111 protein-coding genes, 2 tRNA genes and 1 pseudogene (1 of these 114 running past the window's edge) are annotated in these 115,343 nt (G+C 36.2%); 66 read left to right on the forward strand and 48 right to left on the reverse strand.

Annotation, left to right across the window (positions count from 1 at the left end; genetic code table 11):
- Positions 1-876 precede the first annotated feature (876 nt).
- The 4 genes from thrS (at position 877) to rplT (ending at position 4,096) form a co-directional block, all read left to right on the forward strand.
- Positions 877-2,823 carry a threonine--tRNA ligase gene (gene thrS / locus BM201_RS11745; RefSeq protein WP_092542887.1) on the forward strand — a complete coding sequence of 649 codons (1,947 nt, stop codon included), beginning with the start codon at positions 877-879 and terminating at the stop codon, positions 2,821-2,823.
- Between the two features lie 22 nt (positions 2,824-2,845).
- A complete protein-coding gene (gene infC / locus BM201_RS11750) occupies positions 2,846-3,403 on the forward strand; it encodes a translation initiation factor IF-3 (RefSeq protein WP_092542889.1) in 558 nt (185 codons plus the stop codon).
- Between the two features lie 37 nt (positions 3,404-3,440).
- On the forward strand, positions 3,441-3,638 hold the full coding sequence (gene rpmI / locus BM201_RS11755; RefSeq protein ID WP_041579045.1) for a 50S ribosomal protein L35: 198 nt from the start codon (positions 3,441-3,443) through the stop codon (positions 3,636-3,638).
- 113 nt (positions 3,639-3,751) lie between these two features.
- On the forward strand, positions 3,752-4,096 hold the full coding sequence (gene rplT / locus BM201_RS11760; protein WP_013073011.1) for a 50S ribosomal protein L20: 345 nt from the start codon (positions 3,752-3,754) through the stop codon (positions 4,094-4,096).
- Positions 4,097-4,562: 466 nt separating this feature from the next.
- Here the strand turns inward: rplT and BM201_RS11765 are convergent, their stop codons facing one another.
- From BM201_RS11765 to BM201_RS11780, 4 genes are all read right to left on the reverse strand, one after another.
- Positions 4,563-5,255 (reverse strand): outer membrane beta-barrel protein, encoded by a 693-nt coding sequence (locus BM201_RS11765; RefSeq protein ID WP_092542892.1) that lies wholly within the window; start codon positions 5,253-5,255, stop codon positions 4,563-4,565.
- Between the two features lie 326 nt (positions 5,256-5,581).
- Positions 5,582-6,829: a S8 family peptidase gene (locus BM201_RS11770; RefSeq protein ID WP_217643062.1), complete on the reverse strand. Its 1,248-nt coding sequence runs from the start codon at positions 6,827-6,829 to the stop codon at positions 5,582-5,584.
- Between the two features lie 290 nt (positions 6,830-7,119).
- Complete coding sequence (locus tag BM201_RS11775) at positions 7,120-7,512, reverse strand: rhodanese-like domain-containing protein (RefSeq protein ID WP_092542896.1); 393 nt, start codon at positions 7,510-7,512, stop codon at positions 7,120-7,122.
- Positions 7,512-7,826, reverse strand: coding sequence for a rhodanese-like domain-containing protein (locus BM201_RS11780; protein ID WP_175487031.1), 315 nt, complete (start codon positions 7,824-7,826; stop codon positions 7,512-7,514). The genes BM201_RS11775 and BM201_RS11780 overlap by 1 nt, the downstream gene beginning before the upstream one ends.
- Positions 7,827-7,979: 153 nt before the next feature.
- Between BM201_RS11780 and BM201_RS11785 the strand changes: the two genes are divergently transcribed.
- The 12 genes from BM201_RS11785 (at position 7,980) to BM201_RS11835 (ending at position 17,737) form a co-directional block, all read left to right on the forward strand.
- A complete protein-coding gene (locus tag BM201_RS11785; RefSeq protein WP_092542900.1) occupies positions 7,980-8,429 on the forward strand; it encodes a MarR family winged helix-turn-helix transcriptional regulator in 450 nt (149 codons plus the stop codon).
- Between the two features lie 15 nt (positions 8,430-8,444).
- Positions 8,445-9,077 (forward strand): NAD(P)H-dependent oxidoreductase, encoded by a 633-nt coding sequence (locus tag BM201_RS11790; protein ID WP_092542902.1) that lies wholly within the window; start codon positions 8,445-8,447, stop codon positions 9,075-9,077.
- Between the two features lie 21 nt (positions 9,078-9,098).
- Positions 9,099-9,668 carry a YceI family protein gene (locus BM201_RS11795; protein WP_092542904.1) on the forward strand — a complete coding sequence of 190 codons (570 nt, stop codon included), beginning with the start codon at positions 9,099-9,101 and terminating at the stop codon, positions 9,666-9,668.
- Between the two features lie 250 nt (positions 9,669-9,918).
- Positions 9,919-11,316 (forward strand): anthranilate synthase component I family protein, encoded by a 1,398-nt coding sequence (locus BM201_RS11800; protein ID WP_084841458.1) that lies wholly within the window; start codon positions 9,919-9,921, stop codon positions 11,314-11,316.
- Between the two features lie 191 nt (positions 11,317-11,507).
- Entirely contained in the window at positions 11,508-12,119 is a 612-nt protein-coding gene (locus BM201_RS11805) for an anthranilate synthase component II (RefSeq protein WP_092542906.1), read from the forward strand.
- Positions 12,120-12,173: 54 nt separating this feature from the next.
- A complete protein-coding gene (gene trpD / locus BM201_RS11810; protein ID WP_092542908.1) occupies positions 12,174-13,166 on the forward strand; it encodes an anthranilate phosphoribosyltransferase in 993 nt (330 codons plus the stop codon).
- 5 nt (positions 13,167-13,171) lie between these two features.
- A complete protein-coding gene (trpC, locus tag BM201_RS11815; RefSeq protein WP_092542910.1) occupies positions 13,172-13,954 on the forward strand; it encodes an indole-3-glycerol phosphate synthase TrpC in 783 nt (260 codons plus the stop codon).
- A 395-nt stretch (positions 13,955-14,349) separates the two neighbouring features.
- Positions 14,350-14,997: a phosphoribosylanthranilate isomerase gene (locus BM201_RS11820; protein WP_245758629.1), complete on the forward strand. Its 648-nt coding sequence runs from the start codon at positions 14,350-14,352 to the stop codon at positions 14,995-14,997.
- Positions 14,998-15,183: 186 nt separating this feature from the next.
- Positions 15,184-16,365, forward strand: coding sequence for a tryptophan synthase subunit beta (gene trpB, locus BM201_RS11825; RefSeq protein WP_084841453.1), 1,182 nt, complete (start codon positions 15,184-15,186; stop codon positions 16,363-16,365).
- A 240-nt stretch (positions 16,366-16,605) separates the two neighbouring features.
- Positions 16,606-17,373 carry a tryptophan synthase subunit alpha gene (gene trpA, locus BM201_RS11830; RefSeq protein WP_092542912.1) on the forward strand — a complete coding sequence of 256 codons (768 nt, stop codon included), beginning with the start codon at positions 16,606-16,608 and terminating at the stop codon, positions 17,371-17,373.
- A gap of 78 nt (positions 17,374-17,451) precedes the next feature.
- On the forward strand, positions 17,452-17,595 hold the full coding sequence (locus BM201_RS18125) for a hypothetical protein (protein WP_175487032.1): 144 nt from the start codon (positions 17,452-17,454) through the stop codon (positions 17,593-17,595).
- Between the two features lie 7 nt (positions 17,596-17,602).
- On the forward strand, positions 17,603-17,737 hold the full coding sequence (locus BM201_RS11835; protein ID WP_084841451.1) for a 30S ribosomal protein THX: 135 nt from the start codon (positions 17,603-17,605) through the stop codon (positions 17,735-17,737).
- Between the two features lie 69 nt (positions 17,738-17,806).
- Here the strand turns inward: BM201_RS11835 and BM201_RS11840 are convergent, their stop codons facing one another.
- The 5 genes from BM201_RS11840 to BM201_RS11860 all read right to left on the reverse strand — a co-directional run bounded on the left by BM201_RS11840 (position 17,807) and on the right by BM201_RS11860 (position 22,044).
- Entirely contained in the window at positions 17,807-18,466 is a 660-nt protein-coding gene (locus BM201_RS11840; RefSeq protein ID WP_092542914.1) for a uracil-DNA glycosylase family protein, read from the reverse strand.
- Positions 18,467-18,477: 11 nt separating this feature from the next.
- A complete protein-coding gene (locus BM201_RS11845) occupies positions 18,478-19,143 on the reverse strand; it encodes an HAD family hydrolase (RefSeq protein ID WP_092542916.1) in 666 nt (221 codons plus the stop codon).
- Between the two features lie 258 nt (positions 19,144-19,401).
- On the reverse strand, positions 19,402-20,163 hold the full coding sequence (gene yaaA, locus BM201_RS11850; protein WP_092542918.1) for a peroxide stress protein YaaA: 762 nt from the start codon (positions 20,161-20,163) through the stop codon (positions 19,402-19,404).
- A 190-nt stretch (positions 20,164-20,353) separates the two neighbouring features.
- A complete protein-coding gene (locus BM201_RS11855) occupies positions 20,354-21,424 on the reverse strand; it encodes an RluA family pseudouridine synthase (RefSeq protein ID WP_092542920.1) in 1,071 nt (356 codons plus the stop codon).
- Positions 21,424-22,044 (reverse strand): PASTA domain-containing protein, encoded by a 621-nt coding sequence (locus BM201_RS11860; protein WP_092542922.1) that lies wholly within the window; start codon positions 22,042-22,044, stop codon positions 21,424-21,426. The genes BM201_RS11855 and BM201_RS11860 overlap by 1 nt, the downstream gene beginning before the upstream one ends.
- A gap of 106 nt (positions 22,045-22,150) precedes the next feature.
- Between BM201_RS11860 and BM201_RS11865 the strand changes: the two genes are divergently transcribed.
- A complete protein-coding gene (locus tag BM201_RS11865; RefSeq protein WP_092542924.1) occupies positions 22,151-23,125 on the forward strand; it encodes a D-alanine--D-alanine ligase in 975 nt (324 codons plus the stop codon).
- A 5-nt stretch (positions 23,126-23,130) separates the two neighbouring features.
- On the opposite strand, the gene BM201_RS11870 is transcribed toward BM201_RS11865, so the two are convergent.
- Positions 23,131-23,691 carry a hypothetical protein gene (locus BM201_RS11870; protein WP_092542926.1) on the reverse strand — a complete coding sequence of 187 codons (561 nt, stop codon included), beginning with the start codon at positions 23,689-23,691 and terminating at the stop codon, positions 23,131-23,133.
- Between the two features lie 122 nt (positions 23,692-23,813).
- Between BM201_RS11870 and coaD the strand changes: the two genes are divergently transcribed.
- Positions 23,814-24,269, forward strand: coding sequence for a pantetheine-phosphate adenylyltransferase (coaD, locus tag BM201_RS11875; protein WP_092542928.1), 456 nt, complete (start codon positions 23,814-23,816; stop codon positions 24,267-24,269).
- A gap of 135 nt (positions 24,270-24,404) precedes the next feature.
- On the opposite strand, the gene BM201_RS11880 is transcribed toward coaD, so the two are convergent.
- Genes BM201_RS11880 through BM201_RS11890 form a run of 3 tightly spaced genes read right to left on the reverse strand, consistent with a single transcriptional unit; the run spans position 24,405 to position 28,589 of the window.
- Positions 24,405-24,956, reverse strand: a complete 552-nt coding sequence (locus tag BM201_RS11880) for an HNH endonuclease (RefSeq protein WP_092542930.1) — start codon at positions 24,954-24,956, stop codon at positions 24,405-24,407.
- Between the two features lie 21 nt (positions 24,957-24,977).
- Positions 24,978-27,266, reverse strand: coding sequence for a TonB-dependent receptor (locus BM201_RS11885; protein WP_245758630.1), 2,289 nt, complete (start codon positions 27,264-27,266; stop codon positions 24,978-24,980).
- Positions 27,267-27,296: 30 nt separating this feature from the next.
- Positions 27,297-28,589 (reverse strand): PQQ-dependent sugar dehydrogenase, encoded by a 1,293-nt coding sequence (locus BM201_RS11890; RefSeq protein ID WP_092542932.1) that lies wholly within the window; start codon positions 28,587-28,589, stop codon positions 27,297-27,299.
- Between the two features lie 241 nt (positions 28,590-28,830).
- Here BM201_RS11890 and BM201_RS11895 point away from each other — a divergent pair, with 241 nt between their 5' ends.
- A complete protein-coding gene (locus BM201_RS11895) occupies positions 28,831-30,582 on the forward strand; it encodes a M14 family metallopeptidase (RefSeq protein WP_092542934.1) in 1,752 nt (583 codons plus the stop codon).
- On the opposite strand, the gene BM201_RS11900 is transcribed toward BM201_RS11895, so the two are convergent.
- Positions 30,566-31,192, reverse strand: a complete 627-nt coding sequence (locus tag BM201_RS11900) for an NUDIX hydrolase (protein ID WP_092542936.1) — start codon at positions 31,190-31,192, stop codon at positions 30,566-30,568. The two genes, BM201_RS11895 and BM201_RS11900, sit on opposite strands and share 17 nt — an antisense overlap.
- Before the next feature lie 7 nt (positions 31,193-31,199).
- Here BM201_RS11900 and pyrE point away from each other — a divergent pair, with 7 nt between their 5' ends.
- Both pyrE and BM201_RS11910 read left to right on the forward strand, forming a co-directional pair.
- Positions 31,200-31,844 (forward strand): orotate phosphoribosyltransferase, encoded by a 645-nt coding sequence (pyrE, locus tag BM201_RS11905; RefSeq protein WP_092542938.1) that lies wholly within the window; start codon positions 31,200-31,202, stop codon positions 31,842-31,844.
- Between the two features lies 1 nt (position 31,845).
- Entirely contained in the window at positions 31,846-32,235 is a 390-nt protein-coding gene (locus BM201_RS11910) for an orotate phosphoribosyltransferase (RefSeq protein WP_092542940.1), read from the forward strand.
- Between the two features lie 243 nt (positions 32,236-32,478).
- Here BM201_RS11910 and BM201_RS11915 read toward each other — a convergent pair whose 3' ends face one another.
- Entirely contained in the window at positions 32,479-33,210 is a 732-nt protein-coding gene (locus BM201_RS11915; protein ID WP_092542942.1) for a biotin--[acetyl-CoA-carboxylase] ligase, read from the reverse strand.
- A gap of 93 nt (positions 33,211-33,303) precedes the next feature.
- On the opposite strand from BM201_RS11915, the gene rsfS reads away from it, so the two are divergent.
- From rsfS to BM201_RS11945, 6 genes are all read left to right on the forward strand, one after another.
- A complete protein-coding gene (gene rsfS, locus BM201_RS11920; RefSeq protein WP_084841435.1) occupies positions 33,304-33,675 on the forward strand; it encodes a ribosome silencing factor in 372 nt (123 codons plus the stop codon).
- 26 nt (positions 33,676-33,701) lie between these two features.
- Positions 33,702-35,741: an ATP-dependent zinc metalloprotease FtsH gene (gene ftsH, locus BM201_RS11925; RefSeq protein ID WP_092542944.1), complete on the forward strand. Its 2,040-nt coding sequence runs from the start codon at positions 33,702-33,704 to the stop codon at positions 35,739-35,741.
- Positions 35,742-35,840: 99 nt separating this feature from the next.
- Entirely contained in the window at positions 35,841-36,455 is a 615-nt protein-coding gene (locus BM201_RS11930) for an LUD domain-containing protein (protein ID WP_092542946.1), read from the forward strand.
- 6 nt (positions 36,456-36,461) lie between these two features.
- The gene (locus BM201_RS11935) at positions 36,462-37,265 is read left to right on the forward strand and encodes a phosphatidate cytidylyltransferase (protein WP_092542948.1); all 804 of its coding nucleotides are present in this window, start codon (positions 36,462-36,464) and stop codon (positions 37,263-37,265) included.
- Positions 37,255-37,905: a phosphatidylserine decarboxylase family protein gene (locus BM201_RS11940; protein WP_092542950.1), complete on the forward strand. Its 651-nt coding sequence runs from the start codon at positions 37,255-37,257 to the stop codon at positions 37,903-37,905. Before BM201_RS11935 ends, BM201_RS11940 begins: the two co-directional genes overlap by 11 nt.
- A 15-nt stretch (positions 37,906-37,920) precedes the next feature.
- Positions 37,921-38,196, forward strand: a complete 276-nt coding sequence (locus BM201_RS11945) for an acyl-CoA-binding protein (RefSeq protein WP_092542952.1) — start codon at positions 37,921-37,923, stop codon at positions 38,194-38,196.
- Positions 38,197-38,547: 351 nt separating this feature from the next.
- Here the strand turns inward: BM201_RS11945 and BM201_RS11950 are convergent, their stop codons facing one another.
- On the reverse strand, positions 38,548-41,178 hold the full coding sequence (locus tag BM201_RS11950) for a valine--tRNA ligase (protein WP_092542954.1): 2,631 nt from the start codon (positions 41,176-41,178) through the stop codon (positions 38,548-38,550).
- Positions 41,179-41,310: 132 nt separating this feature from the next.
- Between BM201_RS11950 and BM201_RS11955 the strand changes: the two genes are divergently transcribed.
- The 3 genes from BM201_RS11955 (at position 41,311) to murB (ending at position 44,186) form a co-directional block, all read left to right on the forward strand.
- A complete protein-coding gene (locus BM201_RS11955) occupies positions 41,311-41,727 on the forward strand; it encodes a DUF1573 domain-containing protein (protein WP_092542956.1) in 417 nt (138 codons plus the stop codon).
- 253 nt (positions 41,728-41,980) lie between these two features.
- A complete protein-coding gene (locus BM201_RS11960) occupies positions 41,981-43,174 on the forward strand; it encodes a pyridoxal phosphate-dependent aminotransferase (protein WP_092542958.1) in 1,194 nt (397 codons plus the stop codon).
- A 4-nt stretch (positions 43,175-43,178) separates the two neighbouring features.
- Complete coding sequence (murB, locus tag BM201_RS11965) at positions 43,179-44,186, forward strand: UDP-N-acetylmuramate dehydrogenase (protein WP_092542960.1); 1,008 nt, start codon at positions 43,179-43,181, stop codon at positions 44,184-44,186.
- Here the strand turns inward: murB and BM201_RS11970 are convergent.
- Entirely contained in the window at positions 44,183-44,407 is a 225-nt protein-coding gene (locus BM201_RS11970; protein WP_139219217.1) for a hypothetical protein, read from the reverse strand. The genes murB and BM201_RS11970 overlap by 4 nt on opposite strands.
- Positions 44,382-44,717: a fasciclin domain-containing protein gene (locus BM201_RS11975; RefSeq protein ID WP_092542964.1), complete on the reverse strand. Its 336-nt coding sequence runs from the start codon at positions 44,715-44,717 to the stop codon at positions 44,382-44,384. The genes BM201_RS11970 and BM201_RS11975 overlap by 26 nt, the downstream gene beginning before the upstream one ends.
- A gap of 132 nt (positions 44,718-44,849) precedes the next feature.
- Between BM201_RS11975 and BM201_RS11980 the strand changes: the two genes are divergently transcribed.
- The 6 genes from BM201_RS11980 to BM201_RS12005 all read left to right on the forward strand — a co-directional run bounded on the left by BM201_RS11980 (position 44,850) and on the right by BM201_RS12005 (position 50,959).
- Complete coding sequence (locus BM201_RS11980) at positions 44,850-45,053, forward strand: membrane or secreted protein (protein WP_092542966.1); 204 nt, start codon at positions 44,850-44,852, stop codon at positions 45,051-45,053.
- Between the two features lie 6 nt (positions 45,054-45,059).
- Positions 45,060-46,163 carry a glycosyltransferase gene (locus BM201_RS11985; protein WP_092542968.1) on the forward strand — a complete coding sequence of 368 codons (1,104 nt, stop codon included), beginning with the start codon at positions 45,060-45,062 and terminating at the stop codon, positions 46,161-46,163.
- Positions 46,154-46,723, forward strand: coding sequence for an RNA polymerase sigma factor (locus BM201_RS11990; protein WP_092542970.1), 570 nt, complete (start codon positions 46,154-46,156; stop codon positions 46,721-46,723). The genes BM201_RS11985 and BM201_RS11990 overlap by 10 nt, the downstream gene beginning before the upstream one ends.
- Before the next feature lie 76 nt (positions 46,724-46,799).
- Positions 46,800-47,678: a lipoyl synthase gene (gene lipA, locus BM201_RS11995; RefSeq protein ID WP_092542972.1), complete on the forward strand. Its 879-nt coding sequence runs from the start codon at positions 46,800-46,802 to the stop codon at positions 47,676-47,678.
- A 4-nt stretch (positions 47,679-47,682) separates the two neighbouring features.
- On the forward strand, positions 47,683-48,684 hold the full coding sequence (gene gap, locus BM201_RS12000) for a type I glyceraldehyde-3-phosphate dehydrogenase (protein WP_092542974.1): 1,002 nt from the start codon (positions 47,683-47,685) through the stop codon (positions 48,682-48,684).
- Between the two features lie 43 nt (positions 48,685-48,727).
- On the forward strand, positions 48,728-50,959 hold the full coding sequence (locus BM201_RS12005) for a tetratricopeptide repeat-containing hybrid sensor histidine kinase/response regulator (protein ID WP_092542976.1): 2,232 nt from the start codon (positions 48,728-48,730) through the stop codon (positions 50,957-50,959).
- A 64-nt stretch (positions 50,960-51,023) separates the two neighbouring features.
- Here BM201_RS12005 and lpxK read toward each other — a convergent pair whose 3' ends face one another.
- Positions 51,024-52,025 carry a tetraacyldisaccharide 4'-kinase gene (gene lpxK / locus BM201_RS12010; protein WP_092542978.1) on the reverse strand — a complete coding sequence of 334 codons (1,002 nt, stop codon included), beginning with the start codon at positions 52,023-52,025 and terminating at the stop codon, positions 51,024-51,026.
- Positions 52,026-52,235: 210 nt separating this feature from the next.
- Between lpxK and BM201_RS12015 the strand changes: the two genes are divergently transcribed.
- The 5 genes from BM201_RS12015 (at position 52,236) to BM201_RS12035 (ending at position 57,157) form a co-directional block, all read left to right on the forward strand.
- The gene (locus BM201_RS12015) at positions 52,236-53,330 is read left to right on the forward strand and encodes a Nif3-like dinuclear metal center hexameric protein (protein WP_092542980.1); all 1,095 of its coding nucleotides are present in this window, start codon (positions 52,236-52,238) and stop codon (positions 53,328-53,330) included.
- Positions 53,331-53,332: 2 nt separating this feature from the next.
- Positions 53,333-54,112, forward strand: a complete 780-nt coding sequence (locus BM201_RS12020) for a zinc ribbon domain-containing protein (RefSeq protein ID WP_092542982.1) — start codon at positions 53,333-53,335, stop codon at positions 54,110-54,112.
- A 178-nt stretch (positions 54,113-54,290) separates the two neighbouring features.
- The gene (locus tag BM201_RS12025; protein ID WP_092542984.1) at positions 54,291-54,866 is read left to right on the forward strand and encodes a hypothetical protein; all 576 of its coding nucleotides are present in this window, start codon (positions 54,291-54,293) and stop codon (positions 54,864-54,866) included.
- Between the two features lie 7 nt (positions 54,867-54,873).
- Positions 54,874-55,536: a peptide-methionine (S)-S-oxide reductase MsrA gene (msrA, locus tag BM201_RS12030; protein WP_092542986.1), complete on the forward strand. Its 663-nt coding sequence runs from the start codon at positions 54,874-54,876 to the stop codon at positions 55,534-55,536.
- A gap of 136 nt (positions 55,537-55,672) precedes the next feature.
- Entirely contained in the window at positions 55,673-57,157 is a 1,485-nt protein-coding gene (locus BM201_RS12035) for a potassium/proton antiporter (RefSeq protein WP_092542988.1), read from the forward strand.
- Positions 57,158-57,258: 101 nt separating this feature from the next.
- Here the strand turns inward: BM201_RS12035 and BM201_RS12040 are convergent, their stop codons facing one another.
- Positions 57,259-58,614 (reverse strand): FAD-dependent oxidoreductase, encoded by a 1,356-nt coding sequence (locus tag BM201_RS12040; RefSeq protein ID WP_092542990.1) that lies wholly within the window; start codon positions 58,612-58,614, stop codon positions 57,259-57,261.
- A gap of 268 nt (positions 58,615-58,882) precedes the next feature.
- Between BM201_RS12040 and BM201_RS12045 the strand changes: the two genes are divergently transcribed.
- The 9 genes and pseudogenes from BM201_RS12045 to BM201_RS12085 all read left to right on the forward strand — a co-directional run bounded on the left by BM201_RS12045 (position 58,883) and on the right by BM201_RS12085 (position 65,611).
- A complete protein-coding gene (locus BM201_RS12045) occupies positions 58,883-59,128 on the forward strand; it encodes a hypothetical protein (RefSeq protein WP_092543287.1) in 246 nt (81 codons plus the stop codon).
- Between the two features lie 112 nt (positions 59,129-59,240).
- Positions 59,241-59,897: a flavin reductase family protein gene (locus BM201_RS12050; RefSeq protein WP_092542992.1), complete on the forward strand. Its 657-nt coding sequence runs from the start codon at positions 59,241-59,243 to the stop codon at positions 59,895-59,897.
- Positions 59,894-59,971: pseudogene (locus tag BM201_RS12055) on the forward strand (DUF2256 domain-containing protein); the annotation flags it as partial. The gene BM201_RS12050 and the pseudogene BM201_RS12055, both read left to right, overlap by 4 nt.
- An 82-nt stretch (positions 59,972-60,053) precedes the next feature.
- Entirely contained in the window at positions 60,054-61,343 is a 1,290-nt protein-coding gene (locus BM201_RS12065) for a DASH family cryptochrome (protein ID WP_092542996.1), read from the forward strand.
- Positions 61,328-62,875, forward strand: a complete 1,548-nt coding sequence (locus tag BM201_RS12070) for a cryptochrome/photolyase family protein (protein WP_092543289.1) — start codon at positions 61,328-61,330, stop codon at positions 62,873-62,875. The genes BM201_RS12065 and BM201_RS12070 overlap by 16 nt, the downstream gene beginning before the upstream one ends.
- Positions 62,876-63,040: 165 nt before the next feature.
- Positions 63,041-63,196 (forward strand): lmo0937 family membrane protein, encoded by a 156-nt coding sequence (locus BM201_RS18010; RefSeq protein ID WP_139219220.1) that lies wholly within the window; start codon positions 63,041-63,043, stop codon positions 63,194-63,196.
- 137 nt (positions 63,197-63,333) lie between these two features.
- Positions 63,334-64,092, forward strand: coding sequence for an SDR family oxidoreductase (locus tag BM201_RS12075; RefSeq protein WP_092542998.1), 759 nt, complete (start codon positions 63,334-63,336; stop codon positions 64,090-64,092).
- A 40-nt stretch (positions 64,093-64,132) separates the two neighbouring features.
- Complete coding sequence (locus BM201_RS12080) at positions 64,133-64,834, forward strand: hypothetical protein (protein ID WP_092543293.1); 702 nt, start codon at positions 64,133-64,135, stop codon at positions 64,832-64,834.
- A gap of 135 nt (positions 64,835-64,969) precedes the next feature.
- Positions 64,970-65,611, forward strand: a complete 642-nt coding sequence (locus BM201_RS12085) for a hypothetical protein (RefSeq protein ID WP_092543000.1) — start codon at positions 64,970-64,972, stop codon at positions 65,609-65,611.
- Positions 65,612-65,624: 13 nt separating this feature from the next.
- On the opposite strand, the gene kynU is transcribed toward BM201_RS12085, so the two are convergent.
- Positions 65,625-66,902 carry a kynureninase gene (gene kynU, locus BM201_RS12090; RefSeq protein ID WP_092543002.1) on the reverse strand — a complete coding sequence of 426 codons (1,278 nt, stop codon included), beginning with the start codon at positions 66,900-66,902 and terminating at the stop codon, positions 65,625-65,627.
- 141 nt (positions 66,903-67,043) lie between these two features.
- Here kynU and BM201_RS12095 point away from each other — a divergent pair, with 141 nt between their 5' ends.
- On the forward strand, positions 67,044-67,691 hold the full coding sequence (locus BM201_RS12095) for an O-methyltransferase (protein ID WP_092543004.1): 648 nt from the start codon (positions 67,044-67,046) through the stop codon (positions 67,689-67,691).
- Here the strand turns inward: BM201_RS12095 and BM201_RS12100 are convergent.
- The 8 genes from BM201_RS12100 to BM201_RS12135 all read right to left on the reverse strand — a co-directional run bounded on the left by BM201_RS12100 (position 67,685) and on the right by BM201_RS12135 (position 74,935).
- On the reverse strand, positions 67,685-68,242 hold the full coding sequence (locus BM201_RS12100) for a phosphatase PAP2 family protein (protein ID WP_092543006.1): 558 nt from the start codon (positions 68,240-68,242) through the stop codon (positions 67,685-67,687). The genes BM201_RS12095 and BM201_RS12100 overlap by 7 nt on opposite strands.
- A 15-nt stretch (positions 68,243-68,257) precedes the next feature.
- Complete coding sequence (locus BM201_RS12105; RefSeq protein WP_245758631.1) at positions 68,258-68,578, reverse strand: Sec-independent protein translocase subunit TatA/TatB; 321 nt, start codon at positions 68,576-68,578, stop codon at positions 68,258-68,260.
- Positions 68,579-68,630: 52 nt separating this feature from the next.
- Entirely contained in the window at positions 68,631-70,931 is a 2,301-nt protein-coding gene (locus BM201_RS12110; RefSeq protein ID WP_175487033.1) for a M1 family metallopeptidase, read from the reverse strand.
- Between the two features lie 58 nt (positions 70,932-70,989).
- On the reverse strand, positions 70,990-71,496 hold the full coding sequence (locus BM201_RS12115; protein ID WP_175487034.1) for a DUF6702 family protein: 507 nt from the start codon (positions 71,494-71,496) through the stop codon (positions 70,990-70,992).
- An 88-nt stretch (positions 71,497-71,584) separates the two neighbouring features.
- A complete protein-coding gene (locus BM201_RS12120) occupies positions 71,585-72,367 on the reverse strand; it encodes a hypothetical protein (RefSeq protein WP_092543008.1) in 783 nt (260 codons plus the stop codon).
- Entirely contained in the window at positions 72,367-73,113 is a 747-nt protein-coding gene (locus BM201_RS12125) for a hypothetical protein (RefSeq protein WP_092543010.1), read from the reverse strand. Before BM201_RS12125 ends, BM201_RS12120 begins: the two co-directional genes overlap by 1 nt.
- A complete protein-coding gene (locus tag BM201_RS12130; RefSeq protein WP_139219222.1) occupies positions 73,113-73,943 on the reverse strand; it encodes a peptidase associated/transthyretin-like domain-containing protein in 831 nt (276 codons plus the stop codon). Before BM201_RS12130 ends, BM201_RS12125 begins: the two co-directional genes overlap by 1 nt.
- Before the next feature lie 182 nt (positions 73,944-74,125).
- Positions 74,126-74,935, reverse strand: coding sequence for a carboxypeptidase-like regulatory domain-containing protein (locus BM201_RS12135; protein ID WP_139219224.1), 810 nt, complete (start codon positions 74,933-74,935; stop codon positions 74,126-74,128).
- Between the two features lie 114 nt (positions 74,936-75,049).
- Between BM201_RS12135 and pepE the strand changes: the two genes are divergently transcribed.
- Entirely contained in the window at positions 75,050-75,757 is a 708-nt protein-coding gene (pepE, locus tag BM201_RS12140; RefSeq protein ID WP_092543016.1) for a dipeptidase PepE, read from the forward strand.
- A gap of 2 nt (positions 75,758-75,759) precedes the next feature.
- Positions 75,760-76,674 carry a glutaminase gene (locus BM201_RS12145; protein WP_092543299.1) on the forward strand — a complete coding sequence of 305 codons (915 nt, stop codon included), beginning with the start codon at positions 75,760-75,762 and terminating at the stop codon, positions 76,672-76,674.
- Between the two features lie 142 nt (positions 76,675-76,816).
- Here the strand turns inward: BM201_RS12145 and rpsT are convergent, their stop codons facing one another.
- From rpsT to proS, 4 genes are all read right to left on the reverse strand, one after another.
- On the reverse strand, positions 76,817-77,068 hold the full coding sequence (rpsT, locus tag BM201_RS12150; RefSeq protein ID WP_041580101.1) for a 30S ribosomal protein S20: 252 nt from the start codon (positions 77,066-77,068) through the stop codon (positions 76,817-76,819).
- A gap of 29 nt (positions 77,069-77,097) precedes the next feature.
- Positions 77,098-77,169 (reverse strand) — tRNA-Glu (locus BM201_RS12155).
- A gap of 65 nt (positions 77,170-77,234) precedes the next feature.
- Positions 77,235-77,306: transfer RNA gene (locus tag BM201_RS12160), tRNA-Glu, on the reverse strand.
- Positions 77,307-77,390: 84 nt separating this feature from the next.
- Entirely contained in the window at positions 77,391-78,869 is a 1,479-nt protein-coding gene (gene proS, locus BM201_RS12165; RefSeq protein ID WP_092543018.1) for a proline--tRNA ligase, read from the reverse strand.
- Between the two features lie 109 nt (positions 78,870-78,978).
- On the opposite strand from proS, the gene BM201_RS12170 reads away from it, so the two are divergent.
- Together BM201_RS12170 and BM201_RS12175 are read left to right on the forward strand one after the other, a co-directional pair.
- On the forward strand, positions 78,979-80,175 hold the full coding sequence (locus BM201_RS12170; RefSeq protein ID WP_139219227.1) for a hypothetical protein: 1,197 nt from the start codon (positions 78,979-78,981) through the stop codon (positions 80,173-80,175).
- Between the two features lie 82 nt (positions 80,176-80,257).
- On the forward strand, positions 80,258-81,769 hold the full coding sequence (locus BM201_RS12175) for an OmpP1/FadL family transporter (protein ID WP_092543022.1): 1,512 nt from the start codon (positions 80,258-80,260) through the stop codon (positions 81,767-81,769).
- An 82-nt stretch (positions 81,770-81,851) separates the two neighbouring features.
- Here BM201_RS12175 and BM201_RS12180 read toward each other — a convergent pair whose 3' ends face one another.
- On the reverse strand, positions 81,852-83,696 hold the full coding sequence (locus BM201_RS12180; RefSeq protein WP_092543024.1) for a T9SS type B sorting domain-containing protein: 1,845 nt from the start codon (positions 83,694-83,696) through the stop codon (positions 81,852-81,854).
- A 135-nt stretch (positions 83,697-83,831) separates the two neighbouring features.
- Between BM201_RS12180 and folE the strand changes: the two genes are divergently transcribed.
- The 5 genes from folE to BM201_RS12205 all read left to right on the forward strand — a co-directional run bounded on the left by folE (position 83,832) and on the right by BM201_RS12205 (position 87,691).
- Complete coding sequence (gene folE, locus BM201_RS12185) at positions 83,832-84,509, forward strand: GTP cyclohydrolase I FolE (RefSeq protein ID WP_092543026.1); 678 nt, start codon at positions 83,832-83,834, stop codon at positions 84,507-84,509.
- 30 nt (positions 84,510-84,539) lie between these two features.
- Entirely contained in the window at positions 84,540-86,024 is a 1,485-nt protein-coding gene (gene cysS, locus BM201_RS12190; RefSeq protein WP_092543028.1) for a cysteine--tRNA ligase, read from the forward strand.
- 27 nt (positions 86,025-86,051) lie between these two features.
- A complete protein-coding gene (gene yidD / locus BM201_RS12195) occupies positions 86,052-86,276 on the forward strand; it encodes a membrane protein insertion efficiency factor YidD (RefSeq protein WP_092543030.1) in 225 nt (74 codons plus the stop codon).
- 102 nt (positions 86,277-86,378) lie between these two features.
- Positions 86,379-87,209 carry a prolipoprotein diacylglyceryl transferase gene (lgt, locus tag BM201_RS12200; RefSeq protein WP_092543032.1) on the forward strand — a complete coding sequence of 277 codons (831 nt, stop codon included), beginning with the start codon at positions 86,379-86,381 and terminating at the stop codon, positions 87,207-87,209.
- Complete coding sequence (locus BM201_RS12205) at positions 87,209-87,691, forward strand: DUF192 domain-containing protein (protein ID WP_394333745.1); 483 nt, start codon at positions 87,209-87,211, stop codon at positions 87,689-87,691. Before lgt ends, BM201_RS12205 begins: the two co-directional genes overlap by 1 nt.
- Positions 87,692-88,116: 425 nt before the next feature.
- On the opposite strand, the gene secDF is transcribed toward BM201_RS12205, so the two are convergent.
- The 3 genes from secDF to gyrB all read right to left on the reverse strand — a co-directional run bounded on the left by secDF (position 88,117) and on the right by gyrB (position 94,329).
- The gene (gene secDF / locus BM201_RS12210; protein ID WP_092543034.1) at positions 88,117-91,107 is read right to left on the reverse strand and encodes a protein translocase subunit SecDF; all 2,991 of its coding nucleotides are present in this window, start codon (positions 91,105-91,107) and stop codon (positions 88,117-88,119) included.
- A 162-nt stretch (positions 91,108-91,269) separates the two neighbouring features.
- The gene (mdh, locus tag BM201_RS12215; RefSeq protein WP_092543036.1) at positions 91,270-92,196 is read right to left on the reverse strand and encodes a malate dehydrogenase; all 927 of its coding nucleotides are present in this window, start codon (positions 92,194-92,196) and stop codon (positions 91,270-91,272) included.
- Positions 92,197-92,388: 192 nt separating this feature from the next.
- Entirely contained in the window at positions 92,389-94,329 is a 1,941-nt protein-coding gene (gene gyrB / locus BM201_RS12220) for a DNA topoisomerase (ATP-hydrolyzing) subunit B (protein ID WP_092543038.1), read from the reverse strand.
- Between the two features lie 472 nt (positions 94,330-94,801).
- Between gyrB and BM201_RS12225 the strand changes: the two genes are divergently transcribed.
- Positions 94,802-95,359, forward strand: coding sequence for a DUF2911 domain-containing protein (locus tag BM201_RS12225; RefSeq protein WP_092543040.1), 558 nt, complete (start codon positions 94,802-94,804; stop codon positions 95,357-95,359).
- Between the two features lie 50 nt (positions 95,360-95,409).
- Here BM201_RS12225 and BM201_RS12230 read toward each other — a convergent pair whose 3' ends face one another.
- From BM201_RS12230 to BM201_RS12240, 3 genes are all read right to left on the reverse strand, one after another.
- Entirely contained in the window at positions 95,410-96,042 is a 633-nt protein-coding gene (locus BM201_RS12230) for a 7-carboxy-7-deazaguanine synthase QueE (RefSeq protein WP_092543042.1), read from the reverse strand.
- A gap of 206 nt (positions 96,043-96,248) precedes the next feature.
- Positions 96,249-97,640, reverse strand: coding sequence for a SusD/RagB family nutrient-binding outer membrane lipoprotein (locus BM201_RS12235; RefSeq protein ID WP_092543044.1), 1,392 nt, complete (start codon positions 97,638-97,640; stop codon positions 96,249-96,251).
- 12 nt (positions 97,641-97,652) lie between these two features.
- On the reverse strand, positions 97,653-100,835 hold the full coding sequence (locus tag BM201_RS12240; RefSeq protein WP_092543046.1) for a SusC/RagA family TonB-linked outer membrane protein: 3,183 nt from the start codon (positions 100,833-100,835) through the stop codon (positions 97,653-97,655).
- 159 nt (positions 100,836-100,994) lie between these two features.
- On the opposite strand from BM201_RS12240, the gene BM201_RS12245 reads away from it, so the two are divergent.
- The 5 genes from BM201_RS12245 (at position 100,995) to BM201_RS12265 (ending at position 105,049) form a co-directional block, all read left to right on the forward strand.
- A complete protein-coding gene (locus BM201_RS12245) occupies positions 100,995-102,308 on the forward strand; it encodes a D-alanyl-D-alanine carboxypeptidase/D-alanyl-D-alanine-endopeptidase (protein ID WP_092543048.1) in 1,314 nt (437 codons plus the stop codon).
- 16 nt (positions 102,309-102,324) lie between these two features.
- Entirely contained in the window at positions 102,325-103,380 is a 1,056-nt protein-coding gene (locus BM201_RS12250) for a S66 peptidase family protein (RefSeq protein WP_092543050.1), read from the forward strand.
- 191 nt (positions 103,381-103,571) lie between these two features.
- On the forward strand, positions 103,572-104,132 hold the full coding sequence (locus BM201_RS12255; RefSeq protein ID WP_092543052.1) for a hypothetical protein: 561 nt from the start codon (positions 103,572-103,574) through the stop codon (positions 104,130-104,132).
- A 6-nt stretch (positions 104,133-104,138) separates the two neighbouring features.
- On the forward strand, positions 104,139-104,747 hold the full coding sequence (locus BM201_RS12260) for an inorganic diphosphatase (protein ID WP_245758632.1): 609 nt from the start codon (positions 104,139-104,141) through the stop codon (positions 104,745-104,747).
- Between the two features lie 92 nt (positions 104,748-104,839).
- Positions 104,840-105,049: a hypothetical protein gene (locus BM201_RS12265; RefSeq protein WP_084841378.1), complete on the forward strand. Its 210-nt coding sequence runs from the start codon at positions 104,840-104,842 to the stop codon at positions 105,047-105,049.
- Between the two features lie 300 nt (positions 105,050-105,349).
- On the opposite strand, the gene ftsZ is transcribed toward BM201_RS12265, so the two are convergent.
- The 8 genes in view from ftsZ to mraY are tightly spaced (at most 36 nt apart) and all read right to left on the reverse strand, a layout consistent with a single transcriptional unit that may run on beyond the window.
- Positions 105,350-107,446 (reverse strand): cell division protein FtsZ, encoded by a 2,097-nt coding sequence (ftsZ, locus tag BM201_RS12270; RefSeq protein WP_092543054.1) that lies wholly within the window; start codon positions 107,444-107,446, stop codon positions 105,350-105,352.
- 36 nt (positions 107,447-107,482) lie between these two features.
- Positions 107,483-108,820: a cell division protein FtsA gene (ftsA, locus tag BM201_RS12275; RefSeq protein WP_092543056.1), complete on the reverse strand. Its 1,338-nt coding sequence runs from the start codon at positions 108,818-108,820 to the stop codon at positions 107,483-107,485.
- A 3-nt stretch (positions 108,821-108,823) separates the two neighbouring features.
- Positions 108,824-109,540 (reverse strand): cell division protein FtsQ/DivIB, encoded by a 717-nt coding sequence (locus BM201_RS12280; protein ID WP_092543058.1) that lies wholly within the window; start codon positions 109,538-109,540, stop codon positions 108,824-108,826.
- Positions 109,530-110,885, reverse strand: a complete 1,356-nt coding sequence (gene murC / locus BM201_RS12285) for a UDP-N-acetylmuramate--L-alanine ligase (protein WP_092543060.1) — start codon at positions 110,883-110,885, stop codon at positions 109,530-109,532. Before murC ends, BM201_RS12280 begins: the two co-directional genes overlap by 11 nt.
- Before the next feature lies 1 nt (position 110,886).
- A complete protein-coding gene (gene murG / locus BM201_RS12290) occupies positions 110,887-111,987 on the reverse strand; it encodes an undecaprenyldiphospho-muramoylpentapeptide beta-N-acetylglucosaminyltransferase (RefSeq protein WP_092543062.1) in 1,101 nt (366 codons plus the stop codon).
- The gene (locus BM201_RS12295; protein WP_092543064.1) at positions 111,984-113,192 is read right to left on the reverse strand and encodes an FtsW/RodA/SpoVE family cell cycle protein; all 1,209 of its coding nucleotides are present in this window, start codon (positions 113,190-113,192) and stop codon (positions 111,984-111,986) included. The genes murG and BM201_RS12295 overlap by 4 nt, the downstream gene beginning before the upstream one ends.
- A 31-nt stretch (positions 113,193-113,223) precedes the next feature.
- Complete coding sequence (murD, locus tag BM201_RS12300) at positions 113,224-114,561, reverse strand: UDP-N-acetylmuramoyl-L-alanine--D-glutamate ligase (protein WP_092543066.1); 1,338 nt, start codon at positions 114,559-114,561, stop codon at positions 113,224-113,226.
- Between the two features lie 3 nt (positions 114,562-114,564).
- A protein-coding gene (gene mraY, locus BM201_RS12305) for a phospho-N-acetylmuramoyl-pentapeptide-transferase (protein ID WP_092543068.1) crosses the window boundary here: on the reverse strand, positions 114,565-115,343 show its 3' portion. It continues 460 nt past the right edge of the window; the window shows 779 of its 1,239 coding nt (coding positions 461-1,239); the start codon falls outside the window, past its right edge; the stop codon is at positions 114,565-114,567.

Below are 115,343 nucleotides of genomic sequence, written 5' to 3' on the forward strand. Positions count from 1 at the left end.
AAATTAGTATCGTCTAGTCAATTCAATATGTCAATGAACTTATTCAAAAGTCCGGATCTAATTAAAGATCCTTTCGTTGAAATCTAAGGAATCGAACCTTATTATAAACCCCAGTCGGTATTTCTGTTCTTCCAAAATTTTAAGAGCATTTTAGCTTTCTCTCAAAGCGGCTGCAAATATACAACTACTTTTAAAACTCACAAGAAAAATTTAAAAATATTTTTTTTACTTTTTCCTTACTCAAAACCTCCAAAGAACCTCGCCGTTAAAGCGGCTGCAAATATACAACTCTTTTTCTTTAACCAGCAAAACTTTTTTAAAGTTTTTTTTAAAGCTAATTTTCAGTAAAAACTCAATGAACTCCTACCCTAACTTCACAATATTACTCCGTTAGCGGGACGCAAAGATACCGGCTTTTTTAATTACAAACCAAATCTTTTTTTAAGTTTTTTTTCGCTCCTAAATATCCTAGAACCTCAATGAACTTCCGCTTTTTTAACACCACCACAGCGGCTAAGCGGGTGCAAATATATATCCTAATTTCGATTTGGCAACACAAAAATCAACAAATTTTAAAATTAATTTAATATTAAAACCTAAACAACTAAAAAACAATCAATTGAAAATAAAATTAAAAGGCGTTAGGGATAGAAACGGCATCCTTGGCGCTTGTCTTCGTCTTAAACCATGAATTTCTTAGCGAAATTACACTCACTTATAAAACTCTTCTAAGAAAAACCGCCAAGATATAGTGGATAGCCCGGTCACTATATAATTATATAGTGAAACGCCCATAAAATACTAAAAGCTTGTATTGCGCAAACAAGTACAACCTATTATCTTTGCCCACTATAATAACGACTATAATATATAGACATGATAAAGGTAACATTGCCTGATGGCAGTATTAAGGAATTTGAACAGGGCTCTACTCCTATGGATGTGGCACAAAGTATTAGTGCCGGGCTTGCAAGAAATGTAATTTCAGCAAAATATAATGACACCATTGTAGAAACATCCACTCCTTTAACAACAGATGGTAATCTTACCTTATATACATGGAATGATGATGAAGGTAAACAAGCTTTTTGGCATTCTACTTCTCATGTTATGGCACAAGCCATTCAGGATTTATATCCAGGCGCCAAATTAACTATTGGCCCTTCTATAGAAAATGGATTTTATTACGATGTAGATTTTGGTGAACAGAAAATTTCTGAAAGTGATTTCCAAAAGATCGAAAATCGCATGCTAGAAATTGCCAGAGGAAAGCATGACTTTAAAATGCGTTCAGTAACTAAAGAGGAAGCTCTTGATTACTATAAAAAAATCGATAACCCATTTAAGGTTGAATTAATCGAAAATCTTGAAGATGGAACAATCACTTTTTGTGATCATGACACATTTACCGATCTATGTCGTGGCGGGCATATTCCAAACACCGGAATAATTAAGGCTGTAAAATTAATGAATGTTGCCGGAGCATATTGGCGAGGCAATGAAAATAATCCACAGCTTACCCGTGTTTATGGTACAAGTTTCCCCAAACAAAAAGAACTTAAGGAATACCTAGAACTTCTTGAAGAAGCTAAAAAGAGAGATCACAGAAAGCTTGGTAAAGAATTAGAACTTTTTACTTTTTCTCAAAAAGTTGGACAAGGTTTACCATTATGGCTTCCAAAAGGAGCTGCTTTAAGAGAACGCCTGGAAAACTTCCTTAAAAAAGCACAGAAAAAAGCAGGATATGAGATGGTTGTAAGCCCTCATATAGGAAATAAGGAATTATATGTAACCTCTGGTCACTATGCTAAATATGGAGAAGACAGTTTTCAACCCATTAAAACTCCGCACGAAGGTGAAGAGTTTCTTTTAAAACCCATGAACTGCCCTCACCATTGTGAAATGTATAATTCACAATCATGGAGTTACCGTGATCTACCAAAACGTTTTGCTGAATTTGGTACGGTTTATCGCTATGAACAAAGTGGAGAATTACATGGGTTAACCCGTGTTAGAGGTTTTACACAAGATGACGCTCATATATTTTGCACCCCTGAACAGTTAGATGAAGAATTTAAAAAAGTAATCGACCTTACCTTATATGTATTCGACAGTTTAGGTTTTGAAAATTTTACCGCACAGGTTTCATTACGCGACCCAGAGAATAAGGAAAAATATATTGGTAGTGACGATGTTTGGGAAAAAGCGGAAAATGCTATTATTAATGCCGCTAAAGAAAAAGGCCTTAATTATATCATAGAAACCGGTGAAGCGGCGTTTTATGGGCCAAAGTTAGATTTTATGGTAAAGGACGCGCTTGGCAGAAGCTGGCAACTTGGCACCATTCAGGTAGATTATAATTTACCTGAACGATTTGACCTGACATATAAGGGAAGTGATAATGAATCACATCGCCCGGTTATGATTCACAGGGCTCCATTTGGAAGTATGGAAAGATTTATTGCCATCCTTCTAGAGCACACCGGAGGAAACTTCCCGCTATGGTTAATGCCTGAACAAGCTATCATACTCTCTCTCAGCGAGAAATATGAAAAATATAGTCAAAAAGTTTTAAGTTTATTAGAAAATCACGAAATTCGCGGCGTACTAGACAACAGAAACGAAACCATCGGAAAAAAGATAAGAGAAGCTGAAGTTAAAAAGTTTCCTTATATGTTGATTGTTGGAGAACAAGAAGCAAAAGATGGTACGATTTCTGTACGAAAACATGGCGAGGGAGATATTGGTACAATGCCAGTAGAAGAATTCGCTCAAATTATTAATAACGAAATTGGAAAAACGCTAAAAGCGTTTGAAGTTTAACTAAAATACTGAAGCCATAGCAATACGAAGAAAAAAATCGAGACAACAAAGAGTAACTCGTAAAGAAGATCAACACAGAATTAACCAGAAAATTAGGGCTAAGGAAGTGCGCCTTGTAGGTGACAATGTCGAAATGGATGTTTACCCTATCGAGAAAGCTTTAGCAATTGCTGAAGATCTAGGACTTGACTTAGTAGAAATTTCTCCAAATGCCAAACCACCTGTGGTAAAGGCAATGGATTATAAGAAATTCCTTTACGAACAGAAAAAACGTGAAAAGGCCATGAAGGCCAAAGCTAGTAAAGTTGTCGTTAAGGAAATTCGTTTTGGGCCTAATACAGATGACCATGATTACGAGTTCAAGAAAAGAAATGCTGAAAAATTCCTAAAAGATGGAGCAAAGTTAAAAGCATTCGTATTCTTTAAAGGTCGTTCTATAGTGTTTAAGGATAAGGGAGAGATTCTTTTGTTACGTCTAGCAACAGATTTAGAAGAGTTTGGAAAAGTAGAACAAATGCCAAAGCTTGAAGGTAAGCGAATGACAATGTTCATGGCACCTACGACCTCCAAGAAAAAATAAAAGACTAAGAGAGTTTTAATTATAAAAGAAGGATAGCATGCCTAAAATGAAAACAAAATCTAGTGCGAAAAAGCGTTTTAAGCTTACAGGTACTGGAAAAATTAAAAGAAAGCACGCGTTTAAAAGTCACATCTTAACAAAGAAGTCTAAAAAACGTAAGCTTGCGTTGACGCACAGTACATTAGTATCTGATGCTGACACCAATAATGTTAAACTTCAATTACGTTTAAAGTAATCTGAAGATTAACGGTTTTAACCATTTATAAACCCTGGAGTTGGGCAAATTAAAATGTAATTTTTAGTTTAAAAGTATCGATTTTCGATCGCCTGCTACAAAATTTTAAAATTATGCCAAGATCAGTAAATTCTGTTGCGAAGAGAGCTAGAAGAAAAAAAGTTCTTAAGCAAGCAAAAGGCTACTTTGGAAGACGTAAAAACGTTTGGACAGTAGCAAAAAATGCAGTTGAAAAAGCTATGCTTTACTCTTATAGAGATCGCAAAGCTAAAAAACGTAATTTCCGTTCATTATGGATTATGCGTATTAACGCTGCTGCTCGTCAACAAGGAATGTCTTATTCGCAATTTATGGGAAAAGTAAAAGCTAACGAAATTGGATTAAACCGTAAGGTTTTAGCTGATTTAGCGATGAACCACCCAGAAGCGTTTAAAGCAATTGTTGATAAAGTAAAATAAATAAAAACAATTATTACTCTCTTATATAGAAACCGGTTTCAAATGAAACCGGTTTTTTTATGCTTCCATATGTTATACAAAGAATCGTGAATTCTATTATTAGTAGATAGATCTCTCTAAAATTGATCTATAGATCATCGAATATAAGCTTTCAATAACTACTTTTTTTGAAACACTATTCAAAATTACCATTTACCCACACATCTCTTCAGTTCGACTTCAGTAAAACGATACTTCATCTAAATTGCTGCAAAAAGCGAAGTTTCATCTCTATTTTTGTACTATAGAATATTACAGATTAGTGGTTAGGTGATAAAAAAGCAGTAGCGGAATTGTTTTTATTGGTGGTTTTTTTAGATATATTTTCATTTATATGCTACTGCTTTTTACTTATATCCTTAAAATATAAAAGCTCCTTTTGTAGGAGCTTTTTTTACTTTAAATTCAACAAAAATGCGTATCGATTTTATCTAAAATAACAACCTCTTTTTCTTTTTGATTTTTTTGGCCTGTATTTAGAATCAAAAAGTCCAACAGAAGCACTAATCATTAGTTGATTGATTCTACGATTTGTAAATGTTGCTGGGCCAATCCCATTAGAAGTATAATCCATAGTAATTGAAAACTCTTCATTTGACTCCAAATTATACTCATACCTTACATCAAGTTCAAATCTTCCTAAATGTGCTTTTATCCCAGCATTTAATGCAACATAAAAATCATCTATGGGTATTTCTCCGTTATTTGCCAATTCATCCTCTAATGTCGCATTACCATTATTAATACTAAGTCCGGGCCCCAAATAAATGTCGAAAGGTCCATAAATATGATATCCACCTAGTACAGGTACACTAATTTTATCAATGCTATAAGCGGACGGCCGGCGATCAAATTGAAATTCTGTTTGAATTCTATTATATAAGCCTTCAGCTCTTAAAAAAAATTGTTTCATTTCTAATTGCATAAAAATCCCGCCATGAAAGCCTTCTTTGTATATTGAAGTGTGTACTCGACCAGGATAAGCCTGATGAGGATCACCTACAATTTCTCCTCCATGACCTATGCTAACACCAGCCTTTAGACCGACCGTATAATCTTGGGAAAATGCACTGAAACTGAAAAGTAAACTAAATATGAAAAGAGTAATATTTTTTTTCATTAACTAATAAGTTTAGGGAAAAGTTAATGGGGTAAATATATTAATTCTGAGATAAACTCATTATATTTTTTCAAGATTGAAAAAAAACTTAAAAAACTAAGTAGAACACTGATAAACAAATAGATAGAACTAAAATCAATACTGCACATAAAATTCGTAAACTTTAATTACTTATCGCAAAAAGGTATAAATCATCTTATTTACAGAGTTTTAGTTTAATTACTTAAAATTATGCTGAATTGTTAGCTAGATATGAAAAATAAGACAAACTAAAAACGGCACCGAAAAATAGTGCCGTTTTTTGCTAATCCTATTAACTAATTAAATTAATGCACGATTATCGCATCACTTGTTCCATCTGGATCTCCAGAAACAGTCCCGTCTGTAGAAGGGTTTCCTAGTAAAAGAACTCCGGCAGCATGTGGAGAAGCCATAGAGGTACCACTAATCGTGTTATATCCTCCGCTTTTCCACGTACTTTTTATTCCTACTCCAGGTGCTACGTAATCTACTGGTGGATTTCCGTAGTTAGAGAAGTAAGCCCATGAATCATTACTATCCATAGCCGAGATTGTATAAATATTACTTCCGTTTACTCTGGCTGGAGAATGACTATTCGCATCGTCACTTTCGTTCCCTGCAGCTAGTACAAATTTAATCCCCTGCTGAGAAGCTGCTAACACTGCATCATCTAAAGCCTGAGAAATTGGTCCCCCAAGACTCATATTAGCAACATCACCATTGGATCCATTTGCTGCAACAAAGTCTACACCAGCTATAACACCAGAGTAAGAACCGCTACCTCTACTATCTAATACCTTAACTGGTATCACTGTCGCACCAGGAGCAACACCAATTACTCCTACATTATTATTTAGTGCGCCAATTGTTCCGGCTACGTGAGTACCGTGACCATTACCATCGTCTAAAGACTTTCCGTCTTTACCACTCGTAAATGCATTGAATCCTCTGGAACTATCAACATAAAGATCTTCATGATCTAAATCGATACCAGTATCTATCACCCATGCCACAGCAGAACCAGAATAAGATGAAACTCCATTCACCCTAGCGATACCATAAGGCGTCTCCTGTGAGGAACTACCTCCGCCATCACCATCTCCCGGATCTTCGCTACAAGGAACTCCATTTGGTGTCCCACATGGTGGCGCAAAGATCACAATCTTATCTTCTTCAATATAGTCTACATCTCCTCTACCCTGAAGTCTGGACACCTGATCTGCACTTAACTTGATCGCAGCACCTTTAATAGTTTTACTAAAAGTTGAAATGACTTCAGCATCTTTTACGCCAGATTCCTGAAACATTCTTTTAGTCATCGCTTTCATTGCTTCCTGCGCTTTTCCATAATCAGAAGTCTCACCTATAGCCTGCTTAGCCACATCTTCTTTATAGACAACAATGTATTGCCCCTTAATTGCAGAAGCTTCTGCTGGAGCGGCTAATTGCTCTTCGGTAATAATCTCATTAGTTTCTTTGTCATTTGCACAAGAGGCTAACAAAGCTGCAAAGCTTAATCCTGCAGCTAAAGCACGTGTAGTTTTTAACATCATTATGTTTAGTTTATAAAATGGTTAATTTTCTTCCAAATTATAATTTTATCGATACAATGCAACATCGCGAAGATCCAAAAATAGAACTTACATAGGTATTTTCTTACAATAAAAGCAACGAAAACGATCACAAACTAAGTATTTATAAGCGTTTGTATAAAAAACTTATAGCGTTGATTTTATTTTAACATAAAATGTTAATTTTAGATGCGTTCAATTGCTAAAACGTATTATTTTAAACAAAAAAACGCAGATTTCTCTGCGGTTTTTTCAAATATCTTACTAATATATTACTTATAGACTTCTCCTCCTACTAGTATCCAGTTTTCTATTCCGCCTTCAAGTTCGTAAACTTCCTCAAAGCCATCTTCCTTTAAAATCTCGATAGCTTTTTTCGTATTCTCCTTATTTTTACCATAAATAACTACAGGTTTATCTTTCGCAAGAGTATCAAAAAACAAAGAGTTATCATTGTTCTCACTCAAAATGATATTTTTAGCCTTAAAGAGATGTGCATCATCAAACTCTCTTGCAGATCGTACATCCAAAACCTGGATATCATCTTTCTCCATACGATCTAGCATCTCTTCAGGAGAAATCATTTCAATCTCGCTAGCTTCTACTTTCTTACAGCTTTGTAAGGATAGCAGTAATAGTGGAACTATTAGAAAGATCTTTTTCATTAGTCTTCTGTGATATCGCCTTCCCAGTTCATAAATCCACCTTCAAGGTTATACGTATTCGAAAAACCAAGTTGATCTAGTATCGAACATGCCTGGGCGCTTCGCTTTCCAGATCTACAGTAGATATAATAATTTTTATCCTTATCAAGCTTTTCTACTTCATCGATAAATCCCTGCCCTTTATATATGTCTATATTTTTAGAATTAGGTATATATCCCTCTTCTACTTCCTCTTCAGTTCTAACATCAAGAATAGCAGCATTCTCATCTTTACTAAGCTGCTCTCTCCATTCTTCCTGTTCAAGTTCTTTCATTATTTTGTAGATTTTATATTAAGCAATGTAAAGATACACTTCTAAACCAACTGCCATCCTTTAGCTAGTAAACAAGTGTATTTTTTTAACATTTATTTAGTAATTAACTAACAAAGCTAACTTATATTTGTACATACAAATGTTGTAGAAACAATGAAAACTGAGGAGTTATTAAAAACAGATCATCTTAAAGATACCAAAAAATTGGTTATCAACATTATGCTGTGTGCTGGAAAAGCTACAACTATGATGAATGATGCACTTAAACCCTACGACATTTCGATGCAACAATTTAATGTATTACGCATACTAAGAGGGCAAAAGGGGAAACCTGCAAACCTCAGCACCATTCAAGATAGGATGGTGAATAAAATGAGTAATACCACCCGATTAGTTGACAAACTGATCAAAAAAAATCTAGTTGATAGATGTATTTGCGAAGAAAACCGTAGAAAAGTAGAGATCATTATTACCGAAGATGGTTTAAAACTTTTAGATATTCTTGATCCTATAGTTGACGATTTGGAGAACGATTTTTCTAAACATATTACTACTGAAGAATTAACTAAATTAAACGAGATACTTGAAAAAGTAAGAAACTAATAAAAACCAAGAATTATGAGTTCTATTATTGAAAGTCTTAAATGGAGGTATGCGACTAAAAAATTTGATGCCACCAAAAAAATATCTAAAGAGAATTTAGAAACACTTCTAGAAGGCGTTCAGCTTTCTGCTTCATCTTATGGCTTACAACCTTATCAGATCTTTGTAATTGAAGATTCAGAAATAAGAGAAAAACTAAAATCGGCCGCATGGAATCAAACACAGCTTACAGATGCCTCTCAGGTTGTTGTGTTTGCTAATCATAAAAGCCTGGACGAAGCTTATGTAGACAACTACATTAAAAATATTGCTGAAACCAGAGATATGAAGATAGAAGATTTACAAGGTATGGCAGATATGATTAAAAACTCTACACTGCAAATGCCAGCTGAAATGCAAAATGAATGGGCTCAGAAACAGTGCTATTTAGCTCTTGGCTTCCTACTCAATACAGCAGCCGAGTTAAAAATTGATGTTTGCCCAATGGAAGGTTTCTCTGCAGAAGAATTCGACACCATTTTAGGATTGCAAGAAAAAGGTCTTCACACTGCAGTAATTGCCTGTGTAGGGTATAGAAGCGAAGAAGACAAATACCAGCATGCTGCCAAGGTGCGCAAATCAACAGAGGATTTATTCAACTTTATATAAAATCAAATATTAAAAATTGCTATGAAAAAGAATGTTTTTAAAGGAGCCCTGGCTTCAGTTGTTGTAATTGCAACATTATCATTTACAAGTATTGCTAAAAAAGTAGATGTAAAAGAAAGTAAAGTTACCTGGGTAGGGAAAAAGGTTACAGGCCACCACGAAGGCACTATAGATTTAGAATCTGGTTTCCTTAATGTAGAAGGCGACAAAGTAGTAGGTGGAGAATTTGTTATAGACATGACATCTATTAATGTAACAGATTTAGAAGGCGAAAGTAAAGGAAAATTAGAAGGTCACTTAAAATCTGATGATTTCTTTGGTACTGCTAATCACAAAACTGCTAAACTGGTAATTAATACTGCTTCTAAAAAATCTAGTAACACTTACGGTGTTGTTGCAGATCTTACAATAAAAGGAATTACTAATCCTATAGCATTCGATTTAACTTACGATGGTAAAAGTGCAACTGCAGATTTAACTATCGATCGTACTAAATACGAAGTTCGTTATGGTTCTGGAAGTTTCTTCGATAATTTAGGGGACAATACAATCTATGACGATTTTGAAATCTCTGTAGATTTAAAATTCTAAAAAATCCAACCATTGTAAATTTAATCCCGTAAGCTACCCTACAGATTACGGGATTTATTTTTTAATAAAATGTTTGCTGTTTAAAATTTCATAACTATATTTGAAACAATGAAAAACAGAATTGCAAATACTTGGTGGTGGTCTAACTTACGTTCAAACTTCGTGAGCTAAATTGCCATTGTATAAAAATATATAACTAAAAGGCTTGTCTCACGACAAGCCTTTTTTTGTTTCAAGATGCTTTAAAATTATGTACACATTAAAAACCAACTACAAAAAACTCTTAGCAGATACTATTACTCCGGTTAGTGTTTATTTAAAAGTAAGGGATAAATATCCAAATAGCCTTTTATTAGAAAGTAGTGATTATCACGCCAATAAAAATAGTTTTTCGTATATCTGCTGTAATCCCATTGCTTCAATAAAAGTTCAAAACGAAGAAATTACTGAAGAATTTCCAGATGGTACTTCAAAAACAACCAAAATCACTCCTGAAGTTAATCTTCCGGAGAAAATTCAGGATTTTGGAAAGTTGTTCGATACCCAGGAATCTGACTTCAAATTTATCAACAACGGCCTTTTTGGTTACATTTCTTACGATGGTGTACGCTATTTTGAAGACATCGAGATCACCAAGAAAAAAGGCGATCTAGAATTACCAGACATGTACTACGCGGTGTATCAAAACATCATCGCGATAAATCATTTCAATAATCAGGCGTTTATTTTTAACCACTCCTATAGTGATGATAATAAGATCGAAGAGATTGAACAGCTTATTAGCGTTAAGAATTTTGCCACATACGATTTCCACCGCCAGGGCGAAACCGAAAGTAATCTAACCGACGAAGAATTTATCGAACAGGTGAAATTCGGAAAAAAACATTGCTATCGTGGCGACGTTTTCCAAATCGTGCTTTCCAGACGCTTTTCTCAAAAATTTAAAGGCGACGAATTTAATGTGTACCGCGCTTTACGAAGTATCAATCCTTCTCCATATCTTTTCTATTTCGACTACGGAAACTTTAAAATATTTGGTAGCTCGCCTGAAGCACAATTAGTAGTAGACGAAGGTCAGGCCGAAATTCATCCAATTGCCGGAACTTTTAAACGTACCGGAAACGACGAAAAAGACGCCGAAATTGCCAAACAACTTAGCGCCGATGAGAAAGAAAATGCCGAGCACGTGATGTTGGTAGACCTTGCCCGTAACGATCTAAGCCGTAACGGAAGCAATGTAAAAGTAGAAACCTATCGCGAAATTCAGTTTTTCTCGCATGTAATTCACCTGGTAAGTAAAGTTACCGGGACCAAAAATCCAGACACGCCAACCATGCAGGTGGTGGCAGATACTTTCCCGGCAGGGACGTTGAGTGGTGCGCCGAAACACAGCGCTATGAAACTTATCGAAGAATGTGAAAATGTAAACCGCGACGCTTACGGTGGTGCGATTGGTTTTATGGATTTTCACGGCAACTTCAACCACGCGATCATCATTCGATCTTTTGTGAGTAAAAATCATCAATTGCATTACCAGGCCGGTGCCGGTGTGGTTTCAGAATCTAAAGACGAGAACGAGCTTCAGGAAGTTTACAACAAACTTGGAGCCTTAACCAAAGCATTAGAGATTGCTGAAGATATAAAATAATGGCGTTACCACCCTAAGGGGCGGTCGGGCTTTCGGTAGTCGCTTTTTTAAATGTTACTCATTTAAAAAGAGCTCCAACAATACCTCAATCCCTAACGCAAATAGAACTATAAACTCCGGAAAAACCGAAGAGTTCGAAAAACGAAAATAGAATTAAAACATCGGGAGAAATCTTCCGAATAATAAAGAAGATGAAAAAAGTATTAGTTATAGATAATTACGATTCGTTTGTGTATAACCTGGTACATTACCTGGAAGATCTGGATTGCCAGGTAACGGTAAGAAGAAACGATCAACTGGATATCGATTTTGTACAAAATTTCGATAAAATTTTATTGTCTCCAGGCCCGGGAATTCCATCTGAAGCCGGATTATTAAAACCTATCATAGAAAAATATGGCGCTACCAAAAGTATTTTTGGTGTTTGTCTTGGCCAGCAAGCCATTGGGGAAGTCTACGGTGGCACACTTGGTAACTTAGAATCTGTTTATCACGGCGTTGCTACAGATATCGATATTGTAGTAAATGACGAACTTTTATTTGCAGGTTTAGACAACAAAATAAAAGTAGGTCGCTATCATTCCTGGGTGGTTTTAAAAGAATTACCCGATGCTTTAGAAGCTACTTCTTTTGATGATAAAGGACAAATTATGTCTCTTAGACATCGAGAATTTGATGTTCGCGGTGTACAATTTCACCCAGAATCGGTTTTAACTCCAGAGGGGAAAAAAATGATCGAAAACTGGGTAAACTCAGATTTCAATAAAGAAACTTCAGAAAAACCGGCAGCAAACCAGGCATAGAATTTTCAAAACCTATAAATTTAGATTCGGTTTAACCGATTCATTCTTAATAAAATGAAAGAATTACTAAACAGGCTTATTAACCACGAAACGATAAGTAAAGCGGAAGCAAAACAAGCCTTATTCAATATTTCTAACGGAGAATATAACGAAAGTCAGATTGCTGCATTTCTTACGGTCTATATGATGCGAAGTGTTACTATTGCCGAGCTTGAAGGTTTTAGAGATGCGCTTTTAGAACTTTGTGTGGCAGTAGATCTTAGCGCTTACGATCCTATCGATCTTTGTGGTACCGGTGGTGATGGTAAAAATACCTTCAATATTTCTACAACCTCGTCTTTTGTCACTGCTGGTGCTGGCGTAAATGTAGCAAAACATGGAAATTACGGAGTATCTTCTGTAAGTGGTAGCTCGAACGCGATGGAACATTTAGGAGTTCGCTTTAGCAACGATCCTGCATTTTTAGAAAAATGTATCGATAAAGCCGGAATTTGTGTTTTGCACGCTCCCCTATTTCACCCGGCCATGAAAAATGTGGCGCCAATTCGAAAAAGCTTAGCGGTAAAAACATTCTTTAATATGTTGGGGCCAATGGTAAATCCGGCTTTTCCAAAAAATCAGTTGGTTGGGGTTTTCAATTTAGAACTGGCAAGAATGTATGGTTATTTATATCAAAATACCGATAAGAACTTTAGTATTCTTCATGCTTTAGATGGTTATGACGAAATTTCCTTAACCAGCGATACTAAAGTAATTTCCAATGAAACTGAAAGTATGCTGAAACCGGCCGACTTCGGAGTTCGAAAATTAGAGCAGAAAGAAATCTACGGCGGTGGAACAATAGAGAATTCAGCAATGATTCTGGTAAATATTCTTCGAGGTGAAGGAACCGAAGCTCAGGAAAATGTGGTTTGTGCAAACGCCGGTATGGCAATTGCGACCGCTAAAAACTTAAGCGTAAAAGAAGGATTTTCAGCAGCAAAAGAATCTATAAAGTCTGGAAAAGCATTAGAGGCATTAAAAAAATTACAGGATTTAAGCGAATAAGATCTATGAACATTCTTGATAAAATAATTGCAGATAAACATAAAGAACTGGTTTTAAAAAAACTGGTCGTTCCCGTTTCACAATTGGAAAGTTCAGCCTTATTTGAAAAAACAACCGTTTCTTTAGCCGATGCGCTTAGAAAAAGTAAAAGCGGAATTATCGCAGAACATAAACGTCGCTCTCCTTCAAAATCGGTGATCAATCAAAGTTTAAATGTAGAAGATGTAGCCAAAGGTTACGAAAATGCAGGAGTAAGCGGAATGTCGGTTTTAACCGATGGAAAATATTTCGGGGGATCTTTAGACGATCTATTGTACGCTCGTGCTGCGGTGAAGATGCCCATTCTAAGAAAAGAGTTTATAATCGACGAATATCAGCTACTGGAAGCGAAAGCTCATGGGGCCGATGTAATTTTATTGATCGCTGCAGTTTTAGAACGCGAGCAGATCAAACAATTATCTGAATTTGCCAAGAATCTTGGTTTAGATGTACTTTTAGAAGTGCACAATCAGGAAGAACTGGAAAAATCGATCATGCCGAGTTTAGATATGTTGGGCGTAAATAATAGAAATTTAAAGACTTTTGAAGTCAGCACCCAAACCAGCAAAGACCTTTCGACTAAAATTCCAGATGATTTTGTAAAAGTCAGCGAAAGCGGCATCAGCTCGGTTGAAGCGATAAAAGACCTAAAACAATACGGCTACGAAGGTTTTTTAATTGGAGAAAACTTTATGAAAACCGATAATCCCGGTAAAAGCGCGAAGGAGTTTATTGATGAACTTCTATAGAAAATAGACCGTTTCACTGTTAGAATATAGAGAATAGATGATGTGGTAATTTGAAAATTACTTAAATTTTGAAAGAAAAGTGGCCTATCGAAAATTACTCGTAAAATTGGGAGTGAGAGAAGCGTTATAATTTTGGACTGTTTGAGCCGTAGGCGAGTTTCCAAAATTTAGCTTCCGAACATACAATTTAGAGTCAGTTTCGTAAGCCTAGATTTTCCTGCCCGGCCGGCAGGCGGGTTTGTTTCTTTTTTCATCAATAGAAAAAAGAAAAGTATAAATAGAAAATATCTAATTTGAAATAAAAGTCAAATTTCTTAAAAGAAGCTATCTAAAGATCGAGATAACAAAGTAAAAAAGCTGACAGCTTAAGGCTGATAGCTAAAAGCTAAAAAAACATGAACCTAAAACTCAAAATATGCGGAATGAAGCATCCTGAAAATATTCAGGAGGTCGCTGCATTGCAACCAGATTATATGGGTTTTATTTTCTATGAAAAAACACCACGTTTTTTTGATGCTGAAATCCCTAAGATCTCAGATTCGATAAAAAAGACCGGAGTTTTTGTAAAAGCAGCGATCGCTGAAATTCTTGCTAAAATTAACGAATATAAGCTTGATGCGATTCAGCTTCATGGAGGTGAGTCGGCTGAGTTTTGTGCAAAATTAAAAACTGTTTTAAAAGAAACGAATATCGAGATCATCAAAGTATTTTCAGTAAAATCTGAATTCGATTTTAATCAATTAGCTCCTTTTGAAGATTATGTAGATTATTTTTTATTCGATACCAAAGGCAAACACAAAGGAGGAAATGGAGAAACCTTTGATTGGACTTTATTAAAAGAATATCCTTCAGAAAAACCATTTTTTCTAAGCGGCGGGATCGGGTTAGAACAGCTGGAAGATCTAAAAAAATTCTATGTGTATTTAACCAAAATTGGCAAAGAACATTTGCTTTATGCTGTAGATGTAAACAGTGCTTTCGAAACCGAACCAGGACTTAAGAATACAAAAAAATTAAAACAATTTGTTGACGAGATGATTTGATAATGTGGCAATGTGGTGATTTGAAAATCAAAAAGAGACAAGACTACTTATTTTAAATCTTAAATGAGATTAAACTGACCAATTACCAAAAGCTATAAACCAAAAAAATTGTAAACCGTCAACAGTTAACTATAACTAAAATAAATAGCTGAGAGCTAAATGTTCTATGCTAAAAAGCTAAATAAAATGACATACCAGGCAGACGAAAAAGGATATTATGGCGAATTTGGTGGCGCCTTTATTCCCGAAATGCTATACCCTAATGTTGAAGAATTGCGCAAGCAGTATTTAGACATTATGAAAGAAGATTCTTTTCAGAAAGAATTCAAGGCGCTTTTAAAAGATTATGTAGGTCGCCCTACTCCACTTTATTATGCCGAGCGTTTCAGTAAAAAATATAACACCAAAGTATATTTAAAACGTGAGGATCTTTGCCATACCGGTGCACACAAAGTGAACAACACAATTGGCCAGATCTTAATGGCAAAACGCTTGGGTAAAAACCGAATTATCGCTGAAACCGGTGCCGGCCAACACGGAGTTGCAACAGCTACAGTTTGTGCACTAATGGGAATCGAGTGTATTGTTTACATGGGCGAGATCGATATTGAACGCCAGGCACCAAATGTTGCAAGAATGAAAATGTTGGGTGCTAAAGTAGTTCCGGCGAAATCGGGTAGTAAAACCTTAAAAGATGCAACGAACGAAGCTATTCGTGATTGGATCAATAATCCGGTAGACACGCATTACATTATTGGATCTGTAGTTGGGCCACATCCTTATCCTGATATGGTGGCGAGATTTCAGGCGGTGATTTCCGAAGAAATTAAAACGCAACTAAAGGAAAAAGAAAATCGTGAAAACCCAGATTATGTAGTGGCTTGTGTTGGTGGTGGAAGTAATGCTGCTGGAGCTTTTTTTCATTATTTAGATACTCCGGAAGTTGGAATTATTGCTGTTGAAGCTGCCGGAAAAGGAATTTATACCGGCGAAAGTGCCGCAACCTCAGCTTTGGGAAAAGAAGGAATTATTCACGGAAGTAAAACTTTATTGATGCAGACTGACGACGGACAAATAACCGAGCCGTATTCGATTTCGGCTGGTTTAGATTATCCGGGAGTTGGGCCAATGCATGCGCATTTGTTTAGAAGTGGTCGTGGAGAATTTATTTCGATTACCGATGATGCCGCAATGAAAGCCGGCTTACAATTAGCAAAACTGGAAGGAATTATCCCGGCAATCGAATCCTCTCACGCTCTTGCGATTTTTGAAGATCGAAAATTTAAAGAAGATGATGTAGTTGTTGTAAATCTTTCTGGCCGTGGCGATAAAGATTTAAATACGTATATCGATTATTTTGAATTATAGTATTTGTTGACATTCTATAAAATTTAAAGTGTAATTATCGTCATTCCGTGCTCGACACGGAATCTCATAATTCGAGATAGATAAATGATTTTAATTATAGGATAAGACCCTGAATCAAGTCCGCCTGCCGGACGGGCAGGTTCAGGATGACGTATTTAAAATTTCATCTTTCAAATTGCGAATATTGATAAAAAAAGCTGAAAGCTAAAAGCTCTTTACTGAAGGCTAAAAATTAAAAAAATGAACAGAATTAAAGAAAAACTGCAGGAAGATAAAAAACTGCTTTCTATATATTTTACTTCAGGATATCCTGAAATTAACGACACGGTACAGATTATTAAAAGCCTTGAAAAAAATGGTGTCGATTTTATCGAAATTGGGCTTCCGTTTAGTGATCCTTTAGCCGATGGGCCAACGATTCAGGAGAGTTCTACCATCGCGCTAAAAAGTGGAATGACCACCAATAAACTTTTTGAGCAATTAAAAGATATTCGTTCAGAAGTTTCAATTCCTCTAATAATAATGGGATATTTTAATCCTATTCTTCAATTTGGTGTAGAAAAATTCTGCGCAAAATGTGAAGAAGTTGGTATCGACGGACTCATAATCCCAGATCTTCCGGTAGACGTTTATAACGATAATTATAAGGCGATATTCGATAAACACGGACTAAAAAATATTTTCCTTATTACGCCACAAACTTCAGAAGAACGTATTCGTTTTATTGACGAAGTTTCCGACGGATTCATTTATATGGTAAGTACCGCCAGCGTTACGGGAAGCACTAAAGGTTTTGGTGAAGAAACTAAAGCTTATTTTAAACGAATTGCAGACATGAAACTGAAAAATCCACAGGTTGTTGGTTTCGGAATTAGTGACGAAGATACGTTTAACGATGCCACTAAATATGCAAAAGGTGCCATTATTGGGAGCGCTTTTATTAAGCATTTAAACAAGCATGGTAAAAACAATATCGAAGATTTTGTAAAATCGGTTCGGCCGGTTTAACCAAAGTCTAACAAGCTCTTAGCAGGTTTTAAGAGTATCGATTCTTATCTTTAAGTTGAATCATAAAAACACAGAATTATGGGAGGTCCTATTAAAGATAATCACAAATCGAGAAAAACAGAACAATCTAATCCCACGCAACCAAGTGGAAATAGAAACGAAACTACCAATAAAGTAGATATCGACGAAAAAACGATCAAAGATCAACAAAATAAAAAGTAATAGATTTATGGGAAGAGGCGATAAAAAAACTAAACGAGGGAAAATAGCAATCGGAACCACCGGTAAACTACGACCTAAGCGTAAAAAGTTTAAAGTAAAGCCAACCACTCTTGCAGAGCAGGATAAAAAAGATTTACAATGATATTTATTTAGAATAAAATCAAACCTCACAGGTTTCTAAACCTGTGAGGTTTTTTTGTTTACTGAGAACTCAAAAAAACTCCTTATACTGAACTACCCTAAAATCTAGCGTATTAAAATTGGGGTTTTTAGCCTTCAATTCTTTATAAAGCTGCATACTTCCAACCGCCATATTCGCTGCTCCAGACGGCGCAATTAAAGAAACGGTTTTTATTAATCGTCCATCCATAACAAATTGATGAATTCTTGGCGGCTCGTTATTTACGATTTTAAGTTTTATATTTTCTCCGGAATCTTTTAAATGTCTTCTGAAAAAATATTCCGGTCCGTTTTTACTATTGCCGCCGGTAAATAATAAAGTATCGATCTTTGGATGCTTTCGTAGAATCTGAAGCATATTTCTTAGTTCCACCTTTTGCATTCCTAGATCTGAGGCATCGATCTTTTCCCTAAAACTACTTTCAACCACGTCACAAATACCTATTCCTCGTTTCTGAAGAAAACCCTTTCGCTGTAAAACGGCTGCTTCTGAATTATCGTAGATCAGTTCTAATTCAAAAATTCGGTCTAAAATTGGCCAAAGTAAACCATCCTGACTTCCGTAGCAAAAATCTACATCTCGCTCTTTTAGTCTACGCTGCGTAAAACGCGGTGGCGGCAAGGTTCCAACAATAAGCTTGGTAGCACCTTCAGGTATAAATGGCGAAAATGGATGTTTATGATGAAAAATATCGATATTGTTTAAATTCTGCCTTCTTTTTCTAAGTACTGTGTTGCCTGTTGAAGATCATCAAGAATCTTATCTGCAGCCTCTACATTTTCTTTTAAATTAGGATTCCCCTGAATTGCCATACATTCTAATCCTGCTCCCTTTGCTGAAGCTACTCCGGTTCTGGTATCTTCAAAAACGATCATATTTTCTTTTGGGAGGTTGATCTTTTCGATCGCGGTAAGATAACTTTCTGGATCTGGTTTGCTGTTTTTTACGTCGGTTCTGGTAATCTCAAATTCAAAATATTTTGCGATACCCGTTTTCTCCAAAAGAAACTCAACATTATTCCGTGGACTACCGGTAACCAAATAAATCGGGATTCCCTTTTCTTTGAAGAAATCTAAAGTTTCTATCGCAAAAGGCATAAATTCAACTTCAGATTCCTTTACCAGTTTTTCGGCCATTCGCTCGCGCTTGTAGATTAGTTCTTCTTCAGAAATTGGCAGATCGAATTGAGCTATGATCGCCTTTGCATTAATTGGCGAAGGCGTACCTGCATAAGTTTTTATATAATAATCGTAGTCTAGCTGAGCGTCGTAATCTTTTAAAACCTCAACCCAGGAATTGTAATGATAATGTTCTGAATCTACTAATGTACCGTCGAAATCGAAAATTGCTGCTTTAATTTCAGCCATGCTTATTGGTTTTTTGGATTTTTCTACGAAATTACTTCCGAAGAAATAAAGCTAGTTTTAGCTAATATTAAGTTTTGGTTAGGTGTTTAAATTGAAATATTACACTAGAATTTCAGTTAAAATACTATTTAAAAAATCAATTTTTGTCAAGCTAATCCTGTTCGCCCTGCAGGCGGGCTCGTTTCAGGTTCTCATAAAAGAGAAATAATCCGCATCATGAGACTCTAAAATAAAATCAGAATGACTTTTTATATAGTTTTATCGAATAAAAACTGGTTCGTTTTCTTTCTCGGTATACTCTGCACTAAATTTATAATCATCGTAATCGAAGCCTTTAATATCTTCTAAAGATTTAGCCGAAGAATCGATAATATATCGCACCATAGAACCACGAGCTTTCTTTGCATAAAAACTGATAATCTTCAATTTTCCGTTCTTGTAATCTTTAAAAACAGGAGAAATCACCGGAACTTTTAAAGCTTTAGTGTCTACTGCTTTAAAATATTCGTTACTGGCAAGATTCACAAACAACTCATCTTCTTCTAATTCTGAATTCAAATAATCGGTCACTTTTTCTTTCCAAACTGCGTAAAGGCTGTCCTTACTTTCGATCCCGATTTTAGTTCCCATCTCCAAACGATAAGGCTGAATTAGATCGAGTGGTTTTAAGATTCCGTAGAGACCAGAAAGAATTCTGAGCGTATTTTGAATATCATCCAAGTTTTCTTCTGGCAGTGTATACGCATCTAAACCATTATAAACATCGCCATTAAACGCATACATTGCGGGGCGAGAATTCTTTTTGGTATGATCTTCTTGAAATTCCTGGTAACGGGTATAATTTAGATCGGCCAGCTTATCGCTAATACTCATTAATTCTGAAATCTCTTTTTTGGTCATTCTGGCCAATTTACGATTCAGTTTTCCCGTGGTTTCCAAAAAAGCAGGTTGCGTTCCTCGAGTAGTGGGTAATTTAGATTCGTAATCCAGACTTTTTGCCGGTGAAACAACTATTTTCATTTTTCTTTCTGTTTTTGAAAAAAGTTCATCAAAATGAACTGTGTTAATTTGAACTCAAAAAAAGGTTTGAATTTCTATTTTTCGTTTCATAAGTAAAGATAAGACTTCGCTTCCCGAAAATAAAAAAGACCTTCAATTACTTATTTATACAGCAATAAAAAGGTCTTATATTTTATCGAATTGCGCTAAACTACTCTAGCATTTCTTTCTGGTTCTTGGCATAGTTACGCCACTTCTCTATCGCGCCCACCATATCTTCTGGCAAATCTGAATTAAAACTCATCCACTCTCCTGTTTTTGGATGTGTAAAGCCTAAAGTTTTTGCATGAAGCGCCTGCCTTGGTAATACTTTAAAACAATTCTCTACAAATTGCTTGTATTTGGTAAAGGTAGTTCCTTTTAGAATTTTCTCGCCACCATAGCGCTCATCATTAAAAAGGGTATGCCCAATATATTTCATATGCACACGAATCTGATGCGTTCTACCGGTTTCTAATTTACAAGCTACCAAGGTGACATAACCAAAACGCTCCAAAACTTTAAAATGAGTTACGGCGGGTTTCCCTTTTTCAGCATCATCACCTTCATAAACGGTATTCTGGAGTCTGTTTTTTGGATGTCTTCCAATATTTCCTTCAACCGTTCCTTCATCTTCTTCAACATTTCCCCAAACCATGGCAACATACTCGCGCTCACTGGTTTTATCGAAAAACTGCTTCGATAAATGCGCCATAGCATGTTCGGTTTTCGCGATCACTAAAAGTCCGCTGGTATCTTTATCGATTCGGTGTACCAAACCAGGACGATCACTGCTGTTATTTGGCAAGTTTTCGAAATGATACACCAGTGCATTGATCAAGGTTCCGCTATAATTTCCATGCCCGGGATGCACCACCATTCCTGCCGGTTTATTCACCACAAGAACAGTATCATCTTCATAAACGATATCTAACGGAATATTCTCTGGAGTAAGTAAAAACTCATACGGCGGATGCTCGAACATTACCTGCACCACATCACCAGCCTTTACTTTATAATTTTGTTTTACAGGAACATCATTCACATAAATATTCCCATCTTTTGCTGCCTTCTGAATTTTGTTACGAGTTGCTTTCTCGATATAATTCATCAAATATTTATCAACTCGTAGGGGATTTTGGCCCTTTTCAGCAATAAATTTATGATGTTCGTAAAGCGTTTCGTCATTCTGGTCTTCCAGCTGCTCTTCTAGCTCGTTATTTTCTTCGGGATGCTCCTTCATTAAAAATCAAATTGGTCTTCGTTCGTTTCCTGTGTCTCTACACTATCCTCTTCTACAGGTTGTCCATAACTTCCAGAGCCATCACCTAAGACCATATCGATTTTAGAGGTTTTCATTAATTCGTCTCCTGCTTCTATTAGTTCACCATTATGGCGTAGCTCTAAAACGGCATCTTCAGCAATATCTGGCTTATAAGTGATCTCACCAATCTCGAAACCTAAAGACTTTAAAGTCGGCTCGGCCTGTCTGCGCGTACGACGAATAAGATCAGGGATCATTATTTTACGATAACCAGACGGATTTAAAGTCAGATATATTTTCCTATTTTCTTTTACAAATTTCCCAGCTTTTGGGACTTGCTCTATAACAGAGAATCTTGGATAATCCGGATTAAAATTAGCCGAATCCAAAATCTCATATCTCAGATCCTTTTCCTTCAACATTGTTTCCACATCGCTTAAAGAAAGCTCGGCCAGGTTAGGAACTTCTATACGATCTCCCTGGTTCGTAGTATAGTCTAGCCACTGCATAGTTGCATAGCCCAATACCACTACTAAAATAATTGCCAGCACCAGCTGAATTAAAAATGTTTTACTGAAAATGAATCTGAACAATCCCATATATTTACAAAATAAAAAGCAAAGATATAAAAACACCTTGGTTTTGGTGACACCCTTTTTTCGTGATATTTTTGTTTTAAACGCTACATAACCCGATATATTGAATATGAAGAAGAAAATTGCCATCGCAATGGGCGGTTTTTCAAGTGAATACCGCATTTCTATAAATAGTGGAAACATGGTTTACGAAAATCTGGATCTTGATAAATACGAGCCTTACCGCGTGCATATTTTACAGAACGAATGGTTTGTTGTAGCTGCAGATGATACGCCGTATCCAATAAACAGAAGTGATTTCACGGTAAAAATTAATGGTAAAATCATCAAATTTGACTGTGTTTTTAATACCATTCACGGCACACCCGGCGAAAACGGATTATTGCAGGCCTATTTAGAATTGCTGAATATTCCACAAACGGCAGCAGATCATTATCAATCGGCGTTGACTTTTAACAAACGTGACCTTATTAGCGTTTTACAGCCCTACGGAATTAAAACCGCTAAAAACTATTTTCTAAATAAAGGTGATATTGTAGATACTGAAGCCATTATTGAAAAAGTAGGACTTCCCTGTTTTGTAAAGGCGAATCGCGCGGGAAGTAGCTTTGGTATCACAAAGGTGAAACATAAAGACGAATTATATCGAGCGGCTCAAAATGCATTTCAGGAAGATGATGAAGCAATTATCGAATCTTTCCTTGATGGCACTGAAGTTTCTGTGGGTGTAATCACTTATAATGGTGAATTACTCGCGCTTCCGGTAACCGAAATTGTTTCAGAAAATGAATTCTTCGATTATGAAGCGAAATATCTGGGCAAATCTCAGGAGATCACTCCTGCAAGAATTTCAGAAGAAGACACAAAAAAGGTTCAGGAAATCGCTAAACTGATCTATCAGAAATTAAAAATGAAAGGTTTTACACGCTCTGAATTTATATTCCATAACGGTGAACCACATTTTATTGAAATGAACACCACTCCGGGATTAAGCCAAGCCAGTATTTTACCTCAGCAAGCAGCGAAAGCAGGAATTAGTTTAAAAGAATTATATGCGAGTGCAATAGAAGCGGCTTTAAGCTAAGTTTATTAAAAATTATAGCCGATTTTTAAATGCAGATCTACTGTAAAACCATCATCTAAAGTACTTTTTCTTTCTAATAAAGTTCCATAGCCTGCACCTAAACCGGCTTCAAATCCAAAGTGCTTTCCTATATTTCTTTTAATCCCCCATTTTGGGATAAAATAAATCTGGTTAGCAACTCCTACATTTTTCGCATTAGATATCACAAAAAGATCTGGATAAAAACTAGTTTCTAAACTAAGAAAATTAGCTCCGTTATTCCAGGTTCTTCGTTTTTTATTTGCACGCTTTTTTATGTTATAATACCAGCGTGGCTCGAAGGTAATTACCGGAATTAAAGCAAAATTTACGCTATTATCATATAGAGTTCCTCCCCATAATCCAGCATCGAAACCAATTTCTGTTCTTAGCGCAAACTGATCTGCTAATCTCGATTCATTGTACCCCCAAATCCCTAAAACACCGGTTTGAATACCGAATAAGGATTTTTCTACGGAAGTGTTTTGTGCTTTTAAACCTGAACTTGAAAAAATAAAAATTACTAATACTGTGATGATTTTGTTCATTTTTTGATCGATGCGTTTTCGAAAAGGCGAATATATAAAAATAACGCTTACATCTATAATATCAATCGAAATTTTGTTTCCTTCTTTTTTTATAAGACATTAGTATTGATAATCGATTTTCTATGAAAAGAGCAGTATTTCCAGGATCATTTGATCCTATTACTTTAGGGCATGTAGATATTATTGAAAGAGGACTTCCTCTTTTTGATGAAATCGTTCTGGCAATTGGAACCAACAGCAGTAAAAAGTATATGTTTTCTTTAGAAAAACGACTTGAATTCCTTGAAAAAACCTTCCAAAACGAGTCTAAAATTAAGGTAACCACCTACAGCGGACTAACAGTTGATTTTTGCAAAGAAATTGACGCTAAATTCTTACTTCGCGGACTTAGAAACGGGATCGATCTAGAATTTGAAAAAGCTATTGGCCAAACCAACTACAAAATGGAAAATATCGAAACGGTTTTTCTAATCGCTTCTTCTGGCTTCGAACATATTTCTTCTACCGTTGTAAGAGATGTGATGCAACACGGCGGGAAATATGAGTTTATGGTACCGGATTCAGTGAGTAGTGAGTAAATTTTATAACTAAGTTTTCAGATTACAGACCTGTCAAGCAAACTTTTAAAAAATTTATATTGAAAACCTCCAATATCGTATCCCTAAATTCTATCATCTAAAATCTACTATCTCACAGTACCAGCGATCTAATCTCTAATACTCCGTTACATGTCCCCAGTTTTCTCCAGTTTTGATTCGGTGCAACTGCATTTCTGAAATCCCAAATTGTTTAGCGATCATTTTTAAACGTGTTCTTCTGTTAGGATCAAAGATCTTACGCTTAATAAACTTCACTTTAGTTTCAGTTAGTTTTGCGTGGCTAGGAAGCTTTCTTTTAATATTCTTATTTTCAGGATTACTAAATTGATGGATCTCTTTTTCTCGCTTTGTCGCCCATTGCAAATTCTCTAAGCGATTATCGGTCTTATCGTAATTTAAATGAATTACATAGCGCTGCCCTTCTTTTGGTTCCAAGAAATTTTCAGCTAAAATTTTATGAGTATATCGGCTGGACCAAACACCATTTTTAAGTTTTATACGAATCATTTCATATCCATTTCCCAGTCGCTTCTCCTGAAGTTCTTCACCTTCTTCAGTAATTTTAATTACTCGGCCCAAATTGGAAATTTTATAGCGAATTTCATCTGAAACATTATCGCCAAACTCGACTTCTTTCCACTGCTCGTTAAAATAACTTCGTATCATAGGGATTGTATTTACTTCAATTTAGAAAAAATAATTAACTGCTACGCCTGTAAAATAATTACGTGGATAGCCAGGATAATAATATCGTGGTGCGGCGCCACCAAAACCAACCGCATTTGGTAAAACACTGGCGGCATAATGTTCATCAAAAACATTATTTATTCCGCCGTAAATATTTAGCTGAAGATCCTTTATAATATCAAAAGCATACGCTGCTTTTAGATTTACCAGATCATAAGAATTTGTATACAGCGCATTTGCATCGTTTAGCGGAATTTCACCTACATTTCTATAAAGTGCATTGAAACTGAAACCAAATTCTGTACTAAGATCAAATCCTGCATTTATAGTATGTTTTGGAACTCCGGGTAGCTCATTCCCCGAATAATCTACTTCTTCATTCACAAAACGATCGAATTCAAAAAAGTTGAACGCTGCATTTACAAACGGACTCACCTGCCAGTTTTCAGCAAGATCTAAGCTATATTTTCCAAGCAATTCAATTCCGTTATGGTCGGTTTTACCCGCGTTAATTCCTACATATTGATCTTCAGCAACTCTTTGCGCCACCAATAAATTTCGCACCTGGATGCTGTATAAAGAAACTTCAGTATATAATCGATTATTTAACCAGTTTCCTTTAAAACCTATTTCGTAATTAAAACCTGTCTCGGCTTGTAGATCGGTGTTTATTTGCCCTTCCGGAGTTAAGGTTTCAGCAACCGTTGGCGTAGAAAACCCATGGCTTACAGATGCGTAAATATTCTTCAGTTCAGCAACTTCATACGACAACCCCAATCTTGGAGAAAAAACGGCATCAAAAGTATAACTCCCGGTTTGATCGATATTATCTTCAGCATAAAAATCATCTAAACTATAAGCGGTTGTGTTAAAATTTAAGCCGGCTTCTAACAACAAACGCTCGCTTAAATCTATATTTACTTGCGCAAAGAAATTCGCATAATGGCGATCCTGCTCATTATTACTTAAGCGTTCTCCACGCACACTACCAAGATTATCGAAATCTTCGTAAAAATTTTCAAAAGTGCCGGTTTCGTACCATTCATTATAATATTGCGCGCCAAAACTAAATTCTGAAGGCAATTCAAAAAGTTTTGTAGAAAGGCTAAAATTGGTTCTTGCACCGGCAGATAATCGCTCTTCTTTTAAAATATCGAATGGTCTTGGTTCGTAGCCATTTCTAAAACTTAAGAAAACGCTGGTTTGATTGGTGAAATTCTCGGAAAAATGATGTTTATAACTCACGCCCAACAAACCACGATCATAACTTTCGTAACCTCTGGAAGCTCCCCAGGTGTATGCGGCACTTTCTGGATCATTTAAAAAACCGTCCTCATTTATCGAACTTGGGATATAAGCTTTTAGTTTGACGAAATAGGCCAAAAATGACAGACTATTTTTTCCTGAAGTCAGCAATTTTGCATTTACCAATCCAGATTTTCTATCGTAAGAACCATTCTCGCGCCAGCCATCACTTTGAACATGATTATAGGTCGCAAAAACTGAAGAATTTGCTCCATTTATAGAAATTACATCAGATTTTTTCCAGGTATTGTAACTTCCGCCCTGTACTTTTACACCAACCCGACTTTCATTTGCTCCGGGATCTGCCGAGTATAAATTTATCGAACCACCAAGTCCTGCTCCATAAATACTACTTGTTGGGCCTTTTATCACCTCAACACGTTCTAAAGATTCCTGGTCGATATCATCTAAAGTGAGCGAACCTTCTGCCGTTGCCAGCGGAATTCCGTCGAAATACGCCTGAATTCTATTTGTAGCATATTGCGCTCTACCTCCAATTCCGCGAATATTGATCTTATTGGTATTTAAAGCACCCTGATTCACATAAACTCCGGGCACATAATTAAGATTATCCACAAAATTTGTAGCATCGGTTCTTTCCAGATCGTTTTTGGAGAGTAAACTTACCGCTGCGGGTGTTTTTTGTAATTCGGTTGGGATTAGTGTGCTTCTTAATTTTACTTCGGAAAGTGATTCGTTTGAAGGTGCCAGGTAAACTTTAAAATTAGTGTCATTTTTATCGAATCTAAGCTTTTTTGTTTCAAATCCTATTGCACTGAATTGTAAAACTAACGGAAAGTCTATATTCTGAATATCAAAAAAACCATCTTTACCTGAAACAGCAACAACTTCTGAAGCCGCAATGATATTTACATTTGCGATCGCTTCAGAAGTTGTTCCATTTAAAATTTGCCCTTTCAGATTCTGACAAAAAGATTGTTGTGCGCAAATCACCAATATTAGCGCTATAATTATTTTCTTCAATTGCTCTTCTTTAAGAAACTAAATTACTTATTATTCCGCAGAAACTCTCCACACTACTCCGCCGTTATCATCGTTCACCAATAGATCTCCGTTTGGTAAAGTAGTAACTCCAACCGGGCGACCATAAACTTTGCTGCCATCTTCATTGGCAATAAAACCTGTTAAGAAATCTTCTGGTTGCTGTGGCTTTCCGTTGGCATCAAATGGAATAAAAAGTACTTTATATCCTGCAAAATTTGAACGATTCCATGAACCGTGTTGTCCTACAAATGCTCCGTTTTTATATTTTTCAGGAAATTGATTTTTATCGTAAAAAGTGATTCCCAAAGATGCTGTATGTGATCCTACAGGAACATCTGGAATTATCGCTTTTTCTACCATATCATTATGCGGTTCTTTATGCCATCTTGGATCTTTAATATCTCCATAATATGAATAAGGCCAACCATACCAGCCACCTTGTTTAACGCTAGTTACATAATCTGGCACTAAATTATCACCAATTTTATCACGTTCGTTAACGGCAGCCCAAAGTTCTCCCGTTATTGGATTATAATCTACGCCAACTGGATTTCTTAAACCAGCCGCATAAACGATCTCATTACTACCATCTGGATCCATCATAAGCACATTTGCTCTGCGCTTTTCTTTTTCCATACCGTGTTCACCGGCGTTACTGGAAGATCCAACGGTAACCACCAATTTGTTTCCGTCTTTGCTTGCGATTAAATTACGCGTCCAGTGGTGGTTATAACCTCCGGCAGGTAATTCTTTAACCAATTCGCCTTCTCCTTCTAACGACATCATTCCTTCTTTATAAGACCATCTTTTTATGGCGTCAACATTAGCCACATAAAAATAACCATCTAGAATTAGCATTCCGTATGGCTGATTTAGATCTTCAGCAAAAATAAAACGTTCTTCTGGTTTCCCATCCTTATTGGCATCTCTAAAAAGTGTAATTCTATTGGCACTTTTCTTAGCATCATCACTTTCTACTACAAAAATATCTTTTCCGTTAGGTGCTACATACGATCTTCTAGGATGATCTAAATCTTCAGCAAATTTAGAAACTTTAAAACCTGCAGGTGCTGTTGGCATTTGTCCTTCTGGCCATGGCACGATCTCGCTTCGCTTCTCTACAGATTCTGTTGAAAATGGCGAAGGCAACTCTAGAGGTCCAACTGTAGTTTGAACAGTTACTGGTGGCTGCTTCGCTAATTCCTTTTTCATCTTTTTAGGTAATTCCTCCTGCATTTGCGCGATTCCTGAAAAACCTATGAGTGTTGACAAACAAACACTTAATATTGTCTTCTTTTTCATTTCTTAGCTTTTTCCCGAAAATAAACTGAAATAAGACTTCAGAAAAATCATTACTAAGGATTAAGTATAGTTTAACAGCAAAAAGCGCTAAGACAAAATGTTTTGTGAAAAAACATAGTCTAAAACCTACAATTTTAAATCACGTATTCTCTTACAAGAATCTATTATTAGCACTCTAAATTAGCGGCTTTAGCATATTTTAAGTATGTTTACAACCTATATTTGTTGTTAGTTAGTATTTATGAAAAGAATTCTTTTCTTAGGTTTTATAATTATTGCTTTTGGTTCCTGCGATTTCTCTAAATATCAGCTTCAGGACGATTATGATTTTACGACTCGTTTTGAAATTTCTAATGGAACTGAAACCGATACCTATCCCAACGTAATCAGTTTTTACGAAGATCTGGCTAAAGCTTACCCTTCTGTACAACTAAAAGCATTTGATACTACCGATAGCGGAGAACCTTTGCATCTAGCCATCTTTAATCCAGATGCGCAGTTCGACATCGCAAAAATCAAAGAAAATAAGAGTATTTTATTGGTCTTAAACGGAATTCATCCCGGCGAAAGTGACGGTATCGACGCCACCATGATGATGTTTAGGGATATGGCGCAAGATTCTATCAAAGTTCCAGAAAATGTGGTAATCGCAACTATTCCTGTTTACAATATTGGCGGTGCTTTAAATAGAAACTCATTTTCCAGAACCAATCAAAATGGACCAAAAGCTTACGGATTTAGAGGAAACGCTCGTAATTACGATCTAAATCGTGATTTTGCGAAAGCAGACTCTAAAAATGCCCGTGCTTTTTATAAAATTTACCATTATTTGGATCCAGAAGTTTTTATCGATAATCACGTAAGCAATGGCGCAGATTATCAATATGTTTTAACCCATCTTTTTACTCAGCATAACAGGTTGGGGGGCGATATTGGTAAATATCTGGATGAGAAAATGATGCCGGCTTTAGAAGATTCCTTAAAAATAAAGAATCTTGATATTACGCCTTATGTGAATGTTTTTAATGAAGTTCCTGAAAATGGATTTTCTCAATTTGTAGATTATCCTCGTTATTCTACCGGCTATACAACGATGTGGAATACTTTAGGAATGATGGTCGAAACACATATGCTGAAGCCTTACGACAAGCGTGTTTGGGGAACTTACGAGCTTATGCAATCTATGGTTGCAATTACCGACAATCAATCTGAAAAAATAAAAGAATTAAGAGCTGCTGAAAATAAAAAATATCTTACCAAACGCTGGTATCCTGTACACTATAAACCAGATATGGAAGATCCAAGTATCCGCGAGTTTAAAGGATATGAGGGCGAAATGATACCGAGTGAGGTTACCGACGGCGAGCGTTTAAAATACGACCGCAGCAAACCTTTTACACAAGATATCGAATATTTCAACAATTTTATTGCTGAAGACCGTATCGATATTCCTAGAGCTTACGTTATTCCGCAAGGATGGTGGAATGTTATTGATCTGTTAGAGCTGAATAACATTAAAATGAAAGCTTTTGAAAAAGATACTACGCTTTACGTACAGCAATATAAGATCGAAAATTACGAGACCGGCAATAGCGCCTACGAAGGACATTATATGCATCGAAATACCGAAGTCTCGGCAAGTATGGATTCTATAAGATTTAGAAAAGGAGATTATTATATCAGCACTTTTCAGGATGGTGTTCGCTATTTACTGGAAATGCTAGAACCAACTGCAGAGGATTCTTTCTTCAACTGGAATTATTTTGACACCGTACTTCAGCAAAAAGAACATTTTTCTCCTTATGTTTTCGAAGATATTGCAAAAGACCTGCTTGCCAAAAATGCAGATCTAAAAGCTTCTTTTGAAGAAAAGAAAACAAACGATCCCGATTTTGCAGAAAACTGGTATGCGCAACTAGAATGGATTCACAAACATTCTAAATATTATGAGAATGCGCATTTACGCTATCCAATTTTCAGGATACCACGTTAGAGGTTTTAGGAACGGTAATTTCGTCTTCTTCAAACAATAATTTTATGTTCGCGTAAGAGTTTTTAAGTGCTTTTTCTGCCTTTTCAGGGTTTTTCCATTTTACTTTCTCAATACCCTCTTTTTCCTGCGGAATCAATTCACCATCAAAATCACTAGTCATATTATACCAGTGGGTTTCTTTTAAACGATATTTTCCTTTGCGCTTAAAAATATGGAAAGTAGTTCTTAAAAAGCCGGTGATTTCTAATCCGGTAATTGCAGTTTCCTCAGCAACTTCCCGAATCGCACATTCTTCTATGGTTTCGCCTTTTTCAATTTTCCCTTTAGGTAAATCCCATTTTTTATTTCTGTAGATAAAAAGGATCTCGCCTTTATCATTGTATACTTTACCGCCACCGGCAACAACAACCTTTATTTTTCTCCGAAGAAATTTTAAAAGCTTTTCTTCTTTTCTATGATAAAGATTTACATGTGTAATTTTACCCTTATTAATTTTTCTAATTAAACGTTTTAATCGTACGGTTTTGATGGAATAGGTTTTATATTCGCCTCCCAGATCTTTTTTTGTGGAAAGAATTATCGGGGTATCATTCACAAAAACTTTATACATTTGTAGTATGATTTTAAATAAAGAAACAGCAATAAAAACTGCTGAAGTATTATTGCAAATTAAAGCAATAAAATTAGAACCACAAGAGCCTTTTACTTGGGCCAGCGGATGGCAGTCTCCTATTTACTGCGATAATCGTATCGTTTTGTCCTATCCTTTGATTAGAAACTTTATACGTGAAAATTTCGCTAAGCAGGTTGAAGAAATTTATGGAAAACCAGATGTAATTGCTGGCGTCGCCACCGGTGCCATTGGTATTGGGATGCTGGTTGCAGAATATCTTAGCCTGCCTTTTGTTTATGTAAGACCAGAAGCGAAATCTCACGGTAGAAAAAACCAAATCGAAGGCAATCTTGAAGCCGGCCAAACCGTAGTCGTTATCGAAGATCTAATAAGCACTGGCGGTAGCAGTTTAAATGCGGTAAAAGCATTAAGAGAAAGTGGTGCTAACGTTAAAGGTATGCTCGCGATATTTTCTTATGGTTTTGATATTGCTGAAGAAAATATTAAAAATGCAGATCTAGATGTGCATACGTTAAGTAATTACGATTATTTAATCGATACCGCGCAGCGCACAAGCTATATAAAAGAATCTGAAGTTGAAGTTTTAAAAAGCTGGAGAAAAGATCCCGCAAATTGGAGTCCGCAATAATATGAATTTAAAAAGCCCAAAAGTAACTGCCAGTAAAAGCCAGCAGGAAATGTACAATTTCCTGACGAACGTAGAGAATTACGACCAAATAATGCCTAGCAGCAAAGAGAAATTTGAAGTTCTATCTTCAGAAAAATTTCTTTTTCAGTTAAAAGGAATGCCAGAGATCGTTCTTAAAATCGTAAACACAGATGAACCAAATCTTGTGGTTTTAGGATCTGGATCAGATAAATTTCCATTCACGCTAAGCATTCATATTAATGAAGCTGGTACAGGAAGTGAAGTTCAGTTTTTATTTAATGGTGAATTTAATGCCATGATGGCGATGATGGTAAAAAGTCCGCTGCAAAAATTCATCAATAACCTAAGCGAAAATATTTCGAAATTATAGATTTCGATATTGGATAAATTTTAAACATATATCCGCAATAGATCATAATGAGATCTGGTCACCCTGAACTTGATTCAGGGTCTCATCCTAATAATTGATTTTTCATTACAGTATGAGATTCCGGATCAATCCCGCCTGCCGGACGGGCAGGTTCGGAATGACGAAATAAACGAATTATTACAAATTACTGATAATCTATAACTTAGAAGCTGTTTTAAAATTCGATATTTTGAAACAGCTTTTTTAATACATTAATTTTACTTCTTTTAGATCGAAAGTCTTAAAAACAGCCTCTTCGATTTCAACATTTAAAAGTCCGTTTATAGTCACTCCGCGAATAATTCCGTTAAAAAAATCTCCGTTTGGATACTGAAAAGTAGCCACAACGTCTTTTTTAAACATCAAAGCGGCATATTCTTCTAAAATTTGTGTTTCATTTTCTTCTGAAAGCACTTCTAAACGTTTTAAAAGTTCTTCCAGGATTGCATGTAATATCTCATCCAGATCAAAATCATTACCGGTTTGAAGTTTTAATGAAGAAGCCTGCTTTAAATCACCAAAATCGTCCTGATTTATATTTAAACCTATACCAATAACACTGGCCGCGATGTCAGTTTGCTTCAGGATATTTTCGATAAGAATTCCGCCAATCTTAAAGTTTCCTGACATTATGTCGTTGGGCCATTTTACACTTAATTTTGGAGTATTAAACTTCCGTAGTACATTTATAACCGAAAGTGAAACAACGGCACTCAATAAAAAGTGATGATTTATCGTTACGCTTATCTTAGGATAAAGTAAGCTGAATGTTAGATTTTTGCCTGCGGTCACGTTCCAAACAGAACCTCTTTGTCCTTTCCCTTTTGTTTGAAAACGAGCAGAAACACAAACTGGTTCGAAGCTAGAATTACCAGAGTAATATTGCTTCACAAAGTCGTTTGTAGAGGGGATGGCATCAACTTTGATTATACGCATAATAGAATAAAGAAAAGATTGTCGCTAAATGTTGTGTTAAGTAGGTCTATAAAAAGCCAAAAAAACATAACTTTGCGTAAATAAATAAATTTAATGACGAAAAAAGAAACAAACAGCGATCAACTTATAGCACATATCATTAAGGGAATAGAAGATGTTAAAGGAAATGATATAGATATCCTCGACTTAAGAGAGATTGATAATACAGTTTGTGATTATTTTGTTATCTGCAACGGTACTTCTAACACTCAGGTTAACGCCATCGTTAATTCCGTTCAAAAATCTGTTAGTAAAGCTTTAAAAGATAAGCCCTGGCATATCGAAGGTAGCGAAAATGCCGAGTGGGTTTTAATGGATTATGTGAATGTAGTAGTTCATGTATTCCAGAAACACATTAGGGAGTTTTACGACATCGAAAGTCTATGGGGAGATGCAAAAATAACATCTATCGAGACAAAATATTAATTACTTAGAAGAAAGAAAGACCAAGAATGGCGAAAAAGCAATCAAATAAAAAATTAGATCCTAAAAAACCTAAATTTAGTGCATACTGGATATATGCGATCATCATACTAATATTTTTAGGAATCAACTTTTTTGGTGGTAGTGGATTTGGAGAACCATCAAAAATCACTCCTCAGCAGTATATGAATTACCTTTCTGAAGGAGATATTCAGAAAACAGTTGTTATAAACAAAACTATCGCTAAAGTTTATCTCACCGACGAGGCCAAAGAAAAAGCTATCCACAAAAAAAGTGGTGATTCTGATTTTTTAAATACAGGTGCCACTGCAGATTATAGTTTTCAAATTGGGAGTTTAGATAAATTTGAGGAAGATATTGAGAAGATTCAAAATAAGAACAATGTAAATGCGAAACTTAGCTTCGATCAAGATAACAATTACTTAGGAGAAATATTAATTACACTTTTACCATTTGTTCTTATCATTGGGATCTGGATCTTCATTATGCGTAAAATGAGTTCTGGTGGTGCCGGTGGCGCAGGCGGACAAATTTTCAATATTGGTAAATCCAAGGCTAAATTATTTGATCAAAATACAGATGTAAAGACTTCTTTTAAAAATGTTGCCGGTCTTGAAGGTGCAAAAGAAGAAGTTCAGGAAATTGTAGATTTTCTAAAACAACCTGAGAAATATACCAGCCTGGGTGGTAAGATACCTAAAGGAGCTTTACTTGTAGGACCTCCGGGAACTGGTAAAACTTTATTAGCTAAAGCTGTTGCCGGTGAAGCTAAAGTACCTTTCTTCTCTCTTTCTGGATCAGATTTCGTAGAAATGTTCGTAGGAGTTGGTGCATCCAGAGTTAGAGACTTGTTTAAACAAGCGAAAGAAAAATCGCCATCTATTATCTTTATTGATGAAATCGATGCTATTGGACGTGCTCGTGGAAAAAGTAACTTCTCTGGTTCTAACGATGAGAGAGAAAATACTTTAAACCAGTTATTGACAGAAATGGATGGTTTTGGCACTAATACTAACGTAATTGTTATAGCTGCTACTAACCGTGCCGATGTTCTTGATAAAGCTCTAATGCGTGCCGGTCGTTTTGATAGACAGATCTATGTAGATCTTCCAGACCTTAACGAAAGACGCGAGATTTTTGAAGTTCACCTAAAGCCACTTAAAAAAGTTGCAGATGAACTTGATACTGAATTTCTAGCAAAACAAACTCCCGGATTCTCTGGGGCAGATATTGCCAATGTCTGTAACGAAGCAGCGCTTATCGCAGCAAGAAAAGGAAATAAAGCTGTTGGCAAACAGGATTTTTTGGATGCAGTAGATCGTATTGTTGGAGGTCTTGAAAAGAAAAACAAGATCATCACTCCAGACGAGAAAAAAGCGATTGCTTTTCACGAAGCTGGCCACGCAACAGTAAGCTGGATGTTAGAGCATGCTGCTCCATTAGTTAAAGTTACAATTGTACCTCGTGGACAATCACTTGGTGCTGCATGGTATTTACCTGAAGAACGCTTAATCGTTCGCCCAGAACAAATGCTCGATGAAATGTGTGCTGCTCTTGGTGGTCGTGCTGCGGAAAAAGTGATTTTTGATAAGATTTCGACTGGGGCTTTAAGTGACTTAGAAAAAGTAACCAAGCAGGCTAAAGCTATGGTAACTATATACGGACTTAACGATAAAGTAGGAAACCTTACCTATTACGATTCTTCGGGACAAAGTGAATATAATTTCACCAAACCATATAGTGAAAAAACTTCAGAGCTTATAGATAAAGAGATTTCAAACTTAATTGAAAGCCAATACCAAAGAGCCGTAGATCTTCTTACCGATAATAAAGATAAACTTACACAACTTGCCGAGATATTATTAGACAAGGAAGTAATATTTAAAGATGATCTGCAAAACATTTTTGGCGAGCGTCCCTTCGCGAAAAAAGAAGGACATGAAATAAGAGAGAGCGAAGAATCTGCTCCTTCTGCATCAAATTCTAGTAGCGCACCAAAAGAAGCTGAAAGCGAAGACATCAAAGGAACTACTTCGCTAGACAAATAAAATTTGGACTAATGCTAAAAAATCTTAATTTATCTAAGCGTTAAATTAAGATTTTTTACCTTTGGTTAAAATGATATTTAGAACCACACCCAAAACTATATGAATCTATTTAGGAGATTCTTAAACCCTAAAAAAAATAAGTCAGACAAAGACCAGGAAATTCCTGAGAATGCTGACCGTGGGAAATATATGCCTGAAGTGAAGCTTCCTACAGACGAGCGTTTTATGCTCAATTTTAAAAATAACGGTGGCAAGTTTTTATATTGCGAGGACGAAGAAGAAGTACAGGAAGCTTTCGATAATATTTTATTAGAAAACGACTGGTACGAAAAGCAATGTTGCTGCTTTGATGAAAACCTAAAGAGCAAATTCGATAGTTTCAACCTAGATTTTAATTTATCGGCAGGCGCTCCGTTTTTTCTTTCAACCTGTGAATATCTGGTTGCAAACGACGGCTCTATTTTAATTTCGAGCAATCAAATTAAAGAAAGAAAGCTAAGAGAGTTACCATCAGATTTCATCATTCTTTCATCAACAAGTCAGCTTATAGATAGCATTGGGGAAGGCTTAAGAGGCATCAAATTTAAGAACAAACAACGTATTCCCTCAAACATTACGACCATTAAAAACTTTGAACCACAGAAAGAAAGTGATTTTATGAGCTACGGTAGCAGTAGCAAAAATTTATACTTACTTCTTCTGGAAGATCTTTAATATTTTATGAGGGAAGCGATTATTAGAACCGTATCAGGGCTACTTTATATTTCTATGTTAGTAGCATCCATCCTTTCTTCAGAACTAATTTTTATTGGTCTATTTTACGTGCTCGGGCTTATTTGCCTTATCGAAATGCAAAAACTTTTACATTTAAAAAGTTATGCATTATACGTAGTACAGGCTCTATTATTCTATCTTTTTAGTATTCTAAAATTTGATCAAAATGCAACACTGCTTCTTTTAGCAGTTACCATTTTTGTAAATCTCTTTTTAGTAAAGGATCTTTTGGTGATACGAAAGATTCCCGTTTTCGAGAAGAAGAAATACATCATTATCATATTCTACTTAATTTCTTCTGTGATCTTCTTAACCTTAATACCAACGATCGAGGGTGAGTTTAAACCTAAGTTGGTTGTAGGAATTTTTGGATTAATTTGGACAAACGATACTTTTGCTTATATTATTGGTAAGAACTTTGGAAAGCGTAAATTATTTGAAAGAATCTCACCTAATAAAACGATTGAAGGCTTTATTGGCGGAATTATTTTCACCGCAATCGTGAGTTATTTTATTTCAATATACACAGACTTTTTAAGTTATAAAGACTGGATAGGATTAGCTATTTTCATTAGTATTTTTGGGACTTTAGGTGATCTTATTCAATCAAAATTTAAGCGACAGGCTGGCGTAAAAGACAGCGGAAAATTAATGCCTGGCCACGGAGGCTTGTTTGATAGACTAGATAGTATTATTTTTGCTGCCCCTTTTATCTATGCTTACTTATACCTTTTAAATTATGTTTCATAAAGAAGGATACAAAATAATGGCCATTACAGCAGTAACACTGCTGGTAATAAATATTGGTTCTTATTCATTAATAAATCAATATTGGATAAAATTTGCCATCCTTTTGGCCTCTATAGTATTTTTTATCCTTATCGTTCAGTTTTTTAGAAACCCGAACAGACGCACTTCTTTAAACGATGATCATGTAGTGGCGCCGGTAGATGGTAAAGTTGTAGCGATTGAAGAAGTTTTCGAAAAGGAATATTTTCAGGAAAAAAAATTACAGATTAGTATTTTCATGTCTCCGCTAAACGTTCATGTCACCAGGCATCCAATAGGCGGAATCGTAAAATACAGTAAATACCACCCAGGAAAATTTTTGGTTGCATGGCATCCAAAATCGAGTGAAGAAAACGAAAGAACTACCGTTGTTGTAGAAAATGCTGTAACAGGTCCCGTACTTTATCGTCAAATAGCAGGAGCATTAGCAAAGCGAATTGTTAATTATGCTGAAGAAGGTAAAGAAGTAGTGCAGGGTAGCGATAGTGGATTCATTAAATTTGGATCTCGTGTAGATGTGTTCTTACCTATAGGCACTCCGGTTAAAGTTTCATTAAATGAAAAAGTAAAAGGCGGGATAACCGTTATTGCTGAAGTTTAATTTTATTTTTTAGTTATGCCTGAAAAGACCAGGGAACGCTTTTTGAAAGCCTACGAAATGGCCAGCAATACCGATAAGAAATTTCCTCCAGATGTATTGCTCCACTTCTATTCGTATTACAAAAGAGCTACAGAGCAAAACGGATTTTACATTCCACCAACCAACAGCGGAGATCTACGCAGCGCTTTTAAAGTGAACGCTCTTGTACAGGTTAAAAATCTTAGTAAACAAGAGGCAGAAGAAAGATACATCGAGCTTGTTGAAGAACATATCGGCAAAGTCCCTGAATAGGTTTAAGGTTTAAGGACATTAGATTCTTAAGATTTTAAATTAGAAGCCAAGAAAAATTCTCTCTACAATTTCAGACTTCATTAAATCTGAATTCTTTACTAGTTTTTAGCTATTAGATTCTGCATCTAAATTGTCACCTCTTTTTCTCTTTTCTATCTTTTTTTATTTTAGACCTGCAGCGCTCTATTCTCGAAAAAAACCAAGTAAATTACCTAGTGCAAACTCACAAGGCATTCGCCAGAAATCAATTTTTAATTTCGAGGCAAGCTTCGAGATATTATAGCCTTGGGCGGCGCAAATAAAAAAGCCCCACTAATCGTGGGGCTCAATTTATTCTTGATCTACAATATTCTATTTCAAACTAGACAAACTTGCTTTTAAAGCTTCAATTTTAGCTTCAGCATCGGCTTTTTTAGCTTTTTCAACGGCCACAACTTTCTCTGGTGCGTTATTTACAAAACGCTCGTTAGAAAGCTTTTTATTTACTGAATTTAAGAAACCTTCAGTATATTTTAATTCTTCTTCCAGCTTAGCAATTTCAGCTTCTACATCTATTGCACCAACAACCGGAATAAAATAATCGTTGGATTTTACACGGAAAGATAAAGCGCCTTCAACCTGTTCGTTCACATATTCCAGATTGCCGATATTCCCCATTTTAGCGATCACTTTATCAAAAGAGTCTGAAACTTTATCATTATTCTGAACTTTAAGATCGATCTCGTTCTTAAAAGCGATATTCTTATCTTTTCTAATCTTTCTTACTCCGGAAATTACTTCAGAAGCAAAGACAAATTCATTAATGATGTTTTCATCATAAGAAATCTGCTCTGGCCATTTTTCTACGATTAAAGCTTCTTCTGGAGTTCTTTTACTAATGGTTTGCCAGATCTCTTCAGTAACAAAAGGCATAAACGGATGAAGAACCCTTAAATTATCTTCTAAAATTTCGATTACCGCATCAAATGTTTTCTTATCGATTGGTTGCTCATAACCAGGCTTCACCATCTCTAAGAACCAGCTACAGTAATCGTCCCAAATTAGCTTATAGGTTCCCATCAATGCATCACTAATTCTGTATTTAGAATAATGATCTTCGATTTCAGCCAAACTCTTCTGGAATTTCGCCTTATACCAATCGATCGCAATTTTCGATGTTTCTGGCTGCTCGATTTCTGCTGAAACTTCCCATCCCATCACTAAACGAAATGCATTCCATATTTTATTTGCGAAAGCACTACCCTGCTTACAAAGATCTTCATCAAACATCAAATCGTTACCGGCAGGAGAACTTAGCAACATTCCTACACGTACACCATCGGCACCATATTGATCGATCAATCCAAGCGGATCTGGTGAATTCCCTAAAGATTTAGACATCTTACGACGTTGTTTATCACGAACGATCCCTGTTAGATACACATTCTTAAATGGTCGCTCACCTCTATATTCGTAACCTGCAATGATCATTCTTGCAACCCAGAAGAATAAAATCTCTGGTGCGGTTACCAAATCGTTAGTTGGGTAATAATATTTTATTTCTTCATTTTCTGGTTCCAAAACTCCATTGAAAACGCTCATTGGCCATAACCAGGAAGAGAACCAGGTATCTAAAGCATCTTTATCCTGTGTAAGATCTTCAGCAGTTAATGCCGAATTTCCTGTTTTTTCCTGTGCTTTTTTAACTGCATCCTCTAGTGATTCGGCAACTACAAAATCATTAGTTCCATCGCCATAGTAATACGCCGGAATTTGGTGTCCCCACCATAGCTGACGAGAAATGTTCCAATCACGCACATTTTCCATCCAGTGGTGGTATGTACTTAAAAACTTTTCTGGCACTAAATTAATATCGTCACCAACAACGGCATCGATGGCTGGTTGCGCCAGGTCTTTCATCTTTAAGAACCATTGGTCACTTAGTTTTGGCTCGATAACCGCACCGGTACGTTCACTGGTTCCTACTTTATTGGTATGATCTTCAGTTTTAACTAAAACTCCAGATTCTTTTAATTCTGCAACAATTTCTTTTCTTACGGCAAAACGATCTTTGCCGGAATAATGCATCCCGAAATCATTAAGCGTTGCATCATCATTAAAAATATCGATGATTTCAAGGTTGTGCTTATCTCCTAACATTTTATCATTCTCGTCGTGCGCCGGAGTAACTTTTAAGCAACCTGTACCAAATTCCAGATCTACATATTCATCTTCAATAATAGGGATTACTCGACCACAAATTGGCACGATCGCATTTTTACCTTTAAGATGCGTAAAACGCTCGTCGTTAGGATTAATACAAATCGCAGTATCTCCAAGAATCGTTTCAGGACGTGTTGTAGCGATAGTTACGACCTCTTCACTTCCTTCGATCTTATAATTAAGATAATATAAATGACCTTGTTTTTCCTGGTAGATCACCTCTTCGTCAGAAAGTGTAGTTTTAGCTTCAGGATCCCAGTTTACCATTCTAAATCCACGATAAACCAAACCTTTTTCATACAGATCTACGAAAACTTTGATCACAGATGCAGACATATTGTCGTCCATCGTAAATTTTGTACGATCCCAATCACATGACGCTCCTAATTTCTTAAGCTGATCTAGGATAATCCCACCATGTTTATGCGTCCATTCCCAGGCATGCTCTAAAAATTCCTCACGAGAAAGATCATTTTTACTAATTCCTTCGCTTTTAAGTTTTGCCACAACCTTAGCTTCAGTAGCGATAGAAGCATGATCTGTACCCGGAACCCAGCACGCATTAAATCCTTTTAAACGAGCTCTTCTCACCAATACATCCTGAATAGTATTATTCAGCATGTGCCCCATATGCAGGACTCCTGTTACGTTTGGTGGCGGGATGACAATGGTATAAGGTTCTCTTTCGTCTACCTCAGAATGGAAGTATTTATTATCCATCCAGTATTTATACCATTTATCTTCTACTTTATTTGCGCTGTATTGTGAAGCGATTGCCATAATTGGTCTAGTTTTTGAAAATAAAGGCAAAAGTAATTATAAGTGAAGGAATTTAAAAGAAGTTGAATTGAATATAATTTTTGAATCTGTAGCAATTCAGTGTATCTTTACTTTTCCGAAAATTATTGAATTATGAAAAAACTAGCATTAATCGCCATTTTGGCTTTTGTAGGCTTCAACTCTGCCCTCGCGCAGAAAGCCGCAAAAATGGAATTTAAGTCTGAAACTTTAGACTATGGTGAAATTAAAAAAGGAAGCGACGGCGTTCGTGTTTTCGAATTTACAAATACGGGGGACATCGATTTGGTGATCACCAATGTAACTTCGAGCTGCGGCTGTACAATTCCTAAAAAACCAGACGGCCCGGTAAAACCTGGAGAATCTGGAAAGATCGAAGTAAAATACGATACAAGACGTGTTGGGCCAATAAGAAAAACGGTAACGGTATATTCTAATGCTGAAGAACCCACCAAAGCCTTAAAAATTAAAGGTAGGGTTATAGATGCTGAAGCTGCTAAGACCGATGATGGTGATACCGACACCAAGTAATTTACGATAACAACAAACTTAAAACTCCCGACTATCGGGAGTTTTTTTTATGTAGAAATATTGTTCTTAACGATTTAATTGACTACAAACAAAATCTTGGATACTTTCAAGAAAACTGATTCTTTAAAATCCATCTTGATAATTAACACATCCAGAGCAATTATTCTTGAACACCGAGTCAAATTTCAATAAAAGCTTCCCAACATTCTTACTTTAATTTTGCATTTTTGCACCAAACATAAAACGCAAAAGAATGCCTTCAATTTCTAAAAAAGGGCTTAGCATGCCCGAATCTCCGATAAGGAAATTAGTTCCGTTTGCAGAAGCTGCAGCGAAAAAAGGTAAAAAGATATACCAGTTAAATATTGGCCAGCCAGATATAAAAACTCCAGATGTTGCCATGCAGGCTGTAAAGGATAATAGCATCGAAGTTTTATCTTATAGCCACTCTGCAGGATTTGCAAGTTATCGCGAAAAACTGGCTAAATATTACGAAAGAAACGATATTCATGTTTCTGCGGAAGATATTATCGTAACCACTGGTGGTTCTGAAGCACTTTTATTCGCAATGGGAACTATTACCGATCCCGGAGATGAAGTAATTATTCCTGAACCGTTTTATGCAAATTACAATGGTTTTGCAACTTCTAGCGGAGTAACAATTGTGCCTATTGAATCTTCAATAGAAACCAATTTTGCGCTTCCTCCAATTTCAGAATTCGAGAAATTAATTACAGAAAGTACAAAAGCGATACTTCTTTGTAATCCTGGAAATCCAACAGGATATCTTTACACTAAAGAAGAAGTACAACAAATCGCCGATCTTGCTATAAAGCATGATCTTTTTGTAGTGGCCGATGAAGTGTATCGTGAATTCACTTACGACGGAGTAAAACATAATAGTATTATGAGTATTCCAGAATTAGCGAATAACGCCATTATGGTAGATTCGGTTTCTAAGCGTTTTAGTATGTGCGGTGCTCGTATTGGATGTTTGGTTTCTAAAAACAAAGAAGTGATCACTACTGCAATGAAGTTTGCGCAGGCAAGACTTAGCCCGCCAACTTTAGCACAAATTGCCAGTGAAGCCGCTTTAGATACTCCACAGGAATATTTTGAAGAAGTAAACGAAGAATATACCTTAAGAAGAAATATCCTTGTTGAAGGCCTAGAAAAGATCGAAGGCGTTAACGTAGCTAAACCAAAAGGTGCTTTTTATTGTATTGCAGAACTTCCTATAAAAAGTGCAGATGATTTTGCTCAATGGCTATTAGAAGATTTTGAATACGAAGGTGAAACCGTAATGGTCGCTCCTGCAGCTGGTTTTTATTCGACTCCCAACACAGGATTAAACCAGGTGCGAATCGCTTACGTGCTAAAAAGAGAAAATCTTGAACGCGCACTACAAATTCTAGAAGTAGCGATTAAAGAATATACCAGCAAATAAGATCATGAAGGTAATCCACAATGTTTCTTTAAAGCCCTACAACACCTTTGGTATTGATGTAAGAGCAAGTAAATTCATCAAGATCAAAGAAATCGAGGATCTAAAGAAGATTTTGAGGAAAACCTATGCTGAAGAACTTTTTATCCTAGGCGGTGGCAGCAATATGCTTCTAACCGGAGACATTCACAAAACAGTGCTCCAAATCGACCTAAAAGGAAAAGAAGTTGTAGAAGAAAAAAACGATCATGTAATTATAAAAGCTCATGCCGGTGAAAACTGGCATGAGTTTGTTTTATGGACGCTAGAGCAAAATTTTGGCGGTCTAGAAAACCTTTCACTCATTCCGGGAAATGTGGGCACCTCTCCTATTCAGAATATTGGTGCTTATGGCGTAGAACTTAAAGACAGTTTTGTCTCTTGCGAAGCCATAAATATTCAAACACTGGAAAGCCGGACTTTTACATTGGAAGATTGTGATTTTGGTTATCGAAATTCAGTTTTTAAAAACAAGCTGAAAGGCCAATATATCATCACCAGTGTAAACTTTAAACTGAGTTCTAAAAACCATCAGCTAAAGATGGATTATGGTGCCATCAGAACTGAACTGGAATATATAGAAAATCCAACGATTAAAGATATTTCGAATGCGGTGATCAAAATCAGGGAAAGTAAATTACCCAATCCTGCCGAAATTGGTAATTCTGGAAGCTTTTTTAAAAATCCTGTTATTTCTGCAGAAGTTTTTAAAAACTTACAGAAACAATTTCCTGAAATACCTAGCTATCCAATTAGCGAAACTGAAGTTAAAGTTCCTGCCGGTTGGCTTATCGACCAGTCGGGATTAAAAGGGTATCGCGATGGCGATGCCGGAGTACACAAAAAACAGGCTTTAGTTTTAGTGAATTATGGCAATGCCAGTGGAAACGACATTTTGATGCTCTCTATAAAAGTTAGGGAAGTTGTAAAAGAGAAATTTGGGATCGACCTGGAACCCGAAGTGAATATTATTTAATTCCGCCCTACAATTCCGTTTATTTTATATAGAAATCCGTTTGAAGCTTTGGCGGGTTTAGCCAATTTCAGCCATTCTCCAGCAGCCGATTTTATATAAATTTCACCATCTTTTTCTACAAACTTTAACCTGGAGCCTTCCATGTTTTCTACTAATAACTGATGCTGATTTTCGATAATTTCAGGCTTTAATTTTTCATAAGGCAAAGCGCGATTCAGCATAATTTATATTTTTAAAAGCATCATCTTGCGGGGCAAAAACTGTGTAAGGCCCACGTCCTTTCAATAAAGTCGCCGCCAGATCTCCATTTTGAAGAATTTGATTAAAATTAGAAAGCTTAACATCTTCTGCAGCGATATTAGCAATACTTCTAGACTCGGTTATTGCTTTCATTCGCTTTGTGTTGCTAATATCAACCAAACTATCTTCTAATTTCAACTCGTCGATCATATTTTGCCGCTGTTTTTCTTTTAAATTATCGCAAGAAGTCCATAAAAAAAGAGCCGCAAAAATTAATAGTATCTGTTTCATACTTCTAAAATACAGCCACTTAAAATCTCATTACGGTAAAACTTCGTTAAAGAATGTAAAGCAATTACTAAACCTGCGACTTATTTTAAAAACGAGCGAATAATTCGTATTTTTGCATCACAAGATTTAATTATGGAACTATTTATCATAACAGCGGTTTTATTAGGATTGGCCTTTGCGGGTATTGCAATTAAAATATGGGGAAAGAAAGATGGTGAGTTTGCAGGAACCTGCGCCAGCCAGAGCCCTTTTTTAAATAAAGAAGGCGAACCTTGTAGTTTCTGCGGAAAAGCGCCAGACGAAAAGTGTAAAAATCCACAGCAACAGACCAATTAATGCTGAATGGCGACAGTTCTATTTGCCCTTTTTCTTTTATTCGCGGCAATTAACCTTAGTTATTTTATAGCTTTTTTTAGCTTTTCTGGCTCCAGATCTTCTGAAGCTAAACCGGTAACATTTCCTGTTTCGGTAATTGTTTGTGCTAAAAATGAAGCTGAAAATCTACAAAACTTCCTGCCTTCGATCTTAGAACAGGATTATCCCGATTTCGAAGTGATCGTGATCAACGATGCTTCTGCAGATCATACTTTAGATATTATTGAAGAATTTCAACAGATCGACCCCAGGATAAAGATCGTGAATGTTGAAAATAACGAAGCCTTTTGGGCGAACAAAAAATATGCACTTACGCTAGGCATCAAAAAAGCCCAAAACGAACACTTAGTTTTTACTGATGCAGATTGTGCCCCTCAATCGATTCATTGGTTACGCCATATGGCTTCAGGGTTTTCAGAAGAAAAAACTATTGTTTTAGGGTACGGCGGATACTTTCAGTATAAAAAATCATTCATTAATAAGTTAATTCGCTTTGAAACCCTTTTAACGGCTATTCAGTATTTTTCGTACGCTAAACTTGGCAATCCATATATGGGTGTAGGCAGAAATTTAGCTTATACTTCCGGCCAATTTTACAAACTGAATGGTTTTGCCTCTCACCTACAAATTAGATCTGGTGATGATGATCTTTTTGTAAACGAAGCAGCGACCAATAAAAATGTAGTGGTTTGCGATCACAAAGAAAGTATTACCAGAAGTGTCCCTAAAACCAGTATTTCTAAATGGTTTAGACAAAAAAGAAGACATGCCTCTGTAGCTAAATTCTATAAATCGAAACATAAACTTTTGCTAGGTCTATTTTACACTAGCAGATTATTGTTTTGGATCCTATTAATTATTCTATTAGTTTTTAAAATATACTGGCCATTCACTTTAGGTGTTTTGGGACTCACTTTAATTATCGAAGGAATTGTATATTTTCAGTCGGCCAAAAAACTAGACGAAAAAGACGTTATTTGGTTATTTCCCATTCTCGAACCTTTCCTAATCCTATCACAATTAGGTATATTTATAGCCAACATTATTTCAAAACCCTCACATTGGAAATAAATCAGGAGTTATTATTACAAAAAATTCAGGAGGCGAAAAAAGGAAGTCAGTCGGCTTTCAACTATTTGCTCGATAAGTTTTGGAACGATGTTTATGGATTTCAGCTTAAAAAAACACAAAATGAATATGAAGCTGAAGATATTACGATCCAAACCTTCTCGAAAGCTTTTAAACGATTAGAAACTTTTGATGAAAATTATTCCTTTAGCACCTGGTTAATTGCCATTTCTAAAAATATTCATGTAGATATTCTTCGGAAGAAAAACAGCCAGTTACGCATAAATACTATTTCTGAAGCCAGCGATAAAGTAAATACGATCGTAGACGAAACACCTTCTATAGAAGACAAACTTATTACTGAACAAAATTTGGCACAATTGCTTCAGGATATCAAAAAACTAAAGCCACATTATCAGGAAGTTTTAAACCTTCGTTTTTTTCAGGAGAAATCCTATAAAGAAATTTCAGAATCTTTAGGAGAACCTATGAATAATGTAAAGGTTAAACTATTAAGAGCCAAAAAATTACTTTCAGAAATTATCGAAGATCGTAAAAGCTAATTAAGGTTTTTAAACTACCTGCGTCTAATTATGCAATTAGATAGAATATTGTATCTTTGAACAAGAGATTTTTGCTATGAGTACAGAAACACTTACACCTACAAAAACAACACCTAAAGGAAAACCAAAATGGCTTCGTGTGAAGCTTCCTACAGGTAAAAAATATACCGAATTACGTAGTCTTGTAGACAAATACGATCTACATACGATCTGTACTTCGGGAAGTTGCCCAAACATGGGAGAATGCTGGAGCGAAGGAACCGCAACTTTTATGATATTAGGTAATATTTGTACACGATCTTGCGGATTTTGTGGTGTAAAAACTGGTAGACCAGAAACGGTAGATTGGGACGAGCCAGAGAAAGTAGCACGCTCTATTAAATTAATGAAAATTAAGCACGCGGTAGTTACAAGTGTAGACCGTGATGATTTAAAGGATATGGGATCGATCATTTGGGCAGAAACGGTAAAAGCCATTCGCCGAATGAATCCTGAAACCACCTTAGAAACACTTATCCCAGATTTTCAGGGAAATACCAGAAATATCGATCGTATCGTAGAAGTAGCTCCAGAAGTTGTTTCTCATAACATGGAAACGGTTCGCAGATTAACGCGAGAGGTAAGAATCCAGGCAAAATACGATCGCTCTTTAGAAGTCTTGCGCTATTTAAAAGAACAGGGCATAAATCGTACAAAATCGGGAATTATGCTTGGTCTTGGCGAAACTGAAGAAGAAGTGATCCAAACACTTCACGATCTTAAAGACGCTAATGTAGATGTGGTGACTATTGGGCAGTATTTACAACCAAGTAAACGTCACTTACCGGTAAAGCAATTTATCACACCAGATCAATTTAAAAAGTACGAAGCTATAGGTTTAGATCTTGGATTTAGACACGTAGAAAGTAGTGCTTTGGTAAGATCTTCTTACAAAGCGCAAAAGCATATTAACTAAGAAAATGCCTAAAATCATTAATCTTGGAATAAACGGTTTTGGCCGCATTGGTCGAAATTTGTTTAGATTGCTTATTGACCATCCTCAAATAAATGTGGTCGCTATCAACGACCTTGCCGATGCAAAAACACTGGCGCATTTATTAAAATACGATAGCATCCACGGAATCTTTAATGCTGAAATTGCTGCGGAAGAAAACAAGCTTGTGGTTAACGGAAAAACTACCACCGTTTTTAACCAAAATCACCCTTCTAAAATCGATTGGACTTCTTCTGAAGTAGATATTGTAGTTGAAGCTACCGGGAAATTTAAAACCCGTCCAGAACTGCAAAAACATTTAGGAGAGACTGTAAAAAAAGTGATCTTATCTGTTCCGCCGCAAGACGAAAGTATTAAAATGGTGGTTCTTGGTGTGAACGAGCATATTTTAGATGGTAGCGAAGATATTATTTCTAATGCCAGCTGTACTACCAATAATGCTGCACCGATGCTGAAGCTTATTCACGAAAATTTTGCCGTAGAACAAGCTTATATTACCACCGTACATTCTTTTACATCAGACCAAAGTTTGCACGACCAGCCACATCGAGATCTTCGACGAAGCAGAGCGGCAACACAGTCGATAATTCCTACAACAACAGGAGCAGCAAAAGCGCTGACTTCTATATTTCCAGAGCTAAGTGATGTGATTGGTGGCTGCGGAATTAGAGTACCGGTTCCCAACGGCTCGTTAACCGATATGACAATTAATGTCTCAAAATCTACTTCGATAGAAGAAGTAAATGAAATTTTTAAAACCGCTTCAGCAACAAGTTTACGCGGAATTTTAAGCTATACAGAAGACCCAATAGTTTCTAAAGATATCTCTGGAAACCCTCATTCTTGTGTTTTTGATGCAGAAATGACTTCAGTAATTGACGGAAAATTAATAAAACTTATAGGCTGGTACGATAACGAAGTTGGATATTCAAGCAGGTTGATAGATTTAATTTCTACTTTCTATTAATTTAAGTATCTTTAGCAGCAATTTTTAGCCTTTTAGCTGTAAAATGAATAAGTTAAAGCTTACGTATTTCCTGCTTTTTACTTGCTTTTTAATTTTTTCAACTAGCGCCCAAAACCAGAATAGAGAAAAAATTACCCGTCAAATTGATAGCCTTTTAAAGAGTGCAGAACTTTCTGTAAACAGGTACGAATTTGACAAAGCAACAGATGAACTTAACCGATCATTAGAACTAGCACAGGATATTAACCATAAGAGGAACATTGCCTTAGCCAGCAGTATCTCCTCTAAACTTAATTATATACAACACAACTATAGTGATGCCACTACGGCTATAAACAGAGCGATTGCTATACAGCGTGAGATATTAGACGAAAAAGGCCTTGCCTACAGCTACCTTAGCTTTTCTAAGATCCTAATTTCCCAGAAGGAACGGCAACGAGCGATGGATTACCTTAATCTATCTGAAAGCCATTATAAGAAATCAAATAATAAATATCTAGATCAATACCTTTCTCTGCTGAATTTACAGCGCGCTATTATTTTCTTGAATTTAGACGATTCTCCAAATAAAGCTTTTCAGCATTTAATGAAAGCGAAAACAGATCTGGATTCTCTTTCTAATCCATACGAATACACAAGACTTCATTATTATTTAGCAAGAACAGAACTTTACAGAAAAAATTATTCTGAAGCTACTAGATATGCCAATATTGCTTTAGGAATTGCCCAGCAAAAGAAGTTTATAGGAATGGTAATGAGCTCTTACAATCTTCTTAGCCAAATTTACGAAGTGCAGGGAAATACCGAAGAGGCTTTAAGCTACCTAAAATTGGCAAATACAGAGCGTGACCGACTTTTTGATATTAATAAAAAAGCACTTGCTAAAGATCATTACAGTAAATATGGCAACGACGCCTTAAAAAGCGAGATAAAGGAACTTGCTGCTCAAAGAGAAGAAAACGAGCGTTCTTTAAAAGTGAATAAACTCACCACCATTTTAAGTGTTGCGTTAATCACGATCTTATCCTTGCTTACGCTATCACTTTATAAGAACAACAACTTAAGAGCGAGAGCAAACGGATTGCTTCAAAAGAAGAATCGTGAACTTACTTTAGCCAAGGAAAATGCTGAACGTGCTACAACTGCCAAAGCGCAGTTTTTGAGTACGATCACTCACGAACTTAGGACACCGCTTTATGCCGTTACCGGACTAACGCATTTATTACTGGAAGAAAATCCAACTCCTAATCAAAAAGAACATCTGAATTCTTTAAAATTTTCAGGGGAATACTTATTGAGTTTGATCAATAACATCCTTGACCTTAACAAACTTGAAGCAAATAAAGTAGAGATCGTAAATTCTTCGTTCGATCTAAAGAAGAGAATTTCAGATGTTTTAGTAGCGCTTAAAAATTCTGCAGACGATAAGAACATTAATATTCACTTCGATTTCGGAAAAAATATTCCGAAGAAATTAAAAGGAGATCCACTAAAATTATCTCAGATTTTGATCAATCTTATCGGGAATTCGATCAAATTTACTGAAGATGGAGATATTTGGATAAAAGTTGAATTGATCGAACAGGTTAAAGACGAAGTTTCCCTTCATTTTGAAATCAAAGATAACGGTGAGGGAATTTCGAAAGAAAAGCAAAAAGCGATATTCGAGAATTTCACCCAGGGTTCGACGCAGATTAACCGTAAATTTGGTGGTACAGGTTTAGGACTTTCTATTGTGAAAAACCTGCTTACTCTTATGGGTAGCGAAATTAGCCTGGAAAGTGACTTAGGAAAAGGTTCTAAATTTTCTTTCGACCTTAATTTCATTATCGTAGAACCAGCTTCGAAACCAGCAGAAACTAAGCAGAAACTACCGGTTAAGAACGAGGATTATCTTGAAGGCAAAGAAATTCTTGTAGTAGAAGATAATAAGATCAATCAAATGATCACTAAGAAGATCATCGAGAAAAACAAAGCTATCTGCAAAGTTGCCGATAACGGTACCACCGCCATAGAAATGGTAAAAGAAGGAAATTTCAATCTAATTTTAATGGATATTCACATGCCAGGAATTAGTGGTATTGAGGCAACCAAGGAAATTAGAAAATTTGATCCTGAAATCCCTATTATCGCTTTAACAGCGGTTACTTTAGATGAAAATCTGGATGAATTTTACCTAAATGGTTTCAATGATATTATCCCGAAACCATATAAAACGGAAGAGTTTTTTACCAAGATCAATAAATACCTGGCAAAACAAGAAGCTAAAGCTTGATTCCTAGAGAATTGAGATAACTTACAATTCATAAAAAAGCGGACGTCTGATAGGCCGCTTTTTTTTATTTTTGATGTTCTACTATAAATTTATTTACCCGGTTTAAAAAATGTGATTCATTTTCTACAAAATCGGTTTCAATAGGTAAATAATAAAGCGGAACACTAATCTTATCCTTTAAACGCATAAAATCTTTCTCGGTCGTAAGAATACTTTCTTTGCCATTTAATATCTCGATCTCGCTTGCAGTAAAATTGTGATGATCTGGAAATTTTTGATGCTCAAAATGTATATTTTCCGCCTTTAGATACTCAATAAAAGGTTCTGGCTTGGCGATTCCAGTCACTACTGTTACGTTCCCTTTGATATCTTTTAAAGAAAATTCTCGATTTTGACTAAAGATCGTATTTGCATATTTTATGGTAGAAAAATAAAGATCTTGATATTGTTTAATCTGAAGCTTAAATCTTATATGTTCACGCTCTTTTAATGTAATATTCGCAGGACATTTTGTAACGATGATCACCTGTGCCCTATCGGCGCCAGAATATGTTTCACGCAGATTTCCGGTAGGCAATAAAAAATCATTAGAATACAGATCGCCATAAGCAGTGAGTAAAATATTAAATCCTGCCTTTACTTTTCTATGCTGAAAAGCGTCATCTAAAAGTACAATTTCAGCATTTTGTTTTCTTAATTCGGCAATTCCATTTCTACGATCGGCATCTACAGCGACCATTGTTTTAGGGAACTTGGTTTTAAATTGCAAAGGTTCATCGCCGGTTTCGATAGCTTCTTCAGTTCCTTTCAGATTTAAAAAACCTTCCGTAGATCTTTTATAACCTCTACTTAAAACAGCAATATTCTTATAGTTTAACTTCCGCAGTAAATATTCGATCATTGGAGATTTGCCCGTTCCGCCAGCACTAAGATTCCCCACACAGATCACCGGAAAATCATAACTGGAACTTTTTAAAATTCCGGCGTCAAAAAATTTATTTCTAAACCATACAATTATTCCATATAAAAAGGCAAACGGAAAAAGGAATTTTCGTAGTAAATTCATACAGGGCGGGCTATAATATTTATCTTTGACATCTAATTTTACGCATTTTGATAATTTAACTGATCGATTAAATGCATCAGATCAGCTTACTATCATTTGTTAGTTACAGTTTTTGGATGCTTTTTGAAAATTAATACATTATTTAAAAAGAACCCATTAATTACTGAATTAACAAAAAGACCTTGGTAAAGGCATTTAAAATTTAAAAATATGATTATTCAGGATATCATAAAAGAAATTGAAGCATTTGCTCCACTAAATTATGCTGAAGACTTCGATAATGTGGGACTTTTGGTTGGTGATAAAAATGATGAAGTTACCAGAGCACTTATCACTTTAGATACGCTTGAAGCTACGGTAGACGAAGCAATTGCCAAAAAGTGTAATCTTATTGTTAGTTTTCATCCTATCATATTCTCTGGACTCAAAAAGATCACCGGTAGAAATTATGTAGAGCGAGTGGTTCTAAAAGCAATAAAAAATGATATTGCTATTTATGCAATTCATACTGCATTAGACAATCAGCACAAAGGCGTTAATGATATGATCTGCGAGAAAATAGGACTCGTACATCGCCAAATATTGATCCCTAAGAAGAACAGTATTAAAAAACTGCTCACCTTTGTTCCTAAAAAAGATGCTGAAAAAGTTCGAAAAGCGATCTTTGATGTAGGCGGCGGTAGTATTGGAAACTATGATAATTGCAGCTTTAATGTAAACGGACAGGGAAGTTTTAAAGGAAATGAAGCATCTAACCCTGTGATTGGGGAGCGAGGTAACATTCATTTTGAAGAAGAAACCCAGATCGGGATCACTTTCCCGGCTCATGTAGAGGGCAACATTTTAAATGCACTATTTAGTTCCCATCCTTACGAAGAAGTTGCGTATGAAATCACCAGCCTGGAAAATACCAATCAACATCTTGGTATGGGCATGATCGGTGAACTGGAAGAACCACAAGACGAAAAAACCTTCCTAAAACATATAAAATCTACCTTTAAAACCGGCTGTGTACGGCATTCAGCATTACTTGAAAAACCGATAAAAAAAGTTGCAGTTTTAGGTGGAAGTGGCGCTTTTGCGATCGAAAATGCGAAAAAAGCAGGTGCAGATATGTATATTACTGCAGATTTAAAATACCACGACTTCTATAAAGCCGAGCAAAATATAGTGTTAGCCGATATTGGACACTATGAAAGCGAACAGTTTACAAAAAATTTACTATATTCTTTTTTAACGAAAAAATTTAGTAATTTTGCACTTATTTTAGCAGAGACAAATAGCAATCCTATCAAGTATATTTAAGTATGGCAAAGAAAAATGATCTTACTGTAGAAGAGAAGTTAAGAGCTTTATACGATCTTCAGTTGGTAGATTCCAGAATTGATGAAATTCGAAACGTGAGAGGCGAACTTCCTTTAGAGGTACAGGATTTAGAAGATGAAGTAGCCGGATTGAATAAACGTTTACAAAAATTAGATGGTGATATCGAAGTAATCAACAACGATATTAAGAATAAGAAAAATCTTATCGACGAGTCTAAGACGACCATCAAAAAATATTCTGAGCAGCAAAAAAATGTTCGTAATAACCGGGAATTCAACGCTTTAACAAAAGAAGTTGAATACCAGGAATTAGAGATCGAACTTGCTGAAAAGCACATCAAAGAATACAAAGCTCAGATCGAGCAAAAGAAACAAGTGATCGAGCAAACCCAAGAGCGTCTTAAAGATCGCCAAGCTCACTTAGAGCACAAAAAAGGAGAACTTGATGCGATTCTTGCAGAGACCGAAAAAGAAGAGCAGGCGCTTATCGACAGATCAGAACAATACGAGAATGAGATCGATGCACGTTTAGTAAAAGCTTACAAACGTATTCGTACCAATGTAAAAAATGGTTTAGCTATTGTGCCTGTAGAACGTGGTGCTTCAGGTGGTTCTTACTTTACGATTCCTCCACAGGTAATTATGGAAATTGCCGGAAGAAAAAAGATCATTACAGACGAGCACAGTGGTCGTATTCTTGTAGATGAAGATCTTGCAAAAGAAGAAAAAGAAAAAATGGATCAACTTTTCCAAAGCATGTAATAGCTTAAAAATTTGATTTAATCATATTAAAAACTGCTTAGAGATATTCGATATTTCTAAGCAGTTTTTTTATGTCTTAACTTAATCATCAAAAAAAGCAAGAATATTGATTAACAAGGATTTCACAATAAAGCGAGCTTAAAAACTTAACTTTACTAAGCAACTAACACAAAAAATTATGATAAAGAAAACTGTTATAATCGTATTCGCTTTACTTGCTTTTGCCTGTAGAAATGAAAATAAAGAAACCTCTGAAAATTCTTCAGATCCTGAAGTTGAGGTTGAAAGCAACGAACGAGAAGTAGATCAAGAAAGCGACATTAATCGTTATGATAATATCGATAATCTTGAAGAACCTGTAGATACTTCTAAAACCAATAGCGCTGCCGGGGAAATCTCGGGAAGATACACCAAGCAAGGTGAAATGGATGAAGCCTGCAATTGCTACTGTGTAGAAGTTAGCCTAACGGGAAATTCAGAGTTTTGTCTTCAGCCAGACCGTATGTATATTAATGTTAGGTTCGAGAAAACAGCCAGCGGTTACGATGCCTTTTATGTGAGTCCGTCTTCAAAAAATACCAACGAAGATCTGCCATGGGAAGATTTTTCTAAAGACGAACCTATTGCCAGCCTAGAACCTACAAAAACTGGCCTAAAACTTGATTGGTTAGGTTTTAAGATCGATGGACAACTGGCAACAGATTATGCGATCTTTGGAAAGAAAACATTAGAAGGAAACTTTACAAAAAGCTAATTAAAAAATGAGATCATTTATTTTAACTGCCGTTTGCCTAGTTCTTTTTGCCTGCGGAAATAATGCCCAAAACAATCCAGCCACAAAACCTGAAATCGCAAATGCTGAACCTGTTGAAGTTCCTGCAGAAAATGGATTAAAAAAAGCTTACTTTGCCAGTGGATGCTTTTGGTGTGTTGAAGCTGTTTACGAAAGTGTAAAAGGAGTAGATGAAGCAATCTCTGGCTACTCTGGTGGTCACACTAAAAATCCAACTTACGAACAAAGTAATACCGGAAGAACGGGCCATGCTGAAAGTGTAGAAGTTATTTACGATCCAGAGGTCGTAAGTTTTGAAACTTTAGTGCAGGTTTATTTTGGTTCGCAAAATCCTACACAGGTAAACGGGCAGGGACCAGATCGTGGTTCGCAATACAGATCGATCGTTTTTTATCAAAATGAAGCACAAAAAAAGACTATAGAAAAAGTAAAAGCTGAAGTTGCTAAGAACTACGACAGTCCAATCGCTGCTGAAGTTTTGCCATTTCAAAAATTCTGGGTAGCCGAAGATTATCACCAAGATTATGAGAAATATCATCCTGAAAATCCATACATTCAAAGTGTATCGATCCCAAGAATTAATCGATTCAAGAAAAAATTTCCAGAGCTACTAAAAGAAAACGCTCATTAAAATTTATATTAATTTGAGGAGAACCCGAAATTCGATAATTTCGGGTTCTTTTTTTTGATTTTGGCCGAAGCATTAGATCATTTCAATATCGATTATTGACTAAAAGTGTATTTTAGTAAAAAAATTGTAGCCCCTAATGAGCATCACTATAGAGAACATTCTTTTAGTAGGTTCTCTCCTACTCTTTATTAGTATTCTTGCTGGTAAAACCTCTTATAGATTTGGTGTACCAACGCTGGTTTTATTTCTTTCTGTAGGGATTCTAGCTGGTAGTGAAGGTATTGGTGGTATTTATTTTAACGATCCAGAGATCGCTCAGTTTATCGGAATTGCATCTTTAAACTTCATTTTATTTTCAGGGGGATTAGACACCAACTGGAAAAGTATTAAGCCAGTAGTTTGGCAGGGAATTTCTCTTTCTACAGTCGGAGTTTTATTTACAGCTCTTGGTGTAGGAACTTTTGTTTGGGCGATAACAGATTTTTCTATTTACGAAGGCTTGTTACTTGGTGCTATTGTTTCCTCTACAGATGCCGCTGCCGTATTTTCGATTTTAAGATCTAAAAACCTGGCTTTAAAATCACATTTAAGACCAACATTAGAGCTGGAAAGTGGTAGTAACGACCCAATGGCATACTTTCTCACCATCGCTTTTCTAGGCCTGGTTTTAAATCCAGAGCAAAGTATTTGGAGTATTATCCCACTTTTTATTCAGCAGATCTTAATTGGCGGATTATTGGGATTCATTTTTGGGAAACTCTGTAAAGTTGTAATCAATAAAATTAAGTTAGATTTCGACGGATTATATCCTGTACTCGCGATCGCGCTGATGTTCATTGTATTTTCAGCCACAAACTTTATGGGCGGTAATGGCTTTTTAGCGGTTTATCTAAGCGGAGTGTATTTAGGCAACCAAAACCTTATCCGCAAAAAAACCATTATGCAAATGTTTGATGGGCTTGCTTGGTTAATGCAAATCGTACTTTTCCTTACCCTTGGATTGCTTGTTTATCCTAGCCAGATCGTTCCTGTAATAGGAATTGGATTAGTCATTTCAATATTCCTAATTTTCGTTGCAAGACCACTTGGAGTATTTATAAGCTTATCATTCTTTAAAATGAAAATGCGTCGTCGATGGTATGTTAGCTGGGTTGGTTTACGTGGTGCCGTTCCTATTGTGTTCGCTACTTATCCACTGCTAGCCGGTGTAGACAAAGCAAACTTTATATTTAATATTGTCTTTTTTGTATCGCTAAGCTCTGTGATTATACAGGGAACAACTTTATCTGTAGTTGCAAAATGGTTGCATGTTGCTTTACCCGAACGCGTAAAACCAAAAAGCCAGGTAGAAACTTTTTTATCTGATGGTGCTAAATCTATAATTCGAGAAATTTTAATTCCAGAAAATAATAATGCGGTGGGAAAACGAATTGTAGAACTTGGTTTTCCTAAGAAAGCGATCATTGCCATGATTTCCAGAAACGAGCAATTTATAACTCCAAAAGGAACTACAGCGATCGAAGCTAATGATATTTTGATCGTTCTTAGTGAAGACGAACGAACAATGACGCAGGTTTACGATGCTTTAGAAGTTAAAGAAGAACTGGAAGAAATCGAGTAGTAAACTACCTTAGGGCAAGCCCTCAAGGCATTCGTTGGAAACAAATTTTTAATTGCGAGGCAAGCCTCGGGGTATTATACCCTTTGGCGGTGCCAATAAAATTAAACTGTTACTTTTTCGCCAAGTAATTCTAAAATACGCTCTTCAACTTCAGGACTATCCCAATTAGATTCTATATCTGGCATTTGTAAAACCTCAGCCATGATCCTTTCCTGCTTATCGCCTATCTTTAAAGCTTCAGCATAAGAATGATCTGAAAAAGTTACTCGGGAATATAATGGCACCCAGGCTTCAGGATGATTTTCAGCAAATTTCTTTTCTATTTTTTTCTGAAGTAAAAACATAGGATTCGCTGTCTTACTACTCATTTCTATAAAGTTCCTGTAACTTAATTCAGCGATAGCATCTCCGTTAGGCTTTCTGGCAATTTGATATTCAGAAAATATCTTATCCCAATCATCTCCATGTGTTTCCATCTTATCAAAAAGTACCGAAATATCTTCAAAACCTGCATTCATTCCCTGTCCATAAAACGGTACAATTGCATGAGCAGAATCTCCAATTAAGGCCACTTTATCATCATAACGCCAAGGAAAACATTTAATCGTCACCATCGCACTCGTTGGATTTTTAAAGAAGTCTTTCTTTAAATTAGCGATATCTTCTTTAATATCTGGAAAATATTTTTCGAAAAAAGCTTCAGCTTTGGCTTCAGTATCGATACTTTCAAAAGAAACTTCACCTTCAAAAGGCATAAACAAAGTACAGGTAAAACTTCCATCTAAATTAGGCATCGCAATAAGCATAAATTTACCACGTGGCCAAATATGAAAAGAAGCATTATCTAGTTTATGAGAACCGTCTGGATTTGCAGGAATCGTAAGTTCTTTATAAGCCACATCGATAAAATGCTGCGAATAATTGAACCTGCTTTGTCGTTGCATTTTATGTCTTACGCGAGAAAAAGCGCCATCTGCGCCAAAAATAAGATCGAATTTATACTCGGTCCAAGGTGTAGTCTCTGAATCGCCGGTATAAATTGTGGCTTGCTTTAGATCGATATCCCAAACCTTCTCTTCGAACTTAAAAACCGCACCAGCTTCTTCAGCAAGATCGATCATTTTTCGGTTTAAAATTCCGCGGGAAATCGAATAGATCGCTTCGCCTTCTTTTCCGTATTTCTGAAAATAAAGTGGCTTCTCGTTTACGTGCATAGCACGCTTATCTAAAGGCAGTGCCAGTTTTCTAATTTCGTCTTCTAATCCTATTCTTCGTAATGCACTCCAACCACGATTAGACATTGCCAGGTTAATTGACCTACCGGAAAATTCTACTTTTCTAACATCTGGTCTACGATCAAAAATAGTTACCTGATGTCCGGCTTTTCTTAAATAAACCGCTAGTAAAGATCCTACCAGGCCAGAGCCAACGATTGCAATATTCTTAGATTGTTGCATGAATTAATTTGAAGTACGCGATCTGCTTTGTAAGGAAAACAAATACAATTTAGAATACAAAAATACAGATATTTTGCGAAAGACCTTATTCTTTAGCATTTATGCAACATTTCGCACTGCATTGTCGATAAAACTCGAATTATTTTAGATTTCTATTTTCACATAACAATTCATAATCTTTCATTAAAAGCCTACTAAAATTGGTTAATTGATTGATTTTAAAGAATTCAAACCACTACTTTTAAATTCAATTCAAAATTTAAGAATTATGGATCAAGAGAAAATTGATAATATGCGTTCCACTTTAAATAAGCTGGAAGACATTAAAAACAGTCAGGAAAGTATTATCGATAAAATAAATCATGTAATCACAGATTTATTTGAGCATCCTGATAAAGAATTAGAAAAGGCAATGGAAGATGCGCACCAGCGATCTTCAGATAATATTGACGCTGTAAACAAAGCCATCGAAGCTTACGAGATGAAAATTAACCAGCTGGAATTACAAGATTAATTTAAAAATCCATTAACAGCAGGTATAAAAACAGAGTTGTAAATTGAGGTTAGTTTAAAAACTAACCTCTTTTTTATTGAATATCGAGTCTCACCTCAAAATATAATTTCTCATGAAACATGTTAGCGCCAGTGATATTGAAGGCATGGAAAAAATCTTTAGGTTAAACCTGGTAAATAGCCTGTCTGGTTATAAAAGTGCTAATCTTATTGCCACAAAATCTGAAGAAAAAGGAGCCAATGTTGCTGTTTTTAGTTCGGTTACTCATTTAGGAAGCGATCCTGCGTTACTGGGTTTTGTAACCCGGCCAGAAACGGTACCGCGAAATACCTATAAGAATATAAAAGATACTAAATACTTTACTGTAAATCATATTCATCAGGATATGATCGCGAAAGCACATCAAACCGCTGCAAAATACGAAGAGGAAGTATCTGAATTCAAAAAAACCGGACTCGAAGAGGAATATTTAGATGAATTCTATGCGCCTTATGTGAAACAATGCGCCGTCAAAATTGGTTGCGAATATGTAAACGAATATCAGATCAAAGAAAACGGAACCGCTTTGGTGATCGGGGCAATAAAGCATGTTTATTTTGATGAAAGCATCCAAACGCCAGATGGCTGGTTGCGACTAGAAGATGCCGGCACCGTGGCGATAAATGGTTTAGATGCTTATGCCCTCCCAGCACTTTTAGACCGATTTCATTATGCGAGACCCGGCCAGGAGATCAAAAGTTTTTTTGATAACAATGAGCCCAAAGATTGAAAAACCTAAAGAAAGAAAACTTACCTGAAAAGATTTGCCCTGTTTGCAACAGGCCTTTTACCTGGCGAAAGAAATAGGCAAAAAATTGGGAAAATGTAATTTATTGCAGCGAAAAATGTCGCCGAACAAAATCGAAAAATAATTGAAGTATCATTAATGAGTACAGGATTAATCTGGTTTGAAAATAATTTAAGAGTAAAAGATAACGAGGCTCTTTTTAAAGCCTGTGAAAACCATGAAAGTGTAATCGCTATTTATTGTTTTGATCCCAGGAAGTTTAAAGAAACTACATACGGATTTCCCAAAACAGGGAAATTTAGAGCTCAATTTTTGATTGAAAGTGTTATTCAACTTCAGCAGAATTTAGCAGAATTAAACATCAGTTTCCTCACTTTCCATAAAAAGCCAGAAGAAATTATTCCTGAAATTGTAGAAGATCACCAAATTGAAGCCATTTATTTTCAGGAAGAATGGACTTCAGAAGAAAAACAGCTTATCGATGCTCTAAAAAATAAGCTTCAAAATATCGATTTTCGATCTTTCTACACGCAGTTTTTATTTCATCCTGAAGATATTCCTTATGATGATTTTAGTAAGATCCCGAAGGTTTATACTGAATTCAGAAAAAAGTGCGAAAAATACGTTGATGTTCGCGATGAGATTGAAATTCCGCAGCAAAAACCAGAAAGTAATCTTCTAAAAAATACTTCAAAAATCCCCAATCTTGAAGATCTGGGATTAGAAAATTTTGAGCAGGATCCAAGAACCGCTTTTCCCTTTAAAGGAGGTGAAGATGAAGCCTGGAAAAGAATAAAGCACTACTTCTGGAAAACAAAAAATCTTGCAGAATATAAACAAACTCGTAACGGATTGTTGGGTAAAGATTATAGTTCTAAACTTTCGGCCTGGCTGGCAAACGGAAGTATTTCCGCAGTAAGCATTTATCACGAAATCAAAAAATTTGAGCAGGAAATCATCAAAAATCAAGATACTTATTGGTTAATATTCGAACTTATCTGGCGAGATTTTTTCAAATACATTTCCCTAAAACATGGAAATTCAATCTTCTTTTTAAGCGGAATTTTAAATAAAGAACTCGACTGGAACTTCAGCAAAGAAAAGCTGCAAAGCTGGATCGATGGTGAAACTAAAGAAGATTTTGTAAATGCCAATATGAAAGAGATTGCGGTAACCGGTTTTATGAGCAATCGTGGCCGGCAAAACGTGAATAGCTTTTGGGCGAAAGAATTAAAACAAGACTGGCGAGCGGGCGCTGCCTATTTTGAAAGTGTTTTAATCGATTATGATGTGCACAGTAACTGGGGAAACTGGATGTACAATAGCGGCGTGGGTAACGATCCTCGTGACAGAAAATTCAATATTAAAAAGCAGGCAGAGCGTTACGATCCTAATAACGAATATATTGATACATGGCTAAAAAACTAAAGAAATTAAGGCTAATCTTAGGCGATCAATTAAACCATCAGCATAGTTGGTATAAGGAAGAGCAGGACGAGATCATTTATGTCTTGATGGAAATGCGTCAGGAGACAGATTACACCGTACATCATATTCAAAAAGTAGTGGGTTTCTTTTTAGCTATGCGGAATTTCGCTGAATATCTTAAAGAAAGGGATCATGAGGTCATTTACTACCATATCAACTATAAAGAAAATCAACAGGATCTGGCTGAAAATTTAAAGCAGCTCATTAAAAAAAATGATATTGAAAAGTTCGAATATCAACTCCCGGATGAATATCGCCTGGATGAACAACTAAAGGAAATTTGCGATTCACTTTCGGTCGAATCTGAAGCTTATGATACAGAGCATTTTTTAACGCAACGAGATGATCTGGAAAAATTCTACAAAGGCAAAAAGCAAATGACGATGGAATATTTTTACCGTGATATGCGGAAGAAATATGACATTATGATGGCCACAAAAAAGGATCCTGAAGGTGGAAAATGGAATTTCGACAAATCGAATCGTAAAAAATGGACGGGAAAACCTGAAATTCCGCATGAGCGTGGTTTTAGAAAAGATGTTTCAGGTTTAGTAAAAGAAATTGAAGAGGCCGGCATCAAAACTATGGGTAATATTGATGAGAAAAGTTTCAACTGGCCAACTTCTAGAGAAGACGGACTTTCGGTTTTAAATTATTTCTGTAAAAATTTACTCGTTCATTTTGGGGATTTCCAGGATGCTTTGCACACCGAACAAGCTTATCTTTTTCATTCTCGATTATCTTTTTGCATGAATTCAAAAATGCTGAGTCCAAAGGAGGTGATCGAATCTGTAGTTGGATATTATTACGAGCATAAAGATGAAATCGATATTTCTCAGGTTGAAGGTTTTATACGGCAAATTTTAGGCTGGAGAGAATATATGCGCGGTATTTACTGGTTAAAAATGCCAGGATATCGCAGAAGCAATAAACTAGATAATCAAAACGAATTACCTCCATTTTACTGGGATGGGAATACCAAAATGAATTGTTTGCATCATTCGATCATCCAAAGTTTAGATAATGCTTACGCACATCATATTCAGCGTTTAATGATCACTGGGAATTATGCTTTACTTACCCAATGCCATCCCGACGAAGTTGATGCCTGGTATCTGGGAATTTATATCGATGCCATAGAATGGGTAGAAATTACAAATACCCGCGGAATGAGCCAGTTTGCTGATGGCGGCATTGTAGCTACAAAACCTTATGTATCCAGCGGTAGTTATATAAATAAAATGAGTAACTATTGTAAAAGTTGCCATTATAAAGTGAGTAAGAAAACTGAAGAGGATGCCTGCCCATTTAATAGCCTATACTGGAATTTTCTAGATGACAAGAAAGAATTCTTTAAAAACAACCAGCGAATGAATATGATGATGAGTTTGTTGGAAAAAAAAGATGCTAAAGAAATAGCAAAAATTAAAGAGCGAGCAGCCCAAATTATTAAAAACCCATCAGATTTTTAACATACGAGTTAATTACGAGTTAAATAGCTTTTAGCCAGACCACCTATTCTATAAATTAGATTTAACTAACTGGTTAATAAAGGCTTTTAAAGCCTTGCTAACTAACCAAAAAATCAAAATAGCAATTAACTAACGTGACCAAAAAGTCACTAAAAACCAACTAAAATGAGAGATATAATTTGGCTAATCATCGTCCTGTTAATTATTGGATGGCTTGTAGGTTATTTTGCCTTTCCAGATCTAGGAAGCATTATACACATTCTTATAGTTCTGGCTGTAATTTTATTACTTTATAGATTACTAACAGGACGCAGGTTATAATTTTTATTGAATCGAATCTATCGAAAACCTCCCAAATTGGGAGGTTTTCTTTTTTATATATTTACTCAAAAAACAGGATCAATTACTTAAGACAAACTTAGTCTACTATAAATATTACCCTACAAAATTTGAATGCTATGTGGAATCTAAATAATAAAATCGCCTTAATTACCGGAGGCTCTAAAGGTATCGGAAGAGCTTGCGTAGAAGAGTTTGCGCGGTTAGGCGCCAGCGTCATTTTTACAGCCAGAAATAAAGAAGATATTTTGAAACTGGAAGAAGAATTACGGGCGAAAAATTACGATGTAACAGGCTTAGTTGCAGATGCGATTATTAAGGAAGATCAGGATAAGATCGTGACAGCTATAAAAGAAAAATGGGGTAAACTTGATATTCTCGTAAATAATGCCGGCATCAATATTAGAAAGAAGGCGCTGGAATACACTGAAGATGAATACAGAAAAGTGATCGAGATCAACCAATTTTCGGTTTTTGAACTCAGTTTAAAATTGCATCCGTATTTGAAAATTTCAGGCAATTCAAAAATCGTAAATATTGCCTCTTCCGCAGCAATGCAAGATGTAGGGACCGGCGTGCCTTATGCTATGTCTAAAGCGGCAATGCTCCAGCAAACAAGAAGTTTAGCGGTAGAATGGGCAGCAGACGGAATTCGAGTTAATGCAGTTTCTCCCTGGTTTACAGTAACACCGCTCACTAAAGGATTGCTGGCCGAAGAAGAAAGAATGAAACCTATCCTAAGGAGAACTCCGCTTAAACGAGTTGCAGAAGCTTCAGAAATGGCAAATATCGCGGCATTTCTTGCGATGGATCAGTCTAGTTATATCACAGGTCAAAATATCGTTGCCGATGGTGGCATGAGTATTAATGCTATTTAATTGTTTTGTACCTTTAGAACTTACGGCTAAACACTTTATTATGAAAAAAACATTTTTACCACTCTTACTTGCACTCAGTATCATTTCCTGTAAAAATTCTGAAAGCGATAATAGCGATGCTGAAATGACTTCTGAAACTACTGAAGTTGCTTCTTCTGAACAAAAAGATGGCATTGGTAATACTATCGCAATGGCAAACGGACTTGATAAGTTTAAAGATGCTACAGAAGTTGAATTTACCTTCAATGTAAAAGTAAACGATACTGTTCGTTCTTCACGCCATTGGAAATGGAATACCAAAACCAGTGAAATTAGCTTGACAGAAGGCGATATTACCCAATCATACACCAAAACTGATTCGATTCCTGAAGATAAAGTGAGTATCGACCAAAAATTTATTAATGATTCTTACTGGCTACTTTTCCCTTATCAATTAGTATGGAGCGACGCCAAGCTTACGGAAGAAAAAGAAGTCGCTGCACCTATTAGTGGCGATACACTTACAAAGTTAGAAGTTGCTTATAACACCGATGGTGGTTATACTCCCGGCGACACGTATGATATTTACTACGGAGACGATCACATGATCGAAGAATGGGTTTACAAAGCTGCAGGCGGTGATCGCCAAATGGCAACAACCTGGGAAGATTATGAAGAGTTTATGGGAATCCCTATTGCGAAGATGCACAAATCTGAAGACGGAAACTTTCAATTATATTTTACCGATATTGTAATAAAATAGGCTTCATTTTTATCGAATATCAAATCCGGCGCTTTATACTTTTCATATAAATCGCTGGATTTTTTTTATTGAAATTGATCTTAGCTGAATTTTCGGACTGATTGTTGTTTTCACCATCCTATCAATCAGTTTACCATGAAAAAACTTTACTCCATCACGCTATCACTACTTTTCATTTTCACTTCCTGTTCTGAATTTGAGCATGAAAATCTTCAAAATATCGAGCCTACTGAAAAATTGTATTCTAAACGATTTTTAGAAATGCAGGATCAAAAATTACCGATTATCGACTTGGATGCTTTAGATAATTATTGCGATCTACGATCAATTCTTGATGCGAATAGTTGTGATGGTCACCTTTCTACCATAAAATTTAAGCTTGAAAACAAACAATATCATCTTGTAGCTTTTCACGCCTGTCCTGATTCTCGAGAGATTCGCTGTTATTTTAGATCTAATTTTATTAGCATCTATAATGACTCCATTTTTGAAGATTATAAAACCAAGTTCTCTATCGATCATTTAGATATAAAAATTGATGAGCTCGTTAAAGACTCACAACTTTCCTATAATATAGACCGTCCAAGAAAAAATCTATTCTTTATCGACTATCCAGATTCAGCTAGAATTTCTGAAGTAAAAATTACATTAAAGAAACTATTTGAAGCCAATGAAGAATTAGAATCTAAAATTCAAAAACCACTAATAAATTCGATTATATTTGATTTAAATATTCCTGCTCCTCCGCCTCCACCACCAGTGTTACCGGAGTTGTAATAAGCTTTTGAGATCACTTCTCTAGAATGCCTCTTTTTAAGATTTGCCCAAATTCGTACATATCTTCATAAGAGCAATAAAAAGGTGCTGGTGCTAGACGTATTACGTTTGGTTCTCGCCAATCTGGAATTACGCCGTTCTGCATTAAGTAATTAAAAAGTTCTTTGCCTTCCCCATGCAAAAACACCGATAGTTGAGTTCCGCGTTCTTCCTGGTTAGCCGGGGTGATCACTTCAAAAGTGCTATCAACTTCTTTATCGATTTCATGCAAAATAAACTCCAAATAAGCGACGATCTTATTTCTTTTTTCAATAAGAGCATCCATCCCAACCTCGTCAAACATTTGCAATGAAGCTAAATAAGGTGCTAAAGCTAAAACTGGCGCATTACTTATTTGCCAGGCATTTGCACCGTCTTCTGGCTGAAATTCGGGTTCCATTAAAAACCTTCGATCTTTATTATGGCCCCACCAACCCTCAAAACGCGGAATGTCTTTTTGGTTATGATATTTTTCATTCACAAAACAACCTGAAGCACTACCCGGGCCACTATTCATGTATTTATAACTGCACCAGGCTGCAAAATCTACGTCCCAATCGTGCAATTCTAATTTTATATTTCCGGCTGCGTGCGCTAAATCCCAACCTACAAAAGCTCCTACTTTATGCCCGGCTTCAGTAATGGTTTTCATATCAAAAACCTGCCCGGTGTAATAATTTACGCCACCAATTAAAACCAAAGCACATTCCTCTCCTACTTCTTCGATTTTCGCAAGAATATCTTCAGTTCTAAAATTATGCTCTCCATCTCGCTTTTTCAGCTCAACAATAGCATCTTCAGGATCAAATCCATGAAAACGAACCTGGCTAGAAATCATATATTGATCGCTTGGGAAAGCTTTTTCTTCACAAATGATCTTGTATCGCTTTTTTGTTGGACGATAAAAAGATACCATCATAAGATGAAGATTGACCGTAAGCGTATTCATTACCGTGACCTCTTTTGGCTTTGCCCCTACCACTTTTGATAGTTGTTCTGCAAAACGCTCGTGATAATCCCACCAGGGCTTTTCAGCTTGAAAATGCCCTTCGACCGCAAAATTTCCCCAATCGCTCATAATATCATTAACATAATTTTGAGCTGATCTTGGTTGTAATCCTAAAGAATTACCAGTAAAATAAATCGCATCTTTATTATTTATCTGCGGAAAAATAAACTCATTACGATATTTAGCTAATGGATCTTTGGCATCTAATTGCTGTGCAAAAGTGCGGGAATTTTCAAATTGCATGTGGATTGTAATTTTTGCTAAAATACAACTTAGGCTTTAGAATAACAGTATTTGAATATTGAAGCTTTTGTGAAGATTTTGTATTGAAATTAGATAAAAAACGGAGCCGTTTATTTTAGTATTTTTGCCGAAAAGAATTTTATGGAGTTTTTATCTGAAAGTATTATTGAATATTGCGAAAATCATTCTGAAAAAGAACCTAAATATTTAGCAAAACTGAATAGAGAAACTCACCAAAAGGTTTTACAACCACGTATGCTTAGCGGGCATTACCAGGGACGCTTACTCAGTTTAATTTCTAAACTGGTAAATCCTAAAAACATTCTTGAAATAGGAACGTATACAGGATATTCAGCGCTTTGTCTTGCTGAAGGTCTTCAAACTAACGGAAAACTTCATACGATAGATATTAATGAAGAACTTTTTGATTTTCAGCAAAAATACTTTCAGGAATCTGAATTTAAAGATCAGATCATTCAGCATTTAGGCGACGCAACAAAAATAATTCCGCGGCTAGACCTCAAATTTGACCTTGTTTTTATCGATGCGGATAAACCAAATTACCCAAATTACTTTGAAATTATTATCGATAAAATGAATCCCGGCGGTTTAATTTTATCTGATAATGTTTTATGGAGTGGTAAAGTTTTGGAGGAAGTAAAGAGAAATGATTTTTCTACGGAAGCGCTTTTAAAATATAATAAAATGCTAGCTGAAGATGATCGTATTGAAACAGTGATCTTACCGCTTCGAGACGGACTAACTTTAAGTAGAGTTAAAAATCAATAAAATCGATCTTCATATTTTAAATAGATTTTATAAAATATCCACGCCATAAGCACACCTACCAATCCACCAACAAACAGGTCGCTTGGGTAATGTACTCCAACAAAAATTCGGCTTAAAGAAAGCATAAATGCCCAAATGTAAAGAAGCCAGATCCATTTATACGTGTGTCTTAACACCAAAACCACAAAGGTTACAAGCACGAAAGCTGAAGAGGTATGACCTGAGAAAAAACTAAAATTTGTTGGTTCTTGCAGAATCCTAATGATCTCATTGATCTCTGGATTATTATTAGGCCGCAATCGAAGAACAACATTCTTTGTCCAGAATGTAATTCCAAAAGTTACTGCCCAGGAAACTAAAAGAAAGATCGAAGAATAAATAGCTTTCTTTTTATGAAAAGCCAGAAAAAATAAGATGAAGAAAAGAATATACAACGGAATCCAATGTCTAATTTGAGTAAACCAGATCCAGAAGTTATCATAATCTTCGATGCCTAAACCATTGAGATACACAAAGAGTTCTCTATCCCACTGCTTAAGCTGTTCGAACATTCAAGGAAAGTTTTATTAGAATTTACGTTTTATGGAACCGGTAATCTCGTCGATATCGTCTTTAACTTTATCGATCTCACCTTTTACATCGCTGGTAATGTTTTTGGTATCGATCCCCTGTTTGTCTGCGCTTTTAGTGATTTCGCTTTTAATATCATCTGAGGCATTTCTTAACATCCTCATTCCTTTTCCCATACCTCTTGCGATCTCTGGAATTTTATCTGCTCCAAAAACCATTACCAAGATAAAGATGATAAAGCCTATCTCTGCGCCACTAATAAAAAATGGAAGTGTAGTCACCATAATAATAACAAATATAGATACAAATATCTGCATAAAAAAAGCCGACTCGTTAAAGTCGGCTTAAAAATTTATCAACTTTTTTAGACTATCCGTCTGTATTGTTTTTAAATTGTTCAAACTCGTTAGGAGTTTCTTCTTTTGGCCAGCTGTTATTGCTTAGATCTATGTCTGCAGTCTCAAGATCTGGATCTACAACAACTTTGGTAATTTCTTTATCTGAAGCGATAGTTTTAGTTACCTGGCTATCATTTTTCATCCAAACCTGCACAGGATATCTTTTCATTTCAGTAGAACCATCAGCGTATGTATATTCTACGATCAACGGCATTACCAATCCTCCTGGCTTATTGAACGTAACCTGATAGAAATACTTAGGCACTTCTAAATTGCTACGCTCTTCAGAAGAGAAATTATCCATTACATATTCATTCAGTTTCTTAGAGTTTTCGAAGATCGTTTTACCTTTCATACTTTCTTCAAACTCTTCGCTTCCTTCTTCTACAACATAGATTGCATCTATTTCATCTGGGTTAGCACCGTAACGCTCTAAAAGCTCTCGCCCCTGTTTGGTTTGCTTATCTGTTAAGTAATATTTTTTCACATCTTCTACGCCCATATCTGTGTAATCTGTGGTGTAGAACCAACCTCTCCAAAACCAATCTAAATCTACAGCAGACGCATCTTCCATAGTTCTAAAGAAATCTTCTGGAGTTGGGTGTTTAAACATCCATCTTTTAGAATAAGTATGGAAAGCATGATCAAAAAGTTCACGTCCCATTACTGTCTCTCTTAGAATATTTAAAGCAGTTGCTGGTTTTCCATAAGCATTGTTACCCAATTGATAAACCTCTTCTGGATTTGCCATAATTGGCGCAATAAAATCCTGGTTTCCTCTCATATAAGGAACAATATTAGCAGGAATACCACGACGAGAAGGATAGGTGTCGTAACCTTCGATGGCTTCTGGATAACGCTCTCCAAATTCCTGTTCTGCCATGTATTGTACAAAGGTATTAATACCTTCGTCCATCCATCCCCACTGGCGCTCGTCACTATTTACGATCATAGGGAAGAAGTTGTGACCAACCTCGTGGATAATAACTCCCATCATTCCAAATTTCACGCGGTCACTATATTCTCCATTTTCATCTGGACGACCATAGTTCCAACAAATCATTGGATATTCCATCCCCTGATTTTTAGCATGAACTGAAACCGCTTTATGATAAGGATAGATAAATGTATGATCTGAATAACTTTGAAGTGTAGATGCAACTACTCGGGTAGACCATTTTTCCCAAAGTGGATTTCCCTCTTTTGGATAAATAGATACTGCCATTACATCGCTGTCATCATTCATTTTAACAGCCATCATATCTAAGATAAATCTTCTTGAAGTTGCAAAAGCAAAATCACGAACCATCTCTGCTTTGTACTCCCAGGTTTTTGTCTTTTTCTCGAAACCTTTAGAAGCTTCTACCGCTTCTTCCTGAGTTCTAATAATTACCGGCTCATCATAAGATTTTTGCGCTTTTTTATAGCGCTTCATCATATCTTTAGTGTAAACATCATCACGATTTTGAAGTACACCTGTAGCTTCCATCACGTGATCTGCAGGTACCGTAATACTTACTTCGTAGTCTCCAAAAGGAAGCGCAAACTCTCCACTTCCCCAAAACTGCATATTTTGCCAGCCTTCTACATCATTGTAAACAGCCATTCTTGGGAAAAACTGAGCGATCTCGTATGCTCTATGACCATCTTCAAATTCTTCGTAACCAGAACGTGCTCTATCTGTGATGTGATTATTTACATTGTACCACCATTTTACTGAAAACGTAAAGCTCTCTCCCGCCTCTAATGGCTCTGGAAGATCGATACGCATCATAGTATTATTGATCGTGTAAGAAAGCTTATCGCCACCAGTCTTAACTTCTTCTATATTAAAACCACCATCAAAAGGTTCTTTAAGAAATTGATCTGCAAAACGACCGGGCTGAGAAACAGGTGCCATTCCGCTAGATCCTTTCTCTAAAGCAGGAGCATCTTTCTTACGAATGTTTTGATCTAATTGCATCCATAAATATTCTAGTTTATTTTTAGAGTTGTTATGGTAGGTAATTGTTTCTTCACCGCTTAATTTTGTATTCTCATCATCTAAAACGATATCCATTTCATAATCGGCTTCGTTTTGATAATAAGCTTCTCCAGGAGCTCCAGAAGCAGTACGGTACATACTTGGGTCTCTAAATTCCTGATATAATTGTCTAAATTTGTTTTGATTAGTATGACCCTGCGGTTTTTGGGGTTCTTGCTGATCCTGGGCGTTCACACCAGTAATCGCAAACATTAAAAACGCAGAACATAAAAATTTAATTGTCTTCATTTACGTTGGATTTGTTAATTATCGCTAAAATATAATTATTTTCTCAACTGATTTAGAATTAACTACCGAAATTTAACACATCTGTATCGGCATCTCTACGCAGCATAAGGCTTTTTACCTCATCTTTTACTTTTACGTTCACAACATTTTTTTGATCGTCGAACATATCTGTAAGCACTGCATTGGTAATACTTATTTTTTTAAACGGCTCTAAATTCTCTCCTTCAATAAATAAAACCAGCTGGTCTTTATCGTATTTTTTTCCCAGGTATCTTAATTTCACTTCTTTCCCATCTGCTGAAATATGAAGTTTTGATCTTAAATATTTCTGAATTAGTTCTTTTACCGGGCCAGATTCTTCATCTTTAGATAAGGTGATCGATTCTTCATAGCGTGTTTCTAAAACTTTCTGAAAATCATCGATAAAGACCTTAGAAATGATCTGAAGATCTTTTTGTTCTTCTTTATATTCAATTTCCGTAACACTTAAATAAAACTTATGAGGCGTTGTTTTGAAAGAAAGACTGGTAAAAACAACCAATATGAGCAATAGTGCTTTTTTCATTTTTAAAATTTATTTCAGGAATAACAAATTTTAGTCCAAAGCACGAAGTTCAATAATTTAAGTGACTTTTTAAGATTTATGCTGAGATTTATCGATTTTCGGTAGCACTTTCAAGTTCTGGCACATCGCCTTCACGGCTTAGTCTTTTAAAATCTTCTGCTTCGGCTTTAAAATAATCGATAAGCTTTAGAGTTTCATCATTAGCTACTAATTGCTGAAGCTCTGAATCGTCTTTACGGGCACAGTAGAACATAAAATTGATAATTTCTCCTTCCTCCAATCCAAAATCATCTGTAAATATCGATTTTGGTATCGTTTCTAGTAGTTGTTGTGCTTCAGCTTGTAATTCGTAATTTGCCTGAGCTTTTTTTAGATATTTTAAATCACCGTTTATCATCCCGATAAGCATTCCTAAACCTCCACCATAAGAGCCCATTTTTCGCTGGGCCATAGTTAGTTTTTTTCGTGGCGGCGGAATAAACATGAGCGGCTTCACCTTCATGTGTTTAATATCACTTTCCAGATCACCAATAAGTTTTACATCACTTAAATAAACATTTTCTAATTGATTGATTTCTTCGGATAAAGTGACCTCCAGAAAGCCTTCGTTTAAAATTTCTTTTGTTATGAGAATGTATTCTTTTTGAAATTGCACTGAAGAAAATAAAATACTGTCGTTCTCTCGCACCAAAATACCAAATCGGCCATCGGGCTCGTTTACCGTACCAGTTTCCGCAGTTAAATTCACAATATTAATGAAAGTATCCCCTAAAGAATCGTTGGTAATCTTCCCAAGTAATTCCTCGCGTTCCTGAGAAAAACCAAAGCTTACTTTAAAAAAAATGAATATAAAAAATAGCCAATATCGCATTATTGATCTTTTCTTTTTTCCCAGGATTCCACTTTATGCTGAAAAAAGTCGAAAAGTGCTGCTTTACTTTCCTGATCTACATAGAGATCAAATCTCTTATCTTCAGCACAGAAATAAACGAACAACATTAGTTCATCTTCATTGATTCCCATTTTTATAATATTATCGCGACCAATTAGCATCAGTGATTTCTCTACGCGCTCATCATAAACCATATTCGCTTTGATCTTCTTTAATCGTTGGCGCTCTCCTGTAATGGTATTTAAAAGTAAATTTGAAGGATCACCACCGGTAGCTGCTATCTTTCGATCTATAAGCGGACTAATATCTTGTTTTAGCTGCGGTGCATTTAACTGGTATTTATCGTAAAAATCGATCTTAGAGAAGTCCTTTTCCAGATCCCCCACTAAATCAGAATTAGAAACATAAACCTCTTCCAGCTGATTAACGCCTGGCAATAAAATTACTTCTAAAAAATTGGCTTCCAGAATGGTTTTATTGATTACCACCTCTTTTTTTTGATACTGAACCGATGAAAATTCTAAGGTATCATTCTCATTTACCTGCACCACAAAACGGCCATCTGGATCGTTAGTCGTGCCACGATGAGCTGTTTTGTTTATAATATTGATAAAAGTATATTCTAAACTATCGGCCAAGATTCTACCCTCTAGTTCTACAGGCTGTTGAGCATTTAAAACCGAAGTAATGATCACAAAAAGAAATAAGAATAAATTCTTTAGCACTATGGATTTTTTAAATTATTACTATCGCTTTTAGTTTCAATATTTTCTTTAGCCAAGAGACCTAAAAACTCTGTCGACGCTTTTTTATAATATTCTAAAAGCTTCAATTTATCTGGATCTTTCAGTAATTCTAGGTATCCCGGTTGCGCAAAGCAGTAATTGATAAAAAGATAGACCTGTTCTTCGGTTAAATGACATTTCTCGAGCAAAAAACTTTTCCGAAGATCTAATTCGGTTTCCAGTTCTTTTTCCTCCCTTATATTTTTATTGAGCTTTTTAAGCATTTTGGTTCTTCCGCTTATTCCATTAATAACTGGATCTAACGGAACGCTGCCAAATAAAAGTCCGTACCATTTAAATCTTGTACCACCGGGCCCCGTGGTTGCAGTGTAAAGCAATTTTTCTTCGTGACTAAGCGATCCTTGCCTGGACATTGGAGCATTTAACGCATACTTGTCGTTTACAGGGAAGGATTTTATATCTAAAGCTAAATTCCCTGAAAGACTTGGTAATATAACCTCATCTAATTGATTTACATTAAGCTGTAATTCTACAATAAGAAATCCTTTTTTGTAAACCGAAGAATCTATTAAGATTTCTTTCTTTTTATACTGAATTGAAGAAAATAAGATAATATCGTTTACTGAAGCCGAAATCGTAAAATATCCAAATTTATCACTTGTTGTTCCTCTACCTAAAGATGTATTCACAATATTGATGAGACTTCCATCTAAAGAATCGGCTACAATTTTTCCTTCGATCACTTTAGATTGAGAAAAACCAATGGCTGGCATCGCTAAAACAAATACTAATAGAACCTGATTTCGCAAAGAATAATTTGATTGATGATGATAACTAACTAAGAAAATTTACTCGATAATCGAGATTAAATACTTCAACCTCTATCAACTATCTGGATATTTTGAAAGCATTCTTCAATGAAAGATCTTATAAATTCTCTTACAGTATAACTTCAATAATTCTAAAAAATTATATCGAAAATCGACAAATATCAGTCTAGTGTTTCAACTTCAGCATCTAAATAGCTTTGATATGCTGTGCGTTGCTCTACTAGAAACTGAATGATATCTAATTCGTTTTCTTCTGTAAGCATGCGACCATCCAGACCATTGTCTGCTGCAAAGAAAATAAAGTCGTTTACCTGATTCGCATCAAGATTTAAGGTTTCTTTGAAGAAATCGTTACTATACATTTCTTTAATTTCATCATCCAGCTGCGCATAAGGTATTGTACGATAATCATTTTTCTCTTTACCGTATTTACCGGTCACTAATTTAAATACATTAATTAAGTTTAAGCCGTTCACCATATACGTCTGGCCGGAAAGCTGTGCCTCGTTACGAACAGGGTGAGTTTCTGGCGTATCAATTTTTGGAGTTCCCATCATTGATACGTTCATATTGGGGATTTGTGCAGGAGTAACTTCGATTCGGTTCACATCTACTGCGATCGAACCAGAAAGTGTTCCTGCAGAAACTCGAACCTCTGGAAGTTCGTTTAAAGCAATATTAATAGACACATTTAGCATCCTCGATTCTAAAATATCTTCTGTAATTCTTATAGAGAATTGTTCAAATTGAAGTGAAGAAAAAACGATTCTGTCATTTAAGCTCGCGATGATCTTAAATTCTCCCTGCTCGTTAGAAATTGTTCCTTTACTCGTTGCTTCATTAAAAATGGTTATCCCATCTGGATCGTCACCTTCTGGAACAGTAATTTTACCTGTAAGCTGTACATTACTATTTTGGGAAAATCCAATAGTAGAGACAAGCAATAGAAAACAAAAAATGGTACGGCACATAAGATGAATTTATAAGTTTAAAGTAAGAATTCTTAACCTAAAATTAGCTATATACACAGCGTAAACTTTTGTTAAAAGTCTGATTTCTCTCTACTTTTGCCAAAAATGATGATAATGAAGAAAGCAATACTTGCCAGCACCTCAACGCTGCATGGCCAGGCTTATTTGGAGTATTTGACCCCACATCTTAATGATCTCTACGGAAGTAATAAGGAGATTATATTTATTCCTTACGCAAGGCCAGGAGGAATTTCTCACGAAAAATATACAGCCAAAGCAAAAGATGCCTTTAAAAAGGCTAATCTTAATATTAAAGGTATTCATGAATATAAAAAACCTGTTGAAGCTTTAGAAAAAGCTGAAGGGATTTTTACCGGGGGCGGGAATACTTTTTTACTGGTAAGCGAATTATATAGGATCGGAATCGTAGAGGTTCTTCAAAAAGTCATCGCTGCAGGCACGCCATATATGGGAACTAGTGCAGGTACAAATATTGGAGGCCTTACTATGGGAACAACCAACGATATGCCTATTGTTCTTCCAAAATCATTTAAAACCTTAGGTTTGGTGCCGTTTAATATAAATCCCCATTATCTAGATCCAGATACAAATTCTACGCATAAAGGAGAAACCAGAGAAACCAGAATCAAGGAGTTTCATCATTTTAATAGTCAACCTGTTGTTGGTTTACGTGAAGGCAGCTGGTTAGCATTAGATAATAATGAAGTGATCCTGAAAGGAAAACTTTCTGCCAGGATCTTTAAATGTAATGAAGAAGCTTATGAGGTTGAAACAGGCACCATACTAACAGATCTTAATTAATGATAGATTACCAACAAATATTAGATACTATTCAGGAAGAAATGAGTTATCGAGATGTGAAGGGAAAAGTAGCATCTTATATTCCTGAATTAGCAAAGGTAGATCCAAAAAAATTCGGATTGCATTTGTATAGAAATGAACACGAATTTTACGGTTTTGGTGATCATGAAGAAAAATTTTCTATCCAATCGATAAGTAAAGTATTTACATTGTCTTTGGCTATTAGAAATTTAGGCACCAAGGTTTGGGAACGCGTTCACGTAGAACCATCTGGAAACCCATTTAATTCATTGATGCAGTTGGAACAAGACCGCGGAATCCCAAGAAATCCATTTATAAATTCGGGTGCTTTAGTGATCTCAGATATCCTGGTTGATGTTTTAGATAATCCTAAAAAAGAACTACTGGAATTTGTTAGAAAGATCACAGGTGAAGATCATATAGATTATGATGAAAATGTTGCCCAATCTGAATTATCTTCTGGTTACCGCAATATCGCCCTTGTTAATTACATGAAAGCTCTAGGAAACATTAAATGTGATGTAGAAAAGATCGTAGACTTCTATTTCTACTCATGTTCGATTGCCATGTCCTGTAAATCTCTGGCAAAAGCATTTATGCTATATGCGAATAAAGGAGCTATATTACATACGGGAGAACAGGTATTGAATCCTAGTACGGTAAAGCGATTAAATGCTTTGATGCAAACCTGCGGATTCTATGATGAATCTGGTGAATTTAGTTTTGAAGTAGGCTTACCGGGAAAAAGTGGTGTTGGTGGTGGTATAGCTGCTATTCATCCGCAACAATATTCGGTTGCTGTTTGGAGCCCGGTTTTAAACAAGAAAGGAAATTCTGAATTAGGCATGAAAGCCCTGGAAAGACTAACAACCTTAACAGGATTATCTGTATTCTAAAATCTTAATTCTTAGAAATATGAAAAGCTCCTACAAATTAATTGAAGGAGCTTTATTTTTTCACTAAAAGTCGAACAATAAAAAAATGCTCCCTAAAAGAAGAGAGCATTCCTCTATAAATTGAACACTTATAAATTCTAAATTAAAGTGCAGCTACATGCTTAGCTAGCTTAGACTTTAAGTTAGAAGCTTTATTTGTGTGTATAATGTTCTTTTTAGCCAACTTATCAATCATAGAAACTACAGAAGGATAAAGAGTTTCTGCCTCTTTCTTATCTTCAGTATCACGCAATTTTTTGATTGCGTTTCTAGTAGTTTTATGCTGATAGCGATTTCTAAGCCTTTTAGCCTCGTTGCTACGGATTCTCTTTAACGCTGACTTATGATTTGCCATTACAAATAATTTAATTAATTCTTTAAAAGTAGTCCGTAGGGGAATCGAACCCCTGTTACCAGGATGAAAACCTGGCGTCCTAACCCCTAGACGAACGGACCAAATATTCTCAATATTTTATGCCACTTAAGGCTTCACGACAACACAAATAACTTGTGTTCTTTAGTAGTCCGTAGGGGAATCGAACCCCTGTTACCAGGATGAAAACCTGGCGTCCTAACCCCTAGACGAACGGACCAACAATTTTTTGTTTCAATTGCGGATGCAAAAATACAACTATTTCTGAATGCTGCAAGAGTTCACACAAAAAAAATTAAAAAAATTAATAAGCCTTCGCAAAAAGCACTCTACCCTTAGATGGATTACCTGTTAAAACACAGGCTCCATCCTCTTCTTGTCTATCAAAAGGAACACATCTAATGGTCGCTTTAGTTAATTCTTTTATTCTATTTTCAGTCTCTGATGTACCGTCCCAGTGAGCAGCAATAAAACCACCCTTTTTCTTTAGAACTTCTTTAAATTCATCAAAACTATTTACTTCAGTAATATGTTCGTCACGATAATTTTTAGCTTTAGTAAAAAGTGCTTCCTGAATTTCTTCCATTAAAGCACTAATTTTATCTACTACGCCATTCATCTCGACAAACTCTTTGGTAAGTGTATCTCTTCTTGCAAGTTCCACTGTTCCTTTTTCCAAATCTTTTGGACCTATAGCTAAACGAACCGGTACACCCTGCAGCTCATATTGTGCAAATTTCCATCCCGGCTTCTGCGTATCCCGGTTATCAAACTTAACAGAAATACCTTTTGTACGAAGATCTTTCACTAATTGATTGGCAACCTCAGAGATTTGATCTAATTGTTCATCTGTCTTATATATAGGAACGATCACCACCTGAATTGGCGCTAATTTTGGAGGCAACACTAATCCTTTATCATCACTGTGCGTCATGATAAGCGCTCCCATCAAACGCGTAGAAACACCCCAGGATGTTGCCCAAACATGTTCTAAACCACCTTCTTTCGTCGCAAACTTCACGTCAAAAGCTTTAGCGAAATTCTGCCCAAGGAAATGGGACGTTCCTGCTTGCAAAGCTTTACCATCTTGCATTAAAGCTTCGATACAATAAGTTTCTTCAGCTCCTGCAAAGCGTTCATTTTCGGTTTTAGCCCCTTTGATTACAGGAGTAGCCATAAAGTTTTCAGCAAATTCAGCATAGATATCATTCATTTGCTTTGTTTCTGCCAACGCTTCCTGTTTAGTAGCATGTGCTGTATGACCTTCCTGCCACAAAAACTCAGATGTTCTAAGAAACAATCTAGTTCTCATCTCCCATCGAACAACATTTGCCCATTGATTCACCAAAATAGGTAAATCTCTATAAGATTGTATCCAGTTTTTATAAGTATTCCATATTACTGCTTCAGAAGTTGGTCTTACCACAAGTTCTTCTTCCAATTTAGCAGCAGGATCTACAATAAGTTTCCCTTTATTATCTTCATCATTTTTTAGTCGGTAATGAGTAACTACCGCACATTCCTTCGCAAAACCTTCAGCATTCTTTTCTTCAGCTTCAAAAAGGCTTTTAGGAACAAAAAGTGGAAAATAGGCATTTTGATGCCCTGTTTCCTTAAACATTCTATCTAACTCGGTCTGCATCTTTTCCCAAATCGCATAGCCGTAAGGTTTAATGACCATACAACCTCTAACCGCTGAATTCTCAGCAAGATCTGCTTTCACTACAAGCTCGTTGTACCACTTAGAATAGTCTTGTTCTCTGCTAGTTAAATTCTTACCCATTATTGTTTTTTGGCATAAATATTGTATCTTTCTTAAACACAATATAGACTTATTTTGTTAGCGCAAAACTAACTAAATTTGTAATGTTCAACAATTAAATAACTAGCTAATGATACGCAATTCAAATTTACTTCACAGAACTTCAGTTTTTCTCACGCCTGTGATATTGCTATTATTAGCATCATGTGGTTCTTACCAATATTCAGGATATAGCGATGGTATTTATGGAGAATCTTCCAGACCTGTAGATCGCCCCCGCACTGGTTACGAAAGACCTCAAAATGCTAATGAGCAGCGAGAGGAAAAACTCAAAGAGGCTAACTCCTATTATAAGAATATGTTTGCACAGCAAGCAGATATGATAGAAAATGCAATGCAGGAAGATGTTGTGTTTACTGATATCGATTCTTACTCTTCAAATTCCCAGTATAGCGAAGATGAAGAAATGTACGATGAGGAAGGAACAATGGCCTACAATGGATCGTACGCACCTTGGGGACAGGGAGACGCTGATGATACAACAATAAATATTTACAATACAGGTTTCAATTATGGCTTTTACAGCCCATGGAGACGTGGTTTTTATAACCCTTACTTTAATTATGGTTACGGCTATGGCTGGGGCTGGGGTGGCTATGGTTGGAATGGTTTTTATGATCCTTACTGGAGTGTAAATTGGGGATGGGGTAATCCTTATTACGGTGCAGGCTGGGCATTCGGCTGGGGCGGCTTTTACAACCCTTGGCGTTATGGATATGGTTACAATACAGGATGGCTAGGTAGATATGGCGGATATTATGCAAATAATTACAACCATTACAATCGCCCACAATTTGCTTACAGCAATTCTAGACGTAATACACGAAGCTCATATAATACTGTAAGTAGAAGAGACAATACTACTGCAAGGTCTCGAACCAGAAGTAATTCTTCTTATTCCAGAAGAATTAGAGATATAAGAAACACCGATAGTAACTCACGTAATAGTAGATCTTCATCTACCAGAAGCCGAGTTGCAGATCGTGATAACAATAACGTATACACAAGATCTAATAGAAGAACTTCTAGTTCAACTTACAGCAGAAGCAACTCAAGATCAAGATCATCTGTAGGAAGATCTTCTAGTAACTCTTCTTATCAATCTTCAAGAACTACCACTCCAAGAAGATCATCATCTTCTGTTAGAACGTCTTCTCCAACCAGAAGTTCTGGTTCTGTAGGAAGAAGTTCATCAAGAGGTAGTAGATCTTCTGGTGGCGCATCTAGAGGAGGAAGTTCTCGAGGTGGCCGAGGCGGAAGAGGATAAAATTGAACCAAATACAATAATGACCTTACAGTTACTACTGTAGGGTCTTTTATTGCCTAAATTTGAATATAACACCTAGATTATGAAAAAGATTTTAACTTTAACTACACTGACATTTTTATGTTTCTGCAATCTGAATGCTCAGGATATAACCGATGCTTTTAGATATTCGAATACGGATCTTAAAGGTACAGCAAGATTCCAGGCAATGAGTGGTGCTTTTGGCGCTCTTGGTGGAGATATTTCTGCCATAGGAATAAACCCGGCAAGTTCGGCCGTATTTTTAAATAGTGCAGCTACCCTAACATTTTCTGATGCTTCAAAGGAGAATACAACTTCATATTTTAATGGTATCACCAATTCAGAAAATGATGATTTTAACTTGAATCAGGCTGGTGTTGCTTTAATTTTCAATTCAAATGGTGATAGTGAATTCACAAAATTTAGTTTTGGGGTAAATTATTCCGAAGAAAATAATTTTGAAGACGCCTTTAGAGCAGACGGTACCAGCAACAGTTCTATCGATTCTTACTTCCTAAACTATGCACAGGGTGTTCCTTTAGATCTATTAATTCCCTACGACGATGAAACCATTGACGGCCTTTACTCTTATCTTGGAGAAAATGAAGGTTTTGGTGCTCAGCAGGCCTTTTTAGGATATCAGGGATATATCATAGAACCAGAAAGTGAAGATCTAGATAATACAAGCTATTATTCCTTATTATCACCGGGACAATTTCAGAATGATTACAATTATATATCTACCGGACTAAACGGTAAGATTTCATTTAACTTTGCTGCGGAATTCCAAAAGAAACTATACCTGGGTGTAAACCTGAATAGCCACTTCATAAATTACGATCGTACGACTCGTTATTTTGAAAGAAACATTAATAGCGGAAGCGAAACAAATGAAATTTCATTTATAAATTCCCTCAGTACAAATGGTGATGGTTTTTCTGCCCAAATAGGGGGTATTTATAAAATTACAGACCAGTTTAGAATTGGAGCAACTTATGATTCTCCTACCTGGTACAATATAAGAGAAGAAGCAACTCAATCTTTACGTACGTATAGCGACCTTTATGATGATAGTGTAATCGTAAATCCAGATGTAGTTAATGTTTATCCTGAATACACCTTAAGGACACCAGGTAAAATTACCGGTAGTGCGGCAATAGTTCTTGGTGGACAAGGTTTAATTAGTGTAGATTACAGTTATAAAGACTTTTCGAATACCGAATTTCAACCAGCAGATGATGCAGAGTTTATGGTGCAAAACAATATTATTTCTGAAAACCTAAAAGCAGCTTCTAGCGTAAAAATTGGTGGAGAATATAGAATTAACAACTGGAGTTTAAGAGGAGGTTATCGTTATGATGAAAGTCCTTACGAAGATGGTGTTACTATGAGTGATCTTGATGGATATTCTGCAGGTATCGGCTATAGTTTTGGTGCATTTAAAATTGATGCCGCTTATACTAATACACAATATTCCGAAAGTATAGCGCTTTACCAGGTTGGTTTAACCAATAGAGCGACTATAGACAGAGAATTTTCAAGCTTAGTATTTTCAATAAGTTTTGGACTATAATATTAAAATCTCAATTATCGAGTAAATCTCGCGATTTACAAGAAAGCCTAATATGCGAAAATCTTCGTTTTATTAGGCTTTTTTATTTCATAAGACTAAAGTGAGAACTAAAGTTATGCCTACTGCTAGAATTAAAGTTCACATATTCTAAATTAAACCAATAATCATCTTCAGGTAAAAGCTCTCCATTCACCGTTCCATCCCAACCTGTACCTTCTGGATCAAGTTCTTTTACAAACACACCATTACGATCAAAAATCCGAATTCGAAGTACTTTATAATCTGCATTTTGTGTTATTCGCCATTGGTCGTTAAATCCATCTCCATTTGGAGTGAAGAAAGCATCATATCCAATCACGGTAAATTCTTCGGTTAGGATTTCTCCACATCCGCCAGATTCCCTAATAGCTATCTTATGTAGTCCTCTAGAAATATTATTAAAAATAGTGGCACTTGTGAAATCTCCATCATCTAAACAATACTCGTAAGTAGAAGAATGTCCCGTGGTAGTTTCAGCAAGTACTTCTACATTCCAAGTATTTTCAAAATCACCTCTTAAAACATCGATTTTCATTGAAGAAGGTCCAGATAAATATTCTATCGTGGTAGAATAACTAATTTCGCACCCCGTAAACTCTTCGGTTAACACCAAAGTATAATTTGGGTTAGCAGATTCCTCAAATAAATAAAGATCATACTCTTCTGAAACCAATTTATCACCATTATACCATGCATATTGGTAACTTTTACCTAAATCTTCTCCCAAAACAAGCTCTTGTGCAAACAAGCCATCTCGATCTACACATACCTGATAATTTTCCTGGAAAATTGCCTGCGGAAAAGCTCTAAAATCTAATTGAATTTCAACCACATCTGAAGCACAGCCTGAAACAAGATTAACAATTCTTGCAAAAACTATTTTATCACCCTCGACATTATAAGAAGTTGGATCCTCGATCCTATTCCTCAATTCTACAGCATCCTGACTCTCGTAATATTCAACCTCATAAATATTTTGGTCATTTTCATCGATATTAGACGAAATAAGCTCATATTCTTTCTCGGTTAGATCTGCAACACCCTCCTGCTCACAAACAAAAATAGATTCAGCAGGCTCTTTTATCTTTGGCTTATCATAAAAAGAAACCTCTACACTATCTTCGCTTTCTCCATCTGCAGTTTCAATTTTCACTTGATAGTTCCCCGTTGCTGTCACTCTTAGCTCAGCATTAGTTTCACCCGAAATTATTACAAAATCACCTTGATTTTCATCGAAAACCAACCATTGATAGCTTAAAGCTTCTTGCGCTTCTGCATTTAAAGTAGTTTCATTTTCACCACATACTACACGATCGCTGCCCAAAACTCCGTTTAACACATTACAATCTGTAGAACCAGCATTAGCATCGTTATTGGTTTGTTGCAAATTGATGTATCCGGGTAGTTCGCTATAATTGGTAATTAGAAAAATATAAATTTCTCCTTCTTTCGCGTTGTTGATATTTGCGATTTCAACAGCTTCATCTGAATAAGAGCAGTCCACATGATTTTCTTCGGAAAGCGCATCGTCACTGCAGTAATCATCTGAAGCATTAAAAGGACCCCAAACCACAAAATCTACATCTAAAGCTTCTCCACTTCCATCTTCATTCTCACTTTGAGATATTAAAAATTCAAGATCCCCAGAATTTTCAATTTGAAGGTAGAACCAGGAAGGATATCTGGGAAATTCAACACAGCCATAATCAGGACCGCTTTCTCCAGCCACTACATCACTCACGAGCTGATTTGAATTTGGAAAAACGAACTCTCCATTTCCCGCACAAAAAGGTTGAATTTCAGAACAACGGGAACCCTGCGCACTAAGTGTTGTAACCAACAAAACCAGGCATCCAAAAAGACATATTTTTACTGTGTTTCCGCGCATTGCGCGGCAAATTATAAAAATATGTAACACAAAAATCTATTAATAGACAAGACGCAGGAAAATCAGTATTAAATGTATTAAATGTGTATCTTTGCAAGCTAAATGAATACTTTACGACTCATAGCGTAAAACGGCATGAAAATAGACAAAGTTTTGAATGAAATTGATGAAATGGGTGATGCACACGCCGGAAGTAGTGCAGAAACACCTATAAGAAAAGATGCTTTTGAAGTTAGTGACACAGATAAAATCGCACTAATAAGAGAAGATGTAGAACATATAATGCAAACACTTGGTTTAGACCTTAGTGACGACAGCCTTAAAGGCACGCCGCAACGTGTAGCAAAAATGTTTGTTAATGAGATCTTCTCTGGGCTAGACCCTAAAAGAAAGCCTAAAGCATCGGTTTTTGATAATAAATACAAATACGGTGAGATGCTTGTAGAAAAAAACATCACTGTTTATTCTACCTGTGAACACCACCTTCTTCCTATAGTTGGAAAAGCACATGTAGCTTACATTTCTAATGGCACTGTCGTAGGTTTATCTAAAATGAACCGTATCGTAGATTATTACGCTAAGAGACCACAGGTGCAAGAGCGAATGACGATGCAAATTGTACAGGAATTGCAAAAGGTTTTAGGAACAGATGATGTAGCATGTGTAGTAGACGCGAAGCATCTTTGTGTAAATAGCCGTGGAATTAGAGATATTGAAAGTAGTACAGTAACCAGCGAATTTGGAGGCGCTTTTAAAAAGAAAGAAGTTCGTAGAGAATTTTTGGACTACATTAAGCTAGATACTACATTTTAATTAAATTGCTTTCTTAAAACTACGCTCTTTATGGCGCTTTTCGAAGAACAACAGCTAAAAATTTACAATTCAATTTCTGGAGAGAAAGAAGTATTTAAACCTATAAATGATAGCCACGTAGGTATGTATGTTTGTGGACCTACCGTTTATAGCAATGTTCATCTTGGGAACTGCCGTACTTTTATTTCTTTCGACCTGGTTTTTAGATATCTTAAACATCTTGGTTATAAAGTAAGATACGTTCGTAATATTACCGATGCCGGTCATTTAGAAAATGATGCCGAAACCGGTGAAGACAGAATTGCAAAAAAGGCAAGACTAGAGCAAATCGAACCAATGGAAGTTGTGCAAAAATATACCGTAGATTTTCACAATATTCTTGAGAAATTTAACAACCTTCCACCAAGTATAGAGCCAACCGCAACTGGACATATTGTTGAGCAGATCGAGATCATTAAAACCATCATCGATAAAGGCTATGCTTATGAAGCTAATGGCTCAGTTTATTTTGACGTTTTAAAATATAACGAAGAAAAGCACTACGGAAGATTAAGCGGTAGAGCGATCGAAGATATGATCGCAAATACAAGAGAGCTTGCTGCACAAACTGATAAAAAGAATCCTCAGGATTTTGCTCTCTGGAAAAAAGCAGAACCAAAACATATAATGCGTTGGCCTTCACCTTGGAGTGATGGTTTCCCAGGATGGCATTTAGAATGCACTGTAATGAGCACTAAATATCTTGGAGAAGAATTCGATATTCACGGTGGCGGAATGGATCTTAAATTCCCACATCATGAATGCGAAATTGCTCAAGGCGAAGCAGCAACCGGTAAAGATCCGGTTCATTACTGGATGCATGCCAATATGCTTACGCTTAACGGCAAAAAAATGGCTAAAAGTACAGGCAACAATATTCTTCCTGAAGAACTTTTTAGCGGAAGAAACGAAGTTATAGGGAAAGCATTTTCGCCTAACGTTGCACGTTTCTTTATGCTACAGGCCCATTATCGTAGTATTTTAGATTTTTCTAAAGAAGCACTTAGCGCGAGTGAAAAAGGGTTTAATAGATTAATGGATGCTTATGCATCGATAGATGAATTACCAGAATCTTCAGAAAGCACTTTCAATCTAGCTGAATGGAAACAATCCTGCTACGATGCCATGAACGACGATTTTAACAGCCCTATCTTAATTGCAAAATTATTTGATGCTGTAAAATCTATAAATGCGATAAAAGATGAAACATTAAAAATTTCATCTAAAGACAAACTAGAGTTGAAGCAAGCTCTTCATGATTTCTTATTCGACATTCTAGGTTTACGCGATGGTGAAACCGCTTTAGATGATGATTTAGATAAACTTTCAGGAACAGTAGATCTTTTAATAAAACTTAGAGCTGAAGCAAGGAACAATCGTGATTTTGCTACAAGCGACAAAATTCGGGATCAATTACAAGAGCTCGGCATTCAGCTTAAAGACGGAAAAGACGGAACTACTTTTTCCATCAATTAAAAATAAATAATCAATAAATGGATAATTATGCTTAAGAAAATGCTTATTTATCCATTTATTGTTTTGGTTAAATTCTACCAAAATTTTATATCCCCTTTTACTCCTGCAACCTGCAGATATAGCCCAACCTGTTCTAATTACACACTCGAAGCTTTAAAAAAACATGGCCTTTTTAAAGGCGGATGGTTATCTATTAAACGTATTGCAAGTTGTAATCCATGGGGAGGAAGTGGCTACGATCCTGTTCCATAATCGGTCTGTAATTAATAGACCCTACTTAAGCGATTAAACTTCATTTTATAGGCGAAGTTTTATCAAATATGTATATTTACATTTCAACCGAAATTCACAATAATGCTTATTAACGCCATTAATTGGAGCCCTTCTGAAGGGATAGATTTAGGAATACTTACCATTCACTATTACAGCCTCATGTTTCTAATAGCATTTGGCTTGGGATGGTATATCATGAAAGCGATATACACTCGCGAAGGTATTGCTTTAGAAAAATTAGATTCGCTTTTTATATACACTGTTCTAGCAACCCTAATTGGTGCTCGTCTTGGACATGTTCTATTTTACGACTGGGACTATTTTCAACATCATTTATTAGAAATATTCTTACCTGTAAAATTTGAACCAGAATTCCAATTCACTGGCTTTAGAGGACTTGCCAGCCATGGGGCTGCGATAGGAATTATAACGGCAATGTACCTTTATAGAAAACGTGTTTTAGACAAGCCTGTTTTATGGATTTTAGACCGAATTGTTATTCCTGTGGCCAGTGGAGGTATTTTTGTACGAATAGGGAACTTTATGAATTCTGAAATTATTGGAAAACCTACCAAAAGCGATTACGGAGTAATTTTTCAGAATTTAGGAGAATCGTTCCCAAGACATCCCGCACAGCTTTATGAAAGTTTCTGCTATTTACTAATCTTCCTGTTATTGTATTACCTATACTGGAAAACCAATAAGCGATTCAAAATTGGATATATTTTCGGCTTATTTTTAGTATTACTTTGGACAGTAAGATTCTTTGTAGAATTTGTAAAAGAAGCCCAGGTAGAAGAACGTGCCACATGGTTATTAAATACCGGGCAATGGCTTAGTATTCCATTTATTATTGCAGGATTCTATTTTATGTACCGCCCACAGGCAAAACCTCAAAACACAGCAGAATAGTGATAAAACGATTCATATTTTTAGGATTAGCAGCAACCACCTTTTTCTTTAACTCCTGTAAAGATGACGAAGAAAAAGAAATTGAGCCTGAAAACATCGAATTTCGAGATGATGCAGATCTTTATTTAATTTCTAAGGAAGGTGATACTATTAATATGCTGGATATCGAAATTGCAGATGACGATTACTCTAGAGAAACTGGTTTAATGTACCGTGAATCTATGGAAGAAAACCAGGGAATGCTTTTTGTTTACAATCGAGAATCGATGCGTAACTTTTATATGAAAAACACCTACATTCCTTTAGATCTGGTTTTCTTTGATGCAGATAGCACGATAGTAAGCTTTCAAAAAGATGCACAGCCTTTAGATGAAAGTATTTTACCTTCGGAAGTTCCGGCACAGTTTATTTTAGAGATAAATGCAGGCTTGTCTGAACGTTGGAATTTGAAAACTGGTGATCGTTTTAGTGTTCCGCAATAAAATTGATATAATTTTATAAATATAAAATAAGGGCTAAAAACAGCTAATATTAGCTGTTTTTAGCCCTTATTTTTATATAGACTACTTTCACAAAGTTTTTCAATTTACAAAGATAAATATCTTCAATTTCAAATTGTTTTATGGCCGCATTAGGCGATATTATGTGTACTGAACGCTTTAATGAGAACTTTTGGTTTATAGTCTAATACTGAAGAATAAACTTGCAATACAATAAATAAAAAATATAAGCTAACAAATGCGATTTTAAATAGAATATAACACCTAAACTAACCTAAGTTAAACCTTCACCAAAAGATACGAATTTACCGTTCTCTACTAAAATCCAAAACGTACAAATTATAGATACCATAAAAAAAGCCTCGCAGACAATCTGCGAGGCTTTTTTCATATTTTAAAAGTTGAGATTAAGCCGTAGCTTCTTCTTCAACTTCTTTTTCTTTATCCTGAAGTGAAGATTTTTTCTTCACACTATCAAACATCACTGGTGTTGCTATGAAGATAGAAGAATACGTACCTACAACCACACCCACAATTAGCGCGAACATAAACCCTCTAATACTTTCTCCTCCAAAAATGAAGATCGCAAGTAATACTACCAAGGTAGTCAAAGAGGTATTTAAAGTACGGCTTAAAGTACTGTTTAATGCAGCATTTACTGTTTTACCAAGATCCCAGCTTGTATGCTCATTTACAAATTCTCTAATTCTATCGAACACAACCACTGTATCATTCAGCGAATAACCGATAACCGTCAATATCGCAGCTATAAATGCCTGATTAATTTCTAAACTAAATGGCATGAACTTATAAAGTAGTGAGAATACACCAAGAACGATTAAAACATCGTGGAATACTGCTGCAACGGCTCCTAAACTAAATTGCCATTTTCTAAATCTTAATAAGATATAAAGGAATACTACGATTAGAGAACCAAGCACTGCCCAAAAAGATGCAGCTTTAATATCTTCTGCAATAGTAGGACCTACTTTCATAGACTCCATAATTCCAACAGTTTTATCTGAAGAACCATTGATAAATTCATCTTCTGTAATATTAGCAGGAAGATAATCCTGAAGACTTTCAAATAATCCTTCCTGAATTTCTTCATCTACACCAGTACCTTCTTCATCTACTTTATAGTTAGTCGTAATTTTAAGCTGGTTATTAGGACCAAAAGTTTTAGCTTCTGCATTGCCAAATCTTTCCTCTAATACACCCTGAACTTCAGTAGGACTAACATCCTGATCGAATCTAACGGTGTAAGTACGACCTCCAACAAAATCGACACCTAAATTTAACTGCTGAGTGAATAAAGATCCTAAACTTACTACGATCAATATTCCTGAAATAATGTAAGCCACTTTTCTTTTTCCAAGGAAATCACTATTCATTCCTTTGAAAAGGTTTTTAGTAACCCCAGTTACAAACTCTAATGACTTACCATTTTTACCATAACCATCGATAAATAATCGAGTAATGAAAATTGCGGTAAATAAAGAAGTAGCAATACCTATTAATAAAGTAGTTGCAAAACCTTTAATTGGTCCTGTTCCTAAAATTAAAAGAATAAAACCTGTAAGACCTGTAGTAATATTCGCATCTAAGATAGAAGATAATGCATTACTAAATCCGTCTTTTATGGCTTCTGCCTGAGACTTTCCTTTAGCAAGCTCTTCTTTAATCCTTTCAAAAATAAGAACGTTCGCATCTACAGACATACCTATAGTTAATACAATACCGGCAATACCAGGCAATGTAAGTACAGCTCCAAGACCAGCTAAAACTCCGAAGATGAATAAAATGTTAACGATCAAAGCAACATCTGCAAAAACACCTGCTTTACCATAATAAAAGATCATCCAAAGAAGCACTAATACTAATGCAATAGCAAACGATAACATACCGCTATCGATCGCCTCTTGACCTAATGAAGGCCCTACGATCTCACTCTGAATGATTTCTGCTGAAGCAGGAAGTTTACCAGCTCTAAGAACATTAGCTAAATCCTTTCCTTCTTCGATACTAAAGTCTCCAGTAATCTCACTTCTACCTCCAGAAATTGCTCCGGTAGAAACACCAGGCGCAGAATACACCACGTTATCTAAAACGATAGCAATTTGAGTTTGATTATTAGAAGCATAACCTGTCATTTCTTCCCAGATCTTAGCTCCAGTTCCGTCCATTTGCATGGAAACCGCAACACGACCAACCTGATCGTAAGTTTGCTGTGCATCTGTAATTACACTTCCACTTAATGGAGGTTCGTTATCTCTATTCGATTTTAAAGCATATAATCCAGTAGCATTAGTCTCATCATCTGGCACACCCCAAACAAAATTAGCATAACGCTGCTCTGCAGGAAGAAGATTTCTTACCTGTGGCATTGCTAAATAATCGTTTACTTTAGCGGTATCCTGCACATTAAAATATGCTAAAACAGGACCTCCCTGTGCGCCTGGTCCAATTACCAGGTCAAATAATGGATTATTAGTTTGTACTGCGGTACTATCTTCAGCATCAGCTAAAAGATCGTCGATATCACTATCAGATTGTGCTGTAGTATCTTCAACTTCGGTTGCTTCCTCCTCTTCAGAAACAACATCTTTTAAAACCTGATTAGCCTGAGCTAAAAATCCTCCAAATTCGTTATTTTTAAATACGTGCCAGAATTCTAACTGAGCTGTACTCTGCAATAAATTCTGAATACGATTTACGTCCTTTGCTCCAGGAAGTTCTACTAAAATTCTCCCAGAATTCCCTAAACGCTGGATATTTGGCTGAGTTACACCAAATTTATCGATACGCTTACGTAATACTTCGAAAGCAGAAGTAATAGACTCATCTACTTTTCTTCTAATAATAGGCTTAACCTGATCATTAGACATATCGTAAGTAATATCGTCGCTTAAGGTCTTATTCGCGAAAATATCTGGAGAAGCTAATTTCGCATCTGGGATAGCATCAAATTTTTCAAAGAAAATATCGATAAAATCATCCTGACTTGTAACTGATTCCTCTCTAGCTTCGGTAAGTGCTTTATTAAATGCAGGGTCTTTAGAATCGTTGGCTAAACCTCTAATAATATCTTCTACAGAGATTTGTAAGATAACGTTGATCCCTCCTTTAAGGTCAAGACCTTTATTTAATTCTTTATCCTTAGCATCATTATAAGAGATACCGGCAATAATTTCTTCATTCCCAATAGAATCAAGATACTGCTGCTCTGCCTGATCTCTTAAATCTGAATAATTCTCTACACTCTCGTCAATCTTCTGAGCGGCAAATTCTTCTGCTTCACTTTCAACATTATTAGTTAAGTATGTAAACGACAGTTGGTAAATACATACTAAACCAAATAAAATTGCAAAAACTTTGATAAGTCCTTTATTCTGCATTATTCCTCAAATTATATTTTTATAGGTCTTTTTTAAAAACGGACAAATATAGCGTTTCAATAATGAAATCCCAATAATTTCTTTTTGAAAATTTTAACTTTTAAACATAAAAAAAAGCCACAAAAAATGTGGCTTTTTGCTTTATCATTAAGCTTTGAGAAATTACAACTCTAATAGACCATTAGTCTTTGTAACACCGGCTGCACTTTCCTGAATTTTTGCTTTTTCTGCATCGTTCAATTCGATTTCAACGATCTTCTCTAACCCATCTTTACCTATAACGGCTGGAACTCCTATAGAGATATCGCTTAAACCATATTCACCTTCTAAGAAAGCTGAACATGGGAAAATTTTCTTTTGATCACATGCTATTGCCTGAACTAATGCTGATACCGCAGCTCCTGGAGCGTACCATGCACTTGTTCCTAATAACTTGGTTAAGGTAGCACCTCCTACTTTCGTATCTTCAGAAACCTGGTTTAAACGATCTTCTGAAAGAAATGCTGAAACAGGGATACTATTACGAGTAGCCAATCTTGTTAAAGGTACCATACCTGTATCACTGTGACCACCAATTACCATTCCATCTACGTCAGAAATTGGAGCTTCTAAAGCTTCAGCTAATCTATACTTAAAACGAGCACTATCTAATGCACCACCCATTCCTATAATCTTATTCTTAGGAAGGCCAGTGGTTTTATGCACTAAATAAGTCATTGTATCCATTGGGTTACTTACCACAATTAAAGTAACATCTGGAGAGTGCTTAATAAGATTTCCAGCAACTTCTTTTACAATACCTGCATTTATACCGATAAGCTCTTCTCGAGTCATACCTGGCTTTCTTGGGATACCACTTGTAATTACCGCTACATCACTACCTGCAGTTTTAGAGTAGTCATTCGTACTCCCGGTAATCTTAGTGTCAAAACTATTTAAAGAAGCAGTTTGCATAAGGTCCATCGCTTTACCTTCAGCATATCCTTCTTTAATATCTAATAAAACAACTTCTGATGCGAAGTTCTTAATGGCAACGTATTCAGCGCAGCTAGCACCTACTGAACCAGCTCCTACTACTGTAACTTTCATTTTATGAATTTATCGATTAATAACTACTTCAAAAATACGAATAATGACAATGGATTACTAATAAAGACCGGTTAAATACTTGAAGACTATATGCTAATATTTAAAGAATTTACATTTCGAAAACTGCAGATTAATCAAAACAAAAAAGGCCTGGAAAATTCCAGACCTTTTTCATGAATATATTAATTAAGATTATGCATCAATATTAGCGTATTTCGCATTTTTCTCGATAAATTCTCTACGTGGCGGAACCTCATCTCCCATTAACATTGAGAATATACGATCTGCCTCTCCACTATTATCGATAGTAACTTGGCGTAATTTTCTACGTTCAGGATCCATTGTAGTGTCCCATAACTGTTCCGCATTCATCTCTCCAAGACCTTTGTATCGCTGAATTTGAATACCTCCACTATATTCTGCAGCGATCTCATCACGCTCTTCTTCATTCCAGGCGTAACGTTTCTTACTACCTTTCTTTACAAGATAAAGCGGTGGTGTTGCAATATAAATATGCCCTTGCTCGATAAGCTCTTTCATATACCTGAAGAAGAAGGTCAAAATGAGGGTTTCAATGTGACTACCATCAACATCCGCATCACACATAATTACGATTTTGTGATAACGTAGCTTAGATAGGTTTAAGGCTTTACTATCTTCTTCAGTTCCAATGGTAACACCAAGAGCCGTATAAATATTCTTAATTTCCTCGTTATCGAAAACACGATGAGACATCGCCTTTTCTACGTTAAGAATCTTACCTCTAAGCGGCAAAATAGCCTGAAAATTACGATCGCGTCCTTGCTTTGCTGTACCCCCTGCAGAATCTCCCTCTACAAGAAATACTTCACATTTTTCTGCATCCTGCTCTGAACAGTCTGATAATTTCCCAGGTAATCCCCCGATACTCATGGCTGTTTTACGCTGCACCATTTCGCGGGCTTTTTTCGCAGCGTTACGTGCCTGAGCAGCAAGAATTACTTTTTGAACAATAGTTTTGGCATCATTAGGATTTTCCTCAAGATAGTTTTCTAACATTTCTGAAACTGCCTGAGATACCGCTGAAGTCACTTCTCGGTTTCCTAATTTTGTTTTGGTTTGTCCTTCAAACTGAGGCTCTGCAACCTTTACAGAAATAATCGCAGTAAGACCTTCTCTAAAATCATCTCCTGTAACCTCAAATTTCACCTTTTCAAGCAAACCTGAAGCATCCGCATATTTCTTTAAGGTCGTAGTTAACCCTCTTCTAAAACCAGATAAATGCGTCCCCCCTTCGTGGGTATTAATATTATTTACGTAAGAATGAAGGTTTTCGTTAAAAGTATCGTTATAAACCATCGCTACCTCAACAGGGATACCATTCTTCTCACCTTCCATGCTAACTACTTCAGCAATAATAGGCTCTCTGGTACCGTCTAAGAAGCGAATAAACTCTTTAAGTCCTTCTTCAGAATGAAAAACTTCAGAAACAAACTCTCCCTTTTCGTCTTTCTCTCTTTTATCGGTAAGAACAATTTTTATACCTCTATTAAGAAACGCAAGCTCTCGCATACGTTTAGCCAAAGTCTCGTAACTATACTCTAAAGTTTGCTGAAATATAGATGGATCTGGCTTAAAAGTAACGATCGTACCACTAAGATCTGTTTCTCCAACAGGTTTTACAGGATACGAAGGTTTTCCTATTTCATATTCTTGTTCCCAGATTTGACCATCTCTGTAAACTGTAGCTTTTAAATGTGTAGACAAAGCGTTTACACAACTTACCCCTACACCGTGAAGACCTCCGGAAACTTTATAAGAATCTTTATCAAATTTACCTCCTGCACCAATTTTGGTCATCACAACCTCTAGTGCAGATACTCCTTCTTTTTTATGAAGATCGATAGGAATACCACGACCATTATCCTCTACAGTAATCGAATTATCTTCGTTTATGTCAACTTTAATAGAGTCACAATGTCCCGCTAAGGCCTCATCGATCGAGTTATCAACAACTTCATACACCAAATGGTGCAACCCTCTTACACCAGTATCTCCAATATACATCGAAGGTCGCATGCGAACATGCTCCATTCCTTCTAGCGCCTGTATACTATCCGCCGAATACTTTTTCCCTTTGGCTTCTTCGCTCATATTATGTTAATTAAATTCGTCTCTTTTTGAATAACGAACAAATATAACAAAACGTTAATTTCTTTAAACCAATACCTGACTACAAAGCCTTTAAGTTATCAACAATTTGTGCAAAAAAAGCCCATGACACAACAGGAAAAATCCAAGCGTCACGGGCATAACAAACCACACGTTTACTTTAATATTTTATGGTTTCACAGTAAGATGAACTAAAATCCAAACAAATTCTTTAACTGTGACTTTAAAATTCTGACACAAATATGAAACAGAACTTACACTTATTAAACACTATAGAGAATTTTAATTACAATTAAAAAGACAAAGGAATTAATTCAAAAATCCTATAAACTTAATTTTCAAGATTATCCAGATTCACTTTACCAATGTAACTTCCATAAATTTTAACAGGTTCTAAACATCATAATTTTATGTAGCTATTATATTTACTCGAAACATAAATGATAACAGTATTATGAAAAAACTATTGATATTGACGATGTTAGCTTTTGGGTTTAGCAATTCAAACAGTGTGATTGCTCAAACCCAAGGTCCTAATTTCGCTAAGATGGATGTTAGTCCAATGGATATTGCTTTGTATCGCAATGATAACAACGAGCCTATCGCTAGGGTAATCTATAGTAGACCACAACGAAGAGATCGTGAAGTTTTTGGAAAGTTAGTACCTTATGGTGAAGTTTGGAGAACTGGTGCCAATGAAGCAACAGAAGTAACCTTCTATAAAAATGTTGAGATCGCTGGAGCAAAAGTAGATGCTGGGACCTACACTTTATACTCTATCCCAGAAGAAAAAGAATGGACAATCATTTTAAATAGAAAAACACTTACATGGGGAGCTTACGAGTATAGTGAAAAACTAGACCTAGTAAGGGTAAATGTCCCTGTAAGATCTATGCAGAATGCTATAGATGCCTTATCTATGTCCTTTGAAAAAGACACTGAAAATAGTGCTAATCTACTTATCGGATGGGACAAGAAATATGTAAAAGTTCCAATTAAGGTAGCCAAATGAGACAGAATAATATTTCATGAAAAAAGCCGCCAATTTAGCGGCTTTTTTGTTTATGGTATATTTAAGTATTTATGTGTTTGCAAGGATACTTTCCATCTTGGATTCTTCATCACGTAATCTACGATAAGCGGAATCATCTTATCTCGGTTGCTCCATTCAGGTTGCATATACAAAATACAACCTTCACCAACCTGAGCAGCTTGTTCTTCAGCGAATTTAAAATCATGCTTATTAAAAATAATCACTTTCAATTCGTTTGCGATAGGATAAATATCTGGCTCGGGTAATTTTATTTTTTTAGGAGAAAGACAAATCCAATCCCAGGTTCCTGTTACAGGATAAGCACCAGAAGTTTCAATATGAATCTGGCATCCCTGCTTTTTAAGATTATCAGTAAGCGTAGTCATATCCCAGGTTAGCGGCTCTCCGCCGGTAACCACAATAGTTTTACTATACTTTACAGCCTTTTCTACAATTTCACCCACATGTGTTGGCGGGTGCAAACCTGCATCCCAGCTCTCCTTAACATCACACCAGTGGCAACCTACATCACAACCGCCAATTCTAATAAAATAAGCAGCAGTCCCTTTATGAAATCCTTCGCCCTGAATGGTATAAAATTCTTCCATTAAAGGAAGCATTATACCTCTATCTACCAACTCCTGTGTTTCTTCTGTAATCATAGCCTGCAAAGATATGGAATCTTTAACTTTATGCTACAAGCTGTATCCATAAATCTAAAACGCATCTACAATCCTCCTATTAAAATTCAATAGAAATATTTAAAATACTTTACCTCTTCTTAAAATTGAATCGACTTAGCATAGTTCCCTCTGAAAAAACATCTATTTTTAAACTAGTCTGAAAGAATAAAATTTAGGAAAAAGACTTATTGATCCCACCAGACCTGACCATAAATCAAATCTTCTCCATCAAACTGACGACTTACCGCTTCTTCATAATTCTCTGAGTTATTAAATGATTCATTATCTGGGTAACTTAAGCGTAAAGGAATTTCTGCTCCATTAGGAGATTCAAAACCAGCTGGAAAACCTGTTCTTCTCCATTCGGACCATGCTTCATATCCATGCATATATAAATGAACCCATCTTTGATTTGCGATGCTTTCTATTGCGTTACTAGAATCGAAAGCTACTTCTGGCTGATTTAGAAATGAGGTAACACCAGCATCACTACCAGTCCATTGCATAATTGACTGCTCAATTGCCATATTATAGTTCTCTTCAGCACTTCCTGCGACCCATCCACGTGAAACAGCTTCAGCAATAGCAAAATAGACCTGCGCCGAAGTAACCAGATATACAGGTGCATCCTGTGCATAAATATCTGAACCTAATAGAGAATATTCTTCAGTTCCTATAGCTTCTTCTTCTCCAAATCGCAAACCTACATAAGCATCGCTTGCTCTAGCCGGATCCCCATAAACTTGTAACCTTGGGTCATTATAAGGTAACATCTCTGTAACCAGTTTTTCAGTTAATGCCCACCATTCTCTGTTTCGATCTACAATCTGGCCATACCAGTAATTTTGATTATTTGCTTCTGCCAAATGGTAATACACCAAATTATCAGCATTTTCCATAATAACCCCATCGTCTAAAGCATCAGCGAATTCAGCCTGAGCAAGATCAGGATCGACTTCAGATAATCTTAAAGCCATAAACAACCTAATTGTATTTGCGAGCAGGCGCCAATTCTCCATGTCGCCATCATAAACAATATCATTACTAATACTTCCAGAAACCATAATAGATGTAGCTTCTTTTAATTCTTCGAATAAATCTAAATAAATCGACTCCTGAGTGTCGTAAGAAGGGGTAAAATTCTCTGACCCCATTAAAGCTTCATTATAAGGGATATCACCCCAGCGATCTGTTACATTCCAATAAAAATAAGCTCTTAGAATTTTAGCAACAGCAACCTGATTATTCACAGGGCCTTCTGTAGAGCTAAGATTATCCTGATTATTTAATACGGTTTGTAAATTTTCTAAAGGCCCCTGATAGTACGAATAAAAACTTGTACTCTCCTGCGGATATAAAGAAGTTCCAACATACTGAGTTTCTGCTAAATATTGTGCAAAAAATTCACCTCTGGGCGATGATGACAAGCCTGGCAAATAAAGTTCAGCGTTTGCTATTAATTGAGTACCTGAAGCCTGGCTGGGTAAATTTGGATTTATATTAATATCCTCATCAAAATTATCACAGCTTTGAAAAGCCAAAGCCAGAAATAGAATTATATATATTTTTTTCATCATTTTTATTTTTTCTTAAAATGTGATATTTAGATTGATTCCGTAAGATCTAACCGTGGCTAACTGCCCAGACTCATACCAACTTATGGACTGCGAACCTGTAGAAATCGCCGAAGGGTCGATACCATCTGGCGCATTTTGCCAAATCATTGCAGGATTACGAGCTATTAAAGCTATATTAACAGAATCAAAAGGCAACATTTCCATTGTTTTTGTTCCAAATGTATATCCAAATCGGACTTCACTCAATTTGATATATGAAGCATCGTACAACCATTCTTCGTAAATTCTTCGACCTAAAACATTTCTGTAATACGATCGAGCATCTACAAAATTTTCTACTCGCTCTCCGGTTTCTGCCGATATACCGGTAACCAGAACTCCTCCACCATCTTCCAATGGATCTCTAACATTCATCCCATTTTCATTAGTCGCCACGGTTAATGGATCTTGCCCTGTTCTTACTCCTAACATCTTAGAACGACTAAAAAATTGTCCTCCCCCCTGAAAATCGATCATAGCATTAAGGCTTAGATTCTTCCATCTAATAGTATTTTGAAAACCTCCTGTAAAATCTGGCAATACTGTTCCAAAATCGTAAGTCGAGTCAGTATATAACGGCATACCATTTCCATCAACTAAAATGTCTCCAGTAGCTTCGTCTCTTTGATAAGCCTGTCCTACCAGACTCCCAAATGGCTTTCCTTCATAAGAATTTAGATAACTACTCACGCTAGAATAAGTTGTCGAACCATAATTATAAACATCGATACCAGGAGCGAGTTCCACTACTTCACTTTTATTTTGGCTAATATTAAAAATAGCCTCCCAGCTAAAATCATTTGATTGAATAGGTTTTCCTGATAAACTTATTTCTATACCATCATTTTCAATTAGCCCGGCATTAATAGTACTCGACCCATATCCACTAGCACCTGAAACATCTAAACTAATGATCTGGTTTTTGTTTCGTTGTTTATAATAAGTAAAATTTAAACCTAATCTATTTCCAAAAAACTGAAGATCTAATCCTGTTTCATAAGAATGCGAAAACGAAGGTTCTATATCAGGATTATTTAAATTATCTGGTACATATAGCGTGTTCACACCGTTATACACAGTTCCTACACCGTAAGCTACGGTAGTTCTATATGGACTCAGGTCTGATCCTGCCTGAGCATAACTTGCTCTAAATTTACCAAATGAAAGCACCTCCCAATTAACAAGTTCACTAAACACCAAACTACCCGAAACCGAAGGATACCAATAGGAATTATTATCTTCTGGCAACGCCGAAGAATTATCGTTCCGAATAGAAGCATCTAAGAAATAAGTATCCAAATATCCTAAAGAAACCATCGCAAAAAGGCTGCGTATCTGTTTTTCTAATTTATAAGAAGTTGTCGATGGACGGTCTATCGAAGCATCTATATTGTAAAATCCAGGAGCCGAAAGCCCACCAACAGTTGCCTGCGATAAATAAGAATAATTCCTATTATAGATATTTCCACCTAGCGTTCCGTCTAGCGAAATATCACCAAACTTTTTATTGTACTGTGCCAGTAGTTCATAATTCCATTCCTTATTTTGATATTTACCTACAGAATAGGCCGGCAAACCAGTACCACCAAATGCAGTACGATTTTCGATATTTTGAGTATACATATCTGATCTAATAGCTCCTCTTATCTCTAATTCTGGTAAAATATTGTAACTCAATGTCACATCACCAAAAAATCGATCTCTACTATCATTTGATAAGTTCTCATATGCATTAAAGTAAGGATTGTTCCAGTATAATGGATCAAAATTTGTGATTTCACCAGTATCAGAATTTGGTCTTCTCAAATTCCAGTGTAGTATCGTTCCATCATCATACATATAATCCTTCAATCTGGTCATATCCAGATTTCTTTGAAACCACTGGTTAAAATATGCTACTCCATATTCAGAACCCTGACCCGGTCTTTGAGCATCATTTCTCGCATAATTAATATTTGTTGAAACTGTAATATTTTCAGCTAAATCAAGGCTCGCATTAACACCTAGATTATTTCTTTTTAACTCTGTATTTGGCTCAATCCCTTCAATTCTTGTATCATTAAGACTCAAACGGTATGTCGTATTTTCGTTTCCTCCAGATACCGTGACCCCGTTATTTAAATTAACTCCGGTTTCATAATAATTTTCAATATTATCTGGATGCGGAATGAAAGGAGTTAATTGACCATAAGTAGGATCCTGCGGATAAAAACTAAACACCTGGCGAACAGGCGTACCATCCATCCTTGGCCCCCAGCTTTCATCAACACTTAAATCTACATAAGGGTCACCGTTGGCCAATGTCCTAAATGTTTGGCTGGATCCCCCACCATACATGTTTTGTTTCGGAAGAAAATTTCCAGCAAACTCTAACATTAATGAAGAATTCACCTGAACTCTAACATCTTTTGGTCCTTTTTTACCTTTTTTGGTAGTGATCATGATCACACCATATTGTCCCCTAATACCATACAGTGCTGATGCTGCCGGACCTTTTAAAACATTTACAGATTCAATATCGCTGGGATTTATATCCTGTGCCAGATTTCCATAATCTGCACCTGCACTCCCAGAAAAATTACTATTGGAAATTGGTGTTCCATCAATAACAATCAATGGCTCATCTCCACCGTTAATAGAATTTACACCTCTAATTTTAATTTTCTGGGTTCCGCCCATACTAGCCCCAGATGAGCCTGTCACCTGAACACCTGCTATTCTTCCAGACAAAGTTCCAAGAACATTTTGCTGGTTAGTAAGATTTAAGTCTTCTCCCTCGACTTCCTGTGTAGCGTAACCTAAGGACTTTTTGTTCCTCGAAATTCCCAAGGCCGTTACCACAACTTCATCGAGACTTTCTGTATCCTGAACCAAACTCACGTCTAATTCTTCCTGACCGTCAATTTCTATTTCCTGGCTTACGAAACCGATTGCTGAAAATACCAAAATAGAATTTGGCGGTACTTCTAAACTATAGCTACCTTGCATGTCTGTAACAGTACCATTACTGGTTCCTTTAACAATAACATTTACTCCTGGCAAAGGCATATTATCTTCTGCGACTTTCACTGTACCAGAGACAATTTGATTTTGCGCAAAAAAGGTAGTAGTAAACATAAAGCTCAAGAGAGCTAAAAAAGTAAATTTTTTCTCCATTCCTTTTTGTGTTAAATTTTGAGATTACAGAAAGAAATATACGTATTTTAAGATTTTTTTCACATAAAAAACTATGATAAGCACCACTTTTATTAAAAATTCAAACAGAACGCAAAAGACCTTAAATTCCTTATTTTAAATACATTAAGTTTAAATAAAATGCAAATAAAAATAAAATACCTTATAACTGTACTTTCCCTAATTTCCTGCTTTAGCTGTGCTTCTTTAAAAACCACAAAAAATGTAAACCGGGTTTTTGAAAATTCTCCGGCTTTTAAGCAGGGCTTTGCAGGTTTGGTGATTTACGATCCTGAATCCAACAAGACGATATTCGATAAAAATGGAGACAAATATTTCACTCCGGCTTCTAATACCAAATTATTTACGTTTTATACTGCTCTAAAGATTATTGGAGACTCCATTCCCAGCATAAAATATACGATTTACGGCGACAGTCTCATTTTTAAAGGCACCGGCGATCCCGGATTTCTTTATGCCGACTTTAATTCTGAAAAAACACTCGATTTTTTACGAAATTCAGATAAAAAATTGTTTCTCCTTTCGTCGAATTTCACTGAATCTAAGTTTGGCCCCGGGTGGGCGTGGGACGATTATAATAGCTATTATTCTGCGGAAAGAAATGCTTTGCCGCTTTATGGAAACATAGTCCAATTTGAATTCAAAAAAGATCAAAATTCATCGAAAAGCTTTCCAGATGTTTTTGATGATTCTATTTCTACTGAAAAAACCAAAAGTTTAGGCGCCGGAGTTTACCGGGATATCGATTCGAACATTTTCAGGTATAAAAGTGAAAAAAGAACTGAAGCATCCACCCGATCAGTCCCATTTATTACTTCTGCATACACTTCAGCTAAATTACTAAGCGACACGCTTCGAAAAGAAGTGATGATCTTGCCCCAAAAACCTAAAAACATAGATCTAGACCACACAATTTGCAATGAAGCTTCAGATAGTTTGTATAAAAAAATGCTTCAGGAAAGCGATAATTTCATCGCAGAACAGCTTTTGTTGGTTTCCGCAGGGATTATTTCAGACACCCTAGAAACTGATATCGCCATCGATTATGCACAGGAGAATCTACTAAATGACCTGCCAGACAAAATCAACTGGCATGATGGTTCTGGCTTAACGCGCTATAATCTTTTTACACCTCGCAGTGTGGTAAAGCTGATTTCAAAAATTACTGAAGAAATTGGTGAAGATAAATTCAAATCACTGCTTCCTGCCGGTGGCGAATCTGGAACGCTTAAAAACTACTATAAATCAGACAAAGCTTATATTTACGCTAAAACCGGAACGCTTAGAAACAATCATTCCTTAAGCGGACTCTTAATTACGAAAAGCGGAAAAACTTTATATTTTAGTTTTATGAACAGTAATTATACCGTGCCTACTTCGCAGCTAAAACAAGCTATGGAAGAAATTTTAACCACTGTTCGCGATCAATACTAATCTTGAAAACCTCATCATGCAAAGACGCAAATTTTTACAGAATATCGGCCTAAGCAGCCTTGCCATTCCTTTAAGTTCTTACGCTACCACTAATTTCTACGGAAGTAATACGGCTGCAAATATCATTAAACCAAAAGCTCTAAAAGAAGGAGATACTATAGGAATCGTAAGCCCGGCCAGTGCTATTTTTGAAACTGAACCTTACCAGATCGCAAAAGAATCTTTTGAAGCAATGGGGCTAAAAGTGAAGTTTGGTGAGTTTGTAAAAAACCGATATGGCCATTTAGCCGGAACAGACAAAGAGCGTGCAGGCGAATTAAACGCAATGTTTAAAGATAAATCTGTTGATGCAATTATTGCGCTGCGTGGCGGCTCGGGTTCAGCAAGGATTTTAGAACTTCTAGATTACGAAGCCATAAAGGCAAATCCCAAGATCTTTATTGGCTACAGCGATATTACAGCTTTACACTCGGCTATTTTCGAAAAAACAGGTTTGGTAACTTTCCATGCGCCGGTAGCGGTTTCAACCTGGAATACCTTCAGTGTTTCGCACCTTAAAGCTATTTTATTCGATAAAGAAAATCCGCTTCTGGAAAATCCAAAATCAATTGGAGATAATCTTACTCAGACTTCAAATCGTACTCGTACCATTACCGGCGGCAGCGCAAAAGGGCAATTATTAGGCGGAAACCTTTCAGTATTAACAGGAATTATGGGAAGCGAATATTTCCCAACAGATTGGAGCAATAAAATTCTCTATATCGAAGATGTTGGTGAAAAAGTATATGCGGTAGATCGAATGATGACGCAATTACAACTTGGTGGCGTTTTTAAACAAATTAAAGGTTTTGTTTTTGGAAAATGTACTGAATGTGATCCCGGCGGAAGTGGCTACGGAAGTTTAACTTTAGAGGAAGTTTTGGATCATTACATTAAACCTCTTGCCATCCCGGCATTTAGCGGAGCAATGATAGGACATATTGATGATAACAGCACAATACCAAACGGAATTGAAGCTGAAATTAATGCTGAAGCAGGAACTATACAACTACTGGAAGCAGCCGTAATTTAAGCGCATACTAAAAAAATCCTTTCCTGCAATTTAAAGGTAATGCTTACTTTTATAAAAATTTTTTAGAATCCTAAATCGATTGAATTTCGGGATAATTTTTCGTGGAAATTTTTCATTTTAAAATACCACAGATCAGTTTTTTCCGTTAATCCAAATACGCCAAATTAAACAGAAAAGTAATTCCAATTATTATGAAGAAACATTTACTGGCAATTTTCACTTTAACTGCCATCATACTTACTTCTTGCCAAAAAGATGAAGACAATCCTTTTTTAATTACCGCATCACAGGTTGGTAAACTAAAAAAAGATATCAAAATTAACCAATTAGACTCTTTATACCGCGAAGATTCTCTGGTAAAAGAAACCAGCGGACCAATGCAGTTAAGAGCCACAGACGAAATTAAGGTTTATGAAAAAGGTGGTGAAGCTTTACTAATTTTAGAGCCTGCACAAGAATTCGACAGTACAAGCACAGTTGGTTATATTCGAGTTTTAGATCCAAGATTTAAAACAAAAGCAGGTTTAAATTCTGAAAGTACTTTTAAAGATATTGTTGAAAATTATAAAATATCGAGAATAGAAAACACTATTAGTTCGGCTGTAGTTTTTCTAGATGAAATTAATGCTTATATCACTATAGACAAGAAAGAATTACCTTCTAGTTTGCGTTATGATACTGATACTAAGATTAGATCATCGCAAATTCCAGATGACGCTAAATTCAAGTATTTTATGATCTACTGGGATTAAAAATAAATGATGCAAAAATTAAAGATTCTCATACTCTGCAGCCTTTTTATAGCTTATGCTTGTAATACCAAACCAGATTATGAGAATCTTCCTTTAAAAGACGAAGACGGAAATTATCAAGCCGTCGTCGAAATACCTTCAGGCACCAACCTTAAACTCGAGTTTGATCATTCACTTCAGGAATTTATTCCAGATCAGCGAAATGGCAACGACAGAATCATAGAATTCTTACCCTATCCTGGCAATTACGGATTTATACCTTCAACCTATTCAGATCCTAATAAAGGCGGAGATGGCGATGCCTTAGATGTACTTATTTTAGGGCAATCTGTAAAAACAGGTGACATCATCCCAATAAAACCTATTGCTGTTTTAAAATTGATCGATGAAGGTGAGCAGGACGACAAGATCATTGCCGTGCCAGCGCTAAAAAAAGATCAAATTTTTAAAGCCGAATCTTATAAAGTTTTCCTAAACAATTATCCCGAAGCCAAAGACATTATCGAACTATGGTTTTTAAGCTACGACAAAGACAATAGCCTGGAAATAAAAGGCTGGGAAGACGAAGCTGAAGCCATTAAGCAAATTGAAATATGGCGCAAAACCATAAATTGAAACAATAGGAAAAAACTTAAGATGTGTTAATTAAAAACTGACTATCAGTTAATTATATAAATTAGTGCAACAATTAACCAAAATCGATAATTATGATTAAGATTTTTGCACTTATATTAACCGTTGGTGGAGCAATTGCACTTGTAATGGGAATATTAGGAATTTTTGGAAGTCTAGCCCTGGCTTTAAGTCCCTGGGCGTTAAGTATCATTGGATTTATATTTTTCCTAGCAGGAATTAGCCTTTTAAAATATCGCAAAGATACTGATGTTATTCAGGCAGAGAGTAAGAAAGATTTATAATCTACATTTTTAATACAAAAAAAGGAGGCAAAATTTTGCCTCCTTTTTTTCATATATCTCTAATCCTACGCGATGATAAACGACATAAAAAACATCTCTTTAGGATTTATTATACTTTTGTCCGCCTTTATCTTTTAGTAGCGATTAACCTTAGCGTGATTTATTCCTATCTGGTAATGCTCGGTTGCGCTATAATGATTACACTACCTAAATTTAAGATCATTCAAAACTCTCTAACTTGCAGGAAATAAAAAAGGAGACTTAAAAGCCTCCTTTCTTACATTTATAAAAATTGGTTATCTAGTCTACATTATCATGTAAGAACGAATTATTTCTTCTAAACTGAAGATCATTATTTTCGTCCTGTCCTAAAGTTGTTCTAGACATTTTACTCTCGCCGTGATTAGTACTATCTAAATTAATACCGGCTCTTTTATAAGCTGGCTGCTTCTCGATCTCTTCGATCTGCGAAGCATTACTTCTAAACTTATAATTGAATTCCTTCATTTTAGCGCGACGCTCTGCTGCACGTTCTACTACATGCTCTGGGATTGGATTATTAAACGGATTTGCGTCCTGCTCCTCTTCCTTTTGCGGTGTTGGTTGTACCGTACGCTTTTCGAAAGCTATGGTTTCGTCTTTAGGCTCTTCTTTTTTTTCCTCTTTTTCTGGTTTCGAGTTCTCTAATTGCTGCTCGAATTCCATATAATCGTCAAGGCTATATCGTTTCACTGTACCATCTGCTACATTTTCTGTTGCAGGAATTACTTCTACAGGCTCATTTACTTCGATATTTTTCACCTCGTAACTTGGCTCTTCAGCATCTTCCGTATTCAAAACATGTCTTTTTACCGGCTCCTGCTTAGGCTCTTCTTTAACTTCTGGCTTTGGAGTTTCAGCTTTTGGTGGTTCTGGCTTTCGCTCTTCCTGATTGATAGGAAAATCGAAAGTGAACATAAATTGATCTTCATCATTATTTTCTTCTTCCACAGCTTCAACTTCTTCAACTCCTGCATTCGTATCATTGATCACGAAATCTTCAGGATTAACATCATCATAAAACACATCCATGTTATAAGCTGAAGGCGGCGTATAAAGGTCTGGATCTTTAGTAGGAGCAGCTTGTGCTGGTTTAACTTCAGCTTTAGGAACTTCGTTTACTTGTGGCTTCACCTCTGGTACAACATGAGCTTTAGGAGCTTCAGGTTTCGAAGGTTCTACCTCATCCATATTTTCATCTAAAGTATGAACGATCTTCTTTGGTTGTTCTGGCTCTTTACTTTCTTCAGGCAAAGGTAACTCGGTAAAAGAACCAGTGTTTCCACGATCTGAAGGGAACTCATGCTCCGCTTTTTGTTCATCCTCTAGTGTATGGATAATCTTTTTAGTTTCAGTATTAGTGATTTCGTCCTGCTGTTCTACATTAAAACCAGTAGCTATAATGGTTACAGAAATAGCACCTTCCAAGGCCTCATCTTCACCGACACCCATAATAATATTGGCACTATGACCAGCTTCACCCTGAATATGATCATTGATTTCACCAATCTCGTCTATAGTAATTTCTTCGGAACCGGAAACAATTAATAGCAATACATTTTGAGCACCGGTAATCTTATTATCATTTAGTAAAGGAGAATCTAAAGCTTTAGCGATTGCATCCTGAGCTCTATTTGCCCCTGAAGCAGATGCAGATCCCATGATCGCAGTACCACTATTACTCAACACCGTTTTTGCATCCCTAAGGTCAATGTTTTGTGTGTAGTGATGGGTAATTACTTCAGCAATACCACGAGAAGCAGTAGCTAAAACTTCATCTGCCTTAGAGAAACCGGCCTTAAAACCTAAGTTTCCATAAACTTCACGAAGTTTATTATTATTGATCACAATTAGAGAATCTACATGCGACCGAAGTTTTTCAACTCCTTTTTGAGCCTGTTCATTTCTCATTCTACCTTCAAACTGAAAAGGAATAGTTACGATCCCTACCGTAAGAATATCCATTTCTTTGGCCTGTTTTGCGATCACTGGTGCTGCACCTGTACCGGTACCACCTCCCATACCCGCAGTGATAAATACCATTTTGGTATTCACATCGAGCATGTTTTTAATCTCATCAAAACTTTCTACTGCGGCCTGTTCTCCAATTTCAGGATTTGCTCCTGCTCCAAGTCCCTCGGTAAGGCTAACTCCCAACTGGATCTTATTAGGAACAGTACTGTTTTCTAATGCCTGCGCATCAGTATTACAGATTACAAAATCTACTCCTTTAATCCCTAGTTGAAACATGTGGTTAATAGCATTACTACCGCCACCACCTACACCAATAACTTTGATGACGTTCGATTGATTTTTAGGTAAATCGAATGAAATGTCTCCGAATTCTGTATTGCTCATAAATTCAATTTTACTGGTTCTCTATTGTGCTATGTATTACTCTGCGTTATCTAAAAAATCTTTGAACTTTTCTGCCCATTTATCGAAAATACTTTTTCGGGGCTTAGGCTGTTCTACCTGTACTTGAGGCTCTTCTCGTTCTGCCTCTCCTTCTTCATCTACCGGCACTGGCTCTGGCTCTTTAAGAACAGCTTCTTCCTGAAAACTGCTTTTGCTAGTTTCTAAACTATTCATCACCAATCCAACTGCTGTTGCATACATTGGGCTGGTAGTTTCAGAATCATTATTTCCTGCCAGATGTTCGTTAGGAAAACCAATCCTGGTATCCATACCTGTGATATACTCTACTAATTGCTTAAGATGTTTTAATTGCGCACCTCCACCGGTTAACACAAGCCCACCAATAAGCTTTTTCTTTTGATCTTCGTGACCATAGTTTTTTATCTCCAGGTAAACCTGCTCAATAATTTCTACCACACGAGCATGAATGATCTTCGAAAGATTTTTAAGCGTAATTTCTTTTGGTTCTCTTCCTCGTAATCCAGGAATAGAAACGATCTCGTTATCCTTATTTTCTCCTGGCCATGCCGATCCAAATTTGATCTTCAGCAATTCTGCCTGCTTTTCGATAATCGAACAACCTTCTTTAATATCTTCAGTAATCACATTTCCTCCAAAAGGGATTACTGCTGTATGCCTAATAATTCCGTCTTTAAAAATTGCAAGATCTGTAGTACCACCACCTATATCGATAAGTGCTACACCTGCTTCTTTTTCTTCCTGACTAAGCACTGCATTTGCAGATGCCAAAGGCTCTAATGTTACTGCTGAAAGGTCTAAACCTGCACTTTTCACACATCTACCAATATTTCTTATTGAAGAAACCTGGCCTACAACCACGTGAAAATTTGCTTCAAGGCGACCACCATACATCCCGATAGGCTCTTTAATTTCAGCCTGCCCATCTACTTTATATTCCTGCGGAAGTACATGAATTATTTCTTCCCCAGGTAACATAACCAGTTTATGCACTTGATTGCATAAACTATGAATATCTTCAGCATCGATAACTTCTTCAGGATTTGGCCTTGTGATATAATCACTATGCTGCAAACTTCTAATATGTTGCCCGGCAATCCCTACAACTACATCTTTAATCTTTTGTCCAGAATCTGCTTCAGCTTCCTGAATGGCCTGTTGTATAGATTGAATGGTTTGCGTGATATTATTTACCACTCCACGGTGCACACCCAAACTTCTGGATTTACCTATCCCAACGATCTCTACTTTGCCGTACTCATTCTTCTTGCCTATCATGGCAACAATCTTTGTCGTCCCTATATCTAATCCTACTGCAATATCGTTTTGCTCCATATCTTACTTTTTAGTGCATACAACCTGATTACCAAACTGTAGATTCACTTTTTTATAGGTATCTAACTTTTTATCTTTTAATGCCTTTTTATAAAATGCCTTGAAATTGTTGAATTTCAGCTCTATATTTTTCACTTCTCCAAAATATACCGTAAAACCCGCTTTACGCAACTTAAGCTCGTAACGACCATTAGCCAGACGATGTATTGTGGTGATGTGCTTATTTAAAAAACTATCATTTTTTATATAATTCACCAACGGATAAGCCTTTAAAATATTAGTTTCATTAAAACCTAGCATAAGAGGCACCCTTGCTGAAAAATTCTCTGAAAGTGGCATGACCTCTCCATTTTTATCCAGGTAAAATGAAGTATTACCTACGGCTCTCCCAATAGGTTTACGCTGGCTCACAACTGCAGAGAGTTTTCCGTTTAATTTCAAGAAAACCTCGGCATTCTCTATCATATCATGACTATTAAGAAGCGTCTCTACCTTATTCAAATCTAAAGTTTCTTGCCCCAGGTTTTCGTTAGCCTCTTCATTTTGTATCAACAACTTATTAACCGCATCTACAGTAACATACAGGTTTTCGTTGTCTGTAAAATGAACCTCTATACCATTCAATTTTCGTTGGCTATGCCTTTTTCCTGCAAATCCATATAGAAAAGCAACCAAAGCCAGCAAAAGCACAAATTTTATGTAACCTAATTTAGATTTCATTTTCTAATGCGGTTTTTACGGTTTCAACTTCATTTCCTATATCTCCGGCTCCAAGCATCAAAATAACTTTAGCCTTAGTTTTAGCGATTTTGGCCGATAATTCGTTTCTTTTCACTAATTGCTTCTTTGGATTATCGATTTTCCCTAATAACCACTCAGAATCTACCCCTACTATCGGCTTTTCTCTCGCCGGATAAATATCCATAAGCATAATCTCATCGAATTGTGATAATTTTTCAGCAAAATCATCTGCAAAATCCCTGGTTCTACTAAATAAATGAGGCTGAAAAATGACCAAATTAGGCTTTTTAGGATACAATTCTTTTACCGCTCCAAACACAGCATCTATTTCTGCCGGATGATGCGCATAATCATCGATCAAAACCAATTCTTCAGTTTTGATCTTATATGAAAAACGCCTTCTTATTCCTTTAAAACTCTGTAACGCCTGGCTTAACTGGTTGGTTGGGGAACCATATTCCAGCGCCATAGCCAGAGCCGTTACAGCGTTTAAGACATTATGTCTGCCTGGTAGGTTAAGAATAAATCCTTCAATAATTTCTGTAGGAGTTTTAAGATCAAAATGATAACTCCCTCCTATTATTTTTATGTTGATTGCTGAAAAATCAGCGTCATCTTCAATTCCAATTGTCTTTCCTTTAAGCGGAAGTCCGTTTTTAACGAAAAGCGTCCCATCTTCAGGAAGTAGATCTGCAAAAGCTTTAAATGAAGCCTGCAAATGTTCGTTTACGCCATAAATATCCAGATGATCTGCATCCATAGAATTAATGGCGGCGATATTTGGAGAAAGATGAAGAAAAGAACGATCAAATTCATCTGCTTCAGCAACGATAACTTCATCGCCTTTAAGAATCAAGTTACTTTGAATATCCTCGCTTACTCCGCCCAAAAATGCCGTTACCGGCGCATGGGTTTCTTTTAATAGATGGCCTAAAATTGCCGTTGTTGTAGTTTTACCGTGAGTCCCAGCCACAGCAAGCGTGAAACGATCGCTACTTATTAAGCCAAGAACTTCTGAACGCTTTTTCAGAATAAATTGTTCATCTACGAAATACTGATAAAGCGCATTATCTTTAGGGACTGCTGGAGTATAAACTACAAGTGTTTTTTCTGAATCTTTAAATTGCTGCGGAATTTCACTAATATCATCTTTAAAAGTCACCAAAATACCTTCAGCTTCTAGCTCTTTGATAAGCACTGAAGCTGTTTTATCGTAACCGGCGACATTTTTATCCTGAGATTTAAAGAAGCGCGCCAACGCACTCATCCCTATACCGCCAATACCGATAAAATAAAAGTTTTGTATGTGACTTAAATTATTCAATCTAGGCTTTCCTGATAATTAGTTTTTCTATTTCGTCTACAATATCGGCCGTTGCATTAGGCAGAGCCATTTTCTTAATATTTTCGCCTAATTCTTTTTGCTGGCTTTCATTATTCAGCAAATCGAAAAAGGTATCTTCGAATTTTTCATCCAGCTCGTTTTCACCAATAGTGATGGCCGCCTTATTTTTTGAAACTGCCATCGCATTTTTGGTTTGATGATCTTCTGCAACATTGGGTGACGGAATAAAAATTACCGGCTTACCAACTATACAAAGCTCTGAAACGCTACCTGCACCGGCACGCGAAATAATCACATCTGCCGCGGCGTAAGCCAGATCCATTTTATTTAAAAACTGATGAACCTGAACAGTCCCTTCAGTATAAGTTTTGTAATCTTCGTAATATAATTTTCCGCACTGCCAGATCAACTGAATATTTTCTTTCTTCAAGCGATCGGCATATTGAGCGATTAATTGATTCACTCTTCTTGCTCCTAAACTACCACCAAGAACCAGCACTGTTTTTTTATCTGAATCCAGATTGAAAAACTTTTGCGCTTCTATTCTTTTAGTATCAATATCCAGTAAATCCTGGCGTACCGGATTTCCTGTTTTCTTCACTTTTTCCTTCGGAAAAAATCGCTTCACTTCATCATAAGCCGCACAGATCACATTTGCTCTTTTTGCCAGAATCTTATTGGTGATTCCAGGAAATGAGTTTTGCTCCTGAAGCAAGGTTGGTATTTCCTGCTTATTAGCAACATGTAATAAAGGTCCGCTCGCAAATCCTCCTGTACCAATGGCAACATTAGGTTTAAAATCTTTTATGATCTTTCTGGATTTACTAATGCTATTCAGTAATTTGAATGGAAACATTAGATTTTTAAACGTTAGCTTTCGCTGCAAACCGCTAATCCAAAGACCTTCGATCTCGTAACCAGCCTGCGGCACTTTCTCCATCTCCATTTTATCCTGCGCCCCAACAAATTTGATCTTCGCATCGGGATATCGTCTCTTTACCTCATCGGCAATAGCAATAGCCGGGTAAATGTGACCACCCGTTCCTCCACCAGATAATATGATACGTAGATCTTTACTCATATTGCTTCGCTTAAAATATCCAAAGGATTTTCATCCTCTGCCCTTCTTTCAGCTTCTTCAAATTCCTTTTCTTCTTCTCTTTTCGCACTTACACTAAGTATAATCCCTAGTGACATGCAAGTCATCCAAATCGATGTCCCACCACTACTTACCAATGGTAATGTTTGCCCGGTTACCGGAAATAATTCTACCGCAACCGCCATATTTACCAATGCCTGAAAAATAATTGGAATCCCTACTCCTACAACCAGCAACTTACCAAAAACAGTATTTGCTTTGGTCGCCACGATAATAATCCTAAACAAGATCATTAAATAGGCTAACATCACTCCGAACGCCCCAATTAACCCCATTTCTTCAACAATTATCGCATAGATAAAATCTGAAGAAGACTGTGGTAAAAAGTTTCGCTGCACACTTTTCCCAATCCCTGTTCCTGCAATACCACCTCTTGCGATGGCTATCTTTGCTCTTTCGATCTGATAATCTGCTTCGGTATCTTCGCCATTTGTAAAATTCTCTATCCTACTCGCCCAAGTATCGATCCTGTTAGGTAAAATTCCAGGAAATGCCTTCGCTGCCAAAACAAAAATTCCGAATAAAATGACTCCGGCGAACACTACTGCGGACAGATATTTTATGGGATAACCTCCTAAAAACATGAGAACCAAAACCATAGCAAAAATGATCGCAGTTGTCGAAAAATTGGCCGGCAAAATTAACATTAATACTGAACCTACGGGCACCCAAAGCGGTAAAATTGTTTCTTTAAAAGTGATTTTTTTATCGGTGATCCTGGACATATATTTAGCCACATAGATCATTAAAACCACTGCTGCAAACGTAGATGACTGGAACGTAACTCCTAAGACCGGAATCCTGATCCATCTACTGGCATTTGCCCCGTCGATAACCGTTCCCTGAGCCATCGTATAGATCAATAATACAATTACTACCGGCAGCATTATAATCGATAATCCCTTATAATATCGATAAGGAACTTTATGCGCTGCGAACATTACACAAAAGCCTAATAACAAATGGAAAAAGTGAACTATCAAATATTTAAAAGTACTTCCATCACCATACAGGTAAGCAATATTACTACTCGCGCTATACACCGGCAAAAATGAAAATATCGCCAGTAGCCCGGCAGTAGCCCAGATTACCTTATCTCCTTTAATATTTGCAAAAATGTTCCCCATTTCGCTCTCTCAGCTTAATCTTGCCGATATTCTATAAATTTCTTACTGCTTCTTTAAACTGTCTTCCGCGATCTTCGTAATTCTCGAAAAGATCGAAACTAGCACAAGCCGGAGAAAGTAAAACCGTATCTCCTTTTTCAGAAAGCCTATACGCCATTTTCACCGCTTCACCCATGCTTTGTGTTTCCATCATTGTTTCAACACAATTCCCAAAAGAATTAATGATTTTGGTGTTATCCACCCCTAGGCAAATAATTGCTTTTACTTTCTCGTTCACTAATGGCAAAAGTTCATCGTAAACATTTCCTTTATCTACACCTCCTAAGATCCAAACGGTTTGCCCTTCCATACTTTCTAAAGCGTAGTAAGTAGCATTAACGTTTGTGGCTTTAGAATCGTTGATGTATTGCACATTATTGATCTTAAGCACTTTTTCTAAGCGATGTTCTACACCCTGAAAGCTTTCCATACTTTCACGGATCGTATTCTTTCTTATTTTTAAAAGCTTTGCCACTGTAGCAGCTGCCATTGCGTTCTTCGTATTGTGTTTACCTTGTAATGTTAAATCTGAAGTAGCCATAGTAAACTCTGTATTTTCTGTCTTTATAATAATTGTATCATTTTCTAAATATGCACCATTCTCTAACTTTCTCTCCAGCGAAAATGGTAGTAACTGCGCCTCAATTTTGTTGTTTTTTAGCCAGTTCGTAATAACTTCGTCATCTGCGTCGTAAATAAAATAATCGTCCTTTGTTTGATTCTTTGTTATCCTGAACTTAGCTTCGATATAATTCTCGAATTTATAATCATATCGATCTAAATGATCTGGAGTGATATTGGTTAAAATCGCAATATAAGGTCTAAACTTTTCAATCCCATCCAACTGAAAACTACTAAGTTCTAACACATAGTAGTCTGGATTTGTTTCTGCTACCTGCTTCGCAAAACTATCTCCTACATTACCGGCCATTCCCACTTTTAAACCAGCATCATTCAATAGATGATCGGTTAATTTTGTGGTCGTGGTTTTTCCGTTACTTCCGGTGATCCCAACAATTACAGCACTGGTATATTCTGCAGCAAATTCTATTTCAGAAATTACAGGAACCCCCTTTTCTCTTAGTGCTTTTATCATTGGCACTGTATCTGGAATACCCGGACTTTTCATCACCACATCGGCATCAAAAATCTGCGATTCGGTATGCTTTTCTTCCTCCCAGTCTATTTCAAGATGTTCAAGAACCTTTTTATATTTTTCTTTAATTTTTCCTTTATCTGAAAGCCAAATCTTGTAGCCTTCTTTCTTTGCCAAAATCGCAGTACCAACACCGCTTTCTCCACCACCAAGTATGACAATTTTCTTACTCAACTTTTATCGAAGTTTAAGTGTCACAATGGTTAAAATGGCCAGAAAAATACCCACTACCCAAAATCGAACAACGATCTTACTTTCATGATGGCCTTTCTTTTGATAGTGATGATGCAAAGGAGACATTAGGAAAATCCTGCGCCCTTCGCCAAATTTCTTTTTAGTGTATTTAAACCAGGATACCTGTAGCATGACAGATAGATTCTCTATTAAGAAAATTCCGCATAAAATTGGTATCAATAATTCTTTTCTAGAAGCAATTGCTAAAACAGCAATAATTCCTCCAATGGTTAAACTCCCCGTATCTCCCATAAAAACCTGTGCGGGATAAGTATTATACCATAGAAAACCGACTAATGCTCCTGCAAATGCCGTTATGTAAATCGTCATTTCTCCGGAACGAGGGATATACATGATATTCAGGTAATCTGAAAAAATGATGTTACCAGAAACCCATGCGAAAATGCCCAGTGTTAGCACAATGATTGCTGAAGATCCTGCGGCAAGTCCGTCGATTCCATCAGTTAGATTTGCTCCGTTTGAAACCGCTGTAACTATAAAGATCACAATTGGGATAAAAATGATCCAGGCGTATTTTGCCAAATCTGGGTTTATCCAGGAGATGATCTTCGAGTAATCAAATTCATTATCTTTTACAAAAGGAATGGTTGTCGTAAGTGTTTTTTGCTCTGGCCCCATTTCTGGAAGATCATTAGCCCCTAACATCATTTCCTGTGAAATAGCTTCTTCAGGATTCGACTTTTCCTTTATGGTAATTCCAT

The sequence above is a fragment of the Zunongwangia mangrovi genome (assembly GCF_900112105.1).
GTDB lineage: Bacteria > Bacteroidota > Bacteroidia > Flavobacteriales > Flavobacteriaceae > Zunongwangia > Zunongwangia mangrovi.

Bases quoted from the DNA above. Each gene is read 5' to 3' on its own strand.
- BM201_RS12120 (WP_092543008.1), bottom strand. From the start codon at position 72,367: ATGCGATATTGGCTATTTTTTATATTCATTTTTTTTAAAGTAAGCTTT.
- BM201_RS12005 (WP_092542976.1), top strand. From the start codon at position 48,728: ATGAATAAGTTAAAGCTTACGTATTTCCTGCTTTTTACTTGCTTTTTA.
- BM201_RS11980 (WP_092542966.1), top strand. From the start codon at position 44,850: ATGGAACTATTTATCATAACAGCGGTTTTATTAGGATTGGCCTTTGCG.
- thrS (WP_092542887.1), top strand. From the start codon at position 877: ATGATAAAGGTAACATTGCCTGATGGCAGTATTAAGGAATTTGAACAG.
- BM201_RS12065 (WP_092542996.1), top strand. From the start codon at position 60,054: ATGAGTACAGGATTAATCTGGTTTGAAAATAATTTAAGAGTAAAAGAT.
- BM201_RS11790 (WP_092542902.1), top strand. From the start codon at position 8,445: ATGAGTTCTATTATTGAAAGTCTTAAATGGAGGTATGCGACTAAAAAA.
- ftsA (WP_092543056.1), bottom strand. From the start codon at position 108,820: ATGGAGCAAAACGATATTGCAGTAGGATTAGATATAGGGACGACAAAG.
- trpB (WP_084841453.1), top strand. From the start codon at position 15,184: ATGACATACCAGGCAGACGAAAAAGGATATTATGGCGAATTTGGTGGC.
- BM201_RS11805 (WP_092542906.1), top strand. From the start codon at position 11,508: ATGAAAAAAGTATTAGTTATAGATAATTACGATTCGTTTGTGTATAAC.
- murB (WP_092542960.1), top strand. From the start codon at position 43,179: ATGAAGGTAATCCACAATGTTTCTTTAAAGCCCTACAACACCTTTGGT.
- trpA (WP_092542912.1), top strand. From the start codon at position 16,606: ATGAACAGAATTAAAGAAAAACTGCAGGAAGATAAAAAACTGCTTTCT.
- proS (WP_092543018.1), bottom strand. From the start codon at position 78,869: ATGGGTAAGAATTTAACTAGCAGAGAACAAGACTATTCTAAGTGGTAC.
- rpsT (WP_041580101.1), bottom strand. From the start codon at position 77,068: ATGGCAAATCATAAGTCAGCGTTAAAGAGAATCCGTAGCAACGAGGCT.
- BM201_RS11770 (WP_217643062.1), bottom strand. From the start codon at position 6,829: ATGATGTTAAAAACTACACGTGCTTTAGCTGCAGGATTAAGCTTTGCA.
- BM201_RS11765 (WP_092542892.1), bottom strand. From the start codon at position 5,255: ATGAAAAAAAATATTACTCTTTTCATATTTAGTTTACTTTTCAGTTTC.
- BM201_RS11985 (WP_092542968.1), top strand. From the start codon at position 45,060: ATGGCGACAGTTCTATTTGCCCTTTTTCTTTTATTCGCGGCAATTAAC.
- BM201_RS11940 (WP_092542950.1), top strand. From the start codon at position 37,255: ATGTTTCATAAAGAAGGATACAAAATAATGGCCATTACAGCAGTAACA.
- BM201_RS12020 (WP_092542982.1), top strand. From the start codon at position 53,333: ATGGCAAAGAAAAATGATCTTACTGTAGAAGAGAAGTTAAGAGCTTTA.
- BM201_RS12235 (WP_092543044.1), bottom strand. From the start codon at position 97,640: ATGATGAAAAAAATATATATAATTCTATTTCTGGCTTTGGCTTTTCAA.
- BM201_RS12280 (WP_092543058.1), bottom strand. From the start codon at position 109,540: ATGAAATCTAAATTAGGTTACATAAAATTTGTGCTTTTGCTGGCTTTG.
- BM201_RS12230 (WP_092543042.1), bottom strand. From the start codon at position 96,042: ATGATTACAGAAGAAACACAGGAGTTGGTAGATAGAGGTATAATGCTT.
- BM201_RS11950 (WP_092542954.1), bottom strand. From the start codon at position 41,178: ATGGCAATCGCTTCACAATACAGCGCAAATAAAGTAGAAGATAAATGG.
- BM201_RS11845 (WP_092542916.1), bottom strand. From the start codon at position 19,143: ATGGCTGAAATTAAAGCAGCAATTTTCGATTTCGACGGTACATTAGTA.
- BM201_RS11820 (WP_245758629.1), top strand. From the start codon at position 14,350: ATGAACCTAAAACTCAAAATATGCGGAATGAAGCATCCTGAAAATATT.
- BM201_RS12040 (WP_092542990.1), bottom strand. From the start codon at position 58,614: ATGCAACAATCTAAGAATATTGCAATCGTTGGCTCTGGCCTGGTAGGA.
- BM201_RS12255 (WP_092543052.1), top strand. From the start codon at position 103,572: ATGAAGAAACATTTACTGGCAATTTTCACTTTAACTGCCATCATACTT.
- BM201_RS11870 (WP_092542926.1), bottom strand. From the start codon at position 23,691: ATGAACAAAATCATCACAGTATTAGTAATTTTTATTTTTTCAAGTTCA.
- BM201_RS12245 (WP_092543048.1), top strand. From the start codon at position 100,995: ATGCAAATAAAAATAAAATACCTTATAACTGTACTTTCCCTAATTTCC.
- BM201_RS11880 (WP_092542930.1), bottom strand. From the start codon at position 24,956: ATGATACGAAGTTATTTTAACGAGCAGTGGAAAGAAGTCGAGTTTGGC.
- BM201_RS12095 (WP_092543004.1), top strand. From the start codon at position 67,044: ATGGAGTTTTTATCTGAAAGTATTATTGAATATTGCGAAAATCATTCT.
- BM201_RS11970 (WP_139219217.1), bottom strand. From the start codon at position 44,407: ATGCTGAATCGCGCTTTGCCTTATGAAAAATTAAAGCCTGAAATTATC.
- BM201_RS12175 (WP_092543022.1), top strand. From the start codon at position 80,258: ATGAAAAAGATTTTAACTTTAACTACACTGACATTTTTATGTTTCTGC.
- ftsZ (WP_092543054.1), bottom strand. From the start codon at position 107,446: ATGAGCAATACAGAATTCGGAGACATTTCATTCGATTTACCTAAAAAT.
- BM201_RS11895 (WP_092542934.1), top strand. From the start codon at position 28,831: ATGAAAAGAATTCTTTTCTTAGGTTTTATAATTATTGCTTTTGGTTCC.
- BM201_RS12135 (WP_139219224.1), bottom strand. From the start codon at position 74,935: ATGTGCCGTACCATTTTTTGTTTTCTATTGCTTGTCTCTACTATTGGA.
- BM201_RS12115 (WP_175487034.1), bottom strand. From the start codon at position 71,496: ATGAAAAAAGCACTATTGCTCATATTGGTTGTTTTTACCAGTCTTTCT.
- trpC (WP_092542910.1), top strand. From the start codon at position 13,172: ATGAACATTCTTGATAAAATAATTGCAGATAAACATAAAGAACTGGTT.
- BM201_RS11855 (WP_092542920.1), bottom strand. From the start codon at position 21,424: ATGAAGGAGCATCCCGAAGAAAATAACGAGCTAGAAGAGCAGCTGGAA.
- folE (WP_092543026.1), top strand. From the start codon at position 83,832: ATGAAAATAGACAAAGTTTTGAATGAAATTGATGAAATGGGTGATGCA.
- mdh (WP_092543036.1), bottom strand. From the start codon at position 92,196: ATGAAAGTTACAGTAGTAGGAGCTGGTTCAGTAGGTGCTAGCTGCGCT.
- BM201_RS12085 (WP_092543000.1), top strand. From the start codon at position 64,970: ATGAAAAAACTTTACTCCATCACGCTATCACTACTTTTCATTTTCACT.
- BM201_RS12105 (WP_245758631.1), bottom strand. From the start codon at position 68,578: ATGCAGATATTTGTATCTATATTTGTTATTATTATGGTGACTACACTT.
- BM201_RS12265 (WP_084841378.1), top strand. From the start codon at position 104,840: ATGATTAAGATTTTTGCACTTATATTAACCGTTGGTGGAGCAATTGCA.
- msrA (WP_092542986.1), top strand. From the start codon at position 54,874: ATGAGATCATTTATTTTAACTGCCGTTTGCCTAGTTCTTTTTGCCTGC.
- BM201_RS12250 (WP_092543050.1), top strand. From the start codon at position 102,325: ATGCAAAGACGCAAATTTTTACAGAATATCGGCCTAAGCAGCCTTGCC.
- rsfS (WP_084841435.1), top strand. From the start codon at position 33,304: ATGACGAAAAAAGAAACAAACAGCGATCAACTTATAGCACATATCATT.
- BM201_RS11785 (WP_092542900.1), top strand. From the start codon at position 7,980: ATGAAAACTGAGGAGTTATTAAAAACAGATCATCTTAAAGATACCAAA.
- BM201_RS11800 (WP_084841458.1), top strand. From the start codon at position 9,919: ATGTACACATTAAAAACCAACTACAAAAAACTCTTAGCAGATACTATT.
- BM201_RS12260 (WP_245758632.1), top strand. From the start codon at position 104,139: ATGATGCAAAAATTAAAGATTCTCATACTCTGCAGCCTTTTTATAGCT.
- BM201_RS11960 (WP_092542958.1), top strand. From the start codon at position 41,981: ATGCCTTCAATTTCTAAAAAAGGGCTTAGCATGCCCGAATCTCCGATA.
- BM201_RS11890 (WP_092542932.1), bottom strand. From the start codon at position 28,589: ATGAAAAAGAAGACAATATTAAGTGTTTGTTTGTCAACACTCATAGGT.
- kynU (WP_092543002.1), bottom strand. From the start codon at position 66,902: ATGCAATTTGAAAATTCCCGCACTTTTGCACAGCAATTAGATGCCAAA.
- BM201_RS12225 (WP_092543040.1), top strand. From the start codon at position 94,802: ATGAAAAAACTATTGATATTGACGATGTTAGCTTTTGGGTTTAGCAAT.
- rplT (WP_013073011.1), top strand. From the start codon at position 3,752: ATGCCAAGATCAGTAAATTCTGTTGCGAAGAGAGCTAGAAGAAAAAAA.
- secDF (WP_092543034.1), bottom strand. From the start codon at position 91,107: ATGCAGAATAAAGGACTTATCAAAGTTTTTGCAATTTTATTTGGTTTA.
- BM201_RS12035 (WP_092542988.1), top strand. From the start codon at position 55,673: ATGAGCATCACTATAGAGAACATTCTTTTAGTAGGTTCTCTCCTACTC.
- murG (WP_092543062.1), bottom strand. From the start codon at position 111,987: ATGAGTAAAGATCTACGTATCATATTATCTGGTGGAGGAACGGGTGGT.
- lpxK (WP_092542978.1), bottom strand. From the start codon at position 52,025: ATGAATTTACTACGAAAATTCCTTTTTCCGTTTGCCTTTTTATATGGA.
- BM201_RS11865 (WP_092542924.1), top strand. From the start codon at position 22,151: ATGAAGAAGAAAATTGCCATCGCAATGGGCGGTTTTTCAAGTGAATAC.
- BM201_RS11975 (WP_092542964.1), bottom strand. From the start codon at position 44,717: ATGAAACAGATACTATTAATTTTTGCGGCTCTTTTTTTATGGACTTCT.
- gyrB (WP_092543038.1), bottom strand. From the start codon at position 94,329: ATGAGCGAAGAAGCCAAAGGGAAAAAGTATTCGGCGGATAGTATACAG.
- BM201_RS11860 (WP_092542922.1), bottom strand. From the start codon at position 22,044: ATGGGATTGTTCAGATTCATTTTCAGTAAAACATTTTTAATTCAGCTG.
- BM201_RS11930 (WP_092542946.1), top strand. From the start codon at position 35,841: ATGAATCTATTTAGGAGATTCTTAAACCCTAAAAAAAATAAGTCAGAC.
- lipA (WP_092542972.1), top strand. From the start codon at position 46,800: ATGAGTACAGAAACACTTACACCTACAAAAACAACACCTAAAGGAAAA.
- BM201_RS12240 (WP_092543046.1), bottom strand. From the start codon at position 100,835: ATGGAGAAAAAATTTACTTTTTTAGCTCTCTTGAGCTTTATGTTTACT.
- BM201_RS11915 (WP_092542942.1), bottom strand. From the start codon at position 33,210: ATGCGTATAATCAAAGTTGATGCCATCCCCTCTACAAACGACTTTGTG.
- BM201_RS18010 (WP_139219220.1), top strand. From the start codon at position 63,041: ATGAGAGATATAATTTGGCTAATCATCGTCCTGTTAATTATTGGATGG.
- BM201_RS11910 (WP_092542940.1), top strand. From the start codon at position 31,846: ATGAATTTAAAAAGCCCAAAAGTAACTGCCAGTAAAAGCCAGCAGGAA.
- gap (WP_092542974.1), top strand. From the start codon at position 47,683: ATGCCTAAAATCATTAATCTTGGAATAAACGGTTTTGGCCGCATTGGT.
- BM201_RS12295 (WP_092543064.1), bottom strand. From the start codon at position 113,192: ATGGGGAACATTTTTGCAAATATTAAAGGAGATAAGGTAATCTGGGCT.
- BM201_RS11900 (WP_092542936.1), bottom strand. From the start codon at position 31,192: ATGTATAAAGTTTTTGTGAATGATACCCCGATAATTCTTTCCACAAAA.
- BM201_RS11780 (WP_175487031.1), bottom strand. From the start codon at position 7,826: ATGAAAGAACTTGAACAGGAAGAATGGAGAGAGCAGCTTAGTAAAGAT.
- BM201_RS12080 (WP_092543293.1), top strand. From the start codon at position 64,133: ATGAAAAAAACATTTTTACCACTCTTACTTGCACTCAGTATCATTTCC.
- yidD (WP_092543030.1), top strand. From the start codon at position 86,052: ATGCTTAAGAAAATGCTTATTTATCCATTTATTGTTTTGGTTAAATTC.
- BM201_RS12015 (WP_092542980.1), top strand. From the start codon at position 52,236: ATGATTATTCAGGATATCATAAAAGAAATTGAAGCATTTGCTCCACTA.
- BM201_RS12100 (WP_092543006.1), bottom strand. From the start codon at position 68,242: ATGTTCGAACAGCTTAAGCAGTGGGATAGAGAACTCTTTGTGTATCTC.
- BM201_RS11955 (WP_092542956.1), top strand. From the start codon at position 41,311: ATGAAAAAACTAGCATTAATCGCCATTTTGGCTTTTGTAGGCTTCAAC.
- BM201_RS11945 (WP_092542952.1), top strand. From the start codon at position 37,921: ATGCCTGAAAAGACCAGGGAACGCTTTTTGAAAGCCTACGAAATGGCC.
- cysS (WP_092543028.1), top strand. From the start codon at position 84,540: ATGGCGCTTTTCGAAGAACAACAGCTAAAAATTTACAATTCAATTTCT.
- BM201_RS12045 (WP_092543287.1), top strand. From the start codon at position 58,883: ATGGATCAAGAGAAAATTGATAATATGCGTTCCACTTTAAATAAGCTG.
- BM201_RS12075 (WP_092542998.1), top strand. From the start codon at position 63,334: ATGTGGAATCTAAATAATAAAATCGCCTTAATTACCGGAGGCTCTAAA.
- BM201_RS11795 (WP_092542904.1), top strand. From the start codon at position 9,099: ATGAAAAAGAATGTTTTTAAAGGAGCCCTGGCTTCAGTTGTTGTAATT.
- trpD (WP_092542908.1), top strand. From the start codon at position 12,174: ATGAAAGAATTACTAAACAGGCTTATTAACCACGAAACGATAAGTAAA.
- BM201_RS12180 (WP_092543024.1), bottom strand. From the start codon at position 83,696: ATGCGCGGAAACACAGTAAAAATATGTCTTTTTGGATGCCTGGTTTTG.
- pyrE (WP_092542938.1), top strand. From the start codon at position 31,200: ATGATTTTAAATAAAGAAACAGCAATAAAAACTGCTGAAGTATTATTG.
- yaaA (WP_092542918.1), bottom strand. From the start codon at position 20,163: ATGAAAATAGTTGTTTCACCGGCAAAAAGTCTGGATTACGAATCTAAA.
- rpmI (WP_041579045.1), top strand. From the start codon at position 3,441: ATGCCTAAAATGAAAACAAAATCTAGTGCGAAAAAGCGTTTTAAGCTT.
- ftsH (WP_092542944.1), top strand. From the start codon at position 33,702: ATGGCGAAAAAGCAATCAAATAAAAAATTAGATCCTAAAAAACCTAAA.
- BM201_RS12025 (WP_092542984.1), top strand. From the start codon at position 54,291: ATGATAAAGAAAACTGTTATAATCGTATTCGCTTTACTTGCTTTTGCC.
- BM201_RS11835 (WP_084841451.1), top strand. From the start codon at position 17,603: ATGGGAAGAGGCGATAAAAAAACTAAACGAGGGAAAATAGCAATCGGA.
- BM201_RS18125 (WP_175487032.1), top strand. From the start codon at position 17,452: ATGGGAGGTCCTATTAAAGATAATCACAAATCGAGAAAAACAGAACAA.
- BM201_RS12110 (WP_175487033.1), bottom strand. From the start codon at position 70,931: ATGAAGACAATTAAATTTTTATGTTCTGCGTTTTTAATGTTTGCGATT.
- coaD (WP_092542928.1), top strand. From the start codon at position 23,814: ATGAAAAGAGCAGTATTTCCAGGATCATTTGATCCTATTACTTTAGGG.
- BM201_RS12050 (WP_092542992.1), top strand. From the start codon at position 59,241: ATGAAACATGTTAGCGCCAGTGATATTGAAGGCATGGAAAAAATCTTT.
- BM201_RS11935 (WP_092542948.1), top strand. From the start codon at position 36,462: ATGAGGGAAGCGATTATTAGAACCGTATCAGGGCTACTTTATATTTCT.
- pepE (WP_092543016.1), top strand. From the start codon at position 75,050: ATGAAGAAAGCAATACTTGCCAGCACCTCAACGCTGCATGGCCAGGCT.
- BM201_RS12170 (WP_139219227.1), top strand. From the start codon at position 78,979: ATGATACGCAATTCAAATTTACTTCACAGAACTTCAGTTTTTCTCACG.
- lgt (WP_092543032.1), top strand. From the start codon at position 86,379: ATGCTTATTAACGCCATTAATTGGAGCCCTTCTGAAGGGATAGATTTA.
- BM201_RS11775 (WP_092542896.1), bottom strand. From the start codon at position 7,512: ATGAAAAAGATCTTTCTAATAGTTCCACTATTACTGCTATCCTTACAA.
- BM201_RS12070 (WP_092543289.1), top strand. From the start codon at position 61,328: ATGGCTAAAAAACTAAAGAAATTAAGGCTAATCTTAGGCGATCAATTA.